General features: G+C 34.3%; 106 protein-coding genes, 1 tRNA gene, 6 pseudogenes and 1 riboswitch (2 of these 114 cut by a window edge). Of the genes and pseudogenes, 24 read left to right on the forward strand and 89 right to left on the reverse strand.

Translation table 11 applies throughout. The features are described 5' to 3' along the window. The 9 genes and pseudogenes from T537_RS12535 to T537_RS0110010 all read right to left on the reverse strand — a co-directional run. Positions 1–1,281: the 5' portion of an HD domain-containing phosphohydrolase gene (locus T537_RS12535; protein ID WP_051637218.1), read on the reverse strand. 93 nt of this gene lie to the left of the window's left edge; the window shows 1,281 of its 1,374 coding nt (coding positions 1–1,281); its start codon is at positions 1,279–1,281; its stop codon lies beyond the left edge, outside the window. 77 nt (positions 1,282–1,358) lie between these two features. Further along, on the reverse strand, positions 1,359–2,126 hold the full coding sequence (locus T537_RS0109980; RefSeq protein WP_031557681.1) for a heparan-alpha-glucosaminide N-acetyltransferase domain-containing protein: 768 nt from the start codon (positions 2,124–2,126) through the stop codon (positions 1,359–1,361). A 71-nt stretch (positions 2,127–2,197) separates the two neighbouring features. After that, positions 2,198–2,332 (reverse strand): annotated as a pseudogene (locus tag T537_RS13100) (ATP-binding protein); the annotation flags it as partial. Continuing rightward, positions 2,281–2,421: a hypothetical protein gene (locus T537_RS13105; protein WP_155895260.1), complete on the reverse strand. Its 141-nt coding sequence runs from the start codon at positions 2,419–2,421 to the stop codon at positions 2,281–2,283. The gene T537_RS13105 and the pseudogene T537_RS13100, both read right to left, overlap by 52 nt. A 707-nt stretch (positions 2,422–3,128) precedes the next feature. Beyond that, a pseudogene (locus T537_RS0109990) lies at positions 3,129–3,998 on the reverse strand (Na/Pi cotransporter family protein); the annotation flags it as partial. A gap of 154 nt (positions 3,999–4,152) precedes the next feature. Beyond that, entirely contained in the window at positions 4,153–4,737 is a 585-nt protein-coding gene (locus T537_RS0109995) for a cyclophilin-like fold protein (RefSeq protein WP_081823291.1), read from the reverse strand. Between the two features lie 12 nt (positions 4,738–4,749). Beyond that, positions 4,750–5,292, reverse strand: coding sequence for a flavodoxin family protein (locus tag T537_RS0110000; RefSeq protein ID WP_031557688.1), 543 nt, complete (start codon positions 5,290–5,292; stop codon positions 4,750–4,752). 13 nt (positions 5,293–5,305) lie between these two features. Beyond that, positions 5,306–6,307 carry an alpha/beta hydrolase gene (locus T537_RS0110005; protein ID WP_027438459.1) on the reverse strand — a complete coding sequence of 334 codons (1,002 nt, stop codon included), beginning with the start codon at positions 6,305–6,307 and terminating at the stop codon, positions 5,306–5,308. Positions 6,308–6,324: 17 nt separating this feature from the next. Beyond that, positions 6,325–6,540, reverse strand: a complete 216-nt coding sequence (locus T537_RS0110010) for a hypothetical protein (RefSeq protein ID WP_031557691.1) — start codon at positions 6,538–6,540, stop codon at positions 6,325–6,327. A 121-nt stretch (positions 6,541–6,661) separates the two neighbouring features. On the opposite strand from T537_RS0110010, the gene T537_RS0110015 reads away from it, so the two are divergent. After that, positions 6,662–7,534: a LysR family transcriptional regulator gene (locus tag T537_RS0110015; RefSeq protein ID WP_027438461.1), complete on the forward strand. Its 873-nt coding sequence runs from the start codon at positions 6,662–6,664 to the stop codon at positions 7,532–7,534. Positions 7,535–7,623: 89 nt separating this feature from the next. Here the strand turns inward: T537_RS0110015 and T537_RS0110020 are convergent, their stop codons facing one another. Continuing rightward, entirely contained in the window at positions 7,624–8,481 is an 858-nt protein-coding gene (locus T537_RS0110020; protein ID WP_027438462.1) for an aldo/keto reductase, read from the reverse strand. Between the two features lie 150 nt (positions 8,482–8,631). Here T537_RS0110020 and T537_RS0110025 point away from each other — a divergent pair, with 150 nt between their 5' ends. Further along, the gene (locus tag T537_RS0110025; protein ID WP_027438463.1) at positions 8,632–9,483 is read left to right on the forward strand and encodes a LysR family transcriptional regulator; all 852 of its coding nucleotides are present in this window, start codon (positions 8,632–8,634) and stop codon (positions 9,481–9,483) included. 74 nt (positions 9,484–9,557) lie between these two features. Here T537_RS0110025 and T537_RS0110030 read toward each other — a convergent pair whose 3' ends face one another. The 12 genes and pseudogenes from T537_RS0110030 to T537_RS0110090 form a co-directional block, all read right to left on the reverse strand. Next, positions 9,558–11,486 carry an oxidoreductase gene (locus T537_RS0110030; RefSeq protein ID WP_031557693.1) on the reverse strand — a complete coding sequence of 643 codons (1,929 nt, stop codon included), beginning with the start codon at positions 11,484–11,486 and terminating at the stop codon, positions 9,558–9,560. A gap of 123 nt (positions 11,487–11,609) precedes the next feature. Next, entirely contained in the window at positions 11,610–12,488 is an 879-nt protein-coding gene (locus T537_RS0110040) for a radical SAM protein (protein WP_027438465.1), read from the reverse strand. A 101-nt stretch (positions 12,489–12,589) separates the two neighbouring features. Further along, a complete protein-coding gene (locus T537_RS0110045) occupies positions 12,590–12,904 on the reverse strand; it encodes an ArsR/SmtB family transcription factor (protein WP_027430279.1) in 315 nt (104 codons plus the stop codon). Positions 12,905–13,033: 129 nt separating this feature from the next. Further along, the gene (locus T537_RS0110050; protein WP_420323110.1) at positions 13,034–13,591 is read right to left on the reverse strand and encodes a helix-turn-helix domain-containing protein; all 558 of its coding nucleotides are present in this window, start codon (positions 13,589–13,591) and stop codon (positions 13,034–13,036) included. A gap of 230 nt (positions 13,592–13,821) precedes the next feature. Next, on the reverse strand, positions 13,822–14,985 hold the full coding sequence (locus T537_RS0110055; protein ID WP_027438467.1) for an RNA-guided endonuclease InsQ/TnpB family protein: 1,164 nt from the start codon (positions 14,983–14,985) through the stop codon (positions 13,822–13,824). A gap of 44 nt (positions 14,986–15,029) precedes the next feature. After that, a pseudogene (locus tag T537_RS13275) lies at positions 15,030–15,116 on the reverse strand (MerR family transcriptional regulator); the annotation flags it as partial. A gap of 274 nt (positions 15,117–15,390) precedes the next feature. Beyond that, positions 15,391–15,741: a hypothetical protein gene (locus tag T537_RS13190; RefSeq protein ID WP_330372416.1), complete on the reverse strand. Its 351-nt coding sequence runs from the start codon at positions 15,739–15,741 to the stop codon at positions 15,391–15,393. A gap of 21 nt (positions 15,742–15,762) precedes the next feature. After that, entirely contained in the window at positions 15,763–16,131 is a 369-nt protein-coding gene (locus T537_RS13195; protein ID WP_330372417.1) for a KilA-N domain-containing protein, read from the reverse strand. A gap of 60 nt (positions 16,132–16,191) precedes the next feature. Beyond that, positions 16,192–16,548 (reverse strand): helix-turn-helix domain-containing protein, encoded by a 357-nt coding sequence (locus tag T537_RS0110075; protein ID WP_027438470.1) that lies wholly within the window; start codon positions 16,546–16,548, stop codon positions 16,192–16,194. A 599-nt stretch (positions 16,549–17,147) separates the two neighbouring features. Further along, positions 17,148–17,288, reverse strand: a pseudogene (locus T537_RS13245) (ORF6N domain-containing protein); the annotation flags it as partial. Between the two features lie 137 nt (positions 17,289–17,425). Then, positions 17,426–17,575 (reverse strand): hypothetical protein, encoded by a 150-nt coding sequence (locus T537_RS12905; protein WP_155895261.1) that lies wholly within the window; start codon positions 17,573–17,575, stop codon positions 17,426–17,428. Positions 17,576–18,515: 940 nt separating this feature from the next. Further along, the gene (locus T537_RS0110090; protein WP_330372608.1) at positions 18,516–19,241 is read right to left on the reverse strand and encodes a metallophosphoesterase family protein; all 726 of its coding nucleotides are present in this window, start codon (positions 19,239–19,241) and stop codon (positions 18,516–18,518) included. A gap of 484 nt (positions 19,242–19,725) precedes the next feature. On the opposite strand from T537_RS0110090, the gene T537_RS0110095 reads away from it, so the two are divergent. Further along, positions 19,726–20,019: an Abi family protein gene (locus T537_RS0110095; protein WP_242839184.1), complete on the forward strand. Its 294-nt coding sequence runs from the start codon at positions 19,726–19,728 to the stop codon at positions 20,017–20,019. A 64-nt stretch (positions 20,020–20,083) separates the two neighbouring features. Here the strand turns inward: T537_RS0110095 and T537_RS12165 are convergent. Continuing rightward, positions 20,084–20,599: pseudogene (locus T537_RS12165) on the reverse strand (restriction endonuclease). Here T537_RS12165 and T537_RS13280 point away from each other — a divergent pair. From T537_RS13280 to T537_RS0110130, 7 genes and pseudogenes are all read left to right on the forward strand, one after another. Then, a pseudogene (locus tag T537_RS13280) lies at positions 20,584–20,670 on the forward strand (hypothetical protein); the annotation flags it as partial. The pseudogenes T537_RS12165 and T537_RS13280 sit on opposite strands and share 16 nt — an antisense overlap. Before the next feature lie 82 nt (positions 20,671–20,752). Then, positions 20,753–21,070 (forward strand): helix-turn-helix domain-containing protein, encoded by a 318-nt coding sequence (locus T537_RS0110105; protein ID WP_027438503.1) that lies wholly within the window; start codon positions 20,753–20,755, stop codon positions 21,068–21,070. Next, the gene (locus T537_RS0110110) at positions 21,063–21,650 is read left to right on the forward strand and encodes an ImmA/IrrE family metallo-endopeptidase (RefSeq protein ID WP_027438504.1); all 588 of its coding nucleotides are present in this window, start codon (positions 21,063–21,065) and stop codon (positions 21,648–21,650) included. The genes T537_RS0110105 and T537_RS0110110 overlap by 8 nt, the downstream gene beginning before the upstream one ends. A gap of 199 nt (positions 21,651–21,849) precedes the next feature. After that, complete coding sequence (locus tag T537_RS0110115) at positions 21,850–22,593, forward strand: DUF4417 domain-containing protein (protein ID WP_031557701.1); 744 nt, start codon at positions 21,850–21,852, stop codon at positions 22,591–22,593. Next, entirely contained in the window at positions 22,593–23,027 is a 435-nt protein-coding gene (locus T537_RS0110120; RefSeq protein WP_027438506.1) for a hypothetical protein, read from the forward strand. The genes T537_RS0110115 and T537_RS0110120 overlap by 1 nt, the downstream gene beginning before the upstream one ends. A 1-nt stretch (position 23,028) precedes the next feature. Next, on the forward strand, positions 23,029–23,466 hold the full coding sequence (locus tag T537_RS0110125; protein WP_031557704.1) for a hypothetical protein: 438 nt from the start codon (positions 23,029–23,031) through the stop codon (positions 23,464–23,466). Between the two features lie 45 nt (positions 23,467–23,511). Further along, positions 23,512–23,790, forward strand: coding sequence for a hypothetical protein (locus tag T537_RS0110130; protein ID WP_155895262.1), 279 nt, complete (start codon positions 23,512–23,514; stop codon positions 23,788–23,790). A 158-nt stretch (positions 23,791–23,948) separates the two neighbouring features. Here T537_RS0110130 and T537_RS13140 read toward each other — a convergent pair whose 3' ends face one another. From T537_RS13140 to T537_RS0110165, 7 genes are all read right to left on the reverse strand, one after another. Next, complete coding sequence (locus T537_RS13140) at positions 23,949–24,080, reverse strand: hypothetical protein (protein ID WP_278244478.1); 132 nt, start codon at positions 24,078–24,080, stop codon at positions 23,949–23,951. Positions 24,081–24,291: 211 nt separating this feature from the next. Then, positions 24,292–24,678: a hypothetical protein gene (locus tag T537_RS0110140; protein WP_155895263.1), complete on the reverse strand. Its 387-nt coding sequence runs from the start codon at positions 24,676–24,678 to the stop codon at positions 24,292–24,294. A 194-nt stretch (positions 24,679–24,872) separates the two neighbouring features. Continuing rightward, positions 24,873–26,336 (reverse strand): 23S rRNA (uracil(1939)-C(5))-methyltransferase RlmD, encoded by a 1,464-nt coding sequence (rlmD, locus tag T537_RS0110145; protein WP_027438916.1) that lies wholly within the window; start codon positions 26,334–26,336, stop codon positions 24,873–24,875. A gap of 129 nt (positions 26,337–26,465) precedes the next feature. Continuing rightward, positions 26,466–26,735, reverse strand: coding sequence for a hypothetical protein (locus tag T537_RS0110150; RefSeq protein WP_027438915.1), 270 nt, complete (start codon positions 26,733–26,735; stop codon positions 26,466–26,468). Between the two features lie 73 nt (positions 26,736–26,808). Then, positions 26,809–29,352, reverse strand: a complete 2,544-nt coding sequence (locus T537_RS0110155) for an ATP-dependent helicase (RefSeq protein ID WP_027438914.1) — start codon at positions 29,350–29,352, stop codon at positions 26,809–26,811. A gap of 141 nt (positions 29,353–29,493) precedes the next feature. Beyond that, positions 29,494–30,465 (reverse strand): SPFH domain-containing protein, encoded by a 972-nt coding sequence (locus T537_RS0110160; protein WP_027438913.1) that lies wholly within the window; start codon positions 30,463–30,465, stop codon positions 29,494–29,496. A 19-nt stretch (positions 30,466–30,484) separates the two neighbouring features. Continuing rightward, a complete protein-coding gene (locus T537_RS0110165; protein WP_027438912.1) occupies positions 30,485–31,171 on the reverse strand; it encodes a PspA/IM30 family protein in 687 nt (228 codons plus the stop codon). A 293-nt stretch (positions 31,172–31,464) separates the two neighbouring features. On the opposite strand from T537_RS0110165, the gene T537_RS0110170 reads away from it, so the two are divergent. Further along, entirely contained in the window at positions 31,465–32,142 is a 678-nt protein-coding gene (locus T537_RS0110170) for a DUF1836 domain-containing protein (RefSeq protein WP_027438911.1), read from the forward strand. A 67-nt stretch (positions 32,143–32,209) separates the two neighbouring features. Here T537_RS0110170 and T537_RS0110175 read toward each other — a convergent pair whose 3' ends face one another. From T537_RS0110175 to T537_RS0110185, 3 genes are all read right to left on the reverse strand, one after another. Beyond that, positions 32,210–32,515 carry a YerC/YecD family TrpR-related protein gene (locus T537_RS0110175; RefSeq protein WP_027438910.1) on the reverse strand — a complete coding sequence of 102 codons (306 nt, stop codon included), beginning with the start codon at positions 32,513–32,515 and terminating at the stop codon, positions 32,210–32,212. A 123-nt stretch (positions 32,516–32,638) separates the two neighbouring features. Beyond that, the gene (locus T537_RS0110180) at positions 32,639–33,730 is read right to left on the reverse strand and encodes a transglutaminase domain-containing protein (protein WP_031557713.1); all 1,092 of its coding nucleotides are present in this window, start codon (positions 33,728–33,730) and stop codon (positions 32,639–32,641) included. 74 nt (positions 33,731–33,804) lie between these two features. Beyond that, positions 33,805–36,510, reverse strand: coding sequence for an ABC transporter ATP-binding protein/permease (locus T537_RS0110185; RefSeq protein ID WP_031557715.1), 2,706 nt, complete (start codon positions 36,508–36,510; stop codon positions 33,805–33,807). A gap of 214 nt (positions 36,511–36,724) precedes the next feature. Between T537_RS0110185 and T537_RS0110190 the strand changes: the two genes are divergently transcribed. Both T537_RS0110190 and T537_RS0110195 read left to right on the forward strand, forming a co-directional pair. Next, entirely contained in the window at positions 36,725–37,879 is a 1,155-nt protein-coding gene (locus tag T537_RS0110190) for a cell wall hydrolase (RefSeq protein ID WP_031557717.1), read from the forward strand. Positions 37,880–38,014: 135 nt separating this feature from the next. Continuing rightward, positions 38,015–38,500 carry a hypothetical protein gene (locus tag T537_RS0110195; RefSeq protein ID WP_031557719.1) on the forward strand — a complete coding sequence of 162 codons (486 nt, stop codon included), beginning with the start codon at positions 38,015–38,017 and terminating at the stop codon, positions 38,498–38,500. Between the two features lie 390 nt (positions 38,501–38,890). Here T537_RS0110195 and T537_RS0110200 read toward each other — a convergent pair whose 3' ends face one another. Then, positions 38,891–40,570 carry a glycoside hydrolase family 43 protein gene (locus T537_RS0110200; protein ID WP_031557721.1) on the reverse strand — a complete coding sequence of 560 codons (1,680 nt, stop codon included), beginning with the start codon at positions 40,568–40,570 and terminating at the stop codon, positions 38,891–38,893. Positions 40,571–40,803: 233 nt separating this feature from the next. On the opposite strand from T537_RS0110200, the gene T537_RS12540 reads away from it, so the two are divergent. Then, positions 40,804–41,979, forward strand: a complete 1,176-nt coding sequence (locus T537_RS12540) for a hypothetical protein (protein WP_051637219.1) — start codon at positions 40,804–40,806, stop codon at positions 41,977–41,979. 71 nt (positions 41,980–42,050) lie between these two features. Here T537_RS12540 and T537_RS0110215 read toward each other — a convergent pair whose 3' ends face one another. The 4 genes from T537_RS0110215 to T537_RS13145 form a co-directional block, all read right to left on the reverse strand. Further along, on the reverse strand, positions 42,051–43,637 hold the full coding sequence (locus T537_RS0110215) for a tetratricopeptide repeat-containing diguanylate cyclase (protein WP_027438905.1): 1,587 nt from the start codon (positions 43,635–43,637) through the stop codon (positions 42,051–42,053). Between the two features lie 212 nt (positions 43,638–43,849). Continuing rightward, positions 43,850–46,027 carry an anaerobic ribonucleoside-triphosphate reductase gene (gene nrdD / locus T537_RS0110220; RefSeq protein WP_027438904.1) on the reverse strand — a complete coding sequence of 726 codons (2,178 nt, stop codon included), beginning with the start codon at positions 46,025–46,027 and terminating at the stop codon, positions 43,850–43,852. 270 nt (positions 46,028–46,297) lie between these two features. Then, positions 46,298–46,459: a hypothetical protein gene (locus T537_RS12910; protein WP_155895264.1), complete on the reverse strand. Its 162-nt coding sequence runs from the start codon at positions 46,457–46,459 to the stop codon at positions 46,298–46,300. A 33-nt stretch (positions 46,460–46,492) separates the two neighbouring features. Further along, positions 46,493–46,627, reverse strand: a complete 135-nt coding sequence (locus T537_RS13145) for a hypothetical protein (RefSeq protein ID WP_278244479.1) — start codon at positions 46,625–46,627, stop codon at positions 46,493–46,495. 156 nt (positions 46,628–46,783) lie between these two features. Here T537_RS13145 and T537_RS0110235 point away from each other — a divergent pair, with 156 nt between their 5' ends. Further along, positions 46,784–48,634 carry a GGDEF domain-containing protein gene (locus T537_RS0110235; protein WP_027438903.1) on the forward strand — a complete coding sequence of 617 codons (1,851 nt, stop codon included), beginning with the start codon at positions 46,784–46,786 and terminating at the stop codon, positions 48,632–48,634. Between the two features lie 195 nt (positions 48,635–48,829). Here the strand turns inward: T537_RS0110235 and T537_RS0110240 are convergent, their stop codons facing one another. From T537_RS0110240 to T537_RS0110260, 5 genes are all read right to left on the reverse strand, one after another. Continuing rightward, positions 48,830–49,771 (reverse strand): magnesium transporter CorA family protein, encoded by a 942-nt coding sequence (locus T537_RS0110240; RefSeq protein ID WP_027438902.1) that lies wholly within the window; start codon positions 49,769–49,771, stop codon positions 48,830–48,832. A gap of 20 nt (positions 49,772–49,791) precedes the next feature. Next, positions 49,792–49,968, reverse strand: coding sequence for a FeoB-associated Cys-rich membrane protein (locus T537_RS12915; protein WP_155895265.1), 177 nt, complete (start codon positions 49,966–49,968; stop codon positions 49,792–49,794). A gap of 81 nt (positions 49,969–50,049) precedes the next feature. After that, positions 50,050–51,540, reverse strand: a complete 1,491-nt coding sequence (locus tag T537_RS0110250; RefSeq protein ID WP_031557725.1) for a TrkH family potassium uptake protein — start codon at positions 51,538–51,540, stop codon at positions 50,050–50,052. Positions 51,541–51,563: 23 nt separating this feature from the next. Next, positions 51,564–52,964, reverse strand: coding sequence for a Trk system potassium transporter TrkA (gene trkA / locus T537_RS0110255; protein ID WP_031557727.1), 1,401 nt, complete (start codon positions 52,962–52,964; stop codon positions 51,564–51,566). 23 nt (positions 52,965–52,987) lie between these two features. Next, positions 52,988–53,221: a hypothetical protein gene (locus T537_RS0110260; protein ID WP_031557730.1), complete on the reverse strand. Its 234-nt coding sequence runs from the start codon at positions 53,219–53,221 to the stop codon at positions 52,988–52,990. 202 nt (positions 53,222–53,423) lie between these two features. On the opposite strand from T537_RS0110260, the gene T537_RS0110265 reads away from it, so the two are divergent. Next, positions 53,424–53,495 (forward strand) — tRNA-Gly (locus tag T537_RS0110265). Between the two features lie 203 nt (positions 53,496–53,698). Here the strand turns inward: T537_RS0110265 and pepF are convergent. Together pepF and T537_RS0110275 are read right to left on the reverse strand one after the other, a co-directional pair. Continuing rightward, entirely contained in the window at positions 53,699–55,483 is a 1,785-nt protein-coding gene (gene pepF / locus T537_RS0110270) for an oligoendopeptidase F (RefSeq protein WP_031557732.1), read from the reverse strand. A 103-nt stretch (positions 55,484–55,586) separates the two neighbouring features. Further along, the gene (locus tag T537_RS0110275; RefSeq protein ID WP_027438260.1) at positions 55,587–56,465 is read right to left on the reverse strand and encodes a DegV family protein; all 879 of its coding nucleotides are present in this window, start codon (positions 56,463–56,465) and stop codon (positions 55,587–55,589) included. Positions 56,466–56,659: 194 nt separating this feature from the next. Between T537_RS0110275 and T537_RS0110280 the strand changes: the two genes are divergently transcribed. Beyond that, on the forward strand, positions 56,660–57,574 hold the full coding sequence (locus T537_RS0110280; RefSeq protein WP_031557734.1) for a GNAT family N-acetyltransferase: 915 nt from the start codon (positions 56,660–56,662) through the stop codon (positions 57,572–57,574). Here the strand turns inward: T537_RS0110280 and dapB are convergent. From dapB to T537_RS0110295, 3 genes are all read right to left on the reverse strand, one after another. Beyond that, positions 57,547–58,302: a 4-hydroxy-tetrahydrodipicolinate reductase gene (dapB, locus tag T537_RS0110285; RefSeq protein WP_031557736.1), complete on the reverse strand. Its 756-nt coding sequence runs from the start codon at positions 58,300–58,302 to the stop codon at positions 57,547–57,549. The genes T537_RS0110280 and dapB overlap by 28 nt on opposite strands. 32 nt (positions 58,303–58,334) lie before the next feature. Further along, positions 58,335–59,222 (reverse strand): 4-hydroxy-tetrahydrodipicolinate synthase, encoded by an 888-nt coding sequence (dapA, locus tag T537_RS0110290; RefSeq protein WP_027438263.1) that lies wholly within the window; start codon positions 59,220–59,222, stop codon positions 58,335–58,337. Between the two features lie 190 nt (positions 59,223–59,412). Next, a riboswitch (Lysine riboswitch) is annotated at positions 59,413–59,582 on the reverse strand. Positions 59,583–59,684: 102 nt separating this feature from the next. Further along, positions 59,685–60,416: a single-stranded DNA-binding protein gene (locus tag T537_RS0110295; RefSeq protein WP_027438264.1), complete on the reverse strand. Its 732-nt coding sequence runs from the start codon at positions 60,414–60,416 to the stop codon at positions 59,685–59,687. A gap of 372 nt (positions 60,417–60,788) precedes the next feature. On the opposite strand from T537_RS0110295, the gene typA reads away from it, so the two are divergent. After that, on the forward strand, positions 60,789–62,618 hold the full coding sequence (gene typA / locus T537_RS0110300; protein WP_027438265.1) for a translational GTPase TypA: 1,830 nt from the start codon (positions 60,789–60,791) through the stop codon (positions 62,616–62,618). 316 nt (positions 62,619–62,934) lie between these two features. After that, positions 62,935–63,246 carry a helix-turn-helix domain-containing protein gene (locus T537_RS0110305; RefSeq protein ID WP_027438266.1) on the forward strand — a complete coding sequence of 104 codons (312 nt, stop codon included), beginning with the start codon at positions 62,935–62,937 and terminating at the stop codon, positions 63,244–63,246. A gap of 135 nt (positions 63,247–63,381) precedes the next feature. Here the strand turns inward: T537_RS0110305 and T537_RS0110310 are convergent, their stop codons facing one another. The 8 genes from T537_RS0110310 to T537_RS0110345 all read right to left on the reverse strand — a co-directional run bounded on the left by T537_RS0110310 (position 63,382) and on the right by T537_RS0110345 (position 75,032). Further along, positions 63,382–65,175, reverse strand: coding sequence for an ABC transporter ATP-binding protein (locus T537_RS0110310; RefSeq protein ID WP_034244680.1), 1,794 nt, complete (start codon positions 65,173–65,175; stop codon positions 63,382–63,384). A 77-nt stretch (positions 65,176–65,252) separates the two neighbouring features. Beyond that, a complete protein-coding gene (locus T537_RS0110315; protein WP_031557741.1) occupies positions 65,253–66,809 on the reverse strand; it encodes a glycoside hydrolase family 28 protein in 1,557 nt (518 codons plus the stop codon). Then, entirely contained in the window at positions 66,800–67,723 is a 924-nt protein-coding gene (locus T537_RS0110320) for a hypothetical protein (protein WP_031557742.1), read from the reverse strand. Before T537_RS0110320 ends, T537_RS0110315 begins: the two co-directional genes overlap by 10 nt. Before the next feature lie 20 nt (positions 67,724–67,743). Then, the gene (locus tag T537_RS12170; protein ID WP_031557744.1) at positions 67,744–69,687 is read right to left on the reverse strand and encodes a family 43 glycosylhydrolase; all 1,944 of its coding nucleotides are present in this window, start codon (positions 69,685–69,687) and stop codon (positions 67,744–67,746) included. A gap of 177 nt (positions 69,688–69,864) precedes the next feature. Continuing rightward, positions 69,865–70,728 (reverse strand): carbohydrate ABC transporter permease, encoded by an 864-nt coding sequence (locus T537_RS0110330; protein WP_031557746.1) that lies wholly within the window; start codon positions 70,726–70,728, stop codon positions 69,865–69,867. Positions 70,729–70,740: 12 nt separating this feature from the next. Continuing rightward, complete coding sequence (locus tag T537_RS0110335) at positions 70,741–72,237, reverse strand: ABC transporter permease subunit (protein ID WP_027438272.1); 1,497 nt, start codon at positions 72,235–72,237, stop codon at positions 70,741–70,743. Positions 72,238–72,393: 156 nt separating this feature from the next. Next, entirely contained in the window at positions 72,394–74,007 is a 1,614-nt protein-coding gene (locus tag T537_RS0110340; RefSeq protein ID WP_027438273.1) for an ABC transporter substrate-binding protein, read from the reverse strand. 401 nt (positions 74,008–74,408) lie between these two features. Further along, positions 74,409–75,032 carry a YigZ family protein gene (locus T537_RS0110345; protein WP_027438274.1) on the reverse strand — a complete coding sequence of 208 codons (624 nt, stop codon included), beginning with the start codon at positions 75,030–75,032 and terminating at the stop codon, positions 74,409–74,411. 231 nt (positions 75,033–75,263) lie between these two features. Here T537_RS0110345 and T537_RS0110350 point away from each other — a divergent pair, with 231 nt between their 5' ends. After that, entirely contained in the window at positions 75,264–77,975 is a 2,712-nt protein-coding gene (locus T537_RS0110350) for a transglycosylase domain-containing protein (RefSeq protein WP_051637220.1), read from the forward strand. A 54-nt stretch (positions 77,976–78,029) separates the two neighbouring features. Here the strand turns inward: T537_RS0110350 and T537_RS0110355 are convergent, their stop codons facing one another. From T537_RS0110355 to T537_RS12545, 22 genes are all read right to left on the reverse strand, one after another. Next, positions 78,030–78,830, reverse strand: coding sequence for a class I SAM-dependent methyltransferase (locus tag T537_RS0110355; protein WP_031557750.1), 801 nt, complete (start codon positions 78,828–78,830; stop codon positions 78,030–78,032). Between the two features lie 21 nt (positions 78,831–78,851). Continuing rightward, on the reverse strand, positions 78,852–80,252 hold the full coding sequence (locus T537_RS0110360) for a tetratricopeptide repeat protein (RefSeq protein ID WP_031557753.1): 1,401 nt from the start codon (positions 80,250–80,252) through the stop codon (positions 78,852–78,854). Between the two features lie 5 nt (positions 80,253–80,257). Continuing rightward, positions 80,258–80,401, reverse strand: a complete 144-nt coding sequence (locus T537_RS12975; RefSeq protein ID WP_197017995.1) for a hypothetical protein — start codon at positions 80,399–80,401, stop codon at positions 80,258–80,260. Positions 80,402–80,414: 13 nt separating this feature from the next. Continuing rightward, complete coding sequence (locus T537_RS0110370; protein WP_031557756.1) at positions 80,415–81,707, reverse strand: bifunctional folylpolyglutamate synthase/dihydrofolate synthase; 1,293 nt, start codon at positions 81,705–81,707, stop codon at positions 80,415–80,417. Positions 81,708–81,729: 22 nt separating this feature from the next. Then, the gene (locus T537_RS0110375; RefSeq protein WP_031557758.1) at positions 81,730–83,256 is read right to left on the reverse strand and encodes a coiled-coil domain-containing protein; all 1,527 of its coding nucleotides are present in this window, start codon (positions 83,254–83,256) and stop codon (positions 81,730–81,732) included. A 12-nt stretch (positions 83,257–83,268) separates the two neighbouring features. Beyond that, on the reverse strand, positions 83,269–83,871 hold the full coding sequence (locus T537_RS0110380; protein ID WP_027438279.1) for a PsbP-related protein: 603 nt from the start codon (positions 83,869–83,871) through the stop codon (positions 83,269–83,271). Positions 83,872–84,090: 219 nt separating this feature from the next. Beyond that, complete coding sequence (gdhA, locus tag T537_RS0110385) at positions 84,091–85,437, reverse strand: NADP-specific glutamate dehydrogenase (RefSeq protein ID WP_027438280.1); 1,347 nt, start codon at positions 85,435–85,437, stop codon at positions 84,091–84,093. Positions 85,438–85,857: 420 nt separating this feature from the next. Further along, positions 85,858–87,474, reverse strand: a complete 1,617-nt coding sequence (locus T537_RS0110390) for an LCP family protein (protein ID WP_027438281.1) — start codon at positions 87,472–87,474, stop codon at positions 85,858–85,860. A 136-nt stretch (positions 87,475–87,610) separates the two neighbouring features. Next, positions 87,611–88,306, reverse strand: coding sequence for a polysaccharide biosynthesis tyrosine autokinase (locus T537_RS0110395; RefSeq protein WP_027438282.1), 696 nt, complete (start codon positions 88,304–88,306; stop codon positions 87,611–87,613). Positions 88,307–88,308: 2 nt separating this feature from the next. Next, entirely contained in the window at positions 88,309–89,067 is a 759-nt protein-coding gene (locus T537_RS0110400; RefSeq protein ID WP_027438283.1) for a YveK family protein, read from the reverse strand. Between the two features lie 11 nt (positions 89,068–89,078). After that, a complete protein-coding gene (locus T537_RS0110405; protein WP_027438284.1) occupies positions 89,079–89,828 on the reverse strand; it encodes a CpsB/CapC family capsule biosynthesis tyrosine phosphatase in 750 nt (249 codons plus the stop codon). Positions 89,829–89,858: 30 nt separating this feature from the next. Next, positions 89,859–90,665, reverse strand: a complete 807-nt coding sequence (locus tag T537_RS0110410; RefSeq protein WP_027438285.1) for a Cof-type HAD-IIB family hydrolase — start codon at positions 90,663–90,665, stop codon at positions 89,859–89,861. Positions 90,666–90,767: 102 nt separating this feature from the next. Then, positions 90,768–92,201: an ATP-dependent Clp protease ATP-binding subunit ClpX gene (gene clpX / locus T537_RS0110415; protein WP_027438286.1), complete on the reverse strand. Its 1,434-nt coding sequence runs from the start codon at positions 92,199–92,201 to the stop codon at positions 90,768–90,770. A 134-nt stretch (positions 92,202–92,335) separates the two neighbouring features. Next, positions 92,336–93,832, reverse strand: coding sequence for a S1C family serine protease (locus T537_RS0110420; protein ID WP_051637221.1), 1,497 nt, complete (start codon positions 93,830–93,832; stop codon positions 92,336–92,338). 220 nt (positions 93,833–94,052) lie between these two features. Then, positions 94,053–95,783, reverse strand: coding sequence for a phospho-sugar mutase (locus tag T537_RS0110425; RefSeq protein WP_031557762.1), 1,731 nt, complete (start codon positions 95,781–95,783; stop codon positions 94,053–94,055). Between the two features lie 182 nt (positions 95,784–95,965). Continuing rightward, positions 95,966–96,238 carry an HPr family phosphocarrier protein gene (locus T537_RS0110430; protein WP_027438288.1) on the reverse strand — a complete coding sequence of 91 codons (273 nt, stop codon included), beginning with the start codon at positions 96,236–96,238 and terminating at the stop codon, positions 95,966–95,968. Between the two features lie 18 nt (positions 96,239–96,256). Next, on the reverse strand, positions 96,257–97,519 hold the full coding sequence (locus T537_RS0110435) for a CdaR family protein (RefSeq protein ID WP_031557763.1): 1,263 nt from the start codon (positions 97,517–97,519) through the stop codon (positions 96,257–96,259). After that, positions 97,500–98,360: a diadenylate cyclase CdaA gene (cdaA, locus tag T537_RS0110440; RefSeq protein ID WP_027438290.1), complete on the reverse strand. Its 861-nt coding sequence runs from the start codon at positions 98,358–98,360 to the stop codon at positions 97,500–97,502. Before cdaA ends, T537_RS0110435 begins: the two co-directional genes overlap by 20 nt. Before the next feature lie 61 nt (positions 98,361–98,421). Further along, positions 98,422–99,459: a hypothetical protein gene (locus T537_RS0110445; RefSeq protein WP_027438291.1), complete on the reverse strand. Its 1,038-nt coding sequence runs from the start codon at positions 99,457–99,459 to the stop codon at positions 98,422–98,424. A gap of 13 nt (positions 99,460–99,472) precedes the next feature. Next, the gene (locus T537_RS0110450) at positions 99,473–99,874 is read right to left on the reverse strand and encodes a hypothetical protein (protein ID WP_242839185.1); all 402 of its coding nucleotides are present in this window, start codon (positions 99,872–99,874) and stop codon (positions 99,473–99,475) included. 52 nt (positions 99,875–99,926) lie between these two features. Then, positions 99,927–100,823 (reverse strand): hypothetical protein, encoded by an 897-nt coding sequence (locus T537_RS0110455; RefSeq protein WP_031557767.1) that lies wholly within the window; start codon positions 100,821–100,823, stop codon positions 99,927–99,929. 16 nt (positions 100,824–100,839) lie between these two features. Then, positions 100,840–101,628: an alpha/beta hydrolase gene (locus T537_RS12545; RefSeq protein ID WP_051554990.1), complete on the reverse strand. Its 789-nt coding sequence runs from the start codon at positions 101,626–101,628 to the stop codon at positions 100,840–100,842. Positions 101,629–101,821: 193 nt separating this feature from the next. Between T537_RS12545 and T537_RS12550 the strand changes: the two genes are divergently transcribed. Further along, entirely contained in the window at positions 101,822–102,844 is a 1,023-nt protein-coding gene (locus tag T537_RS12550; RefSeq protein ID WP_031557771.1) for a J domain-containing protein, read from the forward strand. Positions 102,845–102,865: 21 nt separating this feature from the next. Here T537_RS12550 and T537_RS0110470 read toward each other — a convergent pair whose 3' ends face one another. The 10 genes from T537_RS0110470 to T537_RS0110515 all read right to left on the reverse strand — a co-directional run bounded on the left by T537_RS0110470 (position 102,866) and on the right by T537_RS0110515 (position 111,245). Beyond that, positions 102,866–103,972, reverse strand: coding sequence for a cation diffusion facilitator family transporter (locus tag T537_RS0110470; protein ID WP_031557773.1), 1,107 nt, complete (start codon positions 103,970–103,972; stop codon positions 102,866–102,868). After that, positions 103,969–104,142 (reverse strand): hypothetical protein, encoded by a 174-nt coding sequence (locus T537_RS12920; protein WP_155895266.1) that lies wholly within the window; start codon positions 104,140–104,142, stop codon positions 103,969–103,971. Before T537_RS12920 ends, T537_RS0110470 begins: the two co-directional genes overlap by 4 nt. A 191-nt stretch (positions 104,143–104,333) precedes the next feature. Next, a complete protein-coding gene (locus tag T537_RS0110480) occupies positions 104,334–105,599 on the reverse strand; it encodes a transglutaminase domain-containing protein (protein ID WP_031557774.1) in 1,266 nt (421 codons plus the stop codon). A gap of 54 nt (positions 105,600–105,653) precedes the next feature. Beyond that, positions 105,654–106,646 carry a Gfo/Idh/MocA family protein gene (locus T537_RS0110485; protein ID WP_027438297.1) on the reverse strand — a complete coding sequence of 331 codons (993 nt, stop codon included), beginning with the start codon at positions 106,644–106,646 and terminating at the stop codon, positions 105,654–105,656. Positions 106,647–106,697: 51 nt separating this feature from the next. Then, complete coding sequence (locus T537_RS0110490; protein WP_027438298.1) at positions 106,698–107,372, reverse strand: 3'-5' exonuclease; 675 nt, start codon at positions 107,370–107,372, stop codon at positions 106,698–106,700. A 12-nt stretch (positions 107,373–107,384) separates the two neighbouring features. After that, positions 107,385–107,882: a tRNA (uridine(34)/cytosine(34)/5-carboxymethylaminomethyluridine(34)-2'-O)-methyltransferase TrmL gene (gene trmL, locus T537_RS0110495; RefSeq protein WP_027438299.1), complete on the reverse strand. Its 498-nt coding sequence runs from the start codon at positions 107,880–107,882 to the stop codon at positions 107,385–107,387. A gap of 103 nt (positions 107,883–107,985) precedes the next feature. Then, positions 107,986–108,459: a chemotaxis protein CheX gene (locus T537_RS0110500; RefSeq protein ID WP_027438300.1), complete on the reverse strand. Its 474-nt coding sequence runs from the start codon at positions 108,457–108,459 to the stop codon at positions 107,986–107,988. Between the two features lie 91 nt (positions 108,460–108,550). Continuing rightward, positions 108,551–109,717 (reverse strand): pyridoxal phosphate-dependent aminotransferase, encoded by a 1,167-nt coding sequence (locus T537_RS0110505; protein WP_031557775.1) that lies wholly within the window; start codon positions 109,715–109,717, stop codon positions 108,551–108,553. Continuing rightward, positions 109,714–110,196: an Lrp/AsnC family transcriptional regulator gene (locus T537_RS0110510; RefSeq protein WP_027438302.1), complete on the reverse strand. Its 483-nt coding sequence runs from the start codon at positions 110,194–110,196 to the stop codon at positions 109,714–109,716. Before T537_RS0110510 ends, T537_RS0110505 begins: the two co-directional genes overlap by 4 nt. Before the next feature lie 65 nt (positions 110,197–110,261). Further along, a complete protein-coding gene (locus tag T537_RS0110515) occupies positions 110,262–111,245 on the reverse strand; it encodes an AIR synthase-related protein (RefSeq protein WP_031557778.1) in 984 nt (327 codons plus the stop codon). A gap of 165 nt (positions 111,246–111,410) precedes the next feature. Between T537_RS0110515 and T537_RS0110525 the strand changes: the two genes are divergently transcribed. Further along, the gene (locus T537_RS0110525) at positions 111,411–112,061 is read left to right on the forward strand and encodes a hypothetical protein (protein ID WP_031557781.1); all 651 of its coding nucleotides are present in this window, start codon (positions 111,411–111,413) and stop codon (positions 112,059–112,061) included. Between the two features lie 119 nt (positions 112,062–112,180). Here the strand turns inward: T537_RS0110525 and T537_RS12555 are convergent, their stop codons facing one another. Next, a complete protein-coding gene (locus tag T537_RS12555) occupies positions 112,181–113,836 on the reverse strand; it encodes a glycoside hydrolase family 25 protein (RefSeq protein ID WP_051637222.1) in 1,656 nt (551 codons plus the stop codon). Between the two features lie 283 nt (positions 113,837–114,119). On the opposite strand from T537_RS12555, the gene T537_RS0110535 reads away from it, so the two are divergent. Both T537_RS0110535 and T537_RS0110540 read left to right on the forward strand, forming a co-directional pair. After that, on the forward strand, positions 114,120–114,893 hold the full coding sequence (locus T537_RS0110535) for an SDR family NAD(P)-dependent oxidoreductase (protein ID WP_031557786.1): 774 nt from the start codon (positions 114,120–114,122) through the stop codon (positions 114,891–114,893). Between the two features lie 234 nt (positions 114,894–115,127). After that, a protein-coding gene (locus T537_RS0110540) for an NAD(P)/FAD-dependent oxidoreductase (RefSeq protein ID WP_031557788.1) crosses the window boundary here: on the forward strand, positions 115,128–115,343 show its start. It continues 1,149 nt past the right edge of the window; the window shows 216 of its 1,365 coding nt (coding positions 1–216); its start codon is at positions 115,128–115,130; its stop codon lies beyond the right edge, outside the window.

The raw sequence follows: 115,343 nt of genomic DNA on the forward strand, positions 1-115,343 counted from the left end.
TTTTTCTATCTCTGAAATAATAGTTTCTCTATCTAATTTATTCCTATAGATTCTATTAGTATTCATTGCATCATATGCATCTGCAACACATATGATTCTTGCTATTAGTGGGATTTCCTCACCTACTAAGCCAACAGGATATCCTCCTCCGTCATATCTTTCATGGTGAAAAAGCGCTCCAAGTTCCACATCTTTTAAGCTCTTAAATCGCTTAAGAATTTCTCCGCCCATTAAGGTATGAGCTTTAATAATCTCAAATTCCTCGCCAGTTAATCTACTTGGCTTATCAAGAATATTATCTGGGACGCCAATTTTTCCACAATCATGAAGAAGAGCAATATAATAGATTCTATCAAGTTCATCTCCTTCAAATCCAAGTTCCTTAGCAATCATTCTCGTATAGATAGCTACTCTTTTAGAATGACCGTTAGTATACGGATCTTTGGCATCAATAAAGCCAGTAAATGTCTCAATAGACTCATTAATTATCTTATTATCTCTCTCATGCTGAATCATATATTTCTTAATCTTTTGTGTGGTTATAATATTAATAATCAATACCAAGATCCAAATAATCAAAGCTAAAAATGAAATTATAAAGAAAACATCTGTAGCTAGCATCCTATGTATCTTGTAATATAATGAAAATGATAAATTCTCAACCTCTACATTCATAGGAAAATACATAATAATACCAGGTGTTGTAGCTTCATTAGCTTCAATAGGTATTTCCTTAGCATTAAGAGTAGAACTTGGCCAGTAAACCAAATAGTCACCTGGCTTCATTACTACAAGTTCTTCACCATCCACTCTAAATATATCAAAATTATAATCATTAGTATTAAAGTCTCTTAAATCCGGCACAGTTGCCACATATTCATTATCATCTCTAAATTGATGAATCTCTATTGCACCATTCCATCCTTGAGAAATATATGCTTCTTGATTAAACTGTAATTTAAAATGAAAATCATTTATCCTATCCTTGCTGTTATTAAAAATTGTAAAATCATAAGTATAGGCCTGATAATTATTATCAGTAAGTCCTTCGTTATTAAAGTCAAAAATCTTTCCCCAAGTACTAGTTCTAGGAATAACACTAAGGCCAATATTCTTTCTAACAACTTCTTTATTTAAAAATTCATACCCCACAAAGCTTTCTATATGTTGCTTTTTATTGTATAGCCTAACCCTTACTACACTAGCAAGTAAACAAGAAAATATAATTATAAAAGCAATGATAAATCCTATTATAGACTTTTTTCTTTTATTCTTATTCACGACTATGCTCCTACAAAAACCCAAAATATTTTTTAATACACTTTTAATATATCAAAATTATACATACTTTTAAACTTCTAATTTATTAACATACTAAAAAGCATTAAAATTCCCATACATATTGGCTGATGAAGTAAATAAATAAGAAGACTATGTTGACCAATATTAGTTAAAGCTGGGATTCTAAACTTCATTAACTTTAAAAAGGATAGCTTGTCAAAAAGGCCTAAATCCTTACAAATCCTGTGTAGAGCATAACCTGAAACAAATAAAAAAAACCAAGGTAAAATCGGAAAATAATCTGCAGATACAAAGCCCTCTTTTAAAAAACCAAAGGGAACAAGTATATGATACTTATATAGCCAATCCGGCAGTCTAATTAGCTTGATTCTATGAAATCCTAAATGTCTTTGAGGTATTGAAAAGGTAATTAAAAACGCAAGTAAAGATATAATAAAAACAAGCACTGATGGTAGCTTAATCAATAACTTATCCGCCACTATCATTATTAACATAGATGCTCCAATAAGGAATAAGACTCCATAAAAAATTGCTATGTCAGGCCCCATAAAAGCTGTAACAGCAGTAATAAGAATTCCGCATAAACTAACAGTTATACCTCTTTTTAGCTTTCCATTACTATTAAAATTCCACACAAATCCTGACAAAAAAATAAATGAGATACAAATAAACTGCTCCCATATATACACCTCTGGCATATAAATCCAGTTAGAATTGCTTTTTATTAGCACAAAATAATCATAACAAAAATGATATGCCACCATGTTAAGAACTATAAATCCCCTATAGGCATCTAATAAGTATAACCTATTGCTCTTGTCCATATAATCCTCTTTTTATTTATTCATAAATTTTCGTAAATATTATAATGTTAACTCTAGTAAAAAAGCAATCACTAAAAAATAACTGTCATTGTTGTACCAACGTTTGGAGCACTATCCACCATTATCTTGGCATCGTGAAGCTCTACTATATGTTTTACAATTGCAAGTCCAAGGCCTGTTCCGCCTGTGGCCTTTGATCTACTCTTATATCAATAATTTCACCATTAACCCTTACTTCTCTTTTGTCATTATTTATACTTATTTCCTCAAATGTAAGTTCCTTTATTATGTTCATTTTCTGAACCTATAGGTTGCTGGCCGGATTGCCCAAATCAAGGAAAAAGTCTGGAAAAAGATTAGATTTCCGGTCTTGGGAAAGTTCAATATTTTTACAGCTAATCCAAACCACACAAAAAAGCTCCAAAAAGGCAACAAATTCTTGTCTTTTCGGTGTTTTATAAAACTAGAATTGCCTATATGCGTAAAATAAGATTGAAAAAGATGAAAAGCAAAGAAGAAATCTTGAGATTTGTTGCCCTACAGGGGAATTATTCCTTAATATGGGCAACTACGAATCTTCATATGGGCAACCATAAATCTCTATAATCTCTTTTACATGATCATTTATCTTTTCCTCTCTTATTTTCAACTTGTTTTCTTGCTCTCTGTTTTGAGCTTGAAGTCATTATCGACAAATCTAAATTTGCGCGTTTCTACGAGCGGTGCAAGGATGCACCGAATTGGCTGTCGGGGGCTTGCTCACGGACAGACATATTCGTGTGCAGACTTATAGTGCGACAGCGCGACATGAGCATGAAGCGTAGCAGAATGCGAATACAGTCACCGCTCAACAAATCTCAATTTACTAATTTACCTGTCTTCAATTATACCGAATCCTCATCAACAATTAAATATCGTTGCAATAATTCCTCATACTCTTTATTAAACATTTCTCGCTCCTCATTTGAAAAGCTCTTAAGAAACTAAATCTGTTGTAAGTTCTTCTGCATTCTTACCATCAGGAATTGTGACTACAGCAAGCTTAACAAGATAATCAGAAAATGGGAAAAATATAATTGTTGCACCTATGTTAAATAAGCTATGTATAACAGCAATTCCAGCAGCATTAGCTGCGCTGCCTAAAAACGCAAAATTTACAAAAGTATTTAAACTATAGAACACCAGCATAAAAATACATGTTCCAATTAAATTAAAATATAGATGCACCATTGCAGCTCTTCTTGCATTTTTGCTTGCTCCAATTGATGAAATGATTGATGTAACGCAAGTTCCTATATTTTGTCCCATAATAATTGGCAATGCCACAGAATAATGAACAGCTCCTGTTGCACATAAGGCCTGAAGTATACCCACTGATGCAGACGAACTCTGAATAATAGCCGTAAGGATTGCAAAACCTAACAGTATTGCTCCCACATCTTTTTTCTTAGAATCACCCTTTCCAGGCATAAAAAGAAAAACTCCAATAAACGCAAAGATAGGAGAAAAAGATGAAGGTTTTAAAAGCTTCAACCAAAGGCTACTAGCCTCAATTCCTGTAAGGGATAACATCCAGGATGTAATTGTTGTACCAATATTTGCACCCATAATAATGCCAACTGCCTGGGACAATTTCATAATCCCTGAGTTAACAAAACCCACTACCATAACCGTAGTGGCTGAGGATGACTGTATAACGGCTGTAACACCAGCTCCCAAAAGAACTGCAAAAACTCTTCTCGTAGTTAATTTTTCCAAAATCATTTCAAGCTTACCACCAGCCATCTTAGAAAGACCATCTCCCATAACACTCATTCCATATAGGAAAAGTGATAAGCCACCTATCATACTTAATACACTAAAAATATCCATACAAATTCCTTTCTAGCTTTATTCTTAACCAATTATTAGAATAAAGGTAAAAAGTAAAATGTATGGACATAGTTATGTAAAATCTGTGTAAAAAACATTAAGATTTTTGCTATATTTGAGTCTGCTAAAAAACTATGACAAATACGTTTCCGTTTTATTCAATGCTAATGGTTATAGTAACATCTCCATTGGAAAGAAGATCAGTCATTTCTTTCGTATTCTTATCAGATATATGTCCAAGTCTTGTATATGACCAGCTATTAGAACCATAGAACACTACCATCTGATTTCCGGAGTATAGTACAATGTCGCCTGAACTCGTTGTTGTCTGCTTATCATCTCTTGGCAAGCTCTGTCCTATTGAACCCACCTGTTCAAAACCACCATACATTGACATCTGAATTGTAACATCACCGTCTTCAGCCATATCCTTAAGTGCCTCTACAGCTTGGTTATCTTCCCAATCCACATTAACTTTTGTATCGCCGATTTTCATTGTCATAGAACTACCTCCAATAGCTTCATCCTCTGCTGATTCATCTTTTTCTGTCGGCTGATACATAGTTGTTCCCTCCGACATAACATTCTCTTCTAGACTTTCCGTTTCATTATTTTCTAATACTGATATTTCAGTTGCCGCATTCTGATTATCGCCGGAATTTATTGTATTTCCTGAACATGCGCTCATACAAAACATTATTGTCATGCAGAATGCTATCAAAATCATTTTAGTTTTCATCGCAAACATCCTTTATTTTAAAGATTTTCCAAACTCAAAAGCTTCGTTTAACTCTTCTGTTTTCCCGGAAGCCTCACCCATATCGCCTATGCCTCCGCAAAATAAGGAAGCGGAGAATTCTGCCTTTTCAAAACAGTCAACCCATCCCTGAAGTCCGCTTTCAGCCTTTTTAGGCACAAACTCTTCATCCTCAGCTGCAACAGAGAGCATATATACATTTCTAAATTTATAATCTGAAGGATACAAAGGATTGAGTCTGTCCAAAAGAGTCTTCATCTGGCCACTCATCTCGTAGTAATAAATTGGAGTTGCAAAAACAAGGGTATCTGCATTCTTTACTTTTTCTGCAATCTCTACTGCATCATCATTAATGACACATTTCTGGGTATTCTGACAGGCAAGACAACCTATACAAAAACCTATGCTCTTCCCTTTTAGACTTATATGCTCCACATCATGTCCTGACGCTTTTGCTCCTTCTATAAGCTTTTCAGTAAGTATATCTGAATTGCTATTTGCACGAAGGCTTGTTGAAATTACTAATACTTTGCTCATATCATCCCGTCCTTTATTTCAAATTCTCCTTAAAGAAGCTTTCCAACTTGTCAAATGGAATATAATCCTTATCTCCACCGTCATAGAGATCAGTATGTACTGCATCAGGAATTATCATAAGTTCCTTATTATCTGCATACTTGCTGTCTTTTACCATGTCTGCATATGCATCCTTTGAAAAATAACATGAATGTGCTTTTTCTCCGTGAACTAGTAAAACAGCACTTCTGATTTCGTTACTGTACTTAAGTATTGGCTGATTAACAAATGACTCACAGCCTATTACATTCCAGCCGCCGTTGGAATTAAGACTTCTCTTATGATAACCTCTGTCAGTCTTGTAGTAGTCATAATAATCTTTTACAAAGAAAGGCGCATCCTCAGGGAGTGGATCTACAACTCCACCGCCAAGCTTATATTCACCAGTCTTAAGGTCTTCAAGTCTCTGAGCGCACATGGCAGCTCTCTTCTGATATCTTGCTTCCTCACTGTCCTCTGAGTCAAAATATCCCTTGGCGTTTACTCTTGTCATGTCATACATTGTCATTGCAGCTGTAGCTTTGATTCTTGTATCAAGAGCTGCTGTGTTTACAGCCATGCCGCCCCATCCACAGATACCGATAATTCCGATTCTCTCAGGATCTACTTTTTCATTAAGTGAAAGGAAATCTACTGCTGCCATAAAGTCTTCTGTATTAATGTCTGGCGATGCCATATATCTTACATTTCCACCGGACTCTCCTGTAAATGATGGGTCAAATGCTATTGTTAAAAATCCTCTTTCTGCCATTGTCTGCGCATAGAGACCTGAACACTGCTCTTTTACTGCGCCAAAAGGTCCACTTACAACAATTGCAGATAGCTTACCTTCTGCATTCTTTGGCACATACATATCCGCTGCAAGGGTAATTCCATATCTGTTTACAAATGTAACTTTACTGTGATCTACCTTATCACTTTTCTTAAATGTCTTATCCCACTCTGTTACTAGCTTTAAATCTTCTTTTTTAATCATTTTGTTATCCTCCTAAATTATTTTTCTTTCTGAATCTGTCTTATCAAAAAATCCATATTATCAACTTTTTTCTGGCTGGCATGAAGTTCATCCATAAGGTGACAACGGCATTTCCGTAGGTCTCGAAGGAGCGTATCAGTATCGCCTTCATCATACATTTTCTTCATGAAACATATTTGTTTATCGTCACAGCCCATATCTGAAAGGTTTTCAAGAATTTTCTTTGTATCCATTTTATTTCTCCTTCTAATTATATATTAAAGCCTTGACCTGATTTTCGCTAATGAATATAATTAATATCATGATATTTATTTTTGGAATAACATATTAACGGTAAGCTTTATGGAGGTTTTCATGGAAATAAAAAATCTCAGATACTTTCTTGCAGTTGCCAGGGAAGAAAATATGTCAAAAGCTGCTGAGCAGCTTCATGTATCACAACCTACTCTTTCAAAGACATTAAAAGCACTAGAGGAAGAACTTGGGAAAAAATTGTTTGTCAGACACAGCTTCAGTATTTCACTTACTGATGAAGGTATGCTTCTTCGTGACCGCGCCCAGGATCTTGTGGCTATGTCAGATAAAATCGAACAGGAATTTAACTCCTTAGATGATATAACAGGTGGGAATATATATTTTGGACTAGCAGAAAGCTATCAAATCAGATACCTTGCCAGAGAGATTTATAAACTAAAAGAAAAATACCCTAATCTTACTTATCATATAACCAGCGGAGACACTGAGCAAGTTACTGAAAAGCTTGATAAGGGTATTTTAGACTTTGCCGTAATATGTGAAACACCTGACAGTAATAAATATGAATATATAAAATTTCCGGAAGCTGATGTTTGGGGAGCAATCATTTCTTCATCTCATTCCCTTGCAAAGAAAAAAGTCATCCATGTCTCTGACCTGATAGGACAACCTCTATTTGTCTCAGAGCAGAGTTGGAACAATGAAATCAAAGCATGGGCCAAAGACAAATATCCGGAACTTAAGCTTGAGGGATCCTTTAGACTTTCCTATAATGGCTCTGTATTTGCAAAAGAAAATCTTGGAATTCTTCTCACTTTTAAAAATCTAATAAATACTGAAGGAACAGACATAGTATTCAGACCTCTTTCACCAGAGCTGAAGTCAGAACTATATCTCATATGGAATAAATATCAGACCTTTACACCTATTGCTGAAAAGTTTCTAGAGCAGATAAAAAAGACTTTCAGGTAATCCGCTTTTACACCTGGTCATTAAAGTTAATATTTCCTCTCGTAAATGCTATTTGCTTTACTGGCCTCATTAGAATTTGTAATCATACTCTAGTGAAGGTTTAGCACAAATTTTACAAATCCTGGATCATCATGATTTACAATTTCACTGTGACCTAAATCCTTTGACGCAATTTTATTCATTTCTTCATCTGTAAGATCAAAATCCCAGATATCAATATTCTGCTCCATACGCTCTACATGTGTAGACTTTGGAATAATAGACACACCTCTCTGCGCATTCCATTTAAGAACTACCTGTGCTGCACTCTTTCCATATTTATTTCCAATTGCTGTAAGCTCAGGGTCTGTGAATATACCATGTTTTCCTTCAGCAAGTGGTCCCCATGCCTGTGGTACTACTCCGTAAGCCTTCATGTTCTCAAGGGCTCCTTCCTGTACAAAGAATGGATGAAGCTCTACCTGATTAACTGCAGGGATTATTTCAACGGTTTCGCAGAAGTTAGCCAAGATAGCTGGATAAAAATTAGCAACTCCAATTGCCTTTGTAAGTCCTTCTTTATATGCTCTTGTGATTCCTCTGTATGCTGCAAAGTAATCTCCCATAGGCTGGTGAAGAAGGATAAGATCAGCATAGTCCATATCAAGCTTCTTAAGTGAAGTCTTTACTGCTTCATAGGCAGCTTCCTCTGTCTTCATATCGCTTACCCATACCTTAGTAGTAATAAACAATTCTTCTCTTGTTACAAGTCCATCTGCAATCGCTCTTGCTACACCCTTTCCCACAGCTTCCTCATTCATATATGAAGCTGCTGTATCAAGAAGTCTATAGCCTGTTTTTATAGCATCATAAACTACTCTTTCGCATTCCCCCGCATCAGGAATTTGAAAAACTCCAAATCCTTCAAGTGGCATTCTTGCTCCTGTATTAAGTGTTACATATTCCATTGTTTTTACCTCCAAAATATCATTGCTTTATGTTTTTCATATGTTTCTTGTTGATATTATGCTAACAAAAAAGAAAATAATAGTACAATGCCAATTGAGTATTGTGCTATACTTAAAACGTATAGTAATGTTATTTCAAGGAGGTTTCATATGATAGAGATATATTTGCTTGAACAATTAGATGCTTTCGCTAGATACGGTACTTTGTCAAAGGCTTCAGAAGAACTCCATCTGACTCAGCCATCACTGACAAGATCTATGCAGAAATTAGAAGAGCTTCTCGGAGTTCCAATATTTGAGCGCACCAAAAACAGGTTATCATTAAACGAGAATGGATTACTGGCTGCAGATTACGCGAGACGCATACTAAATGAAGAACAGCACATGATAGATCACCTTCGTGCCCTTGAGAGAAGTAAAAGAACTATCGCAGTCGGTTCTGTGGGTCCGGGACCTCTTATGGAGTTTATCCCTTCTCTCTCAGCACTATTCCCTGACATGTCAATAATCTCAGAAAACAAGTCAGAAGATGAACTGATATCCGGTCTAAGGGACAACCAATATCAATTCATTATCCTTTCCCGTCCATTAGAGGATGATGAATTCATTTGCGAAAAATATGATTCTGAACAGCTTTACGTTTCACTGCCAAAGAGCCATCGATTCGCAAAAAAGAAAAAGCTTTCTTTCCGTGAACTAAACGGCGAAAGCTTTTTAATGCTGTCTGAAATTGGAATATGGGATAAGCTTGTACGAGAAGAAATGCCCGATTCTAAGTTCATTATACAAAACGACTATGACGCTCTTGGACAACTTATAGAATCCTCAACTCTGCCTAATTTTGCCACCGATATAACAATTCGCACTTATGAAAGCATGAATCTTCCTAGCAGATCTATTCCAGACAGAGTGCTCATTCCCATTAGCGATGACAGTGCTACTGTTACTTTTTATTTGATTTCAGATAAAAACATCGCTTCAAAATACAAAGTTAAATTTTAATTTTTAAGACTCCGTGTGTTTTTCGCCTCATAAAGCTCTCTGCGCACACGCAGAGCTCTACGAAGCTCATTTTATCATATACGAATCCCTGCTTCATAGCCTTCCTGAATTCCCCTGTATCCATTCTTGGCACGCTCATGACAGTCTCCGACAGATACCACTGTAAAATCACAGTCAGTTAAAGACTCTTCCAGAACTGTATTTGCACGGACACCAATAGCGATTACTACCGTGTCAACATCCGTGATCTCAGCACAGGATTCGTCTTTCTTGTACACAACGCCGTGTTCCTTCACTTCCTGCACTGCAGCAGAAGTAAGCACCTTTACTCCATGCTCCGCCATTCTCTTTTTCAGATAATAAGTCGGAGCCGGTTCGCCATCCTTCACAATCTGCGAAAGCATTTCAACTACCGTCACATCCCCGCAGCCATGCTCGGCCAAATAATCCGCTGTCTCTGCTCCTACAAGTCCGCCTCCAATCACAACAACCTTGTTTCCGACTTCTGCTTCTCCCCTAAGTACCTTTTGCGCAACAACACCATATTCCTGCAGTCCTTTGATTGGCGGCATGGCAGGATTTGAGCCTGTCGCAAGAATGACAGCATCCGGATTCATCTCTTCCAATGTTTCTTTTGTGACATCAACATGGAAACGCACTTCCACGCCAAGCTTCTCAAGCATATACTTCTGCCAAACAATGAAAGATGAGAAATCCCCTTTTGCCATCGGAATAGAAGCTGCAATCCATTGGCCGCCAAGCTCTCCCGATTTTTCCAAAAGAGTAACCTTGTGTCCTCTGCCTGCGGCTGCGATTGCTGCTTCACAGCCAGAAACTCCGCCGCCTACAACCACAAGCTTTTTCGGCTCTGCAGTAGGAGAAATGTCATATACATCTTCCATGCCTGTGAGAGGATTTACAAGACAGCGGATTGGATGTCCCTGCTCATGTTCCCCAGCGCATCCTTGGACACAGCCGATACAATGAAGAATGGAAGCAAAGTCACCACGGCGTGCTTTCTCCGGCATTTCCGGATCTGCAAGAGAGGCTCTTCCCATCGTACAAAGATCAGCGCTTCCGGATGTAAGGATACTCTCCGCAAGCAGCGGGTCATTGATCCTGCCGACTGCGATAACCGGAATATCCACTACCGTTTTCAATGCAGCCGCATGATGGACAAAGCCGCCAACAGGAACCGGCGCAGGCGGGATGATGATATGCCCGGTCGCAAATACGCCCTGTGAACAATGGATACAGTCCGCACCGGCATCCTCAATCAGCCTTGCGATCAGCTTCGCCTCTTCTATTTCAAGTCCGCCAGGAACATATTCTTCCGAACTCATGCGATAGAAGATAGGGAAATCCTCGCCTGCCGCCTTACGGATTGCCTGTATGATCTCCCGTGGAAATCTTGTCCTGTTCTCTGTAGTTCCGCCATATTCATCGCATCGCTTGTTGGAAAAAGGCGAGACAAACTGGTTGATCAAGTATCCATGCGCACCGTGAACCTCAACCCCATCAAAACCGGCAGCCTTTGCTCGCAATGCGGCATCCACAAAAGCCTTCTCCAGATTATGAATCTCATCAATGCTCATTTCACGCGGTGTTTCAGGCATAGTGGGATCTTTGATCGCTGATGGTGCGATTGGCTGTTCACCGGTAATCTGGCTAGATGTCTCTCTTCCTGCATGATAGATCTGGGCAATGGTTTTTGCGCCTGCCTTGTGAATTCTATCCGTAAACACTCTCCAAGGTTCTACCTGTCTGTCTTCCCAAAGGCCAGCCAGTGTTTTCGATGCCCCCGCAGTCCTTGTTACAGCAAAATCCTCTGTAATGATGATCCCATATCCGCCCTTTGCTTTGTGTTCATGATAAGCCATGAATTTTTCAGTCGGCGTTCCGTCTTCATTACAGTAATTCGTAACCATCGCAGAGACCACCATACGGTTTTTAAACTCTGTCTTGTTGATCGTGATTGGTTCAAAGATTTTCATCAGTTTCATAATGCCCTCCTTCAAATAGCTTATTAACAATCTGTACCGTCGATATTACAGGCAACGGGCGTATTGTATTCATCATTGAGGATCCCGCCCTTTGCCTTAATGATATTCAGATTTTTGTCCTAATCACAGGCTTCTCATGCTGTCTCTTCGCATACGAAGCTGCTTTTCACCCTGTTCATTCAATCCCTGTTTAAGCATCGCAAGTATCTTCTCTTTGTCCTCCGGAAGATTTCCATATACCGGCATCATATTAGAGACATTCGTTGCATCCAGCAGCGTGTTGATTTCAAGCGTCTTCACAAAGGTATATAGTTCCTGTATCTTCTCTGTCTCTGTAGCTTCTACAAACTCACCTCTTCTTACTTCTTCCATAAGTGGCGTATCAGGGAAGATGGAGAGTCCGGAAGCCAGCACCCTAACGGGCGACAGATGATTCAACACTTCTGCCGTTTTAACGGCATGCCCCATACCATAATCATGACCACCCAGTCCGTATAAGAAGATGACGGAATAATGCATTCCTGCTTCATCCAGCTTGGAGAGCTGCTCTACGATATCACTTCCATGATAACCCTTATTCATCTTATTAAGAACCGCATCATCACCTGACTCAATTCCGAATACGATCATGTCATATCCCATTTCTTTCAGTGACTTAAGCTGCTCCACAGACTTGTTCTTTACGCTGTCAACACGACCATATCCACCAACGGAAACGCCCCAAGGCAAATATTCTTTGATCAAGTCCATGATTCTTTTAAGTCTGTCGTAGCTCAGTAGGAACGGATCCGCTCCCTGCAGAAAAATTCGCTTTACCTTCCATCCAGAATCTCTTATTTCCTGAAGATCTTCCCGTATCTCACTCTCAGGAGATACAGAAAACGGTGCTTCCTTGTAAAAGGTACAAAAGCGGCACTTGTTATGCGAGCAACCTGACGTTACTTGTAAAAAACAAGAACCTGCTTCATAGGGTGGCCTAACAATTCCACTTGAAAAATGCATAGTAATTCCTCCTTGTTTCTATATATCCTTATATCTCGTTTTGTCGATATATAAGACTTTAAATTAAACGGGATTCTCATCCCGTCTAATTTATACACAACTTAAATTTCATGTCCGAAGTAGTCTGACAGTGCAGCCAACATCTCTTCATTCCGTCTGTAATATGTCCATTTTCCGTGTCTTTCGGATAGAAGCAAACCTGCTTTTTGCAACATATCAAGGTAATGAGATACTGTTGACTGTGATATCCCGGCTTTGTCGCGGATACTTCCAACGCACACTCCGCCCTTGAGATCCACCGCATCTTCAAAATGACCTCCTTGCGGTGGGAAATTTTTCTCCGGTTCCTTCAACCACTCAATAATGCTAAGCCGTGTTTCATTTGATAATGCTTTAAATACTTCAATCTTATCCACAATTCTATTATATCTATCTTTCGCGATATGTCAATGCCTATATACAAAAAAATTACAAGCTAGAAGTGCTCCCATTAGATGCGGCTTTGCCGCGGCTCGCACACAAGTAGTGATTTGCTGCGCAAATAACTACAAGTGGGTCAAAACTTTCTTCTGCCAGCTTCTTTTTCCGCATTTCGGGCATTTCATATATCTTGTCCGTCCCATGTGCATAGCAAGATTTGTCTGCCAGTATGTAGGAACATATCTGTGGTGGCAATTCTGGCATTCATAGTATCCGGCCTTTTGCTCAATTCCCACGGCGATAAAAGCGACCGTAAATATCATCACAAAAGCGAATACGATAAGTACAATTCTCAGCCAGACTGGCATCTCTATAAATGACGCCACAAACACCATGACCAGTCCGGAAATGACGGCAGGAAACGCAATCCAGTATTCCGTCTGAAGCATCTGCCTGTTCTTTTCTTCGACCTCTCGCCTCATTGCCAGCAGGTTTTCTTCTGCACGTTTGTCATATACTTCTGCCATAATTCTTTCGCCCGACAGGAGTTCGTTGACGTTAATTTTCAAAAGATTACAAAGTTCCAGCATAATCCCTGAATCCGGCATAGACTTTCCGGTCTCCCATTTTGATATTGCCCGGTCACTGATTCCGAGCTTCTCGGCAAGAACTGCCTGAGTCATGCCCTGTTCCTTCCTGCAAGATGCTATAAATTTTCCAATTTTGATTTGATCCATATCGGGCACCGTTACTGAAAACTTATAAGAAGTTATATACTTTTATGTTTCATTCCTACTTCAGCGAGTATGCTTTTGATGGTATAAATACCTATCTACTCACAAGTTCTTGTACTCTCCATAGGCGTAAATTCCGAACTAACGTATCCGTACATATTTGCATTAACGTTTAAGTGTTAACTTGCAAATTTTTCTCCATAAGTTCTTAGATTGAGTGACGCTTGGAAATCTCTATCTATAACATTTCCACACTCACATCTATAAGTTCTATCAGATAGTTTTAGATCCTTTTTAATTTTCCCACAACAACTACAAAGTTTTGATGATGGATAAAATCTATCAGCTATAATAAGTTGAATACCACTATCATTGCATTTGTATTCTAGTTGTTTTCTAAATTCAAAGAATCCTTGATTTTGAACTGTTTTGGATAGGTGTCTATTCTTCATCATTCCACTAACGTTTAAATCTTCAATACAGATAAATCTTGGTTTTCGATTTACAATCTCAGATGTGGTCTGATTCAAATAGTTTTTACGGATATTTGTTAATCTGTGATTTACCTTGAGTAAAAGCTTTTCATTTTTAACTATATTATTAGTTTTGCAGTATTTTCCTTTCTTTTTATTTTGTTCATATTTACGAGATACGCTGCGTTGTAATCTACGCTTACGTTTCTCTAGGTTCTTTACTGTTTGGCTTTTATTAATGTTCTTATACTTATTTGTATCTGAACATATAGCCAAATCTTTTATTCCAAGATCAATACCGATTCCATTATCATTAAGCTTTTCCTTACAGTCTTGAAACTCTATACATATGCTAATCCACCAATTTAATCCATCGAAGGATATTCTTGGATTCATGTATTTAATGTCCGTAGGAATTCTTTCATGTTCTGCAAGTCTTACCCAGTTTAGTTTCTGTTTATTGGCTTTCTTACTAGAAGAAAATCCTTCAAGTTTAACATGTGTTTCACTAAACTGTATCTTAATATTATCCTGATAAAATTTAGGCATTGATTTCTTTTTAGACTTAAACTTGGGATATCTTTGTGTACCTTTGAAAAAGTTCTTATAGGCTATACAAGCATCTTTAATAGCCTGCTTTGTTACATTGTTTGATATTTTTAGCAACCAAGCATATTCATCAGAATTTCTAAGCCTTGTAAATTCTTTTCTAAGCTCTGTATCTGGAATGAATTTACCGCCTTTTTCGTAGTTTTCTTTTTCCTTAGCTAAAGCCCAATTAAAAGCAAATCTTGCTGCACCTGCGTACTGAAACATTTTCGTTTGTTGCACGTTATTAGGTATCAACATTACTTTTATTGCCTTTACCATCACTCGCTTCCTCCTGTATCAATTTTTGAACAAGTTTCTTGGCTTTTTCCATTGGAATCCCAATTCCGTAATGTCTGCGCTGATACGCCTATGATTTTTGAAAATTCATGTATAGAATAATATTTGTTCAAAATATCACTTCCTTTCAATATTATTCCATACTTATAACTTATAAAACTCAACAGTATTTTATAAGCTTATATAAGTTTTATTTAACTATCATCAACATCCTTTCATAGCTTAAGCATAGCCGATAACATCATATTTTCACACGAACCATAAGTTGATTTCCTGCACTCTATCGCTGGTTGAGTGCAGAAAAGCTCATTTTACTTTAACTTCGCATATAAAAACAAATCATTATTATCTATAAGTTTATCAAAATAAATAAGTGATTTGTATACCTTAGTCTTCATCTCCTATTGTTTCAATTTCTATAACCCCCTTTTGTTCAATACGAGCAGCCTCATTTAACACACCCATTTGATACTTCGCAATATCCTGTAACACTTCAAATCTATCCTTCTTTTCCTTTCCTTCTCGAATCATCTGCGCATTATGAGTCTCTAAATTCGATAGAACCGTTAATTCATTAATCGAAGCATAATCTCTTACATTACTATTTTTAGCTAATTCCGGATTTGCTTCTCTCCATGCCTTTGCTGTAAAGCCAAATAAGGCAACATTTAGCAAGTCTGCTTCTTCAGCATATTGAATCCACCGCAAGTCCTCTCTATAATTTCCTGACGGAATCAAATAATTCTTTACGGCGTCTGTCTAAATAAGATAGTTATTCTTTGTGAGAAATCTTTTAGCATTCCATTCAATTTTCTTAACATTATTTTCTTGTTCTTTTAGTCTCTGAAACTCTTTTATCAAATATAATTTAAAAACTGGACTAATAGCAGACGCAAATTCAAATGCAATATCTTTGTGAGCAAATGTACCACCATATCTGCCTTTCTTTACATACATACCAATTGCATTAGTGGATTCTACCCCATCAGAAACGCTCAATGTGAAAATTGGTAATCCTGCCTGTTTTTTAAAGTGGTCGAATTCGACCACTTTAAAATTTGGATTATATATTTGTTCCCAAGTTCCTAAGTACTCAAGTGTCGATCTATTTCTAATCCAATTCTTTATTACGTCGGAAGCTTAATTGCCCCGAATTCAATGCAATTACATTTCCAATACGAGTTCACTTCATTTATTTATTTCTTCCATTTTGACTAACTCACTTAGCTTCTTCGCATAAGCTAACAACCTCTTTTGAGCATCATCATTAAGCCCCTCGTACTCTAAAATCAATTGCTTACCTAGGTAATCCAACTGATAGTCAACTGAATCCTCTACACTATCTATACCTTTTCCCGTCAGAAGTTGCTCAGGAGATACATTAAGTGCAGCACATATATCCATTATTTTATCTGCAGTTGGAGTATGCTTCTTAGTTTTCCACTCACTGACAGTGCTCGGTCTAAGACCAACTCTTCTACAAAATTCACTCTGTGTTATTTGCTTACGTTCAATTAACATGAATATTCTTTCACTAATCGTCATTTTTCATTTCTCCGAATCATCATTTTCGTAACTACGAATATAATATCATGTGAGTATCACATATGCAATAACTTGCCCCATAATTAAATATAATATATGTGGAAGTTCCACCCATTGCCTGATACCATGAGGGTACTGGCATTGCAAAGCATGTTTTCAAATCATCGAGTACCAATTTTTCATATTTAGGATCGTTTTTCATAGCTTCAATATAATTTGAGTTTTCATGCTCAATTATTCCATACTTTTCTTTAACCCTAGCTATGTATTCATTTCGACTCTTAATTCCATAGTTCTCTTTAACCCAGTCCTTTATCTGCCTATAAGTAGCTTTACTTTCAGCAGAAGTAAATTCTTAGACAATAACGCAACAGTCTCCACATGCATCGGGTGATGTATTTGACTGCAAAATGTTGGAGTCGTCTGGTATAAGTGACTGCAAACCAGAATGGCTTAAAGAACTATTAGAAGATGTTTCGTCACTCTAGCAAACCTCTTTGGTATGACTGTCAGAACCGTTTTTCTTCTTGGCTACATTAAGTCTTTCGAGTTTAAAGTGATTAGCATCTTTTCGATCCTTGAATCCGGTCCGATAAGCAAAAGTCATCGGGAAATCTTTTAATATTTCTTTTCATTGCTTTATTGATATTCTTGGTCTCAACCTGATACAGAATTGCCAAATCGCTATCTATCATAACTTGTCTTCCTCGTATAACATAAATCAATTGAGAAATATTAATGTTCTAACCGGTTCTTTCAATTGTCTTATTCTCTTCATTTGTTACAACTTCATCCATACGCCACCTCATCTATATAAAACATTTTATTTGAGGTTCCAATCTGGAACCCCAAATGATATTTAATTTGCACATCTTGTTTATATATCTTCAAGGCTCTCTATCTTCTTCAGAGCCTCCATATAAGCCATAAGACGCTTTTGCTGCTCTTCTCTGAGGTTATGATAATCTTCAATCATCTTAACATCCCCAGGAGTAAATTTGCTTTCAGGACTTGCAGGTTTTCCCACAAATGCATGTGCAATTAAAAAAATTTATGCTATACTGTTACATAATGTGATGAAAAGGATGTGATTATTATGAAAAAATTGAAATTGCTTTCTAATCTACTTTGGTTGATTGGGATCACCATTATCGCAATGGTAATTCTAGGAGAATATTATTTCATCAGTTTTCTCCCCACATCCATAGACCCTTATGCATTTAATTCTTCAGAACAAATACAATTAGCTTGTAATTATACTATTGCATTTAATTTTACAGGGTATGCTTTTTTTATTATTTCTATTGTCCTTAAAATTTACATCATGGAACATACAGAAAATAATAGTTCCAAAACGTTTTCTTTACGAATTACAGAGAATAAGCCTAATTATCTTTTAATACTGTGTAAAATTGTAATCATAATTTTTTCACTAATTTGCCTACTTATATCTTCTCTAATTACACTTTTCTCCTTTATAAGTTTTGATGATGTTCCTTTATAGCAAGAAGGGCGGAAAACTTCAGGTTGACTCATTTCAGAATGACGCATAAGAAAGGAACATGTATGAAGAGGAATGGATAGAAGGAGATAATTTGGAAAAAAACTCTTGAGATAACTGATCGCATGATTAACAATTCAGATAATGAGGAATTTCTTGAACTGGCAAAGGAGTTTCGCAACCTTGTTCTGAAGGCAATTGAAGTCAATACATATGTGGGGTGCTTTTTCTAAATGAGCAAAGAAAAGATATTCTTTCAGGACTTCCTGTTCAAAAATATGTCAGTTTATGAGCATGACTATCCGACTACAGAACTTCACTGTCTTCTAGAAGGTTATGAATTTTGAAAACGACTTGGGGAAAAATAAAGGCATTTCCGATGAAGACCATTACATAAATCTCTAGAAACAGCAACTATTTCTGAAGCTAATTACTTTAACAATCTTCTCGGAAATGACATCGTAAATCAAACGTTTGGAGATGAATAAAACTCTTCTCCTGTTTCTAAACAAATTGCCGCTAGTCTTCCACCTGAATAGCACGCCCCACAATCAATTGCTATATGATTATTTTTTCTATATATAAATCCTGGTCTAGGATTATCCACAATACTCTGTGTTGGTGTATGTCCTGTTATTACAAATTTATCCTTAAAATACTGCACATTGTAATCTGCTCTCAACCAGATTAATTCACGTAGCGAATAATCTTCAATATCCTTCTCCGGAGAATAATTTCCTAACCCCGCATGAACTAAAAGATAGTCCCGGTCAGAAACCGTGACTTCATCATATATTAAAAACTCCTTTATAAAATCTAATACATCCTGTTTCTCATCAAAACTTAGCTTACCAAACTCATCTATTGTTGTCTTGCTTCCGTTGTATTGCCAGTTCACTAGATTATCCAGCATTTCTTCATCCAATTCTTCTATGGACATGTCTGTAATTTCTTTCATAAGAAACTCCAGGCATTTCACCGCCATAAGCTCATGGTTTCCTACCATGCATATAGCATTTGGTGTTTTCATGAGCTTCCTTAATACTTTAATAGGATGCGGCCCGCGATCGAGCACATCACCCAAAACATATAGAGTGTCTGTTTCTTTAAAATTTATCATTTCAAGCAATTCCATAAACATATCGTATTGCCCATGTATATCAGAAATAACATATGTTGCTATAACTATCACCTCCTATAAATAGAATCTCTCATCCCATACCAACCGTTGGAACACTCGCATCCCCATCTGCGGTACGAATCCTGTCTCTTCGATTATATCATAACTCTTACTGACACTATCCTCTAAATATTTTTGTCTGGAAGCTTTAATAAATCATCAATAACCGGTCTAACCATATTTACTGATTCCACCTTGTTAATGGCACAAAGCTTTTTCCCCGCATCTTTGCTGGACGCTCCGCAATGGAAGGCCTGCTCTGTCGTATAAAAAAAAACTGTTTGACATCACCAGATATCAATGGTATGGTATCTTTAGTGGTTGCGCTGCGGAAACTTGCGATGCCCGCAGCCGGTGGAGTTCCATGCGTGGGCTCCACTTTTTTTATGCCAAATAAAGGAGGATTCAGAAATGGCTAATAAAACATTTTACACATATGATGAGCAAATCGAAAAGCTTGAAAAAGAAAAGCAACTTATTATTTCTGATTCTGAATTTGCCAAAACCACTTTACAAAAGAAATGAAGCTATTCCTGATACGGTTTTACATCGTAAATTACAAATACCACAGAAAAACGGACAATATGCTATCGGCAAGAAGGATTTATTTGCAGTAGTGATTGCTTTGCGTTATCTTATTGATAATCAGGAATTTAAACAATTTAAAGCTGAGCTCAAACGATTGATTCATTCCGTTCTCAAGAACTGCCCACACATCAGCCAGGAACTGCTATTTTCCAAAATGGGTTTTTCTGAAAACTGGGAAAAAATTGTGTGCTATAAAAAATAGTTACATGACATACAATCAGTGAGAGAAGTTATACACATGTTTTCTATTAATATAACCAATGTAACTATTCTTCATCATAAAAGTCATCAAGTACATATGTTGTTACAGGTGTAATATAAAATTCATACTTAATAACAAGCCTTACCAGATTATTGCCATCAATTAATGTTATTGGTGTACCTTCTCTTGCTGCCTCCCTTGCTGCATTAGTAAATCTACTATTTGTAATAAACACTCCATAATCTGCCTAAAATTTATTCATAGCCCCCAAAAAAAATTGATTTATATTAGGCTCACTCACAGGCGCTATGTTATATCGTTTACATTGAATTACAACTCTGGTTGTTCTGAAATCATCATCGTCTGTATGATATCCATACCCATCAATTCCACCATCATTTGATATTTTAAAACCATTATCCGTAAACTGTCCTCCCGTTTTAGAGAGAAGCAAAGAATATGATTGAAGAGAAAAATATAATACAGAACAATGAAGAAAAGCCGATACAGAAATGTGTCGGCTTTTCTCGTAAGATTGGTAATACAACCTATTAGGTATCCGGCTATTATTCTGACACAACGACAGAAACTATAGAAAACAAGATGAAAAAGATTATCAAAGAGGATATAAAACCAAATAATCTCAAATAAAGGATTGACAATTGCATAACTGCAATTTATAATAATGTTGTGAGTTTGCAAACATAACGTGTTCAGAAAGGTAGGAAAAAGCATGAATTGGAATGAAATGGTATCTGATCTTATGAAAAAAAAAGGGGTTAATCAGAAACAGCTTTCTAAATTAAGCGGTATCACCGAAAGCTCAATCTCCCGTTATCTGAAAAGCGATAAGACTCCAAGGATGGATGTGGTGGTGAATATCGCTAAAGCACTTCAGGTTGAAACGGATTATTTCCTTAAGGAGGAGGACAAAGGGCAGACTGCGTATAATGTTATTTCAGCTGCAATTGCAAGAAAGGGTGGTGAATTAACACCAGAGGAAAAAAACAGATTGATAGCTCTCCTTATAGGAGGAAACGAAAATGTATAGATCCTCTAACATATATGAAAATATCGTTAAAGTCATAATTGAAATCTTTCTTGATTATGATATTAAGGATTTCCCGATAGATGAAAAGGATATATGCAGACGACTGGGAGTTGCGTTGGTACCCTATTCTGAATTTCCTAAAGAAGCAAGAGCTTTGCTTGAAAAGAAAAGTAAGTACGGCTTCTTTGTCAGGGGTACAAAGGAAAACCCGCCAACGATTTATTACAATGACAAGTTTGAACCCTATGGTGCAGTCAGGCTGACAATTTTTCATGAGCTCAAGCACTATGTGTTTGACGAAGATTCTAATGATGAAGATCAGGATGATCTTGCTGACTTTTTCGGGAGATATTTTCTCTGCCCTATCCCTTATCTTATTATGAAGGGAATTGATACAGAAAATGAAATAATCTCTCACTGCGGTGTCAGCATGACTGTAGCCGGGAATGTCGAATCAACAATAAGAAACAGAAAACATAGATACGGTTACCGTATTTTCGAACATGAGATACCGTTTTTAAAACATTTGAATGAAGATGCGTATGAAGTATTTACCAAGACGCATGAAGGAGGTGATTAAATTGAAAGATTATTTTTCCTAAAAGAAAAAGCACCCTGTTATCGTACTATTGGCGTAGCACGAAAGAGTGCTTTCAGGATATGATACATATCCATTTATGCAAATTAAATTGTATCATATCTTCTTTTAGGTGTCTACTCAAAAATATAACTTTCAAACATAGTCAGGAGGCAGAATATGCCTTCAGAAAGGAAATAATATGATGCGATTTAATATTTTGAAATGGTGCGATGATAAGATATCGTACCTTAAAGAACAAGAAATAACTTTTAAGAGAGGAATCCCGCAGCTTCCAATTGAATATACCTATACAGGGATACCAAGTGCCGTTTCAACATTTGCTTATCGGAATGATATTCCCGAGGTGGCAAAAGCGAATGCCCTCCTCACATATTTCATGTTTGAGAATAAACTCTGGCCAAGATTGGCAAAGATTGATGATGATATCGAAATACTTAAGGAATATGGCGGTGTCAGCGGATTTGATCTCAGCCCGAGCATAGGGATGTTAAGACCCAGACAGAGACTTAGCATTCTGGTAAATGCGATCCATGCATGTTATTTGGGCACCAAGGGGATAAAAATTCTTCCCAATTATAGAGCGGGAGACTTCGGAACCTTATGTGCGGCGGATTATTTCCCAGATGAGTGTTCGTTTATTGTCGGTAACCTTGGATGTACTAATAACGGTTTTAAGGCTTATGGAGAATACCAACTAGATATAGTACTTCAAAAAAAGAATCCGTCAATTCTGTTTGTATATGGTTCTATTTTCAAGAAGGAAGCGGCACGTTTAATCAGGCAGCACGGATTTGAGATAATCTCCTTTCCGGATCGCCGTAACAGAGTAAGAAATAATGGCCGGAGTTACCGTTATTATTTGTCCGAAGATGAAATCTGTAAGGTATTATATGCAGACGCAGCGAAAAGGAGGATGGCATAATGGGAGCAAAAGCTATTTATACTGATGAAAGGCGTAAAACCATTCATCAACTAATAATAACAAAAAATATAGAAAAAATAAGAGGCGTGCTGCATGACCGGAATGAATATCGACAGTTTTCAAATGGCTGGAAAGCTGTAAATTTGGATGAGTATGTATCAAAATTTGGGATTAGTAATATTTCCAACAGTTTTAATAACAACATGCGTAAAATCACATTCTTTAAGGATGGCAGACAGTATGCGATTATAACTGCAATTGGTGGCAAGTATTTTCGTGTTGGAGAAGTGCGTGCAGATGGCAGAATAAGTAGATATTTAACTCTTGATCTCAAAGATCCAAGTATTCCTGGAACTTTTCAAGGAGCTGCAAGAAGGGCGGAAAACTTCAGGTTGACTCATTTCAGAATGACGCATAAGAAAGGAACGGTGTGATATGGGAGATTTTTTTCAAGGAAAAGACGAACGTATTGTAGATGGCACTCGATATACAAGATATCTCGATTTGAACAAATGGTATGGCATTGTGGTTCCTAAGGATGAAAACGCATATAATGAGATGTGTGACTATAAAGTATGGGATGACAATAAAGGTGATATAAGAGATATTTACTGGTTTATGAAATTTCACGAAGACAAGTTTTATCTTATGGAGAAATACTTATTTAATTTCATAGACGCAGAATGTAATCTGTTGATCAATATGTATGAAGAGGAGTGGATAGAAGGAGATAATTTGAAAAAAACTCTTGAGATAACTGATCGCATGATTAACAATTCAGATAATGAGGAATTTCTTGAACTGGCAAAGGAGTTTCGCAACCTTGTTCTGAAGGCAATTGAAGTCAATACATGTGTGGGGTGCTTTTTCTAAATGAGTGAAGAAAAGATATTCTTTCAGGACTTCCTGTTCAAAAATATGCCAGTTGATGAGCAGGACTATCCAACTACAGAACTTCAGCGTCTTCCAGAAGGTGCAGATATTAGCAATTATATGGTCGTATCGTTTGATACTATGCTTAAAATGAATAAGCCAGTGGAATGGGAAATGCTTTTTAAGCAAACAGAGAATAATGATGTATGTATCAAGGATGATGTGGTGATAAATAATTCCGAAATGGAACCATACAAATTGTTTTATCTCAAGACATATTATTACAATATCTTGAAGCATAGCCGGAATCTATATGTTTTCTAACGGAATACTCAACCGTGTAATTCAAATCCGGGCTTGCAATCGAAATCGAAGCATAAAAAGGCTCTCTTACTACCGATAATGGCAGTGTGAGAGCCTCTGTTATTTGCAATTCTTTCAACATCTATTTAAATTGTTCTTTATTATCTCTGATAGCAACTTTATAAAGATGATGCCATATCTTTTATTCTGCTCATCACATTCTTGTCATGATTTGTAAAGATGCCCATTCCCTCCAAGCCCAGATAGCCGAGGAAATCGCCATCGTATGAGAACTTTGCTCCATCGTACATATTGTCATCTCCGGAGCTGAGGAACATAGCAACCGTCTTCAATGTGACAGGTGCGGTCGGATAAAGTGCAGAATAGAACCGGTCTATCACACATTTCAGCTGTCCTGATATTCCGTGGTAATAAATCGGTGCTGTATTACCGTTTGGTCTTGGACTTCCGTTTAACACAAGAATTTTCATAATGTCATCAACAATCCTCCTCTTTTAAACATTATATTCCGAACCTCGTATCAAGTTGATTAGATTCTGTTTTACCATTAAAATACAAAATGTACTGATTATCATTCTGCTCTTCATCGCTAATTACTGCTTCCACTTGAGTAGCTTTCCATGTAACTTGACACAAATCAGGACTGGCATTTGCCCCATCAGCTGCTATATCAAAAGAATACTTTACAATCGTTCCTTTTTCATCTTGAAGAACTAATCTAGCATGTGTATGTCCAAATGGCCAATCCGGATCTCCTACCTGCTGGAATAATAATTCATATTTTCCATCCGGTGATGTATATGAAGCTACATCATGTATTTTGTACTTTGTTGTATATATAAAACTTCCAGCTAAAATCATAATTAGAATATTGAAGAATGCCACCATCCCCAGAATAACTCTAACCGCTGGTTTCTTTATGACTTTACAGCATAACAATGAAATAAATGTTGCTGTGAATGCTATAACAAAAATCATTTTATTCGCCTCTATCTTTGTCTTTTTCACTCTGAGAAATTCTCTCTGTAAGTAGCCTTGGCCTCTGCGCTGATCAGATCCAACTCGTCCATATCCACTTTAACCTAGATATGATGCTTCGCTTCAGATAGTTTGGACATCAAACAAACCGTTTCACAATGCACAGTTCCAGGGAACATATCCACTAGACAGACCTTCTTAATCTTATAGCCTCTCTCCTGTAACATTACTAAATCTCTTTGAAGAGAAGTTGGCTTACATGAAATGTAAACCATAGAATCCACACCATAATCAATAATCTTTTCTAGAGCCTTAGGATTAATACCATCTCTTGGTGGGTCAAGAACGATAAAATCAGGCTTATCTTCTATCTTATCAAGGGCAGTTAATACATCTTCTGCAATAAATTCGCAGTTATCAAGTTCATTAAGCTTAGCATTTTCCTTAGCTGACTTAACTGCATCTTCAACGATTTCGACGCCAACAACTTTTCTAGCAACAGGGGCTAAAATCTGAGCAATTGTACCTGTTCCTGAATAAAGGTCAAAAATAACCTTATCCTTAGTCTCTCCAACATACTCTCTTGCCTTTGAATAAAGGACCTCAGCTCCAAGAGAATTAGTTTGGAAAAATGCAAATGCAGCAATCTTAAAATTAAGACCTAAAAGCTCTTCTGTAATAAAATCCTGACCATAGATAATTTCTGTGCCCTCATTAATTACAACATCAGCAATAGAATCATTAAGTGTATGTAATACACCAACAATCTTTCCTTCTAAATCAAGCTTTAATAAGGCATCAGATAATTCCTTAATCTTAGCATCATGATTTTCTTGTGTTGTAGTTATTAAATCAATTAGGATTTCTTTTGTCTTAACAGCCTTACGTACAAGTAAATGTCTTAAGAAGCCTTCATGACTATTCTTTCCTAAAAATTTAAGGTCATTACTAGTTGCCCAAGCTTTAACACAGCCAAGAATCTTAGAATAATCCTTATCTACAATCTTACAACCTGAAACATTAACAATGTCATACATGCTGTTTCTCTTATGAAGGCCAAGGGCTAATGGACCATCCTTATATTCATCTCCAAAAGAGAATTCCATCTTATTTCTATATTCTTCAAACTTAGGGCTGCCTAAGATTCCTTCAAATTCATAATCAGTCTTAGCCACAGCATCAATAAGTTTTTTAACCTGTTCTCTTTTCATTTCAAGCTGTGTATTATAATCAACTGTCTGATACACACAACCACCACAATTACCAAAATGTGGACAGGCTTCGTTAGTTTCACTATCAGCTTTCTTAATAACCTCTAATAATCTACCTTCGCACTTACCATGTTTCTTTTTATTAACCATAAAGCTTACTTCCTGACCTGGGATAGAGTTTTTAACTATAACTCTACTTGGCTCTTCTTCCCCCATAGGAATAAAACTAGCATTAGCAATAACCACATCATTAGCAGATAAATCTCCCTTATCCACCTTAGCAATAGGCTCAACTACTGCTTTATTAGGAAAATCTGCATATAAAACTCTACCTGTATAAACTTCACCTTTTTTCAAATCAAAAAACTCCTATCTATTAGTTATTAGTTTAATTATCTCTTAAATCAACAAAAACATATTATCATAAAAAAACTCTTTCTATCAACAGATAGAAAGAGTCATTTCGCATTTCTAATGTGTTATCAATTATTCATCTAGTTCAAAATCATCGTCATCGAAATCATCATCGAAATCGTCATCATCGAAGTCATCATCAAAATCATCTAAGTAATCTGGTGTAAAATATCTATAAATTGCATATGCAATAGCAGCTATAGCAACTACTGCTCCTAAAATAGCAAGTACAACAACTGCAATATTAACCTTCTTACTTTTCTTAACTTCAACATCCTTCTTGCGTAGGATATCGCTAAGCTTAGAAGCGGCTATAATCTCCTCAATCTTATCCTTACTCATAAGTCCTCTCCTTTCAATCACGATCAACGTTTACTAGAATTATATCACAGTAATTTTAAACATGCAATAAACTTTACTTTAACTTCAATTTAGCAAACTGGCTAAGCATTCTCTTAGTACCAAATTCATCAAAATCTACTGTTACCATAAAATCTCTAGGTGATTCTTCAATAGCACGTACAATACCTTCACCAAACTTTGTATGGCAAACCCTGTCACCAACCTTATATCCAAGGCTTTCAATTCCACCAAGTCCTGTACTTGGGCCTTCTCCACTTGTTTTAAAAGCGCTAGCACTAGTACTTCTTTTGTGTGCCGAATCCTTCTTTAAATCAAATAAATCCATTGGGAATTCCTTACCAAAGCCCACCTTATTATTAGGCTTAGAAAGATTACCAGCTCTTATATCACTAGCATATTCACTATATCCTGTTTCCTTCTTTCTATAACCAACACCATTAGGCTTAGCACTGCCATAATCAGTTTTAAAAGATCTATTCTGATTTCCGTAGGCTCTTCCAATTGTAACTCTCTTACTTTCATAATCTGAGCTTACTTTACCGCTTCCATATGCAGATAGCATACTCTTACCAACGGCTCTAAAGTTAGTTCTATTAGCTGATGAATAATCTTCATCTCCACCAAATTTAATTGTTTTATTAGAATATCCCTGACAGTTATTCTCAGTATTAAGATATTCTTTAGGAATTTCTCCTATAAATCTAGAAACCTTACAGCTTTGAGTTTCGCCTCTAATCATACGCATCTTAGCAGCTGATAGGAAAAGTTCTTTCTTAGCTCTTGTTATACCAACATAGCAAAGTCTTCTCTCTTCTTCAATTTCAGTTGGATCATCACTTGTAATTGTCATATAACTTGGGAATAAACCATCTTCCATACCTGTCATATATACAATAGGGAATTCAAGACCCTTAGCTGAATGAAGTGTCATAAGCATAACCTGTTTTTCAGATTCATCTAAATTATCAATATCTGCAATTAAGGCTACTTCTTCAAGGAATCCATTAAGAGTAGCTTTAACACCCTCTTCCTCACATGCATTCTCATATGATACAACCTTAGTTACAAGTTCGTTAATATTCTCCTTACGAGCCTCAACTTCTTCTCTTTCTTCCTTCTCAAGTAAGCTATCTATATATCTTGTCTCTTCTAGTATCTCTTCAATTAATTCTCTAAGACTGATTTCTTCAAGTCTTTCTCTAAATTTTTCAATAAGATCTGTAAATGGCTTAATCTTATTAGCTCCACGTTTAACTGTAGCTATATCATCAATATTCTTTAGAGCGTCCCAGAAAGTCATTTCATTAACATCAGCATATTCAGAAATATTGGCAATTGTAGTATCACCAATTCCCCTCTTAGGAATATTAATAATTCGTTTAATAGCTTGGGCATCACTAGCATTATCTATAGTCTTTAAATAACTAAGAATATCCTTTATTTCCTTTCTTTGGTAGAAACTAACACCACCATAAATTCTATAAGGAATATTACGCATAAGTAATTTTTCTTCTAATACACGGGACTGGGCATTAGTTCTATAAAGAATAGCTATATCATTATAATCCCAACCATCTCTTACCTTCTCAGCTATAGATGCTACAACGCCTTCAGCCTCAGCAAAGCCTGAATCATATAAAGAAAAATTAACTAAATCACCTTCTCCATTCTCAGTCCATAAAGCCTTATCCTTTCTACCATAATTATTCTTAATTACAGCATTGGCAACATTAAGAATAGTCTGTGTTGAACGGTAATTCTGCTCTAGCTTAATAACCTTAGCTCCATCAAATGTAGATTCAAAGCTAAGAATATTAGTAATATTAGCACCTCTAAATTTATAAATACTCTGGTCATCATCACCAACAACGCATAAATTGCGATATTTATCAGCAAGTAAGCTAATAAGTCTAAACTGGGATGTATTAGTATCCTGATACTCATCAACCATAATATACTGGAATCTCTCCTGATAATAAGCTAATACTTCCTCATCCTTCTCAAAAAGCTCAACAGTCTTATAAATAATATCATCAAAATCAAGGGCATTATTAAGACGTAACTGCTTCTGATATTCCCTATATACATTAGCAATACGCTTGCCATTATAGTCTCCGCCTACGTTTCTTTCATAGTCAGAAGGACTTTGTAATTCATCCTTAGCCTTAGAAATTGCGCTCATTATAGAACGCTCCTTAAGCATCTTAGTATCTATATTAAACTTCTTACAGATATCCTTAATTACACTTTTTTGATCCTCTGTATCATAAATTGTAAAATTAGTATTGTATCCAATTCTATCTATATATCTTCTTAAAATACGTACACATGTTGAATGGAAAGTAGATACCCATACCTTACCTGCATTAGCGCCTACTGCTGCATCCACTCTTTCCTTCATCTCTCTAGCGGCCTTATTAGTAAATGTTATAGCTAAAATATTATAGGGTTCAACACCACAATCATCTATTAAGTACGCAATTCTACTTGTTAAAACCTTAGTCTTACCAGAACCAGCCCCGGCAATAATAAGTAAAGGGCCATCTACAGTTTCAACTGCCTTTTTTTGCATTCTATTAAGTCCACTTAAATTCATAATTACCTCTCAAAATTTCTTTATACACAAAAATTATTATATCATAAAGCCTTATATAAAAGAACATTTTTTCGAAAAAAAAGGAATCTCTCATGTCTAATTACATAAAAGATTCCTTAATAAGTTGCTTTATATTATTTTTTAGAAAAATTTTGTTCCGCAGTTTCCACAAAATCTTGTTCCTGTTGTCTTAGTTCCACAATTAGGACAGAACTTAGGTATAGAGCCGACCTGATCGTTATTAATATCAGCCATTGCTCCATTGCCTTCCTTCATCTGATTTAACATCTGCTGTCCCATTGCCATTCCCATAGACATTGAAACCATATCTCCTGCAAGATTAGAAGCTGATGTTCCCTTTGTCATTCCATCAGCCATTGCCATGCTTGTATATTTATTCATATCACCAACCATAGCCTGTGCAGCTGCTTTATTCTGCATCTTAGTTATTTCTTCTGGATAAGAAACACTTGCTATATTAAAATCTGTTACTGTTAATCCAAGCTTACATAATTCCATATCAAGATCTGTCTTAATTCCTGATGAAATCTGTGAAGAATAAGCCTGAAGATTAAAAAGATCTTTACCTTCTGTTGAAATCCACTTCATAAGAAGTTTATCAACTACAGCAATAACTCTCATTCTAACATCTTCAACAGTAAACTCTGACTTAATTCCTGCAATCTTATCTATTAGTGCAAGATAATCATCCACCTTAAATGAATAATTACCAAATGCTCTAATAGGCAATCCACCTGGTAAATTCAGCTGTGGTGCTGGAAGAGCTATAGGATTTTTAGTTCCCCACTTTTCAGTAAATTCCTTAGTATTAACAAATAAAACTTCTGCTCTTAAACCACTGTTAAAACCAAACTTGAATCCCTTAAGTGTTGATAAGAAAGGAATAATATCAGTTTCAATATTATATTCTCCCTCATCTCTAAATATACCTTCGATTTTGCCATTATACATAAAAATGGCATCCTGTCCTGCTCTAAGAATTAACTTAGAACCCTTTTTTATTTCGTTATTAGACCACTTGTGAAAAATAGAATCATCTCTGTATTCTGTCCATTCCACAACATTAGCTAACTGGTTACCAAATAATCCCATATTTTCTCCTTAATGCTATTTATTGTAATCCCATAGATGCCTTAAGTGCAGCAAGTTCATCATCCACAGCACTTGTCTGTGGCTGTGCATCATATTTTGCTGTAAGAGCATCAATATCTGTGCTTTCTTCGGACTTATTTAATTCTGACATTGCATTAGCTTCATCAAGCATTCTATCTGCCTTAGCTTCCATCTTCTCAAATGCAGCCATATCTGAACTAGCTCCAACTCCCTTAGATGCTACTTTGTTTATTTTTTCCTGAGCCTTAGCTGCCTTAACCTTAGCCTTAATAGCGTCTCTTCTTGACTCTAAGCTTTCAACATCCTTTACTAACTTATCATGTAACTGACGCATCTTAACTGCATTGTCTGCTGCCACCTTATATACCTGCTCAAGTGAAGCCTGATTATTAACATATGTCTGCTTCTTCTCAAGGAAAGCTCTAGCATCTGCTTCATTACCAGCAAGTAAGGCCTTTTGTGCATATTCCTGCATTTTATCAATCTGCTGCTTGCATTCTTCTAATTCTCTCTTAGCTCTTGTCTCTTCAGCCATTACTGAAGCAGTTTCAGCCTTAACCTCACCTAAATCCTTCTCAAGATTTCTTAAATACTGATCAATCATCTTCTCTGGATCTTCTGCCTTATCAAGTAATGCATTGATGTTAGCACTCATAATATCCTTAAATCTTGTTAAAATTCCCATAATATCCTCCATATCTCCCACTAATGGGTAACCATAAGGTCATGTTTTTTTCATTATAATATAATTTTTTTATGTTGTCATTAATCTTTGTTTCTGACAAATTAAATATAACATAAAGCTAGCTTTTGCCAAATAAAACTCTTAGCACTTTAACTCATATTTTTTGCAGAAATATGCACTTTTTAAGGACAAAATATCTTCACATGGTTTTTAATACTACTTGCTAACTATTATTTTTTTCTATATAATTATTTTTGACTATGTAAACTTTGAAAGAGGGTCATTTAATTAATATGAATAACGACAATAAAGAGTTTATTAACGCTCTACTTAAAAAATTAGTAAAATTAAACTATATAAAGCCTAATGAAGTTCCTAATATTAATCTTTATATGGATCAGGTTACAACCTTTATGGACGAGCATTTAAGCGATATTAAACGTCATGAAGATGATAAGATCCTAACTAAGACAATGATTAATAACTATACTAAGAACAACTTATTACCTGCACCTGTAAAGAAGAAATATTCTAAAGAACATATCTATATTCTTACATTTATTTATTATTTCAAGAACATCCTTTATATTAGTGATATTCAAAAAATACTCAATCCATTAACAGATCGTTTCTTCGATGCTGATTCTAAGCCAGATTTAGATAGTATTTACAATGAAATTTATCTACTTGAAAAAGCTCAGATTGATTATTTATCAAAGGACGTTATTAAGAAATCAGAGGTTGCTAGCGAATCCTTTAAGGACGTTGAAGATGAAGATGAACGTGAATTTTTACAGCTCTTCTCCCTTGTATGTCTATTAAGCTTTGATGTTTATATGAAGAAGAATATCATCGAGAATTTAATTGATGACTTCAATGAAAAACAAGAAGCTAAGAAAAAGACTAAGTCAAAGACAAAGGCTGACGCAGCTAAAGAAAAAAAAGAGAAAAAAGAAAGCAAGAAAAAATAAAAACAAAAATAAAAATAAAAAGAGGACTTGTTTTATTAAAACAAGTCCTTAATTATTAAGTATCACATTAGTCTTCTTTATCAGTTAGAAGATGAAGTCTTTCAAACACTCTATCATAACCATCATTGCCGTAATTAAGTGAACGATTAACACGACTAATAGTAGCTGTTGAAGCGCCTGTCTTCTCTGCTATATCGAGATATGTCTTACCTTCTCTTAGCATCTTAGCCACTTCAAATCTCTGAGATAGAGAAAGCAATTCATTGATTGTGCATATATCTTCAAAAAATTCATAACACTCATCAATATCCTTTAGGCTTAAAACAGCATTTAATAACTGTTCTACCTCAGGTGTCTTAAGCTTATTATTCATAATGATACGTCTCCTTTATAGTTAATTCATACAAGTCAATTACTACAATAAAAGAATCAAATTATATCTCTTACTGTATAATTTTACCATGCTAAAAAGCTACAGTAAACCTATTTTTTGTTTTTATTCTGTTTTTAATGTATTTTTGCACTCTGGTAGCTTAAGTGATAAATCTCTTCTTGCATGATCTAAACTAATTGCTGTATCTGAAATATTAAAATAGGTGTATGAAGTGCCATTTGTTAACTCTGAAAGTGCGTCATCCCAAGACAAATCCACATTATAATAGTTTCCATCTATAAAAACAATGTTCCAGGCATGATTTCCACTTCCAACAACCCCAAGGCAGAAATAACAAGGTATATTTAGCTGTTGTAGTATATATTGAAATGCTCTAGAGTATCCAGCACATACACTTTGCTTGTTAACCATAACAGAATAAGCACTTTGATTCATATCAGAATCATTTACATAGGTACATATTTCCTGGATTCGCTTATAGACAAGCTGTTCTTTTTCAATATCAGTTTTTAAGCCCTGGGCTTCATTTATAATTTCTGCCACTGCCTGATAAAATTTTTGTCGGCTAGTAATTAAATTTGCTGCTGTACTGTTATATTCCGGCGAAACTGCTATTACCTTCTTAGTGCTAGTATAGTTATAATTATACTTGGTATCTATATAAAAAAGCTCTGGATGATCGCAAAATACAGCTAACATTACATTCTTAATCTGGTCTGTATTAATCTCTGCTGATAAACTAATTGACTCTTTTAATTGTGTTATTCCTTCATATATTTGGTCGTAGGCATTGGCCTCAGAACTATTTAACATAGCCCTGTAAGGATACATTTTTTCACTAAATTCATAACTACTTTTGTAATTAGTCTCATCCTTTTTAGTATCATCACTAACTTGATGTCCTACACCCTTATTTATCTCTAAATTAGCTTTTTGATTATCAGCTGTAAGTAACTTAGACTGGTCAATATAAGTCTCATTACTTACTGTTGCTAAAATCTCATCTAGATTTTGAATATCCTCTCCGGTGATTTTTTCTGGATTATCTAATTTTAGTAAGGAAGTAGTCTCCTTATCATTGCTTCCCACCTTAGTGTTATTATCTATTCCTAGCGCGCCTCTAAGAACCACTATAACAATTATTGTAGCTACAAGCACACTTACTATCTGTAACGCCTTTATATCTCTATCCATACTATCCCCTCTTTATGTAAAAAGCTTTAGACCCATAATGAATCTAAAGCTTTTGTATTACTATATTTATTATACTACTCTGATCTTAATGCTACAACTGGATCTTTCTTAGCAGCCATCTTAGCTGGTACAAGTCCTGCAATAAATGTAAGAACCATGCTAATTATAATTAATATAATTGCGCCGTTTACTGGTAATTTAGCCACATTTGAAATTGTTGTCACATTGTAAATTATGGCATTAGCTGGAATGCAAAGTAATAATGTAATTAATATACCAAGAGTACCTGATACAAATCCCTCAATAAGAGTCTCTGCGTTAAATATTCTTGATACATCTTTCTTAGATGCACCTATACTTCTAAGCACACCAATTTCCTTTGTTCTTTCAAGTACAGAGATGTAAGTTATAATACCAATCATAATTGATGATACAACAAGTGAAATTGCTACAAATGCTATTAATACATATGAAATTGCATTAATAATTGTTGTTACACTAGACATAATAATTCCAACATAATCTGTATAGCTAATTTCATTATCTTCCTTACCTGCATCTGTCTGTGCTTTATTGTAATCCTTTATAATATTCTCAATATTTTTCTTAGCTTCAAAACCTGTTGCATAAATATCTATTCCTGATGGACTAGATAGGTCAGCAACTCCTAGTTTTGTCTTATTGCCTTCAAAACTTGCATTATTTTCCTTAGCCTTTAATACCTTAGAAAAATTCTCAATAATCTGATCTTCAGGCATAGTGCTAATCATTGCCCTTGTTGCCATTGCCTCTTCTGATGGAAGTGTTGCAATATATGCATTTACATCATCCATTGTAATTGGCTCATCAGCTGTCTTAAACTTTAAGCCAGTAAATACATCGACTTCAGGATTAGCTAACTGTTCCTTAACAATATCAGAGTCATTAACCTTATTAATGATATGTTCCATTAATTCTTTAGTATAGCCAATATTATTGTTAAGAGATGAATTTACAGCATCTTCAGATGGCTTAATAATACCAACAATCTTAATTTCCTCTGCATTATTTACAAGATTTGTCATGTAGTCTGTATCTTCTGACATATCTTCCCAGAGATTTGTGTCACTATTTTTCTTGTAATAGTCTGTTGGAAAAACAAGTTTATATGTCTTAGCTAAAACCTCATCATAGGTATAGCTTGTATTCTCTGTTTCAAATTCTTCTCCAGCCATTATTGCCTTGTAGAGCTTATTAAACTCATCCATATCTCTAAGGCCTAGAGCATAAAGAGTATAATCATCTATTTCATTATTCTCATTAACAGCTAATACTACTTCATTGTAATTTTCTGGCCACTTACCTGCTACTACATCATACTGAGAATCAAGAACCTCTTGATTTCCAAGTAACTGTGTCCATGTCTGAGTTCCACCCATACTAAACATTGTATTTGATGAACCATCTGTTCCTGTCATAGACTGACCGCCGTAAAAAGAAGATAGCATATTATTAGGATTTAACTGTGTTACTTCTTTACTTGTATCGCTTGAGTATATATTAATTGGTACATTGTAAATATATTGAATATCCTGTACATAATCCTGAATATCAGAATCTCCGCTTTCAATATATGACTTAAACTCCTTTAGGTTGTTTTTAGTAACCTTAGCAACCATAGTATTTAACATATCTGATAAGATATTATAACTATAAATTTTGTTAGCGTCTCTTTCTTCTCCACTGCCATTATCATCCGTATCACTTTGACCCATCATAGTAGAAATCATACTACTTACATCAACTGTTTCTGCCTGTAGCTGAATTGGATAACTTGCAAGAGTTTCTCTTTGAACCCTATCTATATATAACTGAACACCATTGGATATAGACATAATAAGCGCAATACCTATAATACCGATACTTCCAGCAAATGCAGTAAGTAGTGTTCTAGTCTTCTTAGTCATAAGATTATTAAAGCTTAAAGAAAGGGCTGTTAAAAATGACATGTGTGTCTTATTTTTCTTAGCTTTCTTCTCTTTCCTACTTGCCTTCTTTAATTCATCCTTTTCTTTCTTTGCTTTATCTCTTTTTGCTTGGGCATCCTTATGTGCTTCTTCATATGTGTATGGGTTTGAATCATCCATAATATTACCATCAAGTAATCTTACAATTCTTGTAGAATACTGTTTAGCAAGCTCTGGATTATGTGTAACCATAATAATAAGTCTATCTTTAGAAATTTCCTTTAAGATTTCCATAATCTGTACGCTTGTTTCTGTATCAAGTGCACCTGTTGGCTCATCAGCTAGCAAAATATCTGGATTGTTTACAATAGCTCTTGCAATTGCAACTCTTTGCATCTGTCCACCTGATAACTGATTAGGTCTTTTGTGAATTTGATTTCCAAGTCCTACCTTTTCAAGTGCTTCCTTAGCTCTTAATCTTCTCTCTTGCTTTGATACACCTGATAGTGTTAAAGCTAGTTCAACATTAGCAAGTATTGACTGATGTGGAATTAGATTATAGCTTTGAAAAACAAAACCAATAGAATTATTTCTGTAACCATCCCAGTCTCTATCCTTATAATCCTTTGTTGAAACACCATTAATCTTTAAATCACCATCTGTGTACTTATCAAGGCCACCAATAATATTAAGTGTTGTTGTCTTACCACAACCTGATGGTCCAAGAATTGAGACAAACTCCGAATCTCTAAATCTTAGATTAATATCCTTTAGAGCATTAACTGTCATATCTCCAGATTTATAATCCTTACGAATATGATTTAGTTCTAACATACGTCATCCTCCTAATTTAATTAAGCGCAACTAATTTGTGTACAATTATAATATGCAGTACTTCACGTCTACTTTCAAGTATAATTTTTTTCATTCATCGCATCTTATGATTTATTTTATCACCATGTCTCTTTGCTTGCAATTTACCATTAAACAATTTATACTTATTTTGTTTTTTCATATTTTTTTAAGATTTATAATAATGGGAGGTTTTATGAAGAGGTTTACTATCTTTTTTACATCGGATAAAACGTCTTCTTTTAGAGTCTTATCAAGAGCAATTACTCTTATCTTTATAAGCTTAACTTTTTTTGCTAGTACAGTAATAGTCACTTATTTGCCATTAAGTGCTTATGCTGATACAAAATCAGATTTAGATAACGCCAATAAAGAACTAGAAGAACTAAAAAAGAGCCAGGCTAATCTTTCGTCTGAATATAGCAGATTAAACAATGAACTTACAGATGCAGGTAACAAGGTTTCATCTGTTGATGAACAAATAAAGTCTAAACAAGAAGAAATTGATGAACTTAATTCTCAAATTGATACTTTAAATGCATCAATTAACGATCAATACGAAGCCATGAAACTCCGTATTAAATATATGTACGAGAATAATAGTTCAGATTTACTAATTGAAACTATGTTAGAATCAGGAAATATGGCTGATTTTCTTGTAAAATCAGAATATATTCTAAACCTATCAACCTATGATAGAAAACAATTAGATAAACTACACGAGCAAGTTACATCTCGTAATGAAAAACTAGACTCTTTAGTTTCTGATAAGACTGAATTAGAAGGTCTAAAAACAGAACTAAGCAGTAATATGGCAAACTTAAAATCATCAATTTACAACGTACAAGCTAATTTAAATGAAGCTTCTACTAACATTTCTGATGTTGAGGCTAAATGTCTTGAATACGAAAAAAAGATTCAGGAAGAAGAAATTGCCAGACAGCTAGCAGCAATTCAGGCAATGCAGGCAGGTGATGAAATCAACTATTCTGGCACTAAACTTGATTACACACAAACTGATTTAGCTATGCTTGCAGCAATTATTGAATGCGAAGCTGGAAACCAATCCTACGAAGGCAAATTAGCTGTTGCATCAGTTATTATTAATAGAGTATTAAATCCACGTTTTGGAGATTCTATCTCATCAGTTATTTATGCCTCTGGACAATTTAGTCCTGTAGCTAGTGGTCGTTTTGCAATCGTACTTGCTAGAGGTGCTTCTGATGAATGTAAGGCAGCGGCATTAAGCGCATTAAATGGTAATCTCAACACCAGTGCTCTATATTTCCATGTTTATAGACCTGGCAAAGATGAAGGTGGAACTGTTATAGGAGACCACGTTTTCTACTAACTGCGAGAGATTCAAGTATTGTATCAATTTAATTTTAATTAAATTGATATGTAGGCTCGAGCTTGCCGAAGGCACTATAATGCGAGAGCTTCAAGTATTGTGTCAATTTATTAAATTGATATCTATGGAGGTATTATGAAAAAAGCAACTAAAGCGTCAGACAATAAATATTACATTGCAAGATACAATGCAGCTAAGACAAATCCAGATTTTGAAAGTCGTGAAGCTGCATCGGAAGTTCTTGGTATTGATAGAACAAGACTTGCAAGAATTGAACTTGGAAATGTTGAACCTTATCCAGAAGAAGTTCTTCTTATGTCAAAGCACTATAATGCACCAGAACTTACATACAACTTCTGTTCAAGTGAATGTCCTATTGGACGTTTAACAATGAAAAGCGTTGAGATCAGTTCATTTGACAGACTTTCATTAAAAATTCTTGGTTCACTAAATGACATTGATCAACTAAGAAACTCAATCATCGACATTTCAGCAGATGGAAAAGTTGATATTGAAGAATTAGAAGAATTTCAGTCAATTTTAACATCATTAGAGAATATATCAAATAACGCCAAAGCTCTTCAGCTCTGGGCAATGAAAAACATTAAAACAACTAATTAACTAGACTTACTTTAACTTATGACTATAAAAAAGCTCTAAGAAATAAACATCAGTTTATTTCTTAGAGCTTTTCTTTTATTGTATCAATTTAATTTCATTAAATTGATATGTAGGCTCGAGCCTGCCGAAGGCTCTATAATGCGAGAGCTTCAAGTATTGTATCAATTTAATTTCATCAAATTGATATGTAGGCTCGAGACTGCCGAAGGCACTATAATGCGAGAGCTTCAAGTATTGTATCAATTCAATTCTATTGAATTGATATGTAGGCTCGAGCCTGCCGAAGGCACTGCAATGCGAGAGCTTCAAGTATTGTATCAATTTAATTTCATTAAATTGATATGTAGGCTCGAGCCTGCCGAAGGCTCTATAATGCGAGAGCTTCACGAACTAGTCTTCATACTTAATATAGTCAACTGTAATGCTTCCCTTAAGCTGGTTTTTTACAAGACTATTATGGCTAATAAACATACCATTCTTAACGCCAACCCAGCGTCCTGCCTTACTCTCAGTTGCTGTAGTAAAGCCATATTTTTCTCCATCAAAACTTATTTCAAGTGTTTCTAACTCACGTGGTGCGCCATTTACCACTAGTCCTCCTTCAACATGTGTTTCTTCACCAATTCTTTTAACTGTATATCTTATATAAATCTCTTTTTCATCACTCTTAAATGAATTAAATTCCATTGGATCAAGGCTTACTGGAATATCTTCTTTACTTTCATTAGCATAGCTTACATCACAATCAAAATTCTGATTTCCAATAACCTTTCTTACAGCATAGGAATCTCCCTGCTTAGTTACACCAAGGGCTATATAATTAACTCCAAGGGCTACACATCCTGCATAATCTCCATTAGCCATATCCTTTAAGCTCATCTTAGTAACACAAGTAAATTCAGGACTCGCCCACTTAGCAAGAAGAAGATTTCTATAATCACACACTGGTCTATAAGGTGTTGTTGGAACTGCATTTAATTTGATTTTTGATTTCTCTGGCATAAATTCTATCCAGTCTTCATCTGGATTAGCATTCCACTGCCACTGTAATCCTAAATGATCCTTATCAAAATCATCATCTAAGTCTGGGGCACATATTGGGTATTTTTCCTTGTCCTCAAGTTCTTTACTTGAAACCCCAATATCTGGCTTAGTATATTCACTTACTGGAGTACCATATTCCTCTAATGGCTTACCATTTTCGTCCTTTTTAACTTCACCAATTATTGGCCAATCCTCATACCACTCCATTGGCTGTAAATGAGTAATTCTACCTGCTGCATATACATCCTGAAAATGAATAAACCAATCCTGGCCTGTTACTGTATCTACCCAAGCTCCCTGATGAGGGCCATTAACCTTAGTATCTCCCTGACGTAGTACAACCTTATATTCATATGGGCCATAAATATTCTTAGATCTAAGTACTGTCTGCCAGCCAGTCTTTACACCACCTGCTGGAGCAAAAATATAATAATAGCCATTTCTCTTATAAAGCTTTGGTCCCTCAATTGTCATTTGGTCATTTAAATTTCCATCAAAAACCTTTTTCTCTTCACCAATAAGGCTCATTCCATCTGCTGCCATTTCTACCATATGAAGCACACTCTTATAGCCAATTCTACTTTTAGCAACACCTGCTACTAAATAAGCCTTTCCATCATCATCCCAGAATGGACATGGATCAATCCAACCAGCACCTGGTCTAATATTTACAGGCTCACTCCACTCTCCATAAGGATCAGTAGCTGTTGTCATATAAATGCCTTCATCTGGCATTGGAAAGCATACAAAAAACTTGCCATCATGATATCTAATTGCTGGTGCCCACACACCACAACCATGAATAGGATTTCTATAACGAAATTCCGGAACCTTAGGCAATATATAATTTACCACCTTCCAGTTTACTAAATCCTTAGAATGTAATAATGGAAGAGCTGGAGCATTAGAAAAACTTGATGAAATCATAAAATAATCATCACCAACTCTAATTGCATCTGGATCCGAATAATCTGCATAAAGAATCGGATTTTTATATTTTCCATTCCCTAAATCTGCTAACCACATAATATAACCTCCGTCTTTTATCTTTGTATTAACCATAGATTTATATTAACCCACATCACTACAAATATCCACAACTTTTGCAAACTTATTTTCTTAAAGTACATATTTTTTGACTTTTTCCTAAAGCTTTAAGGTCTTTTGCCGATATATATTCAGTAAGAACATCTTGTGTAAGCGCTCGCATTAGGTTGCTGGCCTCATTGCTGTTACAGTCTTACGAAAGGTGGATACAAATGATAATTTCTAGCAGCAATATCGCTATGAAGTCAGACAGGTCTTATAAGAGTAGTAGTTCTTATAAAAAAGAGATAAACACTCAAATCACTGGCGCAAAATCCTCATCTCTTTTTAAGGAAGTTTATGAGAACATCAACAACTATGCTAGTGTAGAATCCTACTCTGGCAACGGTTTTGAAACACTAAACTACAACAAAAAGGCCATGTTAGAAAACATCAATGATGAAAGCAAAAAGGAACAAAAGCTTATTAACAACACTAATGACAAACTAAGTAAAAACACAAACACTTTAGAAAAAACAAATACCACAAAGACTCCATATTCCTACGCTAATTTGCAACAAAAAATTTATAGCCAAATTGTGTCATATTTGCACCAATTTATGCTTATAAGTCTTTTTTACAGGGATTATGGAAGTGACAAAGGTGTTACAAGTTTTGTAAACAATAACACCAATAATACTAATGACAACACACTTATAATGACTAATAGTGAGGATTTTCAAACATGGACAATAACTAGTCAAACAACTTACACAAGTTTAGAGACTGAAAATGTAAGCATGTCCACAACAGGTAATGTAGTTACTAGTGACGGAAATGAAATTTCCTTTAATCTTGACCTAACCCTCAGTAGGGAATTTATAAAAGTCAACGAGATTAGCAACATTACAACCTTTGACAAAGTCCTTACAGATCCACTTGTTATCAATCTAGATGACTGCCCGGTTAGCTTAACTAATCAGCATTTCTACTTTGATTTGGATAGTGATGGAGTGTTAGAAGAACACGCAAAACCAGCATCAAATACTGCTTTTCTTGCAATAGACTTAAATGATGATGGTGTTATTAACGACGGTGGTGAGCTTTTCGGAACAAAATCAGGAGATGGATTTAATGACCTTTCAATCTATGATTCTGATAACGACGGCTGGATTGACGAAGCTGACAACGTCTATTCAAAACTAAAGGTATGGGTCATTGATGAGGACGGACAATCACGTCTGCTGTCCCTAAAAGAAGCAGATGTAGGTGCAATATATTTGGGTAAAACCAAAACAGATTTTGATTTCACCAATGATACAGGAGAAAAAAATGCCCATATGCGCTCTTCAGGTGTTTTCTTACACGAAGATGGCCGCGCTGGCTTAATTTCTCAAATTGACATTTAAAACTTAATATTAAAAACCCCGTTAAGTCTTTAATTTTACTTCGCATATTAAAGAAACTAACGGGGTTTTTATTATATTTCATCTGATATTTTTACTAACTTTATATGATCTCCTAGACCACGCTTTGCCATATACATAGCCGAATCTGCTTGTGAAGAAAAATCCCAAATCTTTGTTTCCTTATTTGGAATGCCACTACAGATTCCTTGAGATATATAAACATTAGGCAAATCTCTAATTTCTGATATCTCAAGAATTGAATTTCTCATAGTTCTTGCTTTTTCTTCGATCTCTTCATCGCTATAGCCTAGATAATAAATTAGGAATTCATCTCCACCATATCTAAACGCATGAATACCATCTGTCTCCATGTTTTTTAACACAGAGGCCACAATAACCAAGCACAAATCACCAACATGATGTCCATTTTGATCATTTATATTTTTAAATTTATCTATATCAAGCATCTCCACAGCAAAATTCTTTTTTTCAATAATTGCCCTGTTAAGAAGCTCTTCCACCTTGGTATTAAGCTGCCATCTGTTAGATAGGCCTGTTAATTCATCCACTCCAATTTGCTCTTTTAAAAGTTCATTGGCTCTCTTAGAATCTTCTAAATTATTCTGAATGCTTATATATCGTCTTATAGAGCGTTTTTCAAGCATTTTGTAACTTGTTGTATATTTTCTATATCTTAATAATTCCTTATACAAAAGTTCCTTATCTTCATCTTCATCGTACAAAGAAATCTTAAAATCAACAATTCTTGATTGCAAATATACAAACTGTGTATCCTTAATGCTATTATCAAAATCCTCCACAAGGGGTATAAGAATATCTCTTCTACCAATTCTTTTTAGGAAATGTAATAGGTCAATTATATACAAGTAATAATCAATCTTATACTCTGTGTTATAGTATACATCAAGGGTTTTTCTTAGGGCTGATTCCCTTTCTTCTTCCACATTAGATGTCTTAAAAACATACATAAGCTTTATTACATAAAAATCTATACAAGGAGTTAAATCCTTTTTCTCATTTACAATTTCTTCAACCTGCTCGATTTTCTTTTTTGATTCTTGTGTTAATCCGATTTTTAAATATATCTTAGCAAGAGTTGTTAATATTACAATTTCTATACTTTTTTGTCTTGGATTACTAGCACACTTAACTATGTGATTATATGCCTTAATAGCATATTCAATAGAAATACTTGGATCCTTAATTGTATCACTTATTTCAGCATAATTAGCATATGCTAAAGCCGCAACAAAATCATCTTCTGAACTTTCAGCAATTCTAGCAGCTTCTTTTAAATTATCGAGAGCATAAATAATTTCGCCTCTTGTGGCATACAAAATACCTAAGGTATTAAGACAACCACCGCTTTTATAAGGATTATCAGACTCCTCAAACTCCCTCGCTGCCTTACTTAAATAATTTATAGAATTATCAAATTCACCCAAAGTATAATATGCATCGCCAATATAAAAGTCTGCATATCCCATTAGGTTAATATCATCTCTATCTTCTGCTAATTGTCTAAATTCACCAGCTAATTCTATAGTCTTTAATGGATCACTAAAACGAAGTTCATCCATAAATATAATCTTATCTTTTATCCCTCTATCGTAATTAAACTTCTCCAATTCTTTCATTTTTTGCCCTAATTTCTTTTTTATTTTTATATATATATGATAAACTAGTGCCCTCTTCTTAACAAGTCCAATATACGCCCATTCTTAAAAGTAACTTTCTTAATTGTTCCTTTCTACTTTTCTTTGGGCCATAAATTTTCATTTACAAAAATTAACCCCCGCTCTAATTACTTAACATTAAGCGGGGGCGTTATTATATAAGTATTCTCAAATTATAAATGTAATACTCTTTCTTTAATTTCCTGAGTTCTACCCTGATTCCAGAACTGTGTACCAATATAACCACATGTTCTTCTTGCTACATTCATCTTATCCTGATCACGGTTCTTACAATTTGGGCATTCCCAAACTAATTTACCATCATCATCTGTTATAATCTGAATCTGACCTGTGTATCCACAAACCTGGCAATAATCAGACTTTGTATTAAGTTCAGCATACATAATATTCTCATAAATATACTGCATAACTGAAAGCACTGCTGGAATGTTATTGTTCATATCAGGAACTTCAACATAAGAAATTGCTCCACCTGGAGATAATTTCTGGAATTCTGATTCGAACTTTAATTTGTCGAATGCGTTGATTTCCTCTGTAACATGTACATGATATGAGTTAGTAATATAATTTCTATCTGTAACTCCTGGAATCTTACCAAATCTCTTCTGTAAGCACTTAGCAAACTTATAAGTTGTTGATTCAAGTGGTGTTCCATAAAGTGAGAAATCAATATTAGTATCCTTAGCCCACTTCTTACATGTATCATTAAGATACTGCATGAGCTTTAAGGCGAATTCCTTACCGCCATCCTGAGTATGGCTCTTACCCTTCATGTAATATGTACACTCATAAAGACCTGCATATCCAAGGGAAATTGTTGAATAGCCACCGTAAAGAAGCTTATCAATTGTTTCACCCTTCTTAAGTCTTGCAAGTGCACCATTCTGCCAAAGGATTGGTGCTACATCTGATGGTGTACCCTTTAATCTGTAGTGTCTACACATAAGTGCTCTTCTACATAAATCAAGTCTTTCATCTAGAATCTTCCAGAATTTTTCTTCATCCTTAGCAGATGAACATGCAACATCAACTAAGTTAATTGTTACAACACCCTGGTTAAATCTACCATAATATTTAGGCTTATTATTCTCATCTAAATATGTTGTAAGGAATGATCTACATCCCATACATGGATAACACTGGCCATCTCCGTTGTCATCAACCTTTAATTCCTTCATAATCTTCTCTGAAATATAATCTGGAACCATTCTCTTAGCTGTACACTGAGCAGCAAGCTTTGTTAATTCCCAATATTTAGAACCTTCTGTTATATTATCTTCCTCTAAAACATAAATAAGCTTAGGGAAAGCTGGTGTAATCCATACACCCTGTTCATTCTTAACGCCCTGAATTCTCTGGCGTAATACTTCCTTTATTACAAGCGCTAAATCTTCCTTAATCTGTCCATCTGGAACTTCATTAAGATACATAAACACTGTAACAAAAGGAGCTTGTCCGTTAGTTGTCATAAGAGTGATTACCTGATACTGAATCATCTGAACACCCTTCTTAACTTCTTCACGAACTCTTATTTCTGCTATTTCACGAACCTTCTCCTCTGAAGCTTCGATACCTGTCTCTTCTAATTCCTGTCTTACTTGCTTAATGAATTTTTCACGGCTTACCTGTACAAATGGTGCAAGGTGTGCAAGCGAAATACTCTGTCCACCATACTGTGAACTAGCAATCTGGGCAATTGCCTGTGTGGCAATATTACATGCTGTTGAGAAACTATGTGGCTTCTCAATCATTGTTTCTGAAATAACTGTGCCATTTTGTAACATATCATCAAGGTTAACTAAGCAACAGTTGTGCATATGCTGTGCAAAATAGTCAGCATCATGGAAATGAATTAAGCCCTGTTCATGAGCTTCAACAATATCTGCAGGAAGAAGTAATCTCTTAGTAATATCCTTACTAACCTCACCTGCCATATAATCTCTTTGTACGCTGTTAACAGTTGGATTCTTATTAGAATTCTCCTGCTTAACTTCTTCGTTATTACATTCAAGTAAGCTTAAAATCTGTTCATCTGTAGAATTTGATTTTCTAACCAATGCTCTCTTATATCTATATGTGATATACTTTCTAGCAACGGCGAAAGCTCTAAAATTCATGATCTGATTTTCCACTAAATCCTGGATTTCCTCTACATTAAGGGATCTTCCCATCTCTTCACAAATTTTCTCAACATTTTCTGAAATTGTTCTAATCTGCTCTGTAGATAATCTTTCACTGTGTACTACTTCATTGTTGGCCTTAGTTACAGCATTTACTATTTTTTCAATATCAAATGTAACTTCGGAACCACTTCGTTTAATGATCTTCATAACGCTCTCCCCTTAAAATTTTTGCAAAACGCATCTTTTCTATAATATCACACCGTAAAGTTTTTAGGTACCTATATAGGATTTTTTTATTTAATACAAATCCTATAAATTGCTTAAGCTATTATTATAGTACTACATGTTGTAGTTAAGGTCAATGCTTTTATACTATATATTGTATTCTAGCTAAAATAGCTGCCACTAATCCATTAGTTAGACTAACTTCATAATGACAGCTATTTAAGCTATGAAACACCAATCTTAAAATGATTATTATTTATATATTTCTGACCAGCGTGATACCATTTCTTCAGCTTCTACCTGGGAAGATACCTTTGTAACGATAACTCCATCAAGGTAAATCTCATATACAGGAAATAGCTTTGGACTATCTCCATGTCTTACTTCTACTTTGGTATATTTTACTCGTTCCATAAATTACCCCCGTTTAAAATTTTAGGCAAAAAACTACATGTTGTGGTTACTATCTGCTTTAAAAATATTAAAATCGTCACATGCATTCCCTATATGTTGTATTATATCATAGATTATCCATCTGTAAACTACAATATTTAGTATTGGTACCAAAGGACTATCTGCCATTAGTCAACCCCCTAAATATTTGCTACTTTTGAAGTAAATTGTCTAACAATTTATCAATTCTTGTACTAATTGATTCATTATTATATAATTATGTTAGATTTTTATGACTATGAGAAATGTGAATAATTTAAAATAAAAAGCAATAGGAGATTAACTATGTATAGTGTAAACGATATAGATACAGATTCTGTAAATAAAATCACCTACTTAGAAAAACGCATTGCCACAATAAATGAATACTACATGATTGTTGTAGCAAGTAGGGCATTTACTGAATATTTTGGTTATACCCAATACAATAGCTTAACTGATTTTGTTGATAGTAATGAAAAAGAAAGTCTTATGGACTTTATTGATACATATCAAGATTCAAAGATAAGTAAGATTTTTCATTTCAAGAATTCATTAGGACAACTGCGCCTAAATATGCTTACTATTATGCCAGTAAAGCCTGCTTCATTTAAAAATGAGCTCAATATTGAAATGGTGGATATAGAAAGCCTAATGGATGCTAACAATGCTCTTACCAACATTCTAAACCAAAACAAAACTATTCTTGGTCTTACAAAAGAATATACATTTAAATACGACGTAAACACTGATATATTCACTATGTATAAATATGACAAATTCTCCAAAGAATTAATTTATAAAATGTCCCTTGGAGAATGGAAAAGGCAGATGATTGACAACGGCTATATTCCTGAATCAGACATAACAAGCTTTAATAATCTAATTTCTCAGATTAGAGGATATGAGGAAGAATTCACCGCAAAAATTACCACAAGTATGAGAAACCAAAGCCAAGTAATGGAAAAACTAGTATTTATGGGATCTGTTATTAATAACAATCAAGGTGAGAGAATCGTTATTGGCAGAGTCTTATCCGAAGAATATGCCCACAACAACAACACCGTACTTGAAATGCTAAATGAATTATCCTACGATTCCTTAACTAATGTATATAACAAAAAAACAATAACAGAATATATAAAAAGTTACATTGAATCAAACCAGAACGAACTCTCTGAAATCAGTAAAAACAACATTGTAAGCATGGCTATTTGCATTATTGACATAGACAACTTCAAAAAGGTAAATGACGTCTATGGCCATTTATATGGAGATAAGGTTCTAGCACGATTTGGCAAAAAATTAAAAGAAGTTGTGGGAGACGGCGGCATAATTGGACGAATCGGCGGAGATGAGTTTATGGTAGCCTTTTTTGATATAATGGATGAAAACTATTTACGTGGAATATTAAGGTCTATTAGAACCCAAATAAAGTGGGAGTTTGTCAATGATTTTGCCGATTTTAATATCACTTGTTCCATTGGTGCATCACAGTATCCAAAAAACGGCACAAATTATGATGAATTGTTTAAAAAAGCTGATTACTGCCTTTATACCGCTAAGGAAAAGGGACGAGACAGATATGTCTTTTTTAGAGAAAATCTTCATTCAGTTGGCTTTGAAGAAAGCCAAAATCGCAAAGATAAGAAGCAAAATAATGGTAGAGAAATGCTTGAATTAAAGTATATAAACCATATTTTATCCATCTTTACTGACAATAAAAGAAAGGCTATTGAAGAGCTTTTTATGCATATTAAGAACTCCTTCAAGGTGGATAGTATCAATGTTTTTGTAGGGGATAATCTAGAAAGAAAAATAACTGTCGGTAAAATACTTGATAACTCAGATAATGCCCTTTATGTAAAAAAAGAAAGTTTTAAAAACCTATTAAAGGATAAAGACTACATGGAAGTTAGCTTTATTGGCATAATTAAAGGTATTTCTCCTGAATTTGAAGAAGCAATGAAAGCTAAAGATGTAATTTCAACTATTCATGTATTACTAAAAAATGATGATAAATTAATTGGAGTTCTTACAATTGATAGAACCGGTAATGTCGCTTCTAAATGGGCTGATTACGAAATTGAAAGTAGTTTAATTGCAGCCTCTTTAATTAAGATTCTATATATTGAAGAAGCAAAACCTGTTATTTAACTCAGTCGGGATACAAGCTCCGACTGAGTTAAACGCTCCGCGAGGATGCGCACGGATTCAGACAGGAATTTGTCTGCAGTCGCAGACCCGAATCCGGCGCGCAAGACTCGCGAGCGAGTCTTGACAAATAAAGACTAGGTCAAAATGCCAAAAGCTTTTTATACCTAGTCTTTTTATATCTTCTAAATGCCTTTATTATAACATCTTCTTTTTCTTCATAAACCACACAACAATAGCACATATAATCACTATAAATATGCATATTAAATAGAAACCAAAGGGCATCTTAGCAAATGGCATATAGTCTCCATTAGTGTTCATTCCCCAAATACCAGAAATAATTGTTGGTATAGCCATTAACACTGTGAGTGATGTCAAACGCTTCATTACGTCATTTAGTCTATTATCAATTACTGATGATAAGAGCTGTCTTGTACCATCTATGACATCTCTATAGATTGTTGTCATTTCAATAGCCTGCTGATACTCAACTGTAACATCCTCTAATAATTCCATATCCTCTGGATACTGCTCTAGTCTCTTATAACGTCTTAATCTTTCTAAGACCACACTATTAGCTCTAAGAGATGTTGCAAAATAAACCAATGTTGATTCTAATTCGTGTAACTCAATTAAATCCACATCAGTTGTATCTCCCACAACTCTTTCTTCAATTTCCATCCTCTTCTTATCAATTAATCGAAGATTTATTTGATAACTAGTTGCTGAACGGTAAAGAAGCTGATATATAAAACGCATCTTTTTCTTAGTACTAAATTCTCTGATTTTATTGCGAATAAAATATGTTAAAATCGGTGTTTCTTCCCTACAAATAGTAATAATTGTATCTTCTTTAATAATAATACCTAGAGGAATTGTAGTATACATCTTCTTCTCATGTCTAACCTCTGGTGTAGGAATATCCACCAAAATAAGTGTATATCCATCTTCTAGAGAGATACGTGAACTTTCTTCTTCATCAAGAGCTGTAGCAATATCAGTCAAATCAATCTCATAAGCCGCAGCTATTTCATTAAGTTCTCTACTTGTTGGGGCGACCATATTAATCCAGCAGCCTTCTTTGGGTTGTTCTAATTTTGATAAAACGCCATGATCCGTCCTAAATATTTCATACATGGTCGCGCACCTCCTATTTATTAATTATCTTCTTTATTGCACTCCTTTTTATGGCTTCCTGCCATAGCACAACTTGCACAATTTCCGCTACAAACGTCTTTTAATCCATCTTTTTTATGATAATAAGACACAGTCAAAAACATTGCTACAACTACTAGCAATACAACTGCTGCCACTAATCCATTTATTAAACTCATATATTTTCCTTTTCTTAGTAAAAAAATTAGCCAACTGTATTTTAGCACAAACTATTTATTTTTTTAAGACTCACTAATCTTTTATCTTGATAAATCTTCCCATTTATTTTTTCTTGGCTTAATTCTTGAAGTAAAGAAGCTCTTCCAAATTGCTGGGTGGAATAAAATTAACATTGGGAACAATTCAAGTCTTCCTGCCAACATATCAAACATAAAAACAAATTTGCTTAACACACTAAAGGAAGAAAAGTTACATGTAGGGCCAACCCCTGCTAAACCAGGTCCAATATTGTTAATTGTTGCTGCAACACTTGTAAAACTTGTAACCAAGTCTCTGTTTTCAAGAGAAACAATAAGAAGTGATATTGTAAACACAGCTGCAAATGTAACAAAATACACATTTACAGAACGGAGTGTCTCATGTTCAACTGTTTTTCCCTCAATTCTAATTGCCTTAACGCTTTTAGGGTGGATATAGGAATGAAATTCCTTAATAATTGTCTTAAATGCAATTATAAATCTTGAAACCTTAATACCACCTCCGGTACTACCAGCGCAGGCTCCCACAAACATTAATAAAACCAATATTAATTTTGAAAAAACTGGCCATGTATCAAAATCCACCGTTGAAAAACCTGTTGTTGTAATAACTGTGGCAACTGCAAAGCCTGAAGCTCTTACGGCCTCTTCAACAGTGTTAAACATACTAACTATATTTATAGCTATTGCTGCAGTACTTGCAATGATTATACCTAAATAAACCTTTACTTCTTCTACATTAAAGGCCTGTTTGAAATTTTTAAAAATAATATAATAATATGCATTAAAGTTAACACCAAATGCTATCATAAAAATAGTTACAATCCACTGAATTGCAGGACTATATCCGCCAATACTGTTATTTTTAATACCAAAGCCACCTGTACCAGCAGTTCCAAGGGATGTACATACCGAATCAAACATAGACATTCCTGCAATCAAAAGGCAAATTATCTGCATAACAGTAAGTCCAATATATATACCATATAGAATTCTAGCAGTTTTTCCAACTTTTGGAACTAGCTTGCCAACCTGTGGGCCAGGGCTTTCTGCCTTCATTAAATTAATATTTGAGCCACCAGTCATAGGTAAAATAGCAAGTAAAAATACCAAAACACCCATACCGCCTATCCAATGGGTAAAACTTCTCCAAAATAAAATACTTTTTGAAAGGCTCTCTACCTCTGGAAGTATACTTGCACCTGTAGTTGTAAAACCAGATATTGTCTCAAATAAAGCATCAACATAACTAGGTATTTCACCTGTTATTGTAAAGGGAAGAGCCCCAAAAATACTTAATAAAATCCAACTTAAGGCAGTAGAGATGCATCCTTCCTTAAGATAAAAAATAGTATCATTTGGCTTTTTTATTACCATTAACTGGCCAATAACAATAGCAAGACCTGCTGTAATTAAAAAAGCATATATAGTATTCTCACCATATATTAAGGCCACAATAATTGGTATTAGCATTAATATGCCCTCTATTTTGAGTACATTGCCAAGTACTATTCGTATCATCGAACTGTTCATTTTGTTAGCTCCAATTTCTAATATTATTCATGATCTAATATGTCTTCAATTTTGCCAAAACCTGTATGTGTAGTGATAATAACAACTGAATCGCCTACCTTAATTTCATCATTACCACTTGGAATTATGATTTTTCCATTTCTACTAATCAAGGCAATTAAGAGACCCTTCTTTAACTTTAGGTCCTTTAATAACACATTAGTTATCTTAGAATCTTCTCTAATCTTAAACTCAATACCTTCTGCTCTTGAATCAAAAAGATGGTAAAGTGTTTCGATTTCGCATCCAATAGATTCCTTTAAAGCTCTTACATAAGCCACAATTGCCTCAGATGTAATATATCTAGGGTAAACAACACTGCCTAAATCAAGGCTTGAAATAACCTTTTTAAAGCCCATACGATTTACTTTAGTAACAACCTTTGCATTAGAAATCTGTCTTGCATGTAATGTAAGTATAATATTTTCCTCATCAATACCCGTAAGAGGAACAAAAGATTCCATATAACTTAAGCCCTCTTCCTTTAGTACCTCTTCATCAGTACCATCTGCATTAATAATTGTAACCTCAGGCAAAAGGTCCGTTAATTCCTTTGCTTTGTTACTGTTGCTTTCAATAATCTTAACATCAATTCCAGCTTTTATCAGCTGTTTAGCAAGATAGAATGAAGCTCGACCGCCACCTACAATCATTGTATTTTTTACTGAGTGATTATCAAATCCAAACTTCTTAAGAAAATGCTTAGCATTTGTGCTTGATGTAATAAATGAAACAATATCCCCTGACATTACTGTATTAGTACCTGATGGAATAATCACCTCACCATTACGTTCAATACTACATATAAGCACTGCATACTTAGGATCATTACAAATATCAGCAATTGTCTTTCCGTTCATTATACAATTCTGAGGCACTTTAAAGCGAACCATATCTGCCTGGCCTCTTACAAATGTATTAACCTCTAGGGCTGTTGGTAAATATAAGAGTCTTGCAATTTCTCTTGCAGCCTCTAATTCAGGATTAATAATCATTGCTAATCCTAGTTGACTTCTTAGATATTCTGATTCATCTGCATAATCAGGTGTTCTAACTCTTGCAATTGCTGAACAACCTGAAACCTGCTTAGCTACTGTACAACAAAGTAAATTCAATTCATCGGAACCAGTTACTGCAATAAGTAAATCTGCTTGTGCCACATTGGCGTCCTTTTGTACATTTAAGCTTGCACCATTTCCCACAACTCCCATTACATCGTACATACTTGTAAGAGTGTTAATCTTATCTTTATTCTTATCTATAATTATAATATTATGTCCTTCTTTAGTAAGCTGCTCAACAAGTGTTGTTCCAACCTTACCAGTACCAACAATAATAATACTTAAACCTTTGGTTTCTTCAATATGATTCTTAAATAGACCCATACCCACGCCTCATTTCAACTTATTTATCTGCTTAATTCTTTTATTTGTTCTAATAATTCTAAATCACTTTGTGTGATTTTAATATTAGTAGTTACAGGGTTAGCCCCTGGCTTAGTTACTGTAAGTTCTATAATAGAATCTGCCGGGATACCTGTTGCAAATGTATCTCTTAAAAAAGCTACAAATTTAGGGTGATTACCGCTAAATTGAGTTAATGCACCCTTTATTTTCATCATATTCATCGGATTAAATGCCATATTAAATTACTCCAATCTTCTATAGTCACATATAAGATTTTAAAATAATATATTCTAAAGTCAAGAGTATTTTATATGTGGGGGAAAGGTTTAATATCTATTTTATTAGTATTTTCGATTTTTTTTGAAAAAATATGTTGACAAAAAGATTACGAGAGTGTATTATTAAACACGTGCTGCGGCACACAACAAATTAAGACATGCGCGAGTGGCTCAGTGGTGGAGCACCTCCTTGCCAAGGAGGGGGTCGCGGGTTCGATCCCCGTCTCGCGCTCTACTAATTAGAAGAAGCATTGCTTCTTCTTTTTTTATGTTTTGATATAGGTTTTATATTTAGATATAGGGCGTGAACAAACAATTATAGTAAAGTAATTGCTACAACATTCGCGGGTTCGATTTCTCGCCTCTCGGCTCGGTCGTTTCTTCTGCCTTTCAGGCAGAAAGGAGCCCTGCCCCTAAAGGCCTGGCTCCTTTACTTTATAAATTTTCCCACTGATTTAAGACATCTTTAAATACCTTAAGGGCATCTTCTACCACTTCTGGTTTTGTCATATCTACTTTTGCAAGCTTTAGTGTTTCTATTGGATGTAGGCTGCTGCCACTTTTTAGGAAGTTTTTGTAGCCCTCTATTACTTCATTATCTCCCTCTAGAATTTTTAAAGAGATTGCTATTGCTGCAGAATAACCTGTTGCATACTGATATACATAAAAAGGTGTGTAGAAATGTGGTATTCTAGCCCATTCATAAGCAATGTTATCATCCATTACCATTTCATCACCAAAGTATTTCTTATTAAGTCCTAAATATAAATCATTTAGATTCTTAGCTGAAAGGACTTCACCATTTTCCACCATTTCATGGGCCTTCATTTCAAATTCAGCAAACATTGTCTGTCTATATAATGTTCCCTTAAATTGCTCGAAATAGTGATTAAGTAAATACTTCTTTTGATCCTTATCTTTGCAATTTTTAAGAAGATACTGCATAAGAAGAGATTCATTTACTGTAGATGCCACTTCTGCCACAAATATCTTATAACCTGAATATGCAAAGCTTTGTGTCTTATTCGAATAATAAGTATGCATTGCATGTCCTGTCTCATGAATTAAGGTAAATACATCATTTAATGTATTAGTATAATTTAGGAAAATGTATGGATGTGTTCCATAACAACCCCATGAAAAAGCACCAGATCTCTTTCCTTCATTCTCATAAACATCAACCCAGCCATTCTCGTAACCTGTTCTTACTGTATTTACATACTCTTCTCCCAATGGTTCTAAGGCTTTTAATGCCATTTCTTTAGCCTCTTCATAAGATACTTCCCACTTATAATCTGCCACCATTGGCGCATAAACATCATAAAAATGTAATTCGTCCACACCAAGAGCCTTTTTTCTTAATTCCACATATTTATGCATTAAATTAAGGTTGTTGTTTACAGTATTAACAAGATTTGTATAAACCGATGTAGGAATAAACGAAGCTGATAAATATCTTTCCAAACTTGAATTATATTTTCTTACATCTGCAAAAAATACTGCCTGCTTAACATTTCCATAAAAAAGCGAAGATATTGTGTTAATATTGGCCTTATATGAAGCATATAGACTGTTAAAGGCATTCTTTCTAAGTGTTCTATCTCCACTCTCCATTAACATACCGTACTGTCCATTAGTTACTTCATGTTCCTCACCCTTTTCATCTAGAGCCTTTTCAAATTTAATGTCGGCATTATTAAATTTAGAAAAAGTCTCACTAGCCACAGACGAGATATTAGCTGCCTTTGCAAGTAACATCTCCTCTTTTTCTGAAAGAGAATGCTCCTTAGTTAAAAGCATATCTTCTATTATTGGTCCATAAAAACTTAAAGGCTCTTTTTTTATATCTTCTCTTAAACTCTCCTCATCTAATGATAAAATCTCTGGCTCTAAAAATGCATATTTTTCTGACATCTTAATGGCAACTGACTGTGCCTTGCCAGACATTTCCTGATATTTGCTGTTTTGTGTGTCCTCATAATATTTCATAAAAGCATAGACATATACTCTTGTAAGCAAATAATCAGTCTCATCAGATTCCTTAAGTGCTTCATAGATATTATTGCTATCCTTAGATAATTCGCCCTTATATTTACATGGGTTTGCTGCTATTTGGCTAAGCTTATTTAAATCCTCTTCCCAAAGCTTATCATTTGCATAGATATCTTCTACTGCCCATTTATATTTCTTATCAACATTCTCACGTTTAATCTGTGCCATTCTAAATCCTCCTGCTTTTTATTCTTGTCCTTTTATAAAAAGACCAACCTTTAAGAGGTAATAAGGATTGCCCTAATCACCTTTAAAAGATTGGTCTTAAATATTAATCTTCTAATTCTGGTAAATATGCAGATACTGCTACTGCAAGCGCGCCCTTACCAATATGGCATGAAATACTTAATGATAAAGGATCCATATTAATTTCATATCCTGGGAATTCCTTCTCAAGTAAAGCCTTCCATTCCTTAGCTTCCTCAGGGTTTCCTGAATAAGCTGCCTCAAGATGTAATCTACCATCCTTAGCAAATGAAGCAAATCTATTCTCAAAATCCTTCTTCATTGCTTCAATCATCTTCTTCTTAGCTGCTTCCTTACCTCTAGTCTTAGTGTATGCATCAAGCTTCTCACCCTGAATCTGAAGAACTGGCTTTAAGTTAAGAACTGTACCAATTGCTGCAGCAGCTGGTGTAATTCTACCGCCCTTCTTAAGATACTTAAGTGTCTCAAGTGTAATATAGATACTTGAATCAAACTTGTGCTTCTCTAGGATTTCCTTAATTTCCTTAGCGCTCTTACCCTTCTTAGCTAATTCAAGGGCATCTAAAACAGACTGACGCATTGTAACAGATATTCTCTGATTATTAACAACACAAACTCTTCCATCATAATCTTCAGCTAACATTGTTGCTGTCTGACATGTTCCTGAAAGTCCGCTTGACATAGGTATAAATACTGCTTCGTCGTATTCCTTTAAAACCTCGTCAAAAGTATCCTGTAATTCACCAACAGAAGGCTGTGAAGTTGAAATCTCAGCATCCTGCTCTAACTTTATATAAAATTCTTCCTGGCTTAAATTAATATCTTCTTGATATTCCTTACCATCAATATAAAATGGCATTGGAATAACGGTTACGCCTAATTCCTTACCTTGTGATTGTGTAATACCACTATTGCTGTCTGTTATAATTGCAACTTTGCTCATAACTCCTCCTTATTATCGTAAGGGCTACTATTTTTCTTGTAACCTAATTATACGCAATGATATAATCATAATGCATTTATTTTTATTTGTAAACAAAAGTTTTGCAAGCTTAAGACCTTACTTTGTAGTATTTAATACTACTTGTAGCGTCTCAATTCTCTATATATTAATTTTTTTAAACTTAGGAGGAAGCAATGAAAATTATAAATCTAGACTACGTAAACGAAGAAATGTCTGAAAAATTCAATAAATTTTTAGCCACATCACCAGACTATGAACCTTACTATACTCTAGAAGAAAATCATCGTTTTAAAGGGGCAGCAATTGTTGAAGGCCAACAAATAATAGCTTATATTGGCCTTGTTTTAATAAACGATGGCAATAATTTAAATGAAGCTAGTAATTCTAATGAAGATAATAATTCCAATGAAACTAATAATTATAATAACGGCATGCCAAAAGTATATGAACTATCAGCCCTAACTTCTAAAGACTATAGAAAAAAAGGCTACTTTAACGCCCTATTATCACATATATTAGGACAATTATCCCCTAAAGATAAACTTATTATGCCTATTAATGAGGAATTTAAAAATATATCTTGTGTCAGTGATTACCTATATTCTGAATATCTTTATGTCCTTAAAAAAGATCACTTTCTACAAATAAGGGATGAACTTGAGAAACAAAGCCTAACACTTGACCACTACACTGCATTTACAGAAGATCACACATCATTTTATCTTTATTTAGATAATGAAGATGCTGCTAGTGAGTCCGATGAAATCTATGGAATTGATAACGAAGATATAAGTATACTAAATGCTATGCTTAGTGAAGATGATGAACCTGCTGCCATGCTTAATTTAAGTCATACGCCTTCTTATTCAACCATTTACGGCGTTTTTGTTGACGAAGATAAGAGAAATAAAGGCCTAGGATTTAGCCTCCTTTTTGACACATTAGATGAGTTTTTTAATGAATATGACAAACCCTTAATATTAAATGTAACTAGCACTAATATTCCAGCCCTTAAGTTATATAAAAAGGCTGGTTTTACAAAAACCAGCCAAGTAGATTATTATGCAATTACATCTCCCATGTCATAAAGACCTGCTGCCTTTCCTTTAAGGAATTTAGCAGCACTTACAGCACCCTTAGCAAAAATAGCTTTTGAGTAAGCTGTATGCTTAATTTCGATTACTTCATCTTCACCACAGAATAATACTTCATGTTCACCAACTATTGTACCGCCTCTAACAGCACTTATGCCTATTTCCTTAGGATCTCTTTTTTGTCTTAACTGACTTCTATCAAATCTATAGAAATAGTCATCATCTAATACTTCCTTCATAGAATCAGCAAGTGAAAGTGCTGTTCCTGATGGTGCATCAAGCTTTTTATTATGATGTTTCTCAACGATTTCAATATCATAACCTGCTGGTGCAAATACTTTGCAAGCTTCCTTTAAAAGCTTAAAGATAGTATTAATACCAAGGGACATATTAGCTGACTTAAGGATAGCAACCTTAGTTGAAACTTCCTTAATTCTAGCAACCTGTTCATCTGATAAACCTGTTGTACAAAGTACAGCAGGGATTTTTTTAGTTTCTACATAATCAAGTAAATCATCCATTGCCTTAGCTGCTGCAAAATCAATAATTACATCAGCACAGACATCACATTCAGAAATGCTTTTAAAAACTGGATAAGTATTGTGTCCATCATCAAATGGATCAATACCTGCAACAATCTGAATTTCTGGATCATTTTCCACAATACCTGTAATAACACGTCCCATATGTCCATTACAGCCATGCATAATTGCTCTAGTCATATCTTTCTCCTTTAATCAAAAGCTAACTTTAATTATTTTAAAATGCCATAGTCAATCATAGCTTTTTTAAGTCTTTCAAAATTAGCTGTTTCCATTTCACAAAGTGGTGCACGTAACGGTCCTACTTCAAAGCCCATTAAATTAAGTGCATGTTTAACTGGGATTGGATTTACTTCACAGAATAAAGCATCTACTAATTCTAATGCCTTAAACTGTAATTCCATTGCCTTCTTAACATTTCCTGCCATAAATTCTGCACAAATGTCATGTGTCTGCTTTGGTGCAACGTTAGATAATACTGAAATAACACCCTTAGCACCAATTGACATAAGTGGGACAATAAGTCCATCTTCTCCTGAATACATATCAAGGCAGCCCTCGCTTAATGCCATAAGCTTGCTTTCTTGAGTTAAATTTCCTGTTGCAGCCTTAATACCTACAATATTATCCACGTCCCTTGCAAGTTTTACTGCTGTTTCAGGTAAAATGTTACATCCTGTTCTACTTGGAACATTATACATAATAATTGGTAAATCAACTGATTTAGCAATTGTTGAATAATGCTCGTAAAGACCTTTTTGAGTAGACTTGTTATAATATGGTGTCACTACTAAACAACCATCAACGCCAGCCTTAAATGCTTCCTTTGATAAGTTAACGGCTGATCTAGTACAATTAGAACCAGTTCCCGCAATTACAGGAACTCTTTTCTTGACATAATCGGCAGTATATCTAATTGCCTCAATATGTTCCTCGTCTGTTAAAGTAGAAGCTTCTCCTGTTGTTCCACAGATTATAATAGCATCAGTTGAATTATTGATCTGGAAGTCAAGTAATTCTCCAAGCTTATCATAATTTACTTCTCCATTGTCTTTCATAGGTGTAATAATTGCTACACCTGCTCCAGTAAATACTGACATAATCTTCCTCTTTCTGCCTTCTTGGCTACTTAATATTATAGGGTTCTTTTACGCATATAATAATTACGTAGCTACCACTATACACATTTACTACATAAAGCATGTTGCTAACCTATGCAAGTAAAGGTTGGGCAAAACAAATGCCAGTCAAATAGACTGGCACTCAAAGAATTTCCTAAATATTAATTGATTCTTAAGTAGCCCTCCATCTGACGATGACAGTCGCATAGTTCTTAGCTATACGCCCAGCATAAATATTCCGGATATTTACACTTCGGCAACTTTCCCTTTCATTACTCATCATAAAGCTCCGGGCTCTCCTAGTAATTACTCTTAAAAGTCGCGACCTCTACCTTAATAGAAAAAATTTCTATTACTATATTTAATTAGCATATAAACATTGAATGCTTTCACGTGTCAATATATCACTTGAAAATATCAATGTCAATAAATAATAAATCTTTAAATAGCATTTTCTGCTATTCTTTTAATCTGGTTAACTGAAACCTCATATGCTACTCGTATTTCTGTTTTATTCTCATCAATCTTCTTAGTATATTCTCTTGATTGAACTCTTCCTACGATCTGTATGTTAGTTCCTACCTTAATGTCAGATGCAAATTTAGCATTTCTACCCCATGTAATACATGGAATATAATCAGACTTGCCATATTGTCTGTTAACTGCTACTAATAAATCTGCAATTTCTCTACCAAGAGGTGTTTTTCTATAAACAGGTGCCTTGCAAATAAAACCATCCAAGAAAATCTGATTTGATGGGGCTTTTTTCTTAATTACTTCTCCTTCAGCACTATCCTCTGTAGTAGCTTCTCTTTTCTCTGCTGCGTATAAATCGAATACTTCATTTAATTCTTCATTAGTTTCTGCATCTTCTGCGAATTTAATGTCTTTTACGAAAACAGAGAGTAGAAGCTTTCTATTTGATTCATCATGTCTATTATATGATCTAAACTGACCTATAATAACAACATCTCTACCCTTAGAATCAGCATGTACGTCAAAAAGTCTGTCAGAAACAATAATAGGAATAATATCTTCCATATCGCTTAATCTTGGGACAGCTATATTACATATATAGAAACCCTCACCAAAACTTTCATGACTAAACTGAAAATCTGAGACTATTTTTCCTGCGATTCGTACTTTGTTGTTTTCTGTTAATCTCTCTAACATTAAATGTTTTCTCCTTCCTTTATCCCTAAACATCTAGTTCTATACTTAGACACATATCATATAGAACTAACACATGTCAGTTTATAAAAAATATGTGACCATATTATGTTTACATAGCCCGGTTCTAACTATGTAAACTTTTTGTAAACTAACATGCACTTATAAAATATAACACGATTTTTTTTCAGTGTATACAGGATTTTTTCGCCAAAAATACTTTTTTTGTATCAATTAAGATACAATATTTTCTATTTTTAGACTATTGTAATTTGAAAATATTATGATAGAATAAAAAAGTTGCAATTACGACAGGCGAAAAGCCTAATAAGCTAATTAGTTTTAGCTATTATCATATAAAGAAAGGACTTAAACATGAGGACAAAACGTGAAGATATTCGTAATATCGCTATTATCGCCCATGTAGATCATGGTAAAACTACTCTTGTAGATGAACTTCTTAAGCAAAGTGGTACTTTCCGTGCAAATCAGGAAGTTGCTGAACGTGTAATGGATTCTAACGATATTGAACGTGAAAGAGGAATCACAATTCTTTCTAAAAATACAGCTATTACATATAAGGACACTAAAATTAACATTATAGATACTCCAGGCCATGCTGACTTCGGTGGTGAAGTTGAACGTGTATTAAAGATGGTTGATGGTGTAGTTTTAGTCGTTGATGCATTCGAAGGTGTTATGCCTCAGACTAAATTCGTATTACAAAAGGCTCTTGACCTTGATTTATCAATTATTGTATGTATTAACAAGATTGATAGACCAGAAGCTAGACCTACAGAAGTTATCGATGAAATCTTAGAATTATTCATCGATCTTGATGCTAATGAAGATCAGCTTGATTGCCCATTTATCTTCGCATCTGCTAAGTCAGGCTATGCTATGGCTGATTTAAATGATGAGAAGAAGGATATGGAACCATTATTCCAGTGTATCGTTGATAACATTCCAGCTCCAGAAGGAGATCCAGAAGCTGATACACAGATGCTTATTTCAACAATCGATTACAACGAATTCGTTGGTAGAATCGGTGTTGGTAAGATTGACAATGGTTCAATTAAGGTTAACCAGGAAGTTATGATTGTTAACCACCATGACCCTTCTGTTCATAAGAGAGTTAGAGTTACAAAGCTTTATACTTTCCAGGGTCTTAATAAGGTTGAAGTTAATGAAGCTACAATGGGTGATATCGTTGCTGTTTCAGGTATTGCAGATATTCATATCGGTGATACATTATGTTCAGTTGAGAACCCTGTAGCTATTCCATTCCAGAAGATTTCTGAGCCTACACTTTCTATGGATTTCATGGTAAATGACTCACCACTTGCTGGTAAGGAAGGTAAATTTGTTACATCTAGACATTTAAGAGATAGATTATTTAGAGAACTTAACACTGACGTTTCTTTAAGAGTTGAGGAAAACCCAGGTTCTGAGAACTCATTTAAGGTATCTGGTAGAGGTGAATTACATCTTTCAGTTCTTATTGAGAATATGCGTCGTGAAGGCTATGAATTTGCTGTAAGTAAAGCTGAAGTTTTATATAAGACTGATGAACGTGGCAAAAAGCTTGAACCAATGGAATTATGCTATATTGACGTTCCAGATGAATTCTCTGGTTCTGTTATCCAGAAGTTAAGCCAGAGAAAGGGTGAACTTCTTGGTATGACACCTATTAATGGTGGTTATACAAGATTACAGTTCAATATCCCTGCAAGAGGTCTTATTGGATATAGAGGCGAATTCATGACTGATACTAAGGGTAATGGTATTATTAACTCTTCATTTGAAGGTTATGAAGAATATAAGGGAGATATCTCTTACAGAAAGACTGGATCACTTATCGCTTATGAAGATGGTGAAACAGTTACATATGGTTTATTTAACGCTCAGGACCGTGGTACTTTATTCGTTGGCCCTGGTGAGAAGGTTTATGCTGGTATGATTATCGGTGAGAACCCTCGTACAGAAGATATTGAAGTTAACGTTTGTAAGACAAAGCATCTTACAAATACACGTTCTTCAAGCGCTGATGAAGCACTTAGACTTGTACCACCTAAGATTCTTAGCTTAGAGCAGGCACTTGATTATATTGACACAGATGAATTACTTGAGGTAACACCAAGTCATTTAAGAATACGTAAGAAGATTCTTGACTCTACAGCAAGATATAGAGCTAACAAGAAGTAATTAATTCCTTTTTATTAATTACCGTCTTTTGTTTAACCCTAATACTAAATTAGGATTTATCAAATTTTAATAATTATACCAGGTAGGTTTATCCTATCTGGTATGATAATATATTCTTTGGCATATCCCCATTTGCCAATTACTTTAGATTCCCCTATTAATTCTAAAGTATATTTTTTATTAGTTTAAAAACTTACACTTTTAAACTGCACAATTATGTAGTATATTTTTAAGGTACTGCATTTATGCTAATGTTTTGTAATTATCAGAAACATTGCATCACGTTTTATTTATTATTAATTTGGAGGTCACAATCATGGAAAACGATTTAGGTGCAAAGGTAAAAAAATTAAGAATTTCCCACGGTTTAACACAGGAAGATGTTGCTAACGCTTTAGATGTTACACCTGGATATATCAGTAACGTAGAAAATGGACGTAATCTTATGACATTAAGAATGCTTTCATACTATGCTGAACTTACAGGAGTTTCTCTTGATTATTTAGCAGGTTCTGTAGATAAGGAATATCAGAAGACTGCACTTGATAACGAAATCATGCAGTTAGTTCAGAAGCTTGATACAGAGAAGAAGGAAAAGCTTATCTCTACATTAAGAATCTGGGCTTAATTGAATTTCTTGTAAATTTTACATATAACAAAAGCTTACAAATATCACTCCCCCAAGTGATGCTTGTAAGCTTTTTTATTTTAGTTTTATTTATCTTTATCTTAAAGTCTTTTATTATCTTAATTTTGTATTATCTTAGCTTTGAATTGACTTCATCTTATAGAACTCTCCCTTAAGGGCCATAAGCTCGTCAAAGCTGCCATATTCTATACATTTACCACCTGCAATAACCGCAATTTTATCAGCCTCTCTAATAGTGGATAATCTGTGGGCTACAATAAATGTAGTTCTATTCTTAGTCATATTATTAATAGCAGACTGTATTAATTTTTCAGAAATACTATCAAGGGCAGATGTTGCCTCATCAAAAACTATAACCTTAGGATCTCTAATTAAGGCTCTTGCGATGGAAATTCTCTGTCTTTGACCACCTGATAATTTACCACCATGTTCACCAACCATAGTATTAATACCATCTGGCAACCTATTTATAAGTTCACGCAAATTAGCTGCATCAATAACCTTATTAAGAGTTTCATCATCCACATCTTCCATACCATATACAATATTATCTCTTATTGTGCCAGAGAATATAATAGATGTCTGCGGTACAACAGCTATATGCTTCCTATAGCTTCTTAAATCTATGTCCTTAAGATTATGTCCATCAACACTTACAAGTCCTTCTGTGGCAAAATTAAAGCCTATAACAAGGTTTAGAATAGTTGACTTACCAGCACCTGATTCACCTACTAAGGCTATAGTCTCACCCTTTTTAACATGGAGATTAAGTCCCTTTAATACGTGACTATCTGAATTGTTATAGCCAAATTTAACATCCTTAAAGTCAAACTCTCCATCTAATTTTTCAAGTTCTTCCTTACCTTCGTTGTTCTCTATATCTTCCTCAAGCAAAACCTCTCCAATGGAATTTACAGATTCAATACCCTTAGCAATTGTTGGTACAAGGGCCATTAAAGATGAAACCTGATTAACAATTGTGGCAAAGTAACTTTGATAAAGAGTTATATCACCTGGAAGAACAGTTCCCTTAATTGCAAGAAATCCTGTAAATGCAAGACAAACCACCTGGAATATCTGAAAAATTGCCCATCCAACTGAACCAAATAATGATTGTATAATGTCAAGTTTGTAGCCTTTTTCTGCTACGCTAAATAGCTGACCACTTATTTTTTCCACTTCCTCTTCCTCAAGGGCATGAGCTCTAGTAACTGGAATAAGTTCAACCATTTCCATAACCCTAGCAGATGTTTCTTCCATCTCTTTTCTAAACTCGTTGTTACGCTTTTTCATAATATTTCTAAAAAATACCATTGTAGCCGCTGCAATAGGAGTTGTTATCAAAAAGAAACTAAAGACTAACATACTTTTTTGAACTGTAACAACCAAAGCAATTGTAATATTTAAGGCTATATTTAGGATGCTTAAAAACATCTGAGTAGACAAAGTTTCAACAGCTTCCACATCACGCATTATCTTGGACTGTAATCGACCAGCCATGGTTTCTTTATGATAAGAAATGGAGAGTTGCTGAAGCTTTCTAACCAATGCCTTTCTTAAGCCTGTTTCACAATATCTTGTAGCCAAAGACTTATACCTTGTGTACAAATAATTCATTGGAACATTAAGAATTATAAGCCCAATCATTATAAAAGCCTGAAAAAGGATCTTCTCATGTAAATTAGATGCACCTATTGTTACATAGTTAATGATGTTTGCAGTAACAATTGGCAAAACCCATACTGGAGCATGTTTTATAAAGAAAAATATAACAGCCAATATAAATTTATTATAATTGCCCTTGTATAATCTAAAGAGAATTACTAAAGGATGGCCCTTATGTCTTCTATATGTCTCTATAAACCAATTTTCAACATCAATACCTTTAGGTGGTTTTAAATTCATCATAATTCCCCCAAATAAAATAAAATCTTAGTTTAAAAGCCTTGATGATAAATCACCAAGGTCCTTTATTTATTGATAAATTAATCACGTACTATATTATCTACATTTGTGGCAATAATTGCCTCACCTTCATTGCCAACTATGTTTACATTTTTAAGAATAAGATCCTTAATATTACTTACAACTAAGCCTTGCTTACTAGCTTCATCACAACCAAGCATCATAGCAGCAACGCCTGATTTAGCATCTTTAGCATAGTTAAAATCAATATTTTCAAATCTAAGTTCTTCAATCTTCATCTCTGGTAAACCACAGATATAAGCACCTGCAACATGGCAATTAGTAGCTTTAATATCCTTAAACTTTAACTTCTTAATAGATGGTGTTCTATCATCAACAGGAAGTGGCTTCTTAGTTCCAACATATTCTGTCTTTCCATCTGGATCACAGAAATAGAAGCTATTTACAACAAATGGTGTCATAACATTATCCATATCGATGTTCTCAAAGGAAATATCATCAAGAACTGATAGCTTACCTCTACCACGTCTAGTCTTTACTCGAAGACCTCTATCAGTATTCATAAATAAGCAATCCTTAATATGGACATCCTTTACACCTGCAGCAATTTCTGAACCTACTGTAACAGCACCATGTCCATCTCTCATGCAACACTGTCTTACAATCATATTGCTTGTTGGTGTCTTAAGGCTTTCAGCCATATAAATTTTTCCTGATTTAATAGCAATACAGTCATCACCTACAGAAATATATGTACCAAGAACTAATACATCTTCACAGCTTTCAGGGTCAAGACCATCTGTATTATGTGAATTTGCTGGGTTTTTAATCTTAACATCAATAAACTTTAAATGCTTACTAAAATATGGATGAATTGTCCAAGATGGTGAATTCTGAACTGTTATACCATGCATCATTACATTACTACAGTGGTTAATGAAGAAAAGTCTTGGTCTCCATGCAATGTTACGAATCTTACAGTTATTCCACCAGTTTTCAAAGCTTGTATTACCTTCAATAGTACCTTCACCAGTAATAACAACATTTGATACGTTAATACCACAGACAATAGCTGAGAATGTATCAAGTGGGTTACCTTCCCATGAGCCAAGGTTATACATCTTCTCTTCGTCATAACTTTCAATCATACCAGGTAAAATAGGGAATTTCTCTCTATCTGTGAAAGCTGAAAGAACGGCTCCCTTAGCAAGTTCTAAAGTTAAATTATCCTTTAAGAAAATACTAGAAATCTTATAAACACCCTCTGGTACTAATACTCTTGAGTCCTTAGGACAAGCCATAATAGCACACTGAATAGCATTAGTGTCATCATGCACACCATCGCCATAAGCTCCAAACTCTCTAACATTTAATGTGACAAATTCGTAGTTTGTAGTAAATGAAATATCGTTAAAAGACTGTCCTTCGTACTCAACCTTAACTTCATAGTAAGTATCCGGCTTTAAGTCATAAATTGTTGTTATAACCTGATTTGATGTCTGATAAAATGCACCATTAACATAAATCTTAAACTCTTTATTTGTATAATATTTTCCGCCATCACAAACTTCCACAACGGCAGATCTAGCTGTATTAGTAACTAACTTTAACTCCATAATACGCCTCCTTTTTCTCGACCATAATCCTGATATTCTCTATTCTTAACGCTTTCAGATGCTGCTAAAATAAATGCAGCTACTGTGTAAGCATCACTAATAGATTCCTTATCCTCTAAGATCTGATCAAAAAGAGTAGTTGCTTCACATTCATATTTTTCTGTATGTAAAAGATTCATTCTACATCCCTTAAAAATCGCATAAACAAGCATTAAATCAAGCTCTTTATTGCTTCCAAGTGTATATTTAGCAGAAGATAAAATAGCCTTAATTGTCTCTTTAAAAATCGCTCTAATTCTAGCCCAAATCTCATATAAAGCCTGGTCCATAACTTCAAGCATATCCACAAGACCAGCAGCTAGATAAACTAAAGGCTTAAGTGAAGCTTCCTTACCATTTTTTAATTCAAGGATTGTGTCTTCAAAAAGGTCGTTATATATTGCATTAACCTGAGCAATAATATCGTTATATTGCTCTTTTCCACCATTTTTTGTCTCATAATTCATATAGAATGAAAGTACATTAAAAGCTATGCAAAGGCACTTATTATTACTTGTAGTTAAGAAATATCCTTCCTTTGATCTTTCTGCTTTCTTTAAAGACTTTGCAATATTACAAGCAATCTCTTCACTTGCTTTATCATCACATAATTTACTAAGCATATAAAAAGCATTGCCAGATAAAAATTTCTCATTTACTGCAATATTCTCATCTACTATAGCTTTTTCAGACTTTATATCACAAAGGCAATCCTTTAAAATCTTAATAAATTCTCCTTCTAAATCCTTAGCTGCAAAAGCATATGCGTTAGCTAATTTAGCTTTTTTTTCTAAATCAAGGCTCTTAAAATCAACCTTTTTGCTAATTGTGTAAGCAGCTTCATAAATATCTGCCTGATTATAACAATTTGCCATTACTTCCTCCTTAAATCCATCTATTCTGGTTTATAGTTAAAATAATCAAATTCTCCGTAATATCTATTATCCTGACCAAATTCATCTTTTTCTTCACCTGCATAGGCATACAAACCAAGCATAGCGCCTGTAAATCTCTTACCCTTTTTAATGCCTTCATCGCACAAATAATAGACATTATCTAAGTGAAGATATTTTTCGTATTCCTCTCCATCATAGCTATAATAAAAAGTCCTCTTTAAGTATGCCGTATCAATTTTTAAATATAAAAATTGCTTAGTCATATCAAGATTTACATCAGGGTATGAAATATAGTCATCTCCAATTCTTTCCTCGACTTTTAAAACCATTCTGGCTTTCTTTTCCTCAGTCTTATAGATACCGAATTTAAGATACGTATTCTCATCATAATAACAAGTCATACCCATATTCTGACCGGCAAGCAAGTCATGAAGTCTAAGACAGGTACTAGCACTAAATCTAAAGGCTGTCTGTCTTCTAAGTAAAATATTTTTAGCCTTCATGGAATTTAAGTCATATAAACTACCCTTAATTCTACAAAATGAATTAGTAAGTTCTATACCATCCATCTCAGGAACCCTAGGAAATAACCATTCTGTACTAAGGTAAGACTCATTAAAGTCATCATTATATTCTTCTTCCCAGATTGTTTCTGGTAAATTTGGCTTTTTTTGAAGTGTTGATGGACCATCTAAATTATTTACAATTGGCCAACCATCAGCAGTCCAACTAATAGGGTCAAGAGCTGTTTCTCTACCAAGTAAACTATATCCATCTCCTATTTTTCTGCCACATAAATAAACCATGTACCAATCACCATTCTGTGTCTGTACTGGCTTACCATGGCCACAACGCTGTATAATAGCTGATTCATTAGTCTGTCTCATAATTGGATTATATGGACATGGCGTATATAATCCAAATAATTCCTTACTTCTTGAAACAGTTATTCTATGTCCAGGACCTGTTCCGCCCTCAGCCTCAAATAGGTAATAATATCCATCCTTTTTTAAAAGGTGTGGTCCTTCTGGTGCTCTTTTGTTGTCTCCATAATAAAGAAGACTTGCCTTAGAAATCTGCTTTGTAGCATCTTCGTTAAGTTCAAAAATTCTAGCGCCCCTATTAAGTAGCATATATCTTTTTCCGTCATCATCATTAAAAATAGATGGATCAATTCCATCTTCATCAATAATAGCAGGCTTACTATATGGGCCTTCCGGCTTAGTAGAACTAACAACAATCTGTTTTCTATAAACTGTTCCATCATCATTTAATCTATAAGTAGCTGTAATATAAAACTTACCCTTATAGTAAGAAATATCAGGGGCCCAGTATCCTCTACCACCCTCTAGTTCGTCTACTTTAGCCCACTCAGGATTAGTTATGGCATAACCTATAACCTTCCAATGAACTAAATCTGTTGAATGAGAAATTGGAATACATGGATAATAAATAAATGATGAATTAACCATATAATAGTCATTATCCACCCTAACAATTGATGGATCAGGGAAAAATCCTGTTCTAATAGGGTTTTTATACATATCAGTAAACTTACAGCCCACCACTTCTTCAAAATACTCTAATAGTTCTATGTATTTATTATCATATGCAATTTCATAGGGAGTAATTAAATTATTATCCCCTTCCACAATAGATAAACCAACACGTTCAACTAAGTACTTACAAGTAGGCACATTTCCTGACATAGCAGCATAATGAAGCATGCCCCTATGATTACTGTCATAAATATTCATACTAGCTCTAGAATATTCAACCACGTATTTAACAAGGTCTAAATTACCTGTTTTTGCAGCCAAAAAAGGCATCATTATACCATCTTTATTAACACTATCTATTAAATTTGGTTCATTTTCTAAGATTTGCTTAACTGCACTTAGATTTTCTAGATATATTGCATCTTCTAAACTTAAATTAACCATTGGCCACCCCTTATGTGATAAAATCTTTTAACATTGTATCATAAAAAACTAAATAACAACTACTAAAAAAGATTCATTTTACCCGTAAAATACAGCTATGTTGCTTAAGTTAGGACTATATAGGTAAAAAAAGGCCGCTACCTTTAGTAGCGACCCTAAAATTTTTCTTATAAAAAATTATTCCTTAACGGCACCTACGTTAACACCCTGAACAAAGTACTTCTGACAGAATGGATAAATAACTACGAAAGGTAATACCGCAACGATTGTAGCTGCACTTGAGATTGTCTCAGGTGAAACTGATGAATCATTAGGGATATCACTATCTGCTACCATTGAACGAAGTCTAATCTGGAAGTTATATAGGTTGTTCTTAGAAATATATAACTTGAAGTTTGTATAATCATTCCAGAATGAAACTGAGAACATCAAACCGATTGAAGCAAGAGCTGCCTTTGATAAAGGAAGCACAATCTTAAAGAAGATACCCATTGGTGAGCATCCATCGATCTGAGCAGCTTCAAATAAGGATTCTGGAATACCTTCAAAGAAGTTTCTCATAAGAACTAAGTTATAAACATTGATTGACATAGGTAAGATAACTGCCCAAAGTGTGTTCATTAAGCCTAACTGCTTAATTACTAAGTACTTAGGAATCATACCACCATCAAAAATCATTGTGAATAACAACATATATGCAAAGAAGTTTCTTCCTGGCATTTCCCACTGAATAAGTACATAACCACCAAGTGTAACAAGTAATAAACCAACAAATGTACCAACAATTGTTGTAACAACAGAAATTACGAATGGCATATATAAACTTGTTCTGTTAATGATAGCCTGGTAACCACCAAGTGTAAATTCAACTGGATGTAAGTTAAGTCCATAAGCTGAACGAGCATCTAATGAATCACAAAGTACCTTCCAAATTGGAATAATAACTATTAATGAAATTATAATAAAGATAAGTCCATTAACAAGTGGGAAGATCTTGAATTTCTTCTTTTTCTTTCTAACTACAATCTTATCATCACTCATTATTTTGCCTCCTTATACAATTCCACGACCGCGGACCTTCTTAGATGCATAGTTACAGCCAAGTACGAGAATCATACCTACGAAAGATTTAAATAAACCAACTGATGTTGTATAACCATAATCTGAGTTACCACCAGCGAAAGTCTTATCATAAACGTATGTCTGTAAAACTGATGCAACTGAGTCTACAGCCGGACTCTTAGTTACGAATACTGATTCGAAAAGGTTCATAACCTTAGCAAGGTTAAGAATGAATACAGTAATAATTGTATTAGCAAGTGCTGGAAGAGTGATGTAAATCAATCTCTTAAATCTATTAGCACCATCGATCTGAGCTGCCTCATATAAATCAGGGCTAATACCAGATAAAGTTGCAAGGAAGAGGACTGTTCCCCAACCTGTATCCTTCCAAAGGTTCATTACGTAGAATGTTCCTCTCCAATAATGAACATCAGCAAGGAAGTTAATAGGATCCTTAATAAGTCCTGCACCAATTAAGAAACCATTAATAACACCTGAACTATTTACTGAAAGAAGCATTCTAAATACAGAGAAGATAACTACCCATGACATGAAGTGAGGTAAGTATACGATTGTCTGTACTGTCTTCTTAAATGGCATGTTAACAATTTCATTAAGAAGTAATGAAATAATAACAGCTGCACCTGTATTAAGTATTAACTTAATAATTGAAAGAATAAGTGTGTTTCTAAATGATCTCCAGAAGAATGTATCATTTGTTAACATAATCTGGAAATGATATAAACCTACGTAATATGGGTTACCAATTACGTAACGTGTGAATGCATAACGACATCCAAGCATTGGCCAGTAGTTAAAAATAAGAATCATGATTAATACTGGTAAATACATGAGGTAGAAACCTCTATAATAGTAAAGCTTTAAACCAAGGCTCTGGTTTAATGAGTTTGAAAGATACTTAGCATCTACGCCAAGATCCTTCTTGAAATACTTTAAAACATCAAAGAATACACCAACGATAGCTACAATTAAACCAATGATCATGATGTATGTACCACAACCGATATGGTATGTATTATCACCGTAGCCATTGTTAAGTACATTCATTAATGTTGTATACTCTTTCTTAAGTCCACCACCAGTAATCTTGCCGACTACGATGTCATATGTGAATCCAAAGAAAGAAATAGCCCAAACGATTGTAGCTCCAACTGAACAAATAATTGAGAATATTTCCTTCTTTGCTACTACACAAAGAATACCAGCTACGATAAATAAAATAAATAAATACCACATAACTGGAACAGTAATATTCATAAAGCTGAACGCAAAACCCTTTGGTACATAACCATCAAGAACTGCCTCGTTAGACTGTACAAATGGAAGCATTGAAGCAATAAGCATAATTACGAAACCAATGATTGAAATCACTTTTAAGTTTCCTGCTGGCTTACCTACTTTTTCTCCGCACTTTGGACAAATCTTAGCGTTCTTAGGTAATTCTGTGTTGCAAGATTTACACTGCATCTTTATACCTTCTTTCCTGTATTTTTCATAGCTATCATCAGTACTTGATAACTAAATAATAGAATTCACACCGAAGGGCTACCCCTCCGATATGAATTCCATAAATGACTTTCGTCATTGAATCAGCTATTGCTGAAATTTATTCTGATAACAGAATTACTTTAATAAGTCATTTAAAGACTTAATTACAGCATCTGCCTTAGAATCTACTGTATCATGATAATACTTCATAGCTTCATCAACTGACCATGTACCAAGAGCAACCTTAGAGATTACTTCGTTTCTAGCCTTGTTGATATCTGTAATATTGTTACCTAATGTTTCTGTCATTGGAAGTGGCTTAGCTACATCTGAATGGTTAGAGAACATTTCGAAGTTATCCTTAACAACATCTGTTAATGATGAAGCACCTGGATCTTCGCCCTTGAATGTTGCAATAGCAAGAACTGGATCGATGTGGTTCTTCTTCATAAGAGCTGTTGGATCTTCTGGAGATGGTAAGAAGTGGAACTTACCTTCTTCGTATGTATAAGACTTAACTGCGTCACCAGCCTTAGCTGTCTGAAGAGTTACTGTTTCAGCCTTATCATCCCAGTGTGTTCCCTTAGCACCATACTGCCATAACATCTGAACATCGCCACCATCTAACATTGTATCGATGAAGTACTTAAAGATACCTTCTGCCTTACCTGACTGTTCTGCTGCAGATGTGATACACCAAGCTGTTGAAAGTCTTTCAGTATAGCTACCAAGTTCCTTAATTGGGTAAATAGCAACTAATCTGTCATCAAGCTTCTTGTTAGCAAGGTTAGTCTTTAATGTATCAGCCCATGTACCAGCCCAGTATGTGAATACACCTGATTCTGTAGATGGATCTGTTGAATAGAACTTATTACGAGCCTGAGCTGTTGTCTGACCTTCTGTAGATGGATCGATGATACCATCCTTAACAGCGTCCTGAAGTCTCTGAAGAGCAGCCTTCATTTCGTCCTGAGCGAAACCATCAACATATTCATCACCCTTAAGGTAGAATGTGTATTCTGCATCCTGATAGAATTCAGGAAGATAGTTTGTATATGGAGCTTCTGTTCCAATCCAACCTGGAGCTGAAATTACATAATCTGAAGAAGAAGCAGCCTTCATCTTCTTTAAAATATCATAGTATTCACTATATGTAAGAGTCTTATCCTTAACGTCTGCTTCTGATAAGCCTGCCTTCTCTAACCAAGAAGTCTTAACATATGTACAGCAACCATTACCACGGAATGGTGAGAAACCATACATAGCTTCTTCGCCGTCAGCACCTAAAACTACGTTAGCTGCTTCGATCTTATCTGCAGATGTGATAAGTCTACCAGAATTCTTTGTTTCTGACTTTGCCCAAGCATCTGTCATATCCCAAAGGTAACCGTTGTTAGCATATAATGCTAAGTAATCAGATGAAAGAAGTACTACATCTGGAAGATCACCTGAAGCAAATGTAGATGCTACCTGATCATAATAAGCTGAATGTTCTGGACGTACCCATTCAATATCAAGGCCTGTAAGTTCTTCAAGCTGTGAATAGAATGCATCTGCACCGTTAGTATCCTTTACTACAGTACCATCTGCCATAACCTTGAATGTACCTGGCTTTTCAACTGATGCCCAGTCAACTGTTTTCTTTTCTTTGCTGCCGCTGTTTGAGCTAGAAGCTCCACAAGCAACAAGACCCATTACTGAAGTAAGTGTTAAACCTACAGCAGTAAGCTTTTTGATTGTCTTTTTCATAAACCTTAAAACCCTCCTTAATTGGTTTTGGGGAACACCCCCGTTAGTTTTTTTCTAACGTGCTTATATTAGCATTTTTGTTATATTTTAACAAGACTATTTTAAACATTTCTTGTATTTTTTTTGTCTTTTTTATGAATTTCAGTGTTTAAGCCCCTTTTTTGAGCCTTAATTTGTGAATTTTTTGTAAAAAGAATAACAAATTATTTATTATTTATTATTTTTTAAGTAATGCTTTTTTCATCTTTTATGTGAATTTTGCACTAAAACCAATCACGTTTCTTGACAAAATTAATAACTTTCACAAATAAAGGGTGCGAATATTTACTATTCGCACCCTTTATTGTCAATTTTTACCACTATTCATATTTTATTCATATTTTAATACATATTATTCTGTTCTACTTTATCTTTTTACAGATTTTTTTCTCTTTTATATCTTCTAATTGAATTTCACCTGAGAATTCGTTTTGGAGTTTATGCACAAATCCATCAATTTTTTCCTTTTCAATTGTTAATGCCATGTGCACTTTTTCAGTATAATTAGTTTCATCAATCTGGATATTATCAGCCTCACATATGTATTGAATCTTACCCAAATTAGTATATTCAAATTCTATATTAGCTGTTAGGCCATCTATAATTTCACCCAAAGTTGCATTAGCTAGTCCCTCAATTGTAGCACCCTGATAAGCCCTTACAAGTCCTCCCGTTCCAAGTAATACTCCACCAAAATATCTTGTAACCACAACTAATACATTAGTTAAATCTCTACTTGTAATCACTTCTAGAATTGGTTTTCCAGCTGTTCCTTGTGGTTCTCCATCATCTGAAAACCTTTGGATTTCACCCTTATCTCCTATCACATAAGCAAAACAATTATGTCTGGCGTCCCAGTATTTTTTCTTTATTTGATTAATAATAGTTGTTGCTTCATCCTCTGTCTTTATAGAAAAAACATGTGCTATAAATCGAGATTTTTTCTCAACTATTTCCCCTCTACCGTTATCTACCACTACATTCATAAACATTGCTCCTATATCTTTTATATGATATAATTTAACCGCATATCAGTCAGACATCTAGAGTTTACAATTAACTTCTATACGTAAACTATGTGGTCGCTGGATATTTAACTATTTTCTAGTCTTGATTTAGTAAGCAATTCACATTGGTTACTCTATTCTTAATCCCAGCACACATCTGATATAATATCATGCAATGTACATTAGGTACAAGAAAAATGAGGTGAATATATGAATTACGGTGGACGAGGCATTAGAGACAAGAAAAAGCTTCTAAACTCTTCATCAAAAAAGCTTGAGAATAAGCTTGGAGTTTTTGGCATTAAGCTAGTACTTATTGTCGCTATCGCCCTTGTTGTTGGTGTTTCATGTTTAGCCTTTGGTTCTATTCAAGGAATTATCGAAAGTGCGCCAGATATTAAATCTATCGACGTATCCCCTGATGGATTCGCAACCAAAGTATATGATAACAACGGAACAGAGATTCAAACTCTCGCCTATTCAGGTGCCAACAGAACTTATGTAACACTTGACCAGATACCAGAAGAACTTCAGCATGCATTTGTTGCAATTGAAGATGAGCGTTTCTATGAACATAATGGTATCGACGTTAAAGGTATTGTGAGAGCTGGTGCTATTGCCGTTTCTAATGGCGGTTTATCACAGGGTGCATCAACAATCACTCAGCAGCTCCTAAAGAATAATGTATTTAATGCATACAACGAAACAACCGTAGAGAAAGTAAAGCGTAAAATACAAGAACAATACCTCGCTGTTAAGCTAGAAACTGTAATGTCAAAGAATGACATTTTAGAAAACTACCTAAACACAATTAACTTAGGTAATGGTTATTACGGCGTACAGGCAGCTGCACAAGGTTATTTTAATAAAGATGTATCAGAATTAAATCTTAGTGAATGTGCTGTTATAGCATCAATTACTAAGAACCCGACAGGATTAAATCCTATCACTAATCCTGATAAGAACAGATCAAGAGAGCTTCAGGTTTTATCTAATATGCTTGAACAGGGTTATATAACTCAGGCAACATATGATGAAGCTATTGCAGATGACGTTTATGCAAGACTTGAAGGCCTTGATGTTGCAACAGACGGTTCTTCTACTTATTCATATTTTGTTGATGAGGTTATTGAACAGTTAACAACTGACCTTATGGAACAGTATGGATATACAGAAAAACAAGCTACTAATATGATTTATGGTGGTGGCCTACAAATTTACACAACTCAAGATTCTAAGATGCAAGAAATTGCAGATGATACAATCAATGATTTGTCAAATTGGCCACGTTCAACTCAGTTCTCTATAAATCTTTCATTTGCTGTAAAGAGTGGAGATGGAACTTATCATTATTACAACCATAACACAATGCAGACATGGTTTAATCAAACAAGAGGAGATTCATCATTCTCATTAACACAGTCAAGTGAAGATAGAGCTAATGAACTTATTAAAGAATACGAAGATGCCATGAAGGGAAATGACGGTACAATTACAAATGAATCAATTGAATTTGTAGTTCAACCACAGGTTTCATTCTCTCTTATGGAACAATCTACAGGTTATGTTAAGGTATTAGTTGGTGGTCGTGGAGAAAAGACAGGTAATAGAACATTAAACAGAGCAACTGATGATGTTACAAGACAGCCTGGTTCTTCAATCAAGCCCCTTGTTGCATATGGACCTGCCCTTGATACAGGTGCTATTACTCTTGCAACAGCAATTGATGATGCTCCATACTACTATAGTGGTTCAGAATCAAAATTAGTAACAAACTACGATAAGTCATATCGTGGTATTATGACAGTTAGAGAAGCAATTACAATTTCAGAAAACGTACCAGCTGTTAAGGTTCTTACAGCTATAACTCCTCAGGTAGGTTTTAATTACCTTAAGAGTTTTGGTTTATCTACACTTGTTTCACCTAGCGATGCAATTAATGGCAGCCATGATGTGGTTCAGTCATTAGCACTTGGTGGTATGACAAAGGGTGTATGTAATATCGATATGACAGCAGCCTATGCAGCAATTGCTAATGGCGGTACATATACTAAACCTATTTACTATACTCAGGTACTCGATAATGAAGGTAATGTAATTATTGATAATTCAACACCACAGACTCATAGAGTACTTAAGGAAACAACATCTTGGCTACTTACATCAGCTCTTCGTTCAGTAGTAACTAATGGTACTGCTACAGCAGCTAATATATCTGGTCAGCCAGCATGTGGTAAGACAGGTACAACTCAGAATGATACAGATAAGTGGTTCTGCGGATTTACTCCATACTACTCAGCATCAATTTGGGTTGGTTATGATGATAACTCAACAACAGTTAACAGTGTTAATCATACACGTATCTGGGGTAAGATAATGGAATCAATTAATGATTACACTAATGACCCAACAGGTACATATAAAGAGCCGGAAGGCATAACTCAAGTTGAGGTATGTAATAAGTCAGGTAAATTACCATCTGATTTATGTGCATTAGATGAGCGTGGAAGTACTCATATTACAGAATACTTCTCTACAGATAATGTACCAAAGGATACATGTGATGTTCACGTAAGAGTTACATTATGTAACGAATCAGGTCTTGTAGCAGCAAGTGGTTGTCCATCAACAACTTCAAGAATCCTTACAGTTAAGGACTCAGCTACAACAACCCTTGGTGGCGATGGTGCCGTTAATTACACAACTGCAGATGCTCAATATAGTATTTCAAGAGATCAGCTAACTAAGATATGTAATTTACATTCTAACAGTGCTGCTCCTACACAGAAAGCTACAGATAGCTCAACTGGAGCTACATCAGAAGCTAGCAGTAAACCATCAAAGCAAAGCAATACATCAAAATCAGGTTCTAAGCAAGAGCAAACAACTGCTAATAACCATGTAGGCGATGATGATAATTAAATTTGATTTTAAATAACAAAGACCCCCGATAAGAAATTATCGGGGGTTTTGCTTTTATTGATTTTTTATTAATATATCAAGGGTATGTCCACCAGCACCTATTAAATCTTGTCTTTCACAAGTTGCTAGGTGATATTTAATAAATCCCTCATACTCTTCTTCTGATAGGGCATTTAGGAACTGTCTTATATAATTAGCTGGACCATCAGGAGAAATAATCTTAACTCGCTGTAATGATAATTCCTCATTAAGCTCATTAATATTCTCAATTCTCATATAGTCATATAGATCCTTAGTTGAAGAAATAGTCTTATAATCACTTGTAAATCTGCCTTCTTCTAAACATTCCATAATATGCTTTTCCTTAAAGGCATAAGTAATTACACTATATTCATTCATAATATATGCAACAAGAATATATCCACCAGGTTTAACAACCCTCTTAGCTTCGCTTAAAGCTTTTAATTTGTCTTCTTTTGTAAAAAGGTGATACATAGGTCCAAAAAGCAATGCCATATCAAAGGAATTATCTTCGAATTTTTTTAATTTCATTGCATTACCCTGATAGGCTTTAACATTGGCTTTTTTAGCCTTTAAAAGACCTAAATTATGCTTAACAAGTTCAACAGCAGTCACATCATAGCCTTCATTGGCTAATGGTACGCTATAACCTCCAGTTCCAGCTCCAATATCAATAATTTTTATCTGGTCCTTTCTAGTATCATTATCTTGTTCTATCTTATCTAAAAACATATGCACATACTTCATTGTAGTAACAAATTCAACATGTCCATGGCGAGATAATAATCTCTTATCCTCATTGAATTTATTATAGTGCATTTCAATTTCTGTCATTGCCATTTATAAAAACTCCAATTAATGTGATGACACATAAGAATTAGCTTCACTGTAGTAGCTAGCGTTACTTGAAGCAAAATCACTAATAATTAAATTGTAATAAAGCTTAGCATTTTCTGTATCGTTTAATCCAACATAGCTTAATGCAGCATAATATACATAATTAACATTAGTGCTATCACACTTATATGCCTTTACAAAATTATTAGCAGCTATTTCATAATTTCTTGATGAATAGGCAGTTCTACCAGCATTGTAGAATGATGTGGCTGCATTAGATAAAGTAGCTGTAGCAACTGTATTGTATAAAGACTTAGCTTCATCAGTTGGAAGAGCACTTACATCAATATCCATAATAGCTTCTGCTGCTGCAGTTGTATTGCCTGAAATATATGCATTAGCGCCGTTTATTAAAGAAATAAGCAATGCATTACTTCCACTAGTTCCTGTAACATTAGTAAGCTGTGATTCAAGTGATTCTTTCTGAGCTGTTAAATCATCAACCTGTGCCTGTAATGAATTAATTTCAACACTTGATGATGATAACTGTTCTGAATAATCTGCAAGAGACTTATTATAATCACTTGTCATTCCCTTATTTCTTGCAGGTACTACTAAGAACCATATAAGGGCTGCACCAATTAATACACCTATAAGAATATTAATCACTGTAATACCACCATTACTTGGTTCCTTATAGGTTGAACGAGGTATAATAACATCATTACCATTAAGAGGCTTATTCTCTGGTATAGTCTTCTTGCGCTTAGGTAAGAATGAAGTTGCTGTCTCGTCCTTTTTTTGTGCTGCTCTTTTCTTTAATTCATCACTATATCTAAGAGCAATTGTATTATTCTTATCAACGTTTAATACATAATTAATGCACTTACTTGCCTTAGTATCCTCATCAGTCTTAAGATAAAGAAGACCAAGTAAAAGCTGAGCTTTAAGGAGTGCAGGATTAGACATAATAATCTTTTTTAACTGAATAATAGCTAAATCAAGGTTGTCTTCCTTAGCATATACTAAAGCTTGGTTAAATTTCTTTATTGTTCCTGTAACCATTTCAAATCTATTCTGATTTGACTGAATTCTCTTAATATAGTCACTAGCAACATTATCATCCGGTGTAAGGTTCTTAGAAATAACCCACTGTGTAAGGGCTTCCACAACCTCTCCCATTTCACAATAAACTAAACCAAGAAGATTTCTTGCGTTAGTATTGTATTTATTAATCATAAGACTTATTTTTAAAGTTTCTACTGCGCCACTTAGGTCACGAACTCTAGCCTTCTCTAAGCCAAGGTTATAATAAGCATTTGATGCAAGGCATGTTTTCTTGTAGATAGTTACATCCTCACCACACTTAGGGCATGTATTATTAGCCGAAAGAAGACTTCCACACTTAAAACATCTCATACTAATTATTTGTCCTTTCTGTCATTCCCAATAATACCTTTAATAAGTTCTGTAATATCTGGAATGTCATTACTATAAATTGCTTCCTCTGCGTCCTCTACTTCCAAACTTGGTTGGTATTTTAAAATTTCTTCATCAAAATCTATCATATTATTGCCTCCATTAATTAATCGTTCTTTTAATTTCTCCTACTAAATAAAGAGAGCCTACTGCAAATAAATAATCATTACCCTCATATGTATCTATAAACTCTCCGGCATCGTCTATAACCGTCACTTTCTTATCAGTAAATCTATTAAAGATATCCTTAATTACATCAGCTGATACCTTTCTTAGACCTCCAACAACTGTGATTATATATTCATCAAAACAATTGCTTTCAACTAAATCCTTGATCATATGGGTGTAGTCCTTGTCGCTAACTACAGAAAATAATAGTTTAGCTCTTTTTTTATCCAATTCAAGAATAGACCTTGCTGATTCTATGAATCTACTAACCCCCTCAGGATTATGACCACCATCAATAAAAACATTTCTTTTTACAAGTTCCATACGTCCAGGCCATTTAGTTTTCTTAATGCCTTCTTTAATTGCATCTTTGTTGAAATTAATAAGTCCGTCCTTAGCTAATACAGCCAAAGCCATTAAACAAAGAGATGCGTTTAACACCTGATATATTCCATTACTGCCAACAAAAAAACAATCATTTCTATAATAATCATTATCAATGAAAAAATCAATATTCCCCAGTGATATTTCCTTAATATGATACATTTCTTTTGTCACTGGAAAAATCTTATTGTAGCAAGAATCTTTATTAACCTCTTTAAATCTATTATTAACAACTTCTGCTACTTTTTTATCATTGGCATTAAAAATAACTGGTACTTTAGGCTTTATAATGCCAGCTTTTTCACTAGCAATTTTTTCAATGGTATCACCTAAGATAGCTGTATGCTCAAGACTTACGCCAGTTATAATAGAACAAATCGGACTTTTAATAGCATTACTTGCGTCAAGTTTTCCACCTAATCCCGTTTCTAGAACAATTATATCCACACACTTTTGTTTGTAATACACAATTGCAGTGGCCATAATTAGATCAAAGTAAGCAAACTCTCCATCCGTAATTACAGATGCGACCCTTTTAAAGCAATTATAAAAGTCCTCATCACTTATATCCTCACCATTAATCTTAATACGCTCATTAATCTTAACTAAATGAGGTGACGTAAAAAGACCAACCTTTAAGCCAAGACATTCTAGACTATTAGCTAGAAAAGCACAGGTTGATCCCTTTCCATTAGTTCCTGCAACATGAATAAATTTTAAATTCATGTCTATTTTATTCAATCTATCAAGAAGTATTCTCTCTCTTTCCACTCCTGTTCCCTTAGCGAATTGACCAAGATTATCAAGATAAGAAACCACTTCTTTATAACTTCCAAAAAACATCTAAATACCTCTTTATTATTAGCTAAATAATATCCTTACATAGATAGTCATCCATTTTAAGAAGGGCTGTTTTTCTGCCTCCAATAAAAATCGGAATTTCCACATAAGATTTATCAAAGCTATAATAATCGTCTTCCTCTTCTATTTCAAGTAAAAATCTCTCAATTTCTAGTCTTTCATCAAGACTAAATCTTACCACAATATCATAAAACACTCCTGGCTCAAATTTGACCCTATTAAATCTCTTAAGATAAGTTTTCATAAGCTCATCCGCCTTTTTATCAACCTCTGTCTTATTCTCAGCCTTAGCCTTATCAAGATTTAATTCTTCTAACCTTATATCCTCTTTAATCTCATCAAGCTTTGTCTTTAACTCAGTGAGCCTATTAGACTTCCTTTCAGCTAAATCAGAGAATCTATCCATCTTTCTTTTGCTTTCATTAACCTTGCCATAATACACTTTTGAATCAGCACTAGAGCGCTTTCTCTTAAGATAGTCACTCTTTATGGCATCTAGCTTAGAAAAATCATCCTTAGCCTCATAAAAATCCTTTAGTATAGATTCAATCTCCTCCTCTAATTTAGCAGCTTGATTTTGTATTTGACTTTCATTTTTCTTTTTTTCATCAATCTTTTTTTGAATAGCAATTTGATTTGCAAGTTTCTCCCTAAAGATTCCATCTTCATGGCGATAATTATCAAGTACTGTATCAAGATTTCCTGAAGGAAGCTTTTCATTAGCTATAGAAAAGACAGTGTCGCTTTTTTTCACAAGCATATATATAAACCTTGCAATTAAACATCTTGAAACCCTTCCAAGACCTCTTAATGTGGCATAAATTATACTAAGATCTATATCCACCATTTTAAAGGCATTATCCCCAAGTATCTCGTAAACTGTCTTAATCTTATCAAGATCTTTTCTTTTTCTAAGGGCGCTTATAACCCCTTTTCCATTAAATGATACAGGTGTTAAGACTCTTTGTAGTTTTTGTCTATTCTCAAGGCTTAAATGAATTAATGCCATGTCCATTAATTTCACAGTTTCCAAATAATCTTTATTGGATAAATTAGACATTTTAGTATAAATAGCATTTAGCATCATTTTCTCATAATTTTTCTCAATTTCATCAAGCTTACTGCCCAAGGGCTTATATTTATTAATATTAAAATTATAAGCAGCAATATTCACTAATTCCTTTGTATAAATCGGACTTTTTACATCCCCTGTATATTCCTTACCATTGATTTCTTTGTATATATCCAATGTCTTTTTTATACAAAGGTCATTTAATTCATCTCTATCAGTTTTTTGCAGCTCAATATATCTATCCATAACTGCATCTGCTGTAGTAGTAAATTCGAAATTAACCACGGATTTGTTAGTAAATGTCTCAGAAAAAGCGTTAGCAACATCAGCTAGCCCAAGCAAAAGCCTATTGCCTGCTTCTCTAGCCACATTTCCCATATTAACGCTTTCAAAAAGTGCTATCTGCATCCTAATTTCTTCATCACTAAGTAAATCCATGAGTTTAATAATATTTGCCATAATTCTACCCTACTAATCAAACTTAAATGTGCTTATAATCTGCTCTCCATCTGCTCTATGACTATCAAATTCACTTTCACTACATGCATATGTAATGATATACATCTTCTTATTAGCATCATTAAAAATATATGTCTGCAAACCCTTAATCGAGTAACCATTAGTACTATAGCTATATATTAATGATGTTGCCTTTTGTCCATTAATTTCAATGTCCTTAGTCTCATCCACTCTGTAGCCAGCCTCTACCAACTTAGTACTAGCAGCATCTAAATATTTATCAACATCCATTACCGAATACTTAGACAAATCCTCAATAATAACATTTAGATTTCTAGCAAAATCACTAGTAATATCCTTTTCATAAATCATAAGATCTAGACTTTTATTCTCTGTCTTAGAATCATCCCAGGTATTTGGAGTATAAATTGTATATCCCGTTCCTTTAAATCCTATGGTCTCCTCTTCATTAACAGATTCCACTGTTGTCTCTATCTTCTGACTCTTTTTATTCTTTTTCTTATCTTCACATCCATAAAGAGATATTACAGCTGTTAGCATCATTGTAATAATTGCCATTTTCTTCAACTCAAGTCTTAGTTTATTATTAAGCATAAGTCCTCCTATTACTATTTAGTTAATCATGTATTGTTAGTCATGTATTATTATTCACTATCAACCCATCTTAAATAATTTTAATACAAAACGAGTAAAAAAAAAAGCATATATAGGCTTTTTACAACCTATATATGCTTAAATCCCGTACAAACTATTAAAACTTAATTAGGAAAAATTAGACTATAACTAATCTAATCTATATGAACATATTATATCTTAGAATACGCCCTGAGCAAGCATAGCTTCAACAACCTTCTTGAAACCAGCGATATTAGCACCAGCTACATAGTTGCCTTCCATGCCATATTCCTTAGCAGCTTCATCGATATTGTGGTAAATACCAACCATGATATTCTTAAGCTTAGAATCAACTTCCTCGAATGTCCAGCTAAGTCTTTCTGAGTTCTGGCTCATTTCAAGAGCTGAAGTAGCAACACCACCAGCATTAGCAGCCTTACCACCTACGAAGCAAACGTCGTTAGCCTGGAAGTATTCTGTTGCATCGATTGTTGTAGGCATGTTAGCACCTTCACAAACATACTTAACACCGTTAGCTACTAAAGCCTTAGCATCCTCAAGGTCAAGTTCGTTCTGTGTAGCACATGGAAGAGCGATATCTACCTTATACTGCCATACACCATGTTCACCATTCTGCTTAGCAAAATACTTAGCTGATGGCTTAGCAGCAGCATATTCTGTAAGACGTGCTCTCTTAACTTCCTTAACTTCCTTAAGAAGTTCAACATCAATACCTGATTCATCATAAATCCAACCTGTTGAATCAGAACATGTAACAACCTTAGCACCTAACTGCTGAGCCTTCTCAATAGCGTAGATAGCAACATTACCTGAACCAGATACAGCTACTGTCTTACCTTCCATCTTATCACCATGGCACTTAACTAATTCTTCTGTTAAGTATAAAAGACCATAACCTGTAGCCTGTGTTCTAGCTAAAGAACCACCATATGTAAGACCCTTACCTGTAAGAACACCTTCATAAAGGTTCTTAATTCTCTTATACTGACCAAACATAAAGCCGATTTCTCTAGCACCTGTACCGATATCACCAGCTGGAACATCGATATCAGCACCGATATATTTAGCAAGCTCTGTCATAAAGCTCTGGCAGAATGCCATAATTTCTCTATCTGACTTACCCTTAGGATCGAAGTCAGAACCACCTTTACCACCACCGATTGGAAGTGTTGTAAGTGAGTTCTTAAAAATCTGCTCGAAACCTAAGAACTTAATAATACCTAAGTTTACTGATGGGTGAAGTCTTAAACCACCCTTATATGGTCCAATTGCATTATTAAACTGAACTCTGAAACCTCTATTTACCTGAACATTACCATTATCATCTACCCATGGTACTCTGAACATAATCTGACGATCTGGCTCTGTAATTCTTTCAAGAATAGCATTCTTTCTGTAAAGTTCCTCATTCTTCTCTACAACTGGTCTTAAAGAATTAAGTACCTCTGTTACTGCCTGAATAAATTCTGGCTGACTTGCATCTCTCTTAGAAACTAGTTCTAACACTTCATCAACATATCCCATAATTTCAAACTCCTTTAGATATTATTTAGAGATATATCTCATAAAAGGTATCCTTCCACTTTTACAAGAATTTTGAATTCTTCTAGGTTTAAAGAATTCAACTTTAAAGACTTAATCTGTCTTTTCCCTACAAGGCATATTATAGTGTGTTCACTTAATTTTGACAAGTTAGTTTAGGTACTCACCTAAGAAATTTTAGCAAATACGAAAAATATTAATTTTATTTTGGCATAGGTGCCAGTTTCACCCTTTGTTCACTTAAATTAATAAAGTGTTGTATGACAAGTACGTGGCGTTGTCTTACTAATTTTGATTAAATTTGACCGATTTAATCAAATTTCATAAAAAAAGGATAGTGACTAATCAAATTAATCACTATCCAAAACTTTATCTTTTTTCGTTTTCTAGATTATTTTATTGTTATTTATTAGTTGATGATGTTGTTGACTGACTTGTTGCTTCATTATTAGCATTCTCGACATATTCATCTACATCAAATACATCACCATTCTGAATCTTTGTCATAAGTTGATTAGCCATATTTATACTGTCTGATGACAAGTAATCAACTGACATACCATATAAATCAAAGTATCTACTGTTGCCATATCCTGTTCTTTCAGCTTGTACAGCATAACTTTGAATATTCCATTCACCGCCATTTGATAGCTGTTCCTTAACTAACTGTGTAATAAATGATGATGGCATATCAGTAAGCATCATATCACTTACAGCATCAAGTACTGCTGAATAGTTAGTAAGAATTGCAGGAGAAGTAGCTTTATTAATAATACCCTTAATAGCTGCAATCTGGTTTCTACCTCTTCTAAAGTCGCCTTCTGCCTTGAAAGCCATTCTTTCTCTTACAAAGGCAAGTGTATGAGCACCATCTAAGTAATTTTCACCCTCGTCAAAGTCAAACGGCTCAAAGTAAGCATTAGTTCCACTTCTAAACGCTGTCTCTGATTCAACTGTAATTCCGCCAAGAGCATCTACAACTCCCATACATCCTGTAAAATTAACTCTAACAAAATAGTCAATATCAAGACCATCATAGAGGTTCTCTAAAGTCTTAATTGTATTATCAACACCGAAGTTACCTGCATGTGTTAATTTATCTAAATCTGAACCACCATTGTCATCAAATATCTCAACATAAGAATCTCTTGGTGTTGTTACGAGTAATACCTGTCTTGTTTCAGGATTTACCACAGCTAAAATATTAACATCACTGTGTCCTGTATATGATAATGTATCAAATTCATCAAATCCTGATAAGAAGATTACAAATGGCTTACTAGCACTTACCTTCTTAGCTTTTTCTACAGTAATCTTAGATACTACTGAAACAGTTCCTATTACTTTAATCTTGCCATCAAGGGTTTCATCAGTCTCCTTTAAAGATGTAAGAGATGAATTAGAAATTAAAACTGCCTGGATATCTTTATTAGCGTATAATGCATCAAACATATTCTCCCATGAATCATAATCCTTATATTCAGGTGAAACCTTATTATTAGATTCAATTAAATCCATAGCCTCTTTATAAAGCTGACTATCAATTGTATCATTATAACCCACTTTATAATCACCAATATCTGAAATTGATGATGCTTTATCGCTTTCAAGAACAACCACTGAGTAAATATCTGTTGTAGTTGATATTCCCGAAATAGTAGATAATGTAGAAACTACCTTAGCTGAGAATATATAGCTGTAAAGCATTACTGCAGATAATAATATCGCTAGTAATTTACCCAATATCTTAAAGTTACTAAATTGCGATGTAAAATCATAAAGCCAAACAAATATTACAAACAATGTTAATCCGATTAAATATTTAGTTGGTAATATATCCAATGTAATTACATTCTTTAAAACTAATATTGTTAATACAAGCTGAATCAAAACAAGTACAATACCTATTACTGTAGACCAGCCGCGTCTCTTTCTTTTACGTTCCTTCTTAGACAATGAATCCTTCTTTGCAAAAAGATATTTCATGTCATTCTTCGATCTTGTAAAGAATCCTGCCATAAATGGTCTCCTTATTTTTTCCTAAAAATTGTGCTGTTTCTCCCCTAAACAGCATCTACTAATTTAGCATAAAACACCCAAAAAATAAAGCTTTTCACGTATTTTTATGTTTTTTTATAATTATTCGTATACCTTATTATTCAGCTGCATCAGTATATTTTCCGTAATATTTTCCATAGTACTTGCCATAATACTTATTGTCATTAACATCCACTTTGTTTAGTACTGCTCCAAGTATCGTAGTTCCTGTTTTCTTTAATTGTTCCACCGCTTTTTGAGCATACTTATATCCCACCATATTAGAGCCAACAACAACCACTGTTCCATCACATTCTGTTGCTACAATGGCGCTGTCAATAACGCTTCCTATTGGGGGTGTGTCAATTATTATATAATCATACAGGTCTCTTAAAACCTTTAAAAGCGTCTTAAAAACCTTATTTCCAAGAAGTTCTGTAGGATTTGGTGGCACCGGACCTGAAAAAACCACATTTAAATTATCAACGTTAGTTCCATACATAACGTCCTCAAATTTATTAATACCAGACAAAAAGTGAGTAAGTCCCTTAACTGATTTATTTATCTTATATCTACCTACCAAAACCGATTTTCTTAAATCTGCATCAATAAAAATCACCTTTTTCCCAGCTTCGGCTAAGGAAACTGCCAAGTTAAAGGAAACCGTTGATTTTCCCTCACCTGGTGTGGTACTTGTAAACATAATTGTCTTTATATCAGAACCACATAATTGAATATTGGTTCTTAAATTTTTATAGCTTTCATTAGCTCTATAATCCAATTTAATAAGACGTTCAATATTAATTGTTTGCATGGCTACTTACTCCCCTTTTTCTTAGATTTTTTCTTAGATAATTTACCTCTTCCATCATCCATTTCCTTACACAATGGAATAATAGAAAGTGTACTAATTCCTAGGTATTTTTCTAAATCATCTGAAGTCTTAATTGTGTCATCAAGTAATGATTTAATCACTATAATTCCAGATGATAATATAATTCCAAGAAAAGCTCCCACAGCTGTAATCTTCTTAATTCCTGTGGACTCTGGCGCAGCAGCCACATTTCCATCCTCAACTATTTCAACATCCTCTATATGCATAATTTCACAAATTTGTGTAGCAGCAAAATTAGCCATAGAATCAGCTATTTCCTTTGCCATATAAGGATCTGCATCCTTTACTGATATTTGTAAAATTCGTGAGTCTGCGATTGTTGTAACAGATATTGCCTCACTTAACTCCTTTACGCTTTTATCAAGATCCAAATCGCTAATTACATATTCAAGAACTGGTCTTGATTGAACTAGTATAATATAATCCTTTGTTAACTGAGTTGAAGTTTGTAAATCAGTTAATGTGGTTGTGGAATCATCAGCTCTATTTAGAACATAAAGCTGAGTTGTAGACATGTAAACCGGCGTAATAAGAAATTTGGACACAAGAAATGATACCGCTCCAAATAATACGCCAACAAAGATTATTAATATAAATTTTTCCCAAAGAATTGATAATAAACGGCCAAGGTCAATCTCCCTTTCCTCCGCCTGTTTTTCTGCTGCTGTATTGTTATTCATTTAAAACCCCTCTAATCAATAAATTCATCCCTAATTATTCTATTAGGATTTTCTTTTGCTATTTTTTTGGCATAGTCATAGCCATATTTATTAGATATCCACTGTACAACATCTCCCATTATTGGACATCTTCTACCTGCTGTATGAGCATTAGTTGCTATAACATCTACCATTTTTTTCTTAAGTAAGTGCTTAGCTAACCTCTTAGCATCGCCACCCTCTTCGCCAACTAAGGCATCTGCATTTATTTGAAGTACTGCACCCATTTCCTTTAAATTTACGGCCATATCCTCATTTAGAATAATGCTTGGATATCTCTCAATATGTGAAATAATAGGTATCAGCCCTTCATTTAATATATTAACCACTCCATTTCTTATAACCTGACGGCTCTCAGAATAATCAAATTCCACAAGTACGTATCTTGAGTGATTAATTGTCATTCCACGTTGTTTAATATTTTTTACCATATCCTGGCTATAGAAAAACTCGCGGCCAGGAAGCAGCTTTAAATCAGGATATAGCTGATTAGCTATATGTTCTATCTCCTTTACCCTTCTTTCAATTTCTGCCTGTGGTAATTTACATTTAACAGGATGATAATGAGGAGTGCAAACCAAAGTCTTGATGCCATCTTCATAAGCAAGTTCAAGCATCTGCACTGTAGTTTGAATATCACTAGCCCCATCATCAGTCTCTGGTAAAATATGAATATGAATATCCGTCATTGGATAATCAACTTTTTTCTTAAATATATACATTCCTCTATCCCTCTTAATAATCCACATAGACTATAGAATATAGTCTTCTATAATCTGTGCAACTCCACATTCCTCATTGCTTGTCGCAATTACATCTGCGTATTTTTTCACTTCATCGTAACCGTTTGCCATAACAACTGATAAACCTGCAATTTTTAGCATTGGAATATCATTCATTCCATCTCCGCAAGCAATTAATTCATCTGTTTTAAGTCCAATTTTTTCAAGTAGTATTTTAAGTGATTCATCTTTAGCTACATTAGCTGGTACAACCTCTAGAAAATACTCCTCTGAAAAGAAAGCATCCACCTTTCCTTCATACTTTTCTAGAATTGCCTTCTGCACTGGCAATAGCTTTGTATGTTCTCCTACTACTAAAAATTTAGCCACTGGATAATCCACAAAATCAATTAAGCTCTCCACCTTCTTAACTGTTGTATAATTGCATTTAGCTTCTTTTATTACATATGGATCTTCATCACTTTCACATACAACTGTTGTGTCTTCATAAGTTAATGCATAAACCCCATTCTCTCTTGCAAATTTACACACATCCTCCATGCAATCTCTAGGAAGTACCTTCTCATAAAGGCACTCTCCTGTCTTGCAATCAATTATTTGTCCACCGTTGTATGCTAGTATATAGCCACCTCTAGAACTTAAGTCCAATTCCTTTGCTATTGGAGTAATACCAAATAGAGGTCTTCCTGATGCTAGGATTACACTTACTCCTTTCTCAATAGCTTTAAAAATCGCCTCCTTATTTCTTTCTGGCAATTTCTTATTATTGTCTGTTAATGTCCCATCTAAATCTAGGGCAAGTGCTTTGTATTTCATAATTACATCCTAACCGGAGAAAAACTCCTATTTTCTTAAATTTATCATATAATTTTATTTTTTACAATAAGCATAACTAAAGTTATACTATATTTCAGCTAGTTACGCCTTAGCTTCTAGTAAGCCCTGGCCTCGCATCTGTATAAGCGGAGCCTTCTTATCCTCGATATATTCCTTAGTTATTGTTACTGTTCCAATATTGCTATCCTTTGGAATCTCATACATTATATCAAGCATGAAATCTTCTATAATTGAACGAAGTGCTCTAGCACCAGTATTTTTCTCAATTGCTTTATTAGCTATAGCTTCAAGAGCATCATCTGAGAATTTAAGTTCTACCTCATCTAGGGCTAAAAGCTTTTGATACTGGGCAAGAATTGCATTCTTTGGTTCCTTTAAAATCTTAATAAGTGCTTCTTTATTAAGCTTTTCAAGGGTATATACAATTGGTAATCTACCAAGGAATTCAGGAATCATACCATACTCTCTTAAATCCTCAGTTGTTACATGAGAAAGAATATTCTCATCGTCATCATATTTATCCTTTAAGTCAGCGTTAAATCCTATTGATGAGCTCTTTGTTAATCTATTCTTAATTATTTCAGGAAGATCTGGGAAAGCTCCACCACAAATAAATAAAATATTACTTGTATCCATTGTTACCATTGGAACCATAGCGTTCTTACTTGTAGCACCTACTGGTACTTCAACTTCGCTGCCTTCTAATAATTTAAGAAGTCCTTGCTGAACTGATTCACCAGATACATCTCTACTTCTTACTTCTTTCTTCTTAGCAATCTTATCAATTTCATCAATAAATACAATTCCTCTTTCAGCTTTTTCAACATCATTATCTGCTGCCATTAAAAGCTTAGATAATACAGATTCAATATCATCACCAATATAACCTGCTTCTGTAAGGGATGTAGCATCTGTAATTGCTAATGGCACCTGTAAAATTCTTGCAAGAGTCTTTACAAGATATGTCTTACCAGAACCAGTAGGTCCAATCATAAGCATGTTTGATTTTTCAATTTCAATTTCCTTCTGAGTATTAGTTGCAACTCTCTTATAATGATTATATACAGCTACAGACATAACCTTCTTAGCATAATCCTGACCAATAACATATTCATCAAGCATACCCTTGATCTTATGAGGAGCTGGAAGAGACTTAAGTGTAATCTCAGGGAATTCCTTCTTCTCTTCTTCCTTTTTCTTCTTTAATTTGTTCTTTTTAGGCACGTTCTCCATATTAGGATTAAACATATTCATACCAAAGCCATTAAATAAATCATTATTCATTGGCATGTTATTTAAAGAATCAAAAGTCCTTTGCATACAATCATTACATACTGTTATATTATTATATAAATCAATCATAGGTCCCTTACACTGGGATTCTGTCCTTCTACAAATAACGCATATCTTCTCATATCTGCCTCTATCATCATTAGAATTATTAGAATTATTTGTATTGTTAACATTACTAGAATCATTCTTATTGTCATCGATTTCTTTATAATCGTCGCTCATAAAATACCTCCACCATTTAAACTGCACTACAATTATATCATAGGCAATTTACAAAACCATAAATTTAAAATAAAAAAATCTTTGGAGATTATAATCTCCAAAGACTCTTTATAAATAATATATTAGTTAATGTATTAACTTCTAGATCCTAATGTAACCTCTGCAGTCTTTAATACATATGATGAACCCTCTAAATGATAATACTCAATTGTAACTGTTTCACCTGCTTTATAATACTGTAATAGTGATGTTAAGCCGGACATACTTGAAATGGTTGTATCATCAAATCCTGTAATAATATCATAGCTTTCAAGACCTGCTTTTTCAGCTGCTGAGCCAGATTGCACTGTTCTAATTAAGACTCCTGTAGGATATCCATAAACTGAAGCATAATACTCTGTCATATCAACACCTGAAACACCTAAGAAAGCGGCTTCACTTTCACTTACCTTTGTACGTGTCTGCTTATTCATTAATGTATTAATAAGATCAACAACATTAGATATTGGAATAGCATATGCCATACCTTCTACTCCATCACTACTTGTCTTAGCAAAGTTAATAGCTATAACCTTACCATCTGCATTAATTAAGGCACCACCAGAGTTACCTGAATTAATTGTGGCATTAGTCATAATAAGTCCACTAAATTCTGTATTATCAACTGTTATTGTTCTATTAAGAGCAGAAATAATACCATTTGTTACTGACTGTCCCTCACCAAGGGCATTACCAATTGCTACCACTGGCTGACCTACTGCAACTTCACTTGTATAATCAAGTTCTGCAATAGCAATCTTACTTGCTGTATCACTTGATAAAGATGAAACATCAACTGCTACTACTGCAATATCCTTATCTGTCTTTGAACCCTTAACTGAAGCAGCTGCAGATGTACCATCAACAAATACTGCAGTTAAATTATTAACATCCTCAATAACATGAGCGTTAGTTACAATAAGTATTTCAGTATCATTTTGTCCAATAATAATACCTGTACCTGATGTACTTGCCTGATAATTAGATGCGCCAAAACCATATGTCTGTGTCTGTGATACAATTGTTGTACCATTGAGTTCTACCATAGCTGGTAAAAGGGATGTAGCAATTGATTGTGCATCAATACTTGTCTGTGATGATGTTGTTGTGTTTGAATCTGAGTCCCCCTGAATTGCTGATATAGCTGAAACCGTTGCTATTGTAGGAGTTTGTGTTGTTGCTGTCTTTGTAACATATTTATTACCTAGATAATTTACTCCGCACATAACGCTACCTGCAATCACACCAAAAAGTACAGCTGCAAGACCAAGAGAAACTATTCTTTTAAACGTCTTCTTACCATTCTTATTCTTCTTTGGAGCAGTTGTATTAGCTGTCTGATATGTATTAAATCCAGTCTGTGCCTGACCAAACTGATTGTTAAAGCTCTGAGTATTGAAGTTCTGATTGTTATAGCTCTGATTGTTAAAATTATCATAATTATTAGAAAAGCTATTATTTTGCCTTTGTGTTGTATTCGCCTCTGCTCTATTTGCATCTGTATAGCTTGTATCAGTGCTAGATGCAAATCCATCTTGTTTTGGAATTTCGTCTCCACTCATTCGATATGTTGTGTTTTCTCCGTTCTCCATTTCATCAGCTCCTTATCTTTATTACATTTATTTGCTTTATAATTTTATTCATAATCGTAACTTGCATTAAAAAACACATCTCGTTACTACAGTTAATAATATAGCAACGAAATGTGTCTTAATTGTGTTTCTTATATAAAGAATTTGTGTTTAAATTCAACATTCCTTTCTTATAAAGGAATAGTCTATAAAAAAGATAAAGTCTTAACTAAAGTTAATATTATGCTTCAACAATATCCATAACAGCTTTAGTAAGTTCTTCAAGCTTAGCATTAGCATCATCAAGTGATGTACCCTTAACGCCCATGTAGAACTTAATCTTAGGCTCTGTACCAGAAGGTCTAGCACAGCACCAAGCATCGTCTGTTAAGTCAAAGTAAAGAACATTAGAGCTTGGAAGACCTGTCTTAGACTTAGCACCTGTAGCAATATCTGTCTTCTCATCAATCTTGTAATCTCTAAATTCCTTAACATCCCAAGCACCAAACTTCTTAGGAGGATTGCTTCTTAAGCTGTTCATTAATTCCTGAATCTTCTCAGCTCCTGTAGCACCCTTCATTGTAATAGCCTTCTGGCCTTCCTTATAGAAGCCGTACTTATTAAAGATGTTCATCATCTGATCCCAAAGAGTAATACCCTTTGACTTGTAGTAAGCTGCTGCTTCAGCAAGTGACATAACAGCAACGATAGCATCCTTATCTCTAGCATGTGTACCAACAAGGCAACCATATGATTCTTCAAAACCAAATTCATAGAAGTGGCTGTTGTTGTTCTTCTCAAAGAACTTAATCTGCTCACCAATAAATTTAAATCCTGTTAATACTTCAATAAGCTCTAAGTTATATTCCTTAGCAACAGAAGCAGCCATATTAGTTGAAACGATTGTTGTAACTAATGCACCATTGTCATGAAGTAAACCTTTTTCCTTACGAACTGAAAGAAGGTATTCAGCAATGATCATAGCTGACATATTACCTGTAAATGCCATGTATTCACCAGTCTTAGTATCCTTAGCATAAATACCAAGTCTATCAGCATCTGGATCTGTAGCTAAGATAATATCAGCATCAACTTCCTTAGCAAGCTTAAGTGCATATGTAAATGCCTTAGGATCTTCTGGGTTTGGATATTCAAGAGTTGTGAAGTTTGGATCTGGATCCTTTTGTTCTTCAACAACATATACATGCTTGAAACCTAAATCTCTAAGGATTCTTCTTACAGGAATTGAACCTGTACCATTAAATGGTGAGTAAACGATCTTAATATCATCAGCTACGCTCTTAATGATATCTCCATTGATGCACTGTGTCTTAAGTGCAGCGTAATATTTCTCATCAATATCGTAACCAATTGTATTATAAAGACCAAGTGCCTCAGCTTCATCCTTAGGCATTGTCTTAACTGTTGACCAATCATGAATTGCATTAACTTCTTCGATAATCTGCTTATCCTTTGGTGCTGTAATCTGAGCGCCATCTTCCCAATAAACCTTGTAACCATTATATTCTGGTGGGTTATGAGAAGCAGTTACCATAACACCTGCTGTACAACCAAGCTCTCTTACTGCAAATGAAAGCATTGGAGTTGGGCGAAGTGATGGGTAAATATATGCTTTAATGCCATTAGCTGCAAGACAAAGAGCTGTAGCTTCAGCGAATTCTCTTGACATTCTTCTGTTATCATGAGAAATAGCAACGCCCTTATCCTGTGTACCTTCCTTTAAAATAAAATTAGCAAGTCCTTGGGTAGCCTTACTAACAACATAAATGTTCATTCTGTTAGTACCAATACCAATTACTCCACGAAGACCACCTGTACCAAATTCCAAATCTCTATAGAATCTGTCTTCGATTTCCTTTTCGTCTCCTTCAATAGCCTTTAATTCGGCCTTAGCTTCGTCACTAAAATAGTCATTAGTGAGCCATTCCTTATAAGTCTCTAAATAACTCATTAACTTATACCTCTTTCTTTATATTTATATTTTTCCCTCTTACCCTGCCTAGCAGGGAACAAAACCAAATAGCACCCAAGCTGCTATAGATTTTGCTATCTTAACTTAAAAAAGGGTATAACCCCTTTAAGCCAAGACTATGACTCAAAAACGATTATACCCCATATTTAAATTATTATCAATTAATTATCGTTCATGGATTTAATAAAAGCAGAAGAAACTTTTTCAATTGCTTCCTCTTCATCCTCTCCATCCGCCATAAGCTTGATAAACTCTCCCTTTCCTACACCAGATGCAAGAATGGAAATAATGCTTTTGGCATTGGCAACCCTTTTATTATCACCATATTCAAAAGATATATGAGACTGATATTTTATAGCTTCATCACACATAGCCCCTGCAGGTCGCAGATGAATTCCTAAATCGCTAGTTATCTCAATATCCCTACTAACCATCTTTCCCCTCCTAATTAACTAATTACTGGCTGACTGAGTTTCTTGTATAACATTGCTTATAACTATTTCAACTGTATATTCCTGATTCAAACTACAACCGCTTGGAAGTGTTATATTAACCGGCACTTCATGTGTACCTTCTCCAAAGCTTGTTAAATCAACAGACATGGCTATATTAGAAGCACTAACTGTGTTAATAACATCTGTAGCTCCCTTTATAATTATATCAAAATATCTACTATCTCCAAATGAGACTTTAGTATTATTATTCTGATTTTTAATTACAATAGCCTGTTTATCCATTGTTATTGTCTTAGAATCTTCAGGCTCAATATCCACAGACACAACCAAAGTACCCTCAGAAATAATACTAATATTGCCATTTAAATAATTAGCTAAATTAAATTTGTATTCCTTATCATTAGAGAATCCTTCGATATTAATATTCTCAGGTGGAATTGTTATATTAACAATGCCATTAATATCATCCTCATCTCCCACAATTGTAACTTCCTTAACATTAAGGCTTACATTAGAAAGCACATATCCCCTAGCTGGAGTTCCGCTTGTTTGTACTATTACAGGGATTTTCTTAGTTTTCCCAATGGCTGCAGTGTAATTAATATTTGTTTCTGAAAGCTCAATAGTATCATCTTCTATTAAGTTATAATCGCTATCATAAAGCCTTACTGCAGCGTTTCCTGTAACTGTATGTGTTGCGTTACTTACATCAATTGGAACAACTGCATGTGCAACACTTTCTACAACTGATGATGCTCCAATTACATTAATTGATGTTGGACTAAAGCTTACATTAGAAAGGGCATATCCTGATGTAAGCTCACCTTCTAATTGGCTTTCAAGCTCAATAGTCTTATTAGTTCTATTCTCTATATTAAGCTTTACAGCTGTTGTTTTGGGAGTTGCTTCCACTCCTTCTACAACCTTACCATCCTTTACAACTGAAACATCAATATCAACGTAATCCGAATAAGCAGTAACAGTGCTTAAATCTGCTGTTGCCACTATATCACTAGCAGATATATCTGTTATTTTTGATTTTGGTCCAGATACACTTACAGATATCTTACTTCCTTCCACCACTTCATAAGAATAATTCTTACTTGTTAAAGTCTCTGTATTAAGCAAGGTAACTGTAACATTACTAAAGGTATAGCTTGTACTTGGATCATAAATATTTACAATAACAGTCCACAACACTATAGCAATAATAGCTGATAGCAGCTTCAAAGTGAAATTTTTAAATATCTTTTCCTTCATTATTTAGCCTACCTCTCCATAGTCTGAATGATTTAACGTCAAGATTTCTATTTCTTGTATATTCAAGTTTACTCCTTAATGACTCTTCATCTATATCGTGAATAAGCTCTCCACCAACAGCAATAGATACCTTACCTGTTTCCTCAGAAACAATAAGAGTTATACTATCAGTTACTTCGCTTATTCCAAGACCAGCTCTATGTCTTGTACCTAAGGCTTTATTAATCTTAGTACTATCAGACAGTGGCAAATAACAAGTAGCAGCCACAACCCTATCTCCACGTATAATTACAGCACCATCGTGAAGAGGTGTATTATGTTCAAAAATATTTATAAGAAGTTGACTTGTTACCAAACCATCAACTTCAATTCCTGTTCTTTCATATTCTTCAAGAAGCATATCCTGTTCAATTACAATTAATGCACCTGTATAAACAGCTCCCATTTCGTAACATGCCCTAACAATAGCATTAACCGTATCTGAAGAGAAACGCTCCTTCTTACCACGCTCGCCAAAATTAATAAAACTTGTTACTAATCTCTTACGTCCTAATTGCTCAAGAGCTCTACGAAGTTCTGGCTGAAAAATAATTACAAGAGCAATAATACCAACACTAATGGTCTTACTTGCAATCCAAAGAATAGTCCTTAAATTGAGCACATAGGCTATAAGTGCAAAAACCACAACGATGACAATGCCCTTAAGTAGTGCCCAGGCTTTAGTATTCTTAATCCAAACCATTACATTATAAATCACTACGGCAATAATTATTATTTCAATAATATCTGACCATGAAATTCGTGGAATATATAAGCTAGACAGATAATTCTCTAAAGACATTTTCTCACCCCTGTTCCTTATCTAAACTATTAGCGACTACAAAGTAGCCGCTAACAAAATTCTATCTATTCTTATCATCAAAAATCACAATATCGTCATCTTCTAAGTCGTCCTGTGCAGTTCTTGACTTTACCTGTGATCTAATATCATCTAAATTAGTTGTTTCTTTAGTCTTTTTTGCATTAATCTGCTTAACCTTAACATCAGTAGCAGACACATTAATCTTAGGCACTGCCTTAACATAATAATAGTATTCGTCATCTTCATACTGAACATATTCTGTTCTCTTATAATCTAATGAGAAGAACACAATCTTACAAACAAATCCAACAACGACGCCAAGTAAAATGCCAATAATAACAAATACGATATTTAATTTAGCATTAAGTGCTACCTGACCTACAACTAAAATAATAAATTCAACTAAACTACCAAATCCAATGGCATAAACCCATGAATTATCAATTTTAAGTCTTCTAATACAATAAACAACAACTATCGTAGCAACAAAAGCAATAATTAAAGTAACCATACCCTTATCGCCAAAAAGACTAGAACTAAGATATGAAATCTGTTCAACTGAATCAGTAAGTGAGCTCTCTGAAATAGCTGATTCGTACTGACTAGCAGTCTTTATAATGTAGTAAAAAATCACACCAAACGAAACTGGAATACATGATAACCATCCTGCACATAAACCAATTGATACAATTGCTACAAATGGTAACTTAATGCTACAAAGAAGTGCAGTTAGAATCACAATGTAACCTGACTTAGGTGTAAATCTAAAATACAATAAATACATAATTGCAATAACGCAAAGAGCAATTAATGCGAATTCAGCAGATATTGAATATAAATGCACTAACATAAATAGTGATAATAAAATAATTGTTCCACCATTAGGTAAGAAAGCGCAAACAACAGCTGCTAAAAAAGCAAATATTGGATTTCCTAATTTTGAAATACCACCAATACTTAAATTTAGAATGATAAATGCTATTAAAGCAATTACAAATTTCATTGCTGGCACAAAATATGTGTCATATTTATTGTAGAACTTACTAAATCTGTCCTTTAACTCCAGTAAAAAAGCCATATATTCCTCCTAATTACTTCTTCTTATTCTGGCCATTATAGAATCTTTCAAGCTTATTAAGTCTTGAAAAATATTTCTTAAGACCCTTTCTTGACTTGTCGTATTTGTAGCTATAAACAAAACCTGAAATAATAGAAAAAGCAACAATAAGGCCAATATAATAAGCTGCCACTTTTCTTCCTAATGCTACATAATCCAATTCATTAATATTAGCCACTATGCCTTCAGCATTACAAAATGCATATAGAATAAAAATAATAATAAACGCAAAAGTAGTTGCAATTAAGCTCTTTAGAATACCTAGTGCAACATAATCACTTTTATAATACTTAGCATTTTTTATCATTTCACTACCTTCATTTTTCTCATAGATAGCCATTTTTGTCATCATTTTAACTTTATTTTCGTTAAGCAAAACCGTTCACCTCGACAAAATTTTATACTTCTATACTATATCACATTTTAAATTAATTGTATATTACAATTTGATAATGGCCATCCACGTTTGGAACTACTATTCTTACTAATCTATTGTCCTCACCTACATAAAAAGACTGGGACATATTAGCAGTTATAAATCGCTGCCATACATAAGAGCCGTAGTTTCCTAGAAGACTAGTTAAGATGCTATTAACACCAGCATCAAAGGATGGTGATCTTGAGATTATGTATATAATTGTGTAATTATTATATGTTACAACCTGACCTTCATAAATTCCATTCTCTTCATAATAATATATGTCATTTACAGGTAGTTCATTACTATAAAGCTGCTTAAAGCCAGCACTTACTGCATAGCCTGCTGCCTCATTAGAACTAGCTATTCCTGCATTAGTGCCATCACTAATAGATGGGATATCATCATTTACCCCAGCAAAACCTGGCTCAACATATGTGTAATTATTATTAACAGGCTCATCACTATTATCATCCCCAGAATTATCATCATAATTCCAGTTATTATTAGTCACCTGAGGTTCATCTGTATTAGGTGTATAAGAGTCTTGATTGCTATTTATATTAGCTGGCTCGTTACTATTAGCTGCATCTTTACTAGAATCTTTATTAGCATTATCAGTAGCTGGATTTCCTGTAGTTTCTGTTACACTAGGATTTGTTGCAAGCCCAGTATCCCCTGCAACCTCATTTTTCCTATTAATATTATTATAACTGGCATTAGCATCACGTAAATATGTGTCCGTAAGACTTACTTCTGCCTTGTTAACTTCCCTTTTATCTTTAATATTTAAGACTAGAAAAATAGCACCGGCAGTTACCACTACGCTTATTGCTGCAATTATCACTGGTGTTTTAAGAATATTTTTTAAGATTTTTCTCTTAATCCTTCTAAAATTAATCTTCATAGCTATCACCTTCCTATTAAAGCTTAGGCAAAGAAATCGAAGAATCAAGCAACCACGCTATCCCCTTAGCTAATCTAAACTGAGGATTATTAAAATGGTTTCCTTTTTCCACCTCGTATTTAAAGTCTGCAAGAATTCCTTCCTTTACCGCATGTCCAAAATAAACCGATAATTCTCTTGTTGTATTTCCCACAGAAGCAAGCACCTTATTTTTAGATTTTTCTTCCCTGTCTCCAAGACTTAGGTAAATTTTGGTATCATCTATTAATTCGTGCTCTGAGACGTATTTCTTAACCCCTGGAAACCATAAAGATCCGGAAGCTGAGCAAACTCCACTAAATAAGCAGCTTTCATAATAAGTCCAAAGGCTAAAAAGTCCTGCGAGGGAATAACCTGCAATATAATAAGTTCTATACCACTCTTCTTTTTCCACTTCAAGGTCTTTATCCGTATCCCAAACTTCACTAAGAATAAAAGCTGTATTAAATTTCTTCTCAATCTCAGGCATAAGGCTATTAACCAACCAATCAAGAGTGATTTTTCCACCACCCTCAAATTTACGTCCCTTAAAGACATCATTAGCAGTCCAAGGGCTCATTTCAAAATCCCAAGAATCTACCTTAAATCCAATTATGGTAAAGGCAATCTCTGGGACCATCTCATGAACAAGAACCGCTACTTCAGACCAATTCTCATCTTCTACTGGATCTAAGGGCCAAAAAATAAATGGGCCACTATTTATTGCGTCATTACAATCAGCCACATAGCACATTCTTCCATCTATTTCTAACTCATATGTAACCATACTAACTCCTACATTTATCAAATCTAATATTTAATTTTTTCACAAAACAACTTCTTATTATATAATATTTGATTTATTTTTCTTTTTCAATACTTAAACTAAAATTCATTTGTTTCATATATGGGATTTTGATATCATATTCTTACATTGGTTGTAAAGATAATAAAGAGAGGAGGCAAAGGTTACTAATACTATGAATATTGATGAAGCTTGCAAGATTCTAGGAGTTAATGGCAATGAAAATATAAAGGAAATAAAGACGAAATACCGTGAACTTATCTTTAAATATCACCCAGATTCTCCAGACATAAACGATTCAAGAAAGGCACAGTTAATAAACGAGGCCTACTGTCTTTTAAAAAGCAATTATAAGCTTAACAAAAATAAGAATCGCAGCTATAACACAAGCCCTACACATAAAGCAGAAAGCCGCCATCACTTTAATGGCAAGGACCTCTCTTTAGCATATTGTAATCGAAATGTTTATGAAAGAGCTGATATTAACGTAATTAATAACGATAGCTTTATAAATATTGCCAGAGGAAAGTTTTTATGGGAACCTGATAAGGAAGACTTTGACTGCTTTATCCATTCATGCTTAGTTGAGGTAACATCCTTACTTGAAAGCGTAGAGCTTGCACTAGATAGCAAAGGAATTGAATATGACACCTTAAAAGTAAAGCCATTCTTTCAAATGCAGTTATTTAATAGCTTTGCCATGAGTTTTATAAATCCAGTTTTTTCACTGCGAAAGATTTTAAAAGCTAATGCTAGACTAGACAATAATGATAGAATTTATGAAATACATGCCAATCTTTCTACAGTAGGAGTTGATGATTACTACAAGAGATTATATGCTCTTAAGCCAGGAACTGTGCTATATCCTACTAAATTAAAAAACAACAGGCTAACAGTTTCTAATAACCTAGGTCAAAGCTTAGGTAACCTATCAATTAAAGATGACAGACTTTTATATATAGTTATTCCCATTCTAAAAAGAAAGCTTGCAACTGTACGAATTGTGGTTAATTCCATAGATAATAACAGGGCTAAGAAGCCTTACAGAATTAATGTTAACATAAGCCTATTTATAAAACTAACATCAGAAGTTTTAGAAAGAGAAATACAAATAGAACATTTCAATGAAATAACTAAAGAACATGCAAAAGCAATTGAAAGTCTGCTTAATGAATATGAAAACGCCTTGATAAACTAATTTATCAAGGCGTTAATTGCTTTATTCTGAAATATCTCTATCTAATATAATTTGTAATGTATAATCTGGATATTTTTCCTGTACTGCATCAATTATATTATGATAAACCTCCTTTATGTTAGGTGCAGCATAATCTACAATAACATCAAACTGCATATATAGGTCTTCTATTTTAATGTAAAATCCATGCATTTGAATAACATAATCAAAACCTGTGACGATTCTTGAAACCTCACCTCTTATTCTAGCTGCTTCATTATCTCCAGTATTAACTGCATAAATACCAACCCCTGTGATATTTACGTTATACTCCTTATAAACCTTCCTTTCGATTTTCCTTGTAATCTCATCAATTTCATTGGCCGTAAGCTTATCATCTACTTCAATGTGAACAGAGCCTATAAGTCTGTCCGGTCCGTAACTATGAAGTATTAAGTCATAGGCACCATGTACTCCTTCAACTGAAGCTACACATTTTTTAACTTTCTTTGCAAAATCCGATTCTATCCTTTCACCTAGAATCTTACTAATTGTATCACTAAGCATCTCAATTCCAGATTTTATAATCACTATAGAGATAATAACTCCAAGGTAACTTTCAATACTTACCTTAAACAATAAATAAATAATTCCCGCTAAAAAAGTTGCCGTTGAAATAACCCCATCAAATAAAGCATCTTTTCCTGATGCAATAAGTGCATCAGATTTTTCTCTGCTACCGACCCCCTTAAAATATAAACCTAATATTATCTTAACTATAACTGCGATTCCAACCAAAAGCAAAGAAAGCGCAGAATAGTCGGGCACTGAAGGATTTATTATTTTCTTAAATGATTCTACAAATGCTGTAACACCAGCATATAGAATAATCACACTTATAACCGTTGTAGTTAAATACTCCACCCTGCCAAATCCAAGAGGATGTTTCTTGGTTGGTGTCTTATTAGATAACTTAGCGCCAATAATTGTTATAACCGAAGATAGGGCATCTGATAAATTATTGACTGCATCCATTACAATAGCGATGGAGTTTACTGTTAAACCAATTACTGCTTTAACTGCACTTAAGATAATATTTACAATAATGCCAATTATACTAGTTCTAATTATTACTTTTGTACGATTCATGCACTGAAATTTTTCTCCTTAATCATATTTCGGATCTTTTTTCTGTGTTGTAAGACTATGTTATATGCTTTATCAATATTGCTCTCCGTTGCGGGAATACGCAAATCATATAACATTCTTTTAATGTCTTCTACTCTCCAATTTACTTCTGTTAACTCGTTAGATCCCATGCTGTTAACCTCCCTAAATCTTAAACTATCCCTATTCACTTTATTCACGCCTATCTGATTTCGATTATGTGATTATGATAAACTCACAAATTTATTTTTTCATCACCCAACACGCAAAGGATAATTACAATTTAGGTAAATAGTACTATAACTCTAGAAAAAATTACTCATCATCTAAATCTAAAGTATTACTATATTTTCCAAACTCGTCTTCTAGGACTAAAAAAGCCCACACTTATTCCTATTCCTACAAGCAAAGTAAAAACAATGGTTATTTTTAAGTCTTTTAAAAATCTAGCTTTCTCAACTTGATTTTCGCTGCTATCTTCTACTATTGCACTATCAGAAGACTCATTACTAGTATCCTCTTTAATTTCATTAACAGCAAAATCAAGTCTTGATTCCATTAAATAAAGCTTTTTATTAATATTCTTACTTTCCACAGCTTCCCTTGTTTCATTGCTAATTTGCTTTTTTTCTGTAAATTCTGGATTCCCTGTATTAATAACTGCAGCATTATCAACTACAGCCGTATCAGCTAAGACCTGATTTTCATTTTCTACAGGTAGATTTTGATTTGAAGGCTTGCTACTAGGCTTTTTATAACTTGTGCTAGCAATACCAATCCCATAATAATCAGGCATTACATCCTTAGCAAATAAAGCCATATTATCATCTTGTTTAGCTAGGCCATTAGTACAATCAACGTAATACCAATAATCATTAATTTTAACGGCATTCCATGCATGAGCCATCTGATTTTTTCCATCGTCAGTTACTATGACACTTGGAATACCAGCAATCTCCATCATATACTGAAATGCCGTTGATATACCAGCGCAGACGCTATTTTGGCCAATTAAAGCATCATAAGCATTGCCATGACTATACGAATAATCATAAGTCACATTGTCCTTAAACCAATTAAATATATTTAGTACAGTTTCTGCATTATCACTGCCCCTGCAGCTATTTAGCACCTCTCTAGCTTTACTGCTCATGGCATTAAATTGTGCATCATCTAGATACATCTGCGTTGTAGTATCAGTTTCATAACACATTACCTGATAGCCACCAATGCTTTTTTTACCTGCAGTTGTCCTAATAGTATAACGATAAACCATACTAGCAAAATTATTATAAAGACCGCTATCATTAATCATTAATCCAATGAGATTCTCACATAAATCATCCTCATAATAATAGCTTTTTGACACAGTTCCCCCAGTGTTATATTGATTAATCATATTATTAATCAATTCATCCTTTGTGATATATGTGTAGCCGCTTGCCTCATAAAAAGCCTCAAAGGAATCGTACCACACACCATTAATATTTACTTTCCCATCATCAGCCAAGCAATTGATAGTTTGTAAAGAAAAAATAATACTAATCATAATAAAGACTAAAGCTAAAGACAAAGTCCTTTTCTTAGTCTTTCCCCATATATTAATCATAAAATCACTTCTCTCTAAATAAACACAAAAAACTAACTGCCTTTATTATTTCCCTTACTCTCCATATCTAAGACCTGCCGATTCAGCAGCTCTTTCTAAAATATCGCACACTGAAATTGAATGTGCTAATGATTGATTAACCTTATCGTAATCATCAGTTTCAATAGCCTTTACAAAGTCTCTAAATTCCTGAACCATTCTATGATGTACTTCCTTAGGTCTAAATTCCTCCTTGGCGATATTATCACCGTGACCAATATAAATATCTAATCCTCTTAGACTATTGGCACTATCTGGAACCTTAAAGTAGCCCTCTTCACCCTGAACCATAATAAATGACTCACTATCAGAATCCTTGCAAGCCACAAGTTCTGCCACAAAATCCTTATATACAAGAATCAATGTACCTGACACATCAATTCCGTTATAACCTTTGTTAGCCACATATAATACATCCTCTGGCTGACCAAATAAGCCAACCACAAAGTTTATATTATAGACATTAATATCCATTAAAGCTCCACCATAAGATTCTAGCTGAAATGCTGGAGCAGGAAATCCATCTTTATATTTTTGATAGCGTGATGAATACTGTGAAAAATTACATTGAACCATACGTATTCTTCCAAGCCAAGGCACAGTCTCCTTTACCTTCTCAAAAGTCTCATTATGGAACACTGTCATAGCTTCAAAAATAAATAAGTGATGATCAAGTGCAATTGATGCCAAATCCTTAGCTTGACTAGCTGTAGCTGTAAAAGGTTTCTCAACAATTACATTCTTACCTGCAATTAAGGCTAATTTAGCATAGTCATAATGCATACTATTAATAATTCCAATATAGACTGTATCAGCATTAGTCTCCATTAGCATTTTTTCATAGTCTGTATAGACCTCCATAATGCCATAATCATCAGCAAGCATCTTTGTCTTATTTAAGCTAGTAGGTCTACCCCAAATTGAAACCACTTCAATCTCAGGAATATCCTGCAAAGCAAACAAGCACTCATTAACAATTTTTCCATTACCAACAATAGCTAGTTTCATAAGCTTTAATCTCCTTTTTATTATTAATGTTTATAGTTGTATAAATATTAATTACTGTTCTTTATCATCTGATAATTTTAGTTGACTAAAATCAATCAAATCAGCCATTGTAAATACTGTTGGAGTTAAGGCCTCCACAAAAGCCTTTCTCATCTTCTCATACTCTTTAGAATTTCTTGATGCCTTAAATAAAAGAGCTGTATTTCTTGCATCAGTTAAGCCATCATGGGCTTTACCCTGAAAAGCCAAACCACTTAAATCCACAGCCTTAGATAAGGACAAAATATGACTTAAATGAAGTTCCTTCTTAAATTCATTCTGATAATCAATCCAATTATCATACATATATTTAAGTCCTTCATCACTTTCAAATTCAGTTAATTTCTTGGCCTTTATTTCATTTTGTAATTGTAATTTATCACAATCACTCCATGAATAAATCTTATAATCATGGCCACACCAGTTAATAAAGCGTTTTAAAACATTAGCAAAATGATCCGCTCCTGATACATCAACAGTTGTAATTCCAGTAAGCTGAACGAACTTAGGCTCAATAATTGAGTTATATTGAGGCTTTACGTATTCCTTAAATTCATCAACAACTTCTAGGTTCTCATCTAATCTAACTGCGCCTATTTCAATAGTTTCCTGTCTGCTAATTCTTTTAAATTCTTTATGTTCCTTAGCCACATTATTCATTTCCAAGTCAATAAAAATATGTTTCATAGGCCCCCATTTTTACTCTTTCCAATGTAATCTGTGTAATTCACCCTCTAAACTCATGTCTGTAAAGCCAAGCTGTCTTAATGCTTCATAAGCAACAATAGCCACTGAATTAGATAAATTAAGGGATCTAATTTCTCCAATCATTGGAATTCTTACACATGTATCTTCATTATCCACTAGAATTTCCTCTGGAATTCCAGCACTTTCCTTACCAAACATAATATAACAATCTTCTTCATAATTAACCTGTGTATAAGTCTTATGTGCCTTAGTTGTAGCCATATAAATCTTGGCATTAGGATTTTTTTCTAAAAAATCATTATAATCCTTATAAGTTCTAACATCTAATTTATCCCAATAATCAAGGCCTGCTCTTTTTAACATCTTATCATTAATTCTAAAGCCTAGTGGTTCTATTAAATGTAGAGTTGCTCCAATTGCAACACAAGTTCTTCCTATATTTCCAGTATTAGCTGGCATTTCTGGTTCATGTAAAACTATATTAATCATACTAACTCCTAAATATCTTTATTACATAACCATTATACTATTAATACTAAAAAAAGCCAAAACTACTTTCGCAGCTTTGGCTTAACTTTAATTAAACGCACTATTATTCTGTCTTAATAGCAATATCAAGTTCCATAGCAACTCCAGCTTCATTACTTAGAGGAATACAGATATTTTTAGTATAATTCTGGGTTAACTTCATAGCACCACGTACTAAAGTAGGTGGTGTAATATCAATACCTACACCTTTAGTAGAAAGAATTGTAGCTGCATTACCCATTATCATGTTTCCTAATTCAGAAATTGCACTAGTAGACATGTCGTCAAGCTCAGTAACTGGCATACCCATCATCATCTTAGATGCTATTTCTAAAGCCTTCTGGTAAGTAAGAGCAATCAACACCTGACCTCTCATTTCACCTGTAACACCTATCATGATAATAACCGAATCATTCTCAAATTCTGTTGTTTTTACATATGGTTTGCCTACCTTTAACTCCATCTGACATGCGTCCTTAAAAATGCTCACTGCTGCCATAAGAAAAGGGTTGATGTAATCTACATTAATATCAGCCATATATATATCCTCCTTCGGATTAATTTGTAGTTCTGAAGTTTCCATATTACACAGCTATATCTAAGTATGGCTTTTGTTGCTATAAATTCACTTAAGATTCTAACTCTGTAATAAATTCCTTAATTCGCGACAAGCCTTCCTTAAGTTTATCAATTGAATATGCGTATGAAATTCTTAAAAATCCCTCTCCGCAGTCTCCAAAAGCAGTTCCAGGTACCACTGCTAATTTTTTCTCCTTAAGGAGTTTTGTTGCAAATTCATCTGATGTCATACCGAACTTTTTGATTGAAGGGAATATATAGAACGCACCAAAGGGTTCAAAACATTCCAATCCCATCTCTCTAAATGCATTAACAAGATACCTACGTCTTTGATTATAGGCCTCCACCATCTTATTAACGTCTTCATCACAATTTTTCAAAGCTTCTACGGCAGCAAACTGACTATTAGTTGGTGCGCACATAATTGCAAACTGATGCAATTTAATCATCTGCTTTATTATAGCTTTAGGACCACACGCATAACCAAGTCTCCATCCTGTCATAGCAAAAGCCTTTGAAAAGCCATTAATAACTATTGTTCTTTCCTTCATTCCTGGGAATTCTGCAATAGAAACATGTCTTTCTTCTCCATATGTTAATTCAGAATAAATCTCATCTGATAACACAAATAAATCATGTTTAATTATTATTGGCACAAGTTTCGCTAATTCATCTCTATTCATTATAGCACCAGTTGGGTTATTAGGGAATGGTAAAACTAAAATTTTTGTTTTATTAGTAATATTTTCTTCCAATTCCTCCGGTGTAAGCTTAAAACCATTTTCTTCCTTAAGGTTGATAATTACTGGTTTTGCATCAGCCATAACTGCACAAGGCAAATAAGAAACATAACTTGGCTGAGGAATTAAAACTTCATCCCCTGGATCAACCATACATCTAAGTGCCACATCAATAGCTTCACTACCTCCAACAGTGACCATAGTCTCATCTATTGGATCATATTCTAGGTTGTATCTTCTCTTAAGATAATTACAAATCTCAATACGTAATTCCTTAAGACCTGCATTAGAAGTATAGAAAGTTCTACCCTTCTCTAATGCATAAATTCCCTCCTCTCTAACATTCCAAGGAGTATCAAAATCAGGCTCACCTACGCCTAATGAAATAGCATCTGGCATTTCGCTAACTACATCGAAAAATTTTCTAATACCAGAAGGTTCAATGCTCAATATTTTGTTGGAAAGTGCATTTCTCATGGTGTCACTAACATCCTTTCGTCCTTATTATCTGCCTCAAATACAGTACCGTAATCCTTATACTTCTTTAAAACAAAGTGAGTAGAAGTGCTAAGAACTGACTCCATAGGAGCAAGTTTAGCATGTACGAAATTCGCCACTGACTTCATGGACTTTCCTTCTATAATAACAGTAAAATCAAAACCACCAGACATTAAGTAAACACTAGTTACTTCTTCGTAGTTATAGATTCTTTCTGCAATGCTATCAAAACCTAAGCCTCTTTGAGGAGTTACCTTAACCTCAATTAAAGCTGTAACCTTCTCGTCATCTGTCTTATCCCAGTTAATCAAAGTGTTATATCCACAGATAACGTGTTCTTTTTCCATCGCTGCAATTTCATTGGCTACTTCAACATCTGTTAAGCCTAACATAATCGCCATGTCGTGAATATCTATACGACCGTTCTTTTCTAGCATGTTTAAAATTTTGTCTCTCATAATCCACATCCTTCACATAACTTATATTATCTAGTTTTGAAAACTAAAAGAGCTTGTTTTCTAAACTAAATTACAACTTTATAAATTTCATCTTGACCTGGCATTTCAAGAAATCTTTCTTCTGATAGACTTCTTATTATTTTATTATTACTGCTTACGAATTCACCAATAACATTAGCAGTCACATTCTTTTCGTTTAATATATTAACTATATCACATTCTCCAAAATATGTCACTAATAATGTCCCCATTGATTCTAACTCATATGGGTTAATGCCGTACATTTCACAGATTTCAATAATTTCTTGTCTTACAGAAACCTTTCGAATATCAATTTCAAATCCTGCATTACCCTTAATTGAATAATCCCAAAGTGAATTAAGCACTCCACATTCGCAAACAGCACAAACACTACCATTTATGCCATTGTCTCTAAAATAATCATAGATAAAATCCGCAGTCTTTGATGCATCAAGCTCTATATCCTCACCTAGAGCTCTTCCTACAACATCCTCTGTATATCTATTAAGGATTTCATCTTTTTTAGCATTATAAATTCTTCTAACACCACTAAGTCCAATAGGATTAACCACTGCAATCTTTGCCCCAGCAATAGATTTATGAGCAGTAAGGTCTAACTTAGTAATTTCTTTTTTGGTACTAGCAACTCCAAATACAGTAGTTACCGGCTTATTAACATTCTTACTTACCTGCACATCTATATTAGCAATAGTTACATTAAAGTAAGCGCACCATTTTTCAAGGTCTTCAATAATCTCTCTAACCCTGATTTCCCTAGAATTCTCATCAACTAATATGCTAGCAGTTATATAATCAAGACTTGCGCCACTAGCATGTAACTTGTTAGATACATCAATAACAGCGTAAGGCTTAGAACTAATAGCTGTGCATACATTTAAGGAACCGAAACTCGCAATGGCGCTTTGCTCACTTAAATAAGCACGATTAATATCAATAGCCCCACGCTTTTTAATTTTCTTAAAAATTGTTCTATCAAAAATAGAACTTTTAACTCTACCTAAATCCATATTTATCTTTCCATTCTTTCGTGATATACTCTAATAAAACTAAACTATTAGTGAATATAACATTGGAACAATCATTGCGATAACAAGGATTATAACCACAATCAATAATGCTGTTTTATTTTTCTTGTTACTAAAATTTATCATTACTACCTCCGAGGTGACCTTATGAAATTATTACTTCCATACATATTTGTGTTAATTGTTATTTTTAATTATATCCTAAGAAGAGGTTCTACAAAACAACAAAAAAGAACCGATGAATTCTGGGAAAAAGAGCGAAAAGCTAATCTAACTAGAAAACAGGATATAAGTAAATTAGATTATATAACAATTTCTAATAATCTTCCACAACTAAATAATGACCAGGCACTTGCCCTTGCAGTTTCTGATAATAAGACACTTTTAAGAAGATTTGAGGAAATTGAACATCTTAAGGATAAAAAAATCCTTAATCTTTCATCTATTAGTAATACAGACTTAAAACTAGAATATGGGCCAGCTAATTTAAACCTACTATCAGAGTATGATGATAATTACACTACTCTAGTAAAAAATCTAGCAATTATAGGTCATGAACTAATTAATCTAGGACTTAAGGATAAGGCTTGTATATTTTTAGAGTATGGAATCCAATTAAATACAGATATTAAGAGCAATTATTCTGATTTAGCTATTCTTTATATTGAAAATAATGAGGAATCAAAATTAGATGAATTAATAAAAAAAGCCAATACTCTAAATTCGATTAACAAGGAAATAATTCTTGCACAACTTGAAGAATTAAAAACAAACCAAAAAATAATATTTAATGAATAAAAAGCGCATCTAAATGCATGAGGTTCAAAATCAAAATAATAAGAGGTTGTAAGCCAGCTTACAACCTCTTATTATTATGGTTTTAATATAACAAATAAGTTTTTATTGAACAAGCTAATCTAAGGAGATTGTGTTACACCTTCTCCACTAGGTTCAGCAGTAGTGTCCTCAGGGACGCTAGCGCTTTCACTTTGACTTTCAGTTTCAGTTTCACTGCTTGTTTCATCACCAGTCGACGTTTCATCTATACTTCCAGTCTCTGTCTCTGTTTCGCTTTCAGTTTCAGTTTCGGTCTCAGTCTCAGTCTCCGTCGGACTTTCAGTTGGCTTAGATATTATATTTAAGGATAATTCCTTAGTAATCATACCATTTCTTGGATCAACAAAACTATAGGATACAATATATGAACCAGGAGATGTGATAACACTTGCATAATCACGCTCATTTCCAGCTAAATCCCTAATAGTCATTTCTAGTTCTACATCGTAACCAATGCAATTTTTGCCATGGGCATTATCTCTTAAATAAGCAGATAAACTGTCACTACCCTCATCTAGATTAACTGGATTTCCATACCTATCACATCCTTGCGTTAAAGTAAAGGAAGCAACATCTAAATTAATGCCCGGCTCCTGTAAGCCTTGTACTTCGTAGTTTCCATAGCTAAAGAAAGCTATATCCATATCACACCAACCATTAATGCCTGGTACTGTATCAGTAACACCATATTGCCATACATCATATGGAATATCTGGATATTCTGGAACAGAATTACCATAATCCCATGCATTAGATGTGTAATAATACTCTTTAAAATAAACAGCTAACCAAGTCTTATACTTGCTTGTAAGTTCTGCAGTATTAACAGCACCTCTCCAATCAGATCTATTAAAATAAATCATTGGAGTATATCCATAACTTGCAACTACACCAGCAAAAGTATTACAAATATCTGTTAATTGCTGACGATCAAGTCTATTAGCAACCCTGTATCCATCAGCTGATTCCCAGTCAAAACAAACCGGATAAGTAATCTGATATTTACTGATTAACTGAATTGTCATTGAAGCTTCTTGATAAGCCTCTTCTACACTAAGAGCCTGTGAGAAAAAGTAAACTCCCACCTGAATTCCATTAGCTATCGCGCCCTGAATATTCTGCTCAAACTTTGGATCTTCATATAACGAACCTTCGCTTGCAGTGCTTCTACCAGCACATTTAATAATAGCAAACTTAACACCTGATGCAGCAACCTGCGACCAATCAATATCTCCCTGCCACTTTGAAACATCGATACCTTTTACAATTCCACTATATTCATAAATACTTGTAGAATTAGATGGTGTCTCCTCAACTACCTCGCCAACGACAGTCTCGCTTGAGTCGTCTTCTCCAATATCTAACTCTTCATAGGAAATAATCTTAACTGGTTGAGAAGTATCCTCGATCATCTCTAGGATAGCTTCTTCTTTGACTTCTTCCTGTGCAATAAACATATCTTCTGTAAATTTAGTATCAGCATCATCCTTAGAATGAGGTAAGACCACATTTAAAAGGTCTATATTCTCCTCATCAGATAAAACCTCTTCCTTCACATCCGACTTAGAATTAGATTTACTCTTAGTGCTTGCTATAACCGAACCTCCTACACCTACAACAACCAAAGCAGTTAAGAGTGTACAACTAGCAATAATTCCTACCTTAAATTGGATAGGCGTAAGGGCTCTGATTTTAGCTTTACTTCTCTTAAGTAACGATAAAATCTTTTCCCTCATACGTAATCGCTCCTAATAATATTTTGTTATATACGAAATGTATAAAAATATTATATCTCATGTTATTTTCTTTTGCAAAAATATAGTTGCCTATTTTTCTGGTACTTTATGACTAGATTTTAAAAGCTATGCATAAATAGTACTAGGGTATTTTTTCTGTTATAGGAATAGAAATTAGGATTTTTAGGCTTTTTGATAATTTTTTCTTAAGAAAATATATACTTTTTATAGTATAATTAGTATACTTATATTAAGAATTTTAAGCGAATAAGGAGGGTTTGATTTGAAAAACTATTTTGATTTAAGTGGACAAGTAGCTATTGTAACTGGTTGTTCAACAGGTCTTGGTGTGCAGCTTGCAAAAGCACTTGCAAATCAGGGAGCCAATATAGTTGCTCTAGCTAGACGTAAAGAATTAATTGATGAGGTGGCAGCTTCAATAAGCAAAGAATACGGGGTTAAGACCCTTGCAATACCTTGTGATATTACAGACACAGCTAAGGTTGAAGATGCAGTTGATCAAGTAATGAAGGAATTTGGTCGAATTGACATTTTAATTAACAACGCTGGAACCGGTGCCGTTGCTCCAGCTGAAGAAATTACTGATGAACAATTCGCCAATGAAATGAACATTGATTTATTTGGCTCATTTAAAGTAGCAAGAGCCGTTGCTAATAAAGCAATGCTAGCTGCTAAATATGGACGTATTGTAAACATTGCTTCAATGTATGGTCTTGTTGGTAATAAGATTGCACCTGCATCACCTTACCATGCAGCTAAGGGTGGCGTAGTTAACTTAACTCGTGCTCTTGCAGCAGAATGGGGCGAGAAGGGAATTAATGTAAACTGCATCTGCCCTGGATATTTTGAAACACCTCTTACAAAGGAAACACTTGACTCAGAATATTTCCAGGAATATGCCAAAACAATGATTCCATTATCAAGATATGGTAAGGAAGGCGAACTTGATACAACAGCAATCTTCCTTTCATCTCCATTAAGTTCTTATGTTAATGGAGTAATTTTACCAGTAGATGGTGGTTATACATCACTCTAATCAAAGATTCTACCCAGGCTAAAGGCAATAAACCTTTAGCCTTTTTTATTGCTTTAAAAAAAGGTTATTTTTTCCTAAATCTTATGGTATAATTTTATTAAGAATTGTATTGTAAAAGTAAACTATTAGACTTTGCGCTGGAATAACAACTTGAACCTCATGCATTTTAGTGCGCTTCGCGCTAGCATGAGGCTACATTGCAATTTCGCAATTGCAACAATAAAGGAGTACATTATGGATTATGACGTAATTATTATTGGTGCTGGCCCTGGGGGAATCTACTCCGCATATGAACTTAAAAAAATCAATCCAGCACTTACAGTTGCTGTTTTTGAGGAAGGTAACGAACTAAACAAAAGACACTGTCCAATAGACGGAGACAAGATAAAGTCTTGTATCCACTGCGAGAGCTGTTCAATTATGAGTGGATTTGGAGGGGCTGGAGCTTTT

It is taken from the genome of Lachnospira multipara LB2003, from assembly GCF_000702205.1.
GTDB lineage: Bacteria > Bacillota > Clostridia > Lachnospirales > Lachnospiraceae > Lachnospira > Lachnospira multipara_A.

Coding starts and splice junctions, on each gene's coding strand:
- T537_RS0109980 (WP_031557681.1), bottom strand. CDS start 2,126: ATGGACAAGAGCAATAGGTTATACTTATTAGATGCCTATAGGGGATTT.
- T537_RS13105 (WP_155895260.1), bottom strand. CDS start 2,421: ATGAACATAATAAAGGAACTTACATTTGAGGAAATAAGTATAAATAAT.
- T537_RS0109995 (WP_081823291.1), bottom strand. CDS start 4,737: ATGAAAACTAAAATGATTTTGATAGCATTCTGCATGACAATAATGTTT.
- T537_RS0110000 (WP_031557688.1), bottom strand. CDS start 5,292: ATGAGCAAAGTATTAGTAATTTCAACAAGCCTTCGTGCAAATAGCAAT.
- T537_RS0110005 (WP_027438459.1), bottom strand. CDS start 6,307: ATGATTAAAAAAGAAGATTTAAAGCTAGTAACAGAGTGGGATAAGACA.
- T537_RS0110010 (WP_031557691.1), bottom strand. CDS start 6,540: ATGGATACAAAGAAAATTCTTGAAAACCTTTCAGATATGGGCTGTGAC.
- T537_RS0110015 (WP_027438461.1), top strand. CDS start 6,662: ATGGAAATAAAAAATCTCAGATACTTTCTTGCAGTTGCCAGGGAAGAA.
- T537_RS0110020 (WP_027438462.1), bottom strand. CDS start 8,481: ATGGAATATGTAACACTTAATACAGGAGCAAGAATGCCACTTGAAGGA.
- T537_RS0110025 (WP_027438463.1), top strand. CDS start 8,632: ATGATAGAGATATATTTGCTTGAACAATTAGATGCTTTCGCTAGATAC.
- T537_RS0110030 (WP_031557693.1), bottom strand. CDS start 11,486: ATGAAACTGATGAAAATCTTTGAACCAATCACGATCAACAAGACAGAG.
- T537_RS0110040 (WP_027438465.1), bottom strand. CDS start 12,488: ATGCATTTTTCAAGTGGAATTGTTAGGCCACCCTATGAAGCAGGTTCT.
- T537_RS0110050 (WP_420323110.1), bottom strand. CDS start 13,591: ATGACTCAGGCAGTTCTTGCCGAGAAGCTCGGAATCAGTGACCGGGCA.
- T537_RS0110055 (WP_027438467.1), bottom strand. CDS start 14,985: ATGGTAAAGGCAATAAAAGTAATGTTGATACCTAATAACGTGCAACAA.
- T537_RS0110075 (WP_027438470.1), bottom strand. CDS start 16,548: ATGACGATTAGTGAAAGAATATTCATGTTAATTGAACGTAAGCAAATA.
- T537_RS0110105 (WP_027438503.1), top strand. CDS start 20,753: ATGAATTGGAATGAAATGGTATCTGATCTTATGAAAAAAAAAGGGGTT.
- T537_RS0110110 (WP_027438504.1), top strand. CDS start 21,063: ATGTATAGATCCTCTAACATATATGAAAATATCGTTAAAGTCATAATT.
- T537_RS0110115 (WP_031557701.1), top strand. CDS start 21,850: ATGATGCGATTTAATATTTTGAAATGGTGCGATGATAAGATATCGTAC.
- T537_RS0110120 (WP_027438506.1), top strand. CDS start 22,593: ATGGGAGCAAAAGCTATTTATACTGATGAAAGGCGTAAAACCATTCAT.
- T537_RS0110125 (WP_031557704.1), top strand. CDS start 23,029: ATGGGAGATTTTTTTCAAGGAAAAGACGAACGTATTGTAGATGGCACT.
- T537_RS0110130 (WP_155895262.1), top strand. CDS start 23,512: ATGCCAGTTGATGAGCAGGACTATCCAACTACAGAACTTCAGCGTCTT.
- T537_RS13140 (WP_278244478.1), bottom strand. CDS start 24,080: ATGTACGATGGAGCAAAGTTCTCATACGATGGCGATTTCCTCGGCTAT.
- T537_RS0110140 (WP_155895263.1), bottom strand. CDS start 24,678: ATGGTGGCATTCTTCAATATTCTAATTATGATTTTAGCTGGAAGTTTT.
- T537_RS0110150 (WP_027438915.1), bottom strand. CDS start 26,735: ATGAGTAAGGATAAGATTGAGGAGATTATAGCCGCTTCTAAGCTTAGC.
- T537_RS0110155 (WP_027438914.1), bottom strand. CDS start 29,352: ATGAATTTAAGTGGACTTAATAGAATGCAAAAAAAGGCAGTTGAAACT.
- T537_RS0110160 (WP_027438913.1), bottom strand. CDS start 30,465: ATGGGATTATTTGGTAACCAGTTAGCTAATGTTGTGGAATGGACAGAA.
- T537_RS0110165 (WP_027438912.1), bottom strand. CDS start 31,171: ATGGGAATTTTAACAAGATTTAAGGATATTATGAGTGCTAACATCAAT.
- T537_RS0110170 (WP_027438911.1), top strand. CDS start 31,465: ATGAATAACGACAATAAAGAGTTTATTAACGCTCTACTTAAAAAATTA.
- T537_RS0110175 (WP_027438910.1), bottom strand. CDS start 32,515: ATGAATAATAAGCTTAAGACACCTGAGGTAGAACAGTTATTAAATGCT.
- T537_RS0110180 (WP_031557713.1), bottom strand. CDS start 33,730: ATGGATAGAGATATAAAGGCGTTACAGATAGTAAGTGTGCTTGTAGCT.
- T537_RS0110185 (WP_031557715.1), bottom strand. CDS start 36,510: ATGTTAGAACTAAATCATATTCGTAAGGATTATAAATCTGGAGATATG.
- T537_RS0110190 (WP_031557717.1), top strand. CDS start 36,725: ATGAAGAGGTTTACTATCTTTTTTACATCGGATAAAACGTCTTCTTTT.
- T537_RS0110195 (WP_031557719.1), top strand. CDS start 38,015: ATGAAAAAAGCAACTAAAGCGTCAGACAATAAATATTACATTGCAAGA.
- T537_RS0110200 (WP_031557721.1), bottom strand. CDS start 40,570: ATGTGGTTAGCAGATTTAGGGAATGGAAAATATAAAAATCCGATTCTT.
- T537_RS12540 (WP_051637219.1), top strand. CDS start 40,804: ATGATAATTTCTAGCAGCAATATCGCTATGAAGTCAGACAGGTCTTAT.
- T537_RS0110215 (WP_027438905.1), bottom strand. CDS start 43,637: ATGAAAGAATTGGAGAAGTTTAATTACGATAGAGGGATAAAAGATAAG.
- nrdD (WP_027438904.1), bottom strand. CDS start 46,027: ATGAAGATCATTAAACGAAGTGGTTCCGAAGTTACATTTGATATTGAA.
- T537_RS12910 (WP_155895264.1), bottom strand. CDS start 46,459: ATGGAACGAGTAAAATATACCAAAGTAGAAGTAAGACATGGAGATAGT.
- T537_RS13145 (WP_278244479.1), bottom strand. CDS start 46,627: ATGGCAGATAGTCCTTTGGTACCAATACTAAATATTGTAGTTTACAGA.
- T537_RS0110235 (WP_027438903.1), top strand. CDS start 46,784: ATGTATAGTGTAAACGATATAGATACAGATTCTGTAAATAAAATCACC.
- T537_RS0110240 (WP_027438902.1), bottom strand. CDS start 49,771: ATGTATGAAATATTTAGGACGGATCATGGCGTTTTATCAAAATTAGAA.
- T537_RS12915 (WP_155895265.1), bottom strand. CDS start 49,968: ATGAGTTTAATAAATGGATTAGTGGCAGCAGTTGTATTGCTAGTAGTT.
- T537_RS0110250 (WP_031557725.1), bottom strand. CDS start 51,540: ATGAACAGTTCGATGATACGAATAGTACTTGGCAATGTACTCAAAATA.
- trkA (WP_031557727.1), bottom strand. CDS start 52,964: ATGGGTCTATTTAAGAATCATATTGAAGAAACCAAAGGTTTAAGTATT.
- T537_RS0110260 (WP_031557730.1), bottom strand. CDS start 53,221: ATGGCATTTAATCCGATGAATATGATGAAAATAAAGGGTGCATTAACT.
- pepF (WP_031557732.1), bottom strand. CDS start 55,483: ATGGCACAGATTAAACGTGAGAATGTTGATAAGAAATATAAATGGGCA.
- T537_RS0110275 (WP_027438260.1), bottom strand. CDS start 56,465: ATGAGCAAAGTTGCAATTATAACAGACAGCAATAGTGGTATTACACAA.
- T537_RS0110280 (WP_031557734.1), top strand. CDS start 56,660: ATGAAAATTATAAATCTAGACTACGTAAACGAAGAAATGTCTGAAAAA.
- dapB (WP_031557736.1), bottom strand. CDS start 58,302: ATGACTAGAGCAATTATGCATGGCTGTAATGGACATATGGGACGTGTT.
- dapA (WP_027438263.1), bottom strand. CDS start 59,222: ATGTCAGTATTTACTGGAGCAGGTGTAGCAATTATTACACCTATGAAA.
- T537_RS0110295 (WP_027438264.1), bottom strand. CDS start 60,416: ATGTTAGAGAGATTAACAGAAAACAACAAAGTACGAATCGCAGGAAAA.
- typA (WP_027438265.1), top strand. CDS start 60,789: ATGAGGACAAAACGTGAAGATATTCGTAATATCGCTATTATCGCCCAT.
- T537_RS0110305 (WP_027438266.1), top strand. CDS start 62,935: ATGGAAAACGATTTAGGTGCAAAGGTAAAAAAATTAAGAATTTCCCAC.
- T537_RS0110310 (WP_034244680.1), bottom strand. CDS start 65,175: ATGATGAATTTAAAACCACCTAAAGGTATTGATGTTGAAAATTGGTTT.
- T537_RS0110315 (WP_031557741.1), bottom strand. CDS start 66,809: ATGGAGTTAAAGTTAGTTACTAATACAGCTAGATCTGCCGTTGTGGAA.
- T537_RS0110320 (WP_031557742.1), bottom strand. CDS start 67,723: ATGGCAAATTGTTATAATCAGGCAGATATTTATGAAGCTGCTTACACA.
- T537_RS12170 (WP_031557744.1), bottom strand. CDS start 69,687: ATGGTTAATTTAAGTTTAGAAGATGCAATATATCTAGAAAATCTAAGT.
- T537_RS0110330 (WP_031557746.1), bottom strand. CDS start 70,728: ATGAGTGATGATAAGATTGTAGTTAGAAAGAAAAAGAAGAAATTCAAG.
- T537_RS0110335 (WP_027438272.1), bottom strand. CDS start 72,237: ATGCAGTGTAAATCTTGCAACACAGAATTACCTAAGAACGCTAAGATT.
- T537_RS0110340 (WP_027438273.1), bottom strand. CDS start 74,007: ATGAAAAAGACAATCAAAAAGCTTACTGCTGTAGGTTTAACACTTACT.
- T537_RS0110345 (WP_027438274.1), bottom strand. CDS start 75,032: ATGAATGTAGTGGTAGATAACGGTAGAGGGGAAATAGTTGAGAAAAAA.
- T537_RS0110350 (WP_051637220.1), top strand. CDS start 75,264: ATGAATTACGGTGGACGAGGCATTAGAGACAAGAAAAAGCTTCTAAAC.
- T537_RS0110355 (WP_031557750.1), bottom strand. CDS start 78,830: ATGACAGAAATTGAAATGCACTATAATAAATTCAATGAGGATAAGAGA.
- T537_RS0110360 (WP_031557753.1), bottom strand. CDS start 80,252: ATGAGATGTTTTAAGTGTGGAAGTCTTCTTTCGGCTAATAATACATGC.
- T537_RS12975 (WP_197017995.1), bottom strand. CDS start 80,401: ATGATAGATTTTGATGAAGAAATTTTAAAATACCAACCAAGTTTGGAA.
- T537_RS0110370 (WP_031557756.1), bottom strand. CDS start 81,707: ATGTTTTTTGGAAGTTATAAAGAAGTGGTTTCTTATCTTGATAATCTT.
- T537_RS0110375 (WP_031557758.1), bottom strand. CDS start 83,256: ATGGCAAATATTATTAAACTCATGGATTTACTTAGTGATGAAGAAATT.
- T537_RS0110380 (WP_027438279.1), bottom strand. CDS start 83,871: ATGCTTAATAATAAACTAAGACTTGAGTTGAAGAAAATGGCAATTATT.
- gdhA (WP_027438280.1), bottom strand. CDS start 85,437: ATGGGATATGTTGATGAAGTGTTAGAACTAGTTTCTAAGAGAGATGCA.
- T537_RS0110390 (WP_027438281.1), bottom strand. CDS start 87,474: ATGGCAGGATTCTTTACAAGATCGAAGAATGACATGAAATATCTTTTT.
- T537_RS0110395 (WP_027438282.1), bottom strand. CDS start 88,306: ATGCAAACAATTAATATTGAACGTCTTATTAAATTGGATTATAGAGCT.
- T537_RS0110400 (WP_027438283.1), bottom strand. CDS start 89,067: ATGAATAACAATACAGCAGCAGAAAAACAGGCGGAGGAAAGGGAGATT.
- T537_RS0110405 (WP_027438284.1), bottom strand. CDS start 89,828: ATGTATATATTTAAGAAAAAAGTTGATTATCCAATGACGGATATTCAT.
- T537_RS0110410 (WP_027438285.1), bottom strand. CDS start 90,665: ATGAAATACAAAGCACTTGCCCTAGATTTAGATGGGACATTAACAGAC.
- clpX (WP_027438286.1), bottom strand. CDS start 92,201: ATGAGCGACGATTATAAAGAAATCGATGACAATAAGAATGATTCTAGT.
- T537_RS0110420 (WP_051637221.1), bottom strand. CDS start 93,832: ATGGAGAACGGAGAAAACACAACATATCGAATGAGTGGAGACGAAATT.
- T537_RS0110425 (WP_031557762.1), bottom strand. CDS start 95,783: ATGAGTTATTTAGAGACTTATAAGGAATGGCTCACTAATGACTATTTT.
- T537_RS0110430 (WP_027438288.1), bottom strand. CDS start 96,238: ATGGTTAGTAGGGATATTGAGATAACTAGCGATTTAGGAATTCATCTG.
- T537_RS0110435 (WP_031557763.1), bottom strand. CDS start 97,519: ATGAAGGAAAAGATATTTAAAAATTTCACTTTGAAGCTGCTATCAGCT.
- cdaA (WP_027438290.1), bottom strand. CDS start 98,360: ATGTCTTTAGAGAATTATCTGTCTAGCTTATATATTCCACGAATTTCA.
- T537_RS0110445 (WP_027438291.1), bottom strand. CDS start 99,459: ATGGCTTTTTTACTGGAGTTAAAGGACAGATTTAGTAAGTTCTACAAT.
- T537_RS0110455 (WP_031557767.1), bottom strand. CDS start 100,823: ATGAAGATTAATTTTAGAAGGATTAAGAGAAAAATCTTAAAAAATATT.
- T537_RS12545 (WP_051554990.1), bottom strand. CDS start 101,628: ATGGTTACATATGAGTTAGAAATAGATGGAAGAATGTGCTATGTGGCT.
- T537_RS12550 (WP_031557771.1), top strand. CDS start 101,822: ATGAATATTGATGAAGCTTGCAAGATTCTAGGAGTTAATGGCAATGAA.
- T537_RS0110470 (WP_031557773.1), bottom strand. CDS start 103,972: ATGAATCGTACAAAAGTAATAATTAGAACTAGTATAATTGGCATTATT.
- T537_RS12920 (WP_155895266.1), bottom strand. CDS start 104,142: ATGGGATCTAACGAGTTAACAGAAGTAAATTGGAGAGTAGAAGACATT.
- T537_RS0110480 (WP_031557774.1), bottom strand. CDS start 105,599: ATGATTAATATATGGGGAAAGACTAAGAAAAGGACTTTGTCTTTAGCT.
- T537_RS0110485 (WP_027438297.1), bottom strand. CDS start 106,646: ATGAAACTAGCTATTGTTGGTAATGGAAAAATTGTTAATGAGTGCTTG.
- T537_RS0110490 (WP_027438298.1), bottom strand. CDS start 107,372: ATGAAACATATTTTTATTGACTTGGAAATGAATAATGTGGCTAAGGAA.
- trmL (WP_027438299.1), bottom strand. CDS start 107,882: ATGATTAATATAGTTTTACATGAACCAGAAATGCCAGCTAATACTGGA.
- T537_RS0110500 (WP_027438300.1), bottom strand. CDS start 108,459: ATGGCTGATATTAATGTAGATTACATCAACCCTTTTCTTATGGCAGCA.
- T537_RS0110505 (WP_031557775.1), bottom strand. CDS start 109,717: ATGAGAAATGCACTTTCCAACAAAATATTGAGCATTGAACCTTCTGGT.
- T537_RS0110510 (WP_027438302.1), bottom strand. CDS start 110,196: ATGAGAGACAAAATTTTAAACATGCTAGAAAAGAACGGTCGTATAGAT.
- T537_RS0110515 (WP_031557778.1), bottom strand. CDS start 111,245: ATGGATTTAGGTAGAGTTAAAAGTTCTATTTTTGATAGAACAATTTTT.
- T537_RS0110525 (WP_031557781.1), top strand. CDS start 111,411: ATGAAATTATTACTTCCATACATATTTGTGTTAATTGTTATTTTTAAT.
- T537_RS12555 (WP_051637222.1), bottom strand. CDS start 113,836: ATGAGGGAAAAGATTTTATCGTTACTTAAGAGAAGTAAAGCTAAAATC.